Here is an 82,284-nt window from a genome sequence, read left to right as displayed (position 1 = left end):
CGGCAACAGGAGAATGAACAGCTCAAGACTAAAATCATGGCCTGCTGGAAACAAAGCCGTGGCATCTACGGTTACTTACGCATCGTTGTGTACCTTCGGAAAAAATACAGAATTCACGTCACAAGCGCGTGTATCGACTGATGAAGGAGCTCGGCATACGTTCGGTGATTCGCAAGAGGAAACCGTATTTCGGCAAGAAGGAAGCTTACGTCATCTCAGAAAACATACTAAATCGCGAGTTTCATGCGGCACGGCCGTTAGAGAAATGGGTAACAGATATTACGTATCTCCCCTTTGGTCAAAGCTTTCTATATCTCTCAACCATTTATGATCTATATAACAACGAGGTGATCGCCTACAAGATCAGTCCCCGTAATGACATTCGCCTGGTACTTGATACCGTAAAGAAAGCCATTCGAAAGCGAAAAACAGGTGGAATACTTTTGCATAGTGATCGCGGTTTCCAGTACACATCCAAACCGTATCACCGGCTTCTAAAGCGCCATGGTATTAAGGTGAGCATGTCGCGCAAGGGTAATTGTCATGATAATGCATGTATGGAAATCTTTTTCAGCCATTTCAAGAGCGAATCCTTGCGACTACACCACTACACTGACCGAAAGCAACTCGTAGATGAAGTTCATCGTTATATTCGATTTTATAACCACTACCGATTCCAGAAAAAATTAAACAACCTTAGCCCGGTTGAGTACCGAACTAAGGTTGCCTAGGTCCTTTTTATAACTGTCTATTTGACGGGGGTAACTCCATCTATGGGAACGGCTTTTTTAAGATTATAGAATTTATAATTTTTCAGCGGGACCGCACTATTCAATCATCGCAAGAAAAACTTCCGCTAAAAAGCGCTCTGGCTTCTTTGAAGTACGTCGATAGCCGTTTTTCCAGCGTAACCTAGCGGCGCTCTTGTGGTCCTCCCACGAACACCTGTGCATCAGTATCGAGGTTGTAAGCGGTATGAAGCGCTCTGACCACCTGCTCGAGATTGCCGCCTTCGATCACGCACGACGTTTTAATCTCGGACGTGCTGACCATTTTGATGCTTACGCCCTGCTTCGAAATGACATCAAACATTTCGGCGGCGACGCCCGGATGGCTGATCATGCCCGCACCTACGATCGATACCTTGACCAGATTGTCTTCTGAGGTTACTTCACGGTATGGAAGCGTGGATCTCAGATCCTTGATGACCTGAAGCGCCTGGCCGCTTTCCGATAGAGAGGTGGTAAAGGAAAAGTCCGCCTTGCCGTCCTGAACGCCGCTCTGCACGATGATGTCCACGTTGACTCCGGCGCCGGCGAGCGCTCCGAACACGGTGGCAAGAACGCCGGGAACGTCTTCCACTCCCAAAATACTGATTCTGGCCACATTTTTATCATAAGCGATGCCGCTGACCACTACTCCCTGCTCCATGCTTGTTTCCTCCTTCACAACCGTGCCTTCATTATAGTTAAAACTGGATCTGACCACGAGCTTCACTTGATGATGCTTCGCGTACTCCACCGCGCGCGGATGAAGCACCGCCGCTCCCAGATTCGCCAGCTCCAGCATTTCATCATACGATATTTCTTTCAGCTTCCGGGCGCATTTGACGATTCGCGGATCCGTCGAATAAATGCCGTCCACGTCGGTATAAATCTCGCACACGTCAGCGTTAATAGCCGCAGCCAGCGCAACGGCCGTCGTATCGGATCCGCCGCGGCCGAACGTCGTGATTTCCCCTTCTTCGGTCATGCCTTGGAATCCGGCCACGATCACGATGTTACCTTGCTGCAGGGCTCCCTGCACCCGTTCCGGAACGATGTCCATGATTCTCGCTTTGCCGTGTACCGGCTCTGTCCGGAATCCCGCCTGCCAACCTGTCAGCGAAACGGCGCTGCGGCCGAGCTGGTGAATGGCCATCGACAGAAGCGACATGGAAATCTGCTCCCCGGTGGTCATCAGCATATCCATCTCGCGTGCAGGCGGATTCGGATTGAGCAGCATCGCCTGATCGATCAAATCATCCGTCGTATCCCCCATCGCGGAAACGACTACCACACATTGATGTCCTTCGTCTTGCTTCTCGACGATACGCCGGGCCACGCGTTGCATGCGCTCGATATCTCCGACGGAACTGCCTCCGAATTTCATGACGTACAGTGACAACTTCGATTCACTCCCCACTCATTGTACAACTGGGCATTATGCAATCATTTCCATGCCGGTAAAACCGCCCGATCCTATTTCTATATGCGATCAGCACCTTTTTCGCCAATAGACTGGCCATAGAGAAAAAAGCAGGATTTCATGTTGCAAAATGCTGACAACTGTCTAATTTTACGCTTTAAACTAGTATAATACGAAAGTACGCCCGATTGTTAATGTTTTTTCATGGCATTATACAAAAATCCTCCTTTCGGAAGGAAAGGAGGATCCGCATAGCCCTGACGGGCGTTAAGCGATTCTATCGCCGGCTTTACGCGCGGGAGATATATTTGCCTTCACGGGTGTCGATCAGCAGCACGTCGTCTTCATTGATGAACAAAGGCACCTGAACGTTCAGGCCGGTTTCCAGCTTCGCGTTCTTCGTCGCCCCCGTAGCCGTGTTTCCTTTAATGCCCGGCTCGGTTTCCACAACCTTCAGCTCGACGCTTGTCGGCAGGTTGATTCCGAGAATCTCGCCCTGGTAGCTAACGATGTTCACGTTCATGTTCTCTTTAAGGAAGTTCAGTTCCCACTCCAGCTGATTGCTGTCCAGCGAGAACTGATCGTAGGTTTCGTTGTCCATGAACGTATGCTCTTGACCACTTGCATACAGATAAGAAACGCCGCGGTTTTCGATAATGGCACGGCCGATCGTTTCACCTGCACGGAATGTGCGCTCAACGGTGTTGCCGTTACGGAGGTTTTTCAGCTTCGAACGTACGAAAGCTGCCCCTTTACCCGGTTTAACATGCTGAAAATCGAGAACGGTAAAGATGTCGCCATCGACTTCCACCGTTAGACCTGTTTTAAAATCGTTAACTGAAATCACTGAAATGCCCTCCTAAAGGTTAAGTATATATTGCATTTATCACGCCGGTAATACGATGAAATCTTTTGACGAATGCGTCAAGATCACAATTCCCGTCTCCGTGATCACAATATCGTCTTCAATACGCACGCCGCCGAGGCCCGGAAGGTAAATTCCCGGTTCCACAGTCACGACCATGCCCGGCTTCAGCACATCATCGCTAAGCTTGGACAGGCGAGGCATTTCATGGACCTCCATACCGAGACCGTGCCCCGTGCTGTGGCCGAATTTGTCGCCGTAGCCGTATTTCGTAATGATATCGCGGGCAAGCGCGTCTGCTTCGCGTCCGGTCATCCCCGGCTTGATGTTCTGAAGTGTGTGGAGCTGGGCTTCCAGCACAATGTCATAAATTTCCTTAAGCTTCGGATCCGGATCCCCGATCGCGATCGTCCGCGTCAAATCGGAGCAGTACCCGTCAAGCAATGCGCCGAAGTCGAACGTGATGAGCTCGTTTCCGGCAATCACCCGTTCGCTGGCAACGCCGTGCGGCATGGCGGAACGTTCTCCGGAAGCGACGATCGTATCGAAGGAGGATGAAGTGGCACCGTGGCGGCGCATATAAAACTCCATTTCCAGATCGACCTCCCGCTCCGTCATTCCCGTCTTGATAAACCCGAGAATATGCTTGAACGTGTCGTCGGCCAGGTCCGCCGCTCTCTGCATGACCTTCAGCTCTTCATCATCCTTGAAGATACGCAGCTTCTCCACGAGGCCGGAAACCGGCACCAGCTGGATCGGCTTAAGCTGCTCCGCGTAAGCGGTGTATCCGGAAAAAGATACGTCATCCTGCTCGAAGCCAAGCTTGCCGATGTTTGCGGAAGTGAGCAGTTCTTTTACCGTATCCGCTACCTTCGGCCCGTGCTCGACGATCGTAAATCCTTTCGCCTGCTGCGGTGCCTGGGTCATGTACCGAAAATCGGTCAACAGATACGCATCATGCAAAGTGATGAGGACATACCCCGATGAACCGGTAAATCCCGTTAAATACCGGCGGTTAATGGAACTGGTTACAAACATGGCTTCCACGTTGGATTGCTGCATCGCTTCACGCAGCTTGTTCACTCGATTGATGCTCATCGTTACACTCCTCTCTCATGTACAGCTTTCCCCGGGGAAAGAGGCAGCGCTACTGTCCCTGGCTTTCCAAATGGCGCAGTAGTGCCATCATGCCGAGTTCATAGCTGACAGCGCCGAATCCGGCAATTTGACCTACGGCTTCGGGAGCAATCACGGAAGTATGGCGGAAGGTCTCCCTTGCGTGAATGTTCGACAAATGGACTTCCACCGTCGGAATTTTAACGGAACTGATGGCGTCCCGGACGGCATAGCTGTAATGAGTCAGCGCGCCCGGATTCAGAACGATGCCGTCGGCATGACCCAACGCGGCATGGATCCTGTCAATGATATCTCCCTCATGGTTGGACTGATAAAATGTGACGGACACGCCCAGGGCTTCCGCTTTCTCAAGCAGGCCTTCTTCAATCGACGCAAGACTTTGAGAGCCGTAAACGCCTGGCTCCCGGAGTCCGAGCAGATTCAGGTTCGGTCCGTTGATCACCCAAATGGTTCTCAAAATGGTATTCCCACCCTTTGTCGTCAAATAACCATCTGCTATTTTAACATAGGGGATGTCTTCTTGAGAAGTTTTTTTGCTCTAGTGCGCCTTAGCTCTCCCAGGTTCGCGTTTACGCTCATCCGTAAATTCGAAGGCCACCGTATATCCGATGAACAGTCCCCACAGCAGGTACAAGCAAAATTCGCAGAAGATCGTATTCCACGTCAGATGGTTGAGACGGTTCATCATCCCGAGCGCCGGACCCGCCACAAACAGAACCGCCCACCAGCAAATGCCGTACACGATGCCCGGCCATGGCCCGGGGATCTTCCGGAACAGCAGCGTATAAATTACCGCCGCGGCCATGGAAAACGCAATAAAAAAGAGCCAGCCGAGCAGATCTCCAGCCCCGCTTGTCAGAAAAGAATGCTTGAAGAAAGGTTCGGCCAGAAAGGCCGGGATGACGATCGTGAAATGCATCCAGTGGAAAGCCCAATGGACCGCCCCCCAGAACAGACCGGCAAAAAAGCCGAGCTCGAGCGAGAAGCTCAGCGGATTGGTACGGCCTGTATTCGTATGCTGCCGAATCGCAGCTCCTTGTGAACTCATCTTTGAATATCACCCTTTTTGTTTTTCTTAGTATGTTCATTTGCGGCCGGGCCTAATCCAACTAGAAATCGCACGGGAAATTCGTTACAATAAAGGCATCACAACTAATTATTCGGGGAAGGTGAATGGTTTGTCGGAGCAATCCAAAACGGTCAGTTACGGTGGCCAAGCCGTCATTGAAGGCGTTATGTTTGGCGGTAAGCACGTCAATGTCACCGCTGTGCGGCGGAAGAATCAGGAGATTACATTTTTGGAGGTGCCGCGCGAGGATAAGCCTTGGGTCGGCAAATTGCGCAAAATCCCTTTCCTTCGCGGTATTGTCAGTATTATAGATGCAAGCGCCAAAGGCACGAAGCACTTGAATTATTCGGCGGAATCCTATGCGGATGACGAAGTGGAGCCGGAGGAGCGCGCCAAGCAGAAACAGAAGGAAGAATCCGGCTGGAGCCTAGGGATGATTATCGGCGTTGCCGCGGTCGGTGTGCTGTCTTTCCTGGTAGGCAAGCTGGTGTTGACGCTGGTGCCTGTATTTTTGGAGAATTTCATTTTCGGCAAGATGTTTGACAACTATATCCTGCATAACCTTATAGAAGGCGGCATTAAATTGCTGCTGCTGCTCGTTTACCTATGGGGCATTTCACAGACCCCGGTCATCAAGCGGTTGTTCCAGTATCATGGAGCGGAGCATAAGGTGATCAGCACCTATGAAGCGGGTGAAGAGCTGACGGTCGCCAATGTGCAGAAGCACACCCGTCTGCATTACCGCTGCGGCAGCAGTTTCATGATGCTGACGATTGTGCTGGGCGTACTGATTTATTCGCTCGTTCCGTGGGATAATATGACGCAGCGGGTTCTGCAGCGGATCATCCTGCTGCCGGTCGTCATCGCCATTTCGTTTGAATTTCTGAAAATGACCAACGCGCTGCGCGACGTACCGGTGCTGCGGTATCTCGGTTACCCGGGCCTGTGGCTTCAGTTGTTGACCACGAAGGAACCTAAGGATGACCAGGTTGAGGTGTCCATCGCCTCCTTCAACCGCATGCTTGAGCTTGACGCCCAAGTGGAGAAGGCTCCCGGGGCGGAACAACCTTTGAGAAACGGAGTCTTGGATCCCCTGAAAGGATGAGATGACATGAAAAGGCAGGCTGTAATTTTCTGGATTGCCATTGTACTAGCAGCCATCGGACTGCTCGGCAACATTCTGTTTGGCGGTGCAGGATCGCTTTTGAATTTGCTTGTGCCCTTGATCGTGTTCGGTGTGGTTTTCCTGCTGTACAAATTCCCGCCTGCCCGTTACAACAAGCGGCCCAAGGTTAAGCCGTCCCAGCGGACGATGGAGAAGTACAATGCGTCGAAGCGCGGTCAGTCGTCAGGTAAGCGCAAAAATTACCCTTTCCAGGTGATTGAAGGCTCAAAGGGTAAGAACGACGATCAACAACCGAAATACCACTAAGACCCATTAAAAACAAGGCATTCGCCGCTCCTTTCCGATGGAGTACCGGCGAATGCCTTTTGTTTTATCCCTATGTTACGGTTTCCAGCCCGCAAAAAATTTGTTCCCTGCCTGCATCCCGGACTCGTACAGCTGCTGGCTCTCATCCGGCGTAATGTGGAACTGCGTCGTTCCGACACCGAGGGTCGGAATTTTGATCGTCCGGAAACGGTTCTCCTGCTCGATATACCGCTCATCATGAGCGGACAGCATCGTTTCGAACATTGCCTGCAGCATGCTGATCGGCCCGCGGATCATATGAGGCTTGTTCGTCGTCCGGCCAACCATTTGAAATCCAATCGTCGGAACCGGCTTCTGCCCGGCCCCTTCACCGGCATCGTCAAAAAGCCACAGCGGGAAATTGCTGAGCAGCCCCCCGTCCACGATATAGACAAACTGGTCGACAAATGACTTTCCCCTGGCGGCCTCCCCGGTCATTCTCAGCATGACCGGGTCAAAAAAGTACGGAATGCTCGTACTCATCCGGATGGCCTTGGAGACCGCAAACCTGGACGGATTGGCGCCCAGCTTGCCCAGGTCCTCCGGAAGCACGAGAATGCGTCCGTTCGTAATATCCGAGGCGATGATCATCAGCTTGCCTTGAGGAATATCCGCAAACGTCTTGACCCTTTTGGCCGCTAAAATATTGTGAATCCATACTTCAAGCGCCTCCCCGGAATAAAGTCCTTTCTTGAGCAGCAGGCGTGCGGCGGGTCCGATGACTTTCGTATTGAATATGGGTGCACGATGAAGAAATGATTCAAAGGGGGTCAGCTTTACAATTTCGCTCATTTCGTCCGCCGAAAAGCCCGCCGCCAGCAGTGCCGCCACAATGGAACCGGACGAGGTACCCGCCACCCGGTTGAACACAACGCCGGCTTGTTCCGCCGCCTTGACGGCCCCTGCCAGCGATATTCCCTTCACTCCGCCGCCCTCGAACACCGCATTGACGATCATAATAAAACCCCCGTCCTCTCAATATCCCACAGTAAGATATGAGCACGGGGGTTCATTCATGACAATATGCTATGAATTTATTATTGCTGGTAATAAGCGGTCAGCGCCTGAACGATGCCAAGCGGATTTTTGAGCAAATCTTTGGCGCTGTAGAAGATGCTGCCTTTAACTGCATCGTATTTGGTATTGTATTGAAGCTGGTTGATAATCTCCTGCGCCGACTGCCATCCGGCTTCGGCGGTACCCAGCTTATACGGAGAATGGCCGATATACAAGTCAACCCCGGTGCCCTGCACTTCCTGTGCCCACCAGTCGACGAGCTTGTCATATTGGGCGCTCTTGAAAGACATGCTCCAATAAATTTGCGGCGCCACGTAATCGATCCAGTGCCGCTTCACCCAGGTTCTCACATCCGCGGACATGGAGTCGTACGCCGTAACGCCCGCTTTGGTATCGGAGCCCGTCGGATCGGTGGACTGGTTGCGCCACACGCCGAACGGGCTAATGCCAAACTGGACGGCAGGCTTGGACGCGTGAATCGACTGACCCAGCTGCTGCACGAACTGGTTAATATTATCGCGGCGCCAATCCGCTTTGCTCAAACCTTGCGAATTATAAGCTTTGAATGCCGCATCATCGTTGAATGTTCCGCTTGACGGATAGAAATAATCATCCAGATGGACGCCGTCGATATCGTACTTGCTCACAACTTCCATCACGACGTCGATGATATGCTGTCTCGCTTCCGGCAAGCCCGGGTTAATGATCAGCTGGTTATTAACGGATACGACCCAGTCGGGATGCTGAACCGCCACATGATTGGCCGCCAGCTTGCTCGTGGTAGTGTCCAGATTGGCCCGGAACGGGTTGAACCAGGCGTGGAACTGCATCCCCCGCTTGTGGGTTTCCTCAATCATATACTGAAGCGGATCATATCCCGGATCCTTGCCTTGCGTGCCGGTCAGGACCTTGGACCATGGAACCAGATTCGACGGGTACAGCGCATCCCCGGCCGTCCGAACCTGAACGAACACCGCGTTCAGCCCCATGGCCTGCAGCTTGTCGAGAAGAGCGGAATATTCCTGCTTCTGCTGCTCGACTTTACCGTAGGAGGACGTTGTCGGCCAATCCAGGTTGTACACCGTCGAGATCCAGGCTCCCCGGAGCTGGCCGGAGCTGCTTCCCCCGCTTTCACCAGGCGGCTCGGTAGGTATGTAAGCACTAGATGTTAAGGTAATCGTTCTTGTCACCTGATCCCAGTCTACCTGCAGACCAAGCTGTTCACCGACAAAACGGAGCGGAACCAGCACGCGGCCGCCCCGAAGCTGAACGGAGGCATCGAGCGCGACGGAGGAACCATCCACCATAGCCGTCTTTTTGCCGCTGGTCAACTTAATTGTATGGCCTCCTCCTGAAATATCGGCGATTTTCGCGCTTTGGTTCCATGCGACGTATGCCCCCAGGCCTTCGCTGATCACGCGGATCGGAACCATCGTCACGTCCACTTTAGGCATGATGTACGGAGGAATATCGCTGACCAGCTGTTTTCCGTCCAGGACCATCGTGATGTTGTTCGCAGCCTTCGCCTGCTGCCCCGTAAACGGAATCAGCAGCACCAACAGCAGCGATGCCACGATCCACCTATGAAACTTCCGAAACGCCATTCTACTAATCCTCCACTAATGATAGATTTGCGGGTAAAAAAATCGGTCATTTGCGCTCTACCTAGAGATCACTTACCGGCATCATACAACCTTGAAATCATGATCTGCTGAATAAAGCGCAAACGACCGATCGGGCAGAAAAGCTATAGCCGCTGCTATGTGTGCAATCCGGTTACGCTAATCTTTGCTGGAATTCACCGGATTGCGTGCTGGGAATGAAAGAGGCACCTGTCGTTTGAGGGTGCGGACAGATGCCTTGTTTACGAATCGCTGACCAATTCATTATGAATGTTCCGCAGTTCCTCCAGACGCTGTCCATCCCGGCGGAAATACTCCACCAGCGTCTCGATACGCGTTATGGAATCCCAGCTTAAGTGATGCTCAATGCCTTCGACATCCGCATAAATATTTTCCTGCTGAACCCCGATCATCGTCAGGAATTCTTCCAGAAGCTGATGCCGGTCAACCAGGCGTTTGCCCATTTTCTTACCTTTGCTAGTTAGAACAAGGCCGCGATATTTTTCATAAATCAAATACTCGTCCTTATCCAATTTCTGGATCATTTTGGTAACGGATGAGGGATGAACCTCCAAGCCTTCGGCGATGTCCGAAACACGCGCGTATCCTTTCTCGTCAATCAGTTTATAGATACGCTCCAAATAATCCTCCATGCTGGGCGTTGGCATTATATTCCCTCTTTTCTTTAATAAACATCAATCATCTGGCCCGATTACCTGCTCTTGTAATGATACATGTTCTCAACTGGACTTGGCAAGTCCTGCCGCCTGCTGCGTCCCTCCCAACCTGCTCAGTTATTGCCACGGGTGGCTTTTGCCCCCCGCACACATACTAAAATGAAACCTCATAAATCCCTGGAGAGGAGTCTTTTTATGGGTACTGGCGTAAAAGAAAAGCCTAGGCGGACGCTGCGGCCGACAAAGCCGTTTATCCCCGATCTCGTTTATTTTGAACCGGATGCGTTGAACTATCCCAAAGGCCAGCACATTATGGAATGGGTAAAATCCAAAGACATCCCTTACCGCATGACCAGCTCTCATAACCGCATCACCAATTTACCCGGCGAAACCGATCAGGAAAAATACAGGAACGCCAAGCGAACCCTCGTCGTCGGGGTGCGGAAAACGCTGGAGTTCGACCAGTCCAAGCCTTCAGCCGAATACGCCATCCCGATCTCAACCGGATGCATGGGGCACTGCCACTACTGCTATCTGCAAACGACACTCGGTGCCAAGCCCTATGTCCGTGTCTATGTCAACACGCCCGATATTATTGGCGCCGCCAAGCGATATATCGAGGAACGCGCACCTGAGATCACCCGGTTTGAAGCGGCATGTACATCCGATCCGGTAGGCCTGGAGCATATTACGGGCTCCCTGGCGGAACTGATTACTTTTATGGCGAACGAAGAGTTCGGCAGACTCCGGTTCGTCACCAAGTATCATCATGTCGATCCGCTGCTTTCGCTTAAACACAACGGCCATACCCGCATCCGGTTCAGCATCAATTCAGACTACGTCATCCGCAATTTCGAGCCGTCCACTTCCCATTTCGAGGAACGGATCGAGGCGGCCGGAAAGGTCGCCAGGGCCGGCTATCCGCTTGGTTTCATCATCGCCCCGATCATTTGGCATGACGGCTGGCAGGACGGCTATGCCGAGCTTCTGGAGCGTCTGGCGGCCACGCTGCCGGCCGATGCGGCGAAGGATTTGACGTTCGAAATGATTCAGCACCGCTTCACGAAAACCGCCAAAAACATCATTGAGCAGCGCTATCCCAAAACCAAGCTGGAGATGGATATCGCCAAGCGCAAGCAAAAATGGGGCCGCTGGGGACAATTCAAATACGTTTACCCCGACGAACAGCAAAACGCCCTGCGCGAATATATCACAGAGCGGATTTTCGAGCATTTTCCGGAAGCTTCCATCGACTACTTCACCTAAAATTTAAGCCATTCGGGCGTGATGGCCTGCAGCCAAATCGTAATTTTGGTCATTTGGTTCGTGAACAGCAAAATGCCCATAAACAGCATGAGCGCCCCGCCGATCTTCATCATGAGCCCCGAGTACTTTACGATCCACTTCGTGGACCCGATGAAGAAAGCCAGTACAAAAAAAGGAATGGCAAATCCAACAGTATAAGCAGTAATGAGCGGAAACCATGCGCCGGGTTCGGACGCCGCCAAAGCGATGATCGCCGCCAGAATCGGGCCGACGCAAGGAGACCATCCTGCGGAAAAGCCGATCCCGAAAATAAAAGAACCTATGTATCCGGCGGGCTTGAACTTCAGATCCATCTTAAATTCGCGCATCAAAAAGCGCGGCTGAAAGATACCGATCAGAAACAGCCCCATCAAAATGATTAACAGCGCCGACAACTGCCGGATCAGATCCCGGTTGTCGTTAAAGAAGCTGCCGAACAAGCCGGCTCCGACTCCCAGCGTGTAGAAGACGGCGGAAAAACCTAAAATAAAGGCCAGCGTATGACTCATCGTCCGGTAACGGACTTCTTTTTTGTTCTGTTCTGTCTTCAGCGTCTGTACCGACATCCCGGTAATATACGAAATGTAGGACGGATACAGCGGCAAACAGCACGGAGAAATAAAGGAAGCCAGTCCGGCGAAGAAGGCGATCCAAATATTCAAGTTTGACAAAGGACAAGTACCTCCTACGTTGATAATCCCTTCTTGCCCGCCATCGTCAAAATTAGCAGTGCAATCAGCAGCAGCACGATGGTTGCTCCCGGAGCCAGGTTCCAAACGCCAGCGATCACGAGTCCCCCCACAACGGCAATCTCCGAAATGACCACCGACAGGATGACGGAAGTTTTGAAGCTTCTGGCGATCAGCAGGCTGATGGCGACCGGAATGGTCAGCAGTGCCGATACGAGCAGGGCGCCGACGATTTTGATGGCCGTGCTGATGACGAGCGCCGTCAGGACGGTGATCAGCATGTTCATCATGCGCACAGGCAGACCGCTCACGCTCGCGGCATCTTCTTCAAAGCTGAGCAGGAAAAACTCTTTGAAAAAGAGCGAAATGACGACCACGACGACCAGCGTCACGGCGCCCACCACGTATAGATCCTGGGTATCCAGCGTATAAATGCTGCCGAACAAATAGCTCATCACATCTGTATTGTAACCCATCCCGAGTGTGAAAAACAAAGAAGCCAGCGCAACGCCGCCGGACATAATGATCGCAATCGACAGCTCGGCATAGCTTTTATACGCTTTTCTGAGCTTTTCTATCGCAAAGGAAGCCAGGACCGCAAATACTAGCCCCGCTCCTAGGGGGTACAGCTCAATCAGAAAGCCGAGCGCCACACCGGCGATCGTGACATGCGCGAGCGTGTCGCCGATCATGGACAGACGCCGCAGCACGAGGAAAATACCGATCAGCGGCGCGGTGATCCCGATGAGCAGACCGCCGGCAAGCGCCCTTTGAAAAAAATCACTGAGGATAATTTCTATAGCCAACAATAACGACTCCTTCGGATGCTTTTAATAGTTTGAACTAGTGTGCTTTTATGACAACGAATGCTGCAGGTCCTGAACCTCGCAGTCCTGAATTTCATGGGAATGTCTGACGAAAAAATCAATTTTGCCGTTCTTCTGCTTCGGCTTCTCGCCCAAATACCCCTCGATCATGTCCATATCGTGCGACACCATAAGCAGCGTCATATGATGATGCCGGTGCATGTGGGTAATCAGTTCGAAAAATCCGGCCTGGGTCTCCGCGTCAATGCCGACCGTAGGCTCGTCCAGAATAAGCAGATCGGGATGGTTGATCAAGGCCCGCGCCAGGAAAGCGCGCTGCTGCTGACCGCCTGACAGCTCGCCGATCCGTTTGCCGGCGATATCCTGGATCCGCATCACTTCAAGCGCATCGTCGCACTGCTGCTGCATCCGTCTATTAACCCGGCGGAACAGGTTCTTGTTATTGTACAGGCCGGAAAGGACCACCTCGCGAACGGTAGCCGGAAACAGCGGGTTAAACGAATTTTTCTGCGGGACATAGCCGACCCGTTCCCAGTCCTTGAACCTGCGGATCGGCTGGCCGAACAACCGGATGCTGCCCTGGCCGCTGGGCAGGAGGCCAACGATCATCCGCAGCAGCGTCGTCTTGCCCGCCCCGTTGGAGCCGATAATGCCGACAAAATCGCGCTCCTTCACGGTAAAGTTCAGATCAGAAATTACCTTTTGGTCCCTGTATGAAAATGAGATATTCTCCATCTCGATAATCGGTTGATGACAATCGTCAATCATCGGCGTAAACATGCGAAATCCGCCTTTCTGTAGTTGCTTCATTTATTGTAATGCGAGTACGAGATGATGCAAATTTTTGTCCATCAAGGTAAAATAGTCGTCGCCCCGCTCCTGCTCCTCCTTCGTCAGACCTTCCAGGGGGTTCAGGACGGACACGGTCGCTCCGGTTTCGGACGCCAGCGTTTTGGCCAGCCGGTCGGAGACCAGCTCTTCGAAAAAGATATATTTGATTCCTTCCGACTTTACCAGGTTCGACAGCTCCACCAAATCGCGGGCCCGGGGCTCGGCATCCGGAGACAAGCCCATGATGGGATGCTGCTCCAAGCCGTAATCGCGGCACAGGTAGCCGAAAGCCTGATGGGATACGACGATTTTATGGTGCGGAACCTGTGACAGCTCCGTCTCGAACTTGCGGTCGAGCTCCTGCAGCTTCCGGCTGAGCTCCGCGTACCGCGCTTCGTAAGCCTGCGCATGCTGCGGGTCGGCCTCCACATAGCTGTTCTTGATGTTCTCGGCCATAATGATGGCCGATTTCGGGCTGACCCAGGTGTGGGGGTCGATATGATGCTTGTGCCCGGTCCCCATCCCCTCGCCTTCAAGATCATGCCCGCCGTCTTCCTCGCCTTCGATCAGCTGGATACCCTGGCTGACCTCAACGGCCTTCACCTTGGAGTCCCGGTTCAGCCCCTTCAGAAAATTCGGCACCCAGCCTTCGAGCCCGGCACCGTTATATAAAAACAATTGCGACTTGGACGTGTTAACGATATCCTGGCTCCGCGGCGTCCAATCATGCGGTTCGACGCCGGCCGGCAGCAAATTGATGACGTTGGCGTCCTCGCCGCCGATTTCCTTGGCAAATTCATAAATCGGATAAAACGTCGTAATGACATTCATTTTGTCCGGATCCAGCTGTGCGTTCCCTGAATTATCGCAGCCGGCAAATACCAGCATGGCCAGCAGAAGGAACGAAGGCGCCAGAATCCGCTTGATCACATTTCTCATATTCACAGATGAACTCTCCCACTAATCGTAACTTTTACTAATAAGATTATGAATGGGCTTTTTTTATTTGTCAACCTTGGCGGCAAAATCTCGAGGCCAAGTGATTGCTATCTACTGTTGCTCTGATTCTGAAAAATGGCGGGTCACTCATGAGAATCATATGCTGGACAACAAAAGACGGAAGCCCTCTGCTTACGGGATTCCGCCTTCTGAATGATAATGCTTGCCTATCGACGCTCTATATTTCGCGTTCCTACTTCACGACCGCTCCGTTCGGCATGCTGTCCGGCACCGTCGCCAGCGTCAGCTGCTCGCCATGGGATGCCGCCAGAATCATGCCCTGCGACAACTCGCCGCGCAGCTTCACCGGCTTCAGGTTGGTGACGCAGATGACCTTGCGGCCGACCAGCTCTTCCGGCGTATAGAACTTCGCGATGCCCGACACGACCTGCCGCTGCTCGAAGCCAAGATCCAGCTGCAGCTTGAGCAGCTTGTCGGCTTTCTTGACAGGCTCACAGGCGATAACCTGAGCCACGCGCAGTTCGACCTTGGCAAAATCCTCAATGCCGATTTCTTCCTTCAGCTCAGGCGCTTCCTGCGGCGCAGCCGTTTCGGCCGCTTTGCCCGTTTCTGCTTCCTTCGCAGGAGCTTCGGATCCGGTCATCGCCTGCTTGATGTAGGCTATCTCTTCTTCCGCATCCAGGCGCGGGAAGATCGGGTTGCCCTTCACCAGCTGCGTTCCTTCCGGAATCAAGCCGAACGTTTTGCCGCTGTCCCACTCGGTCAGCTCACCCTGCTGGATGCCCAGCTGCTCCCAAATCTTCATCGGAGCTTGGGTCAGGAACGGCTGCAGCAGAATCGAACCGATCCGCAGGCTTTCCACGAGGTGGGTCATGACGGACGCCAGCTCTTCGCGTTTGGACTCGTCTTTTGCCAGCGCCCATGGCTGCGTCTCGTCGATATACTTGTTGCTGCGGCTGATAAACTGGCCGATGGCCGTCAGCGCGACGGAGAACTCCATATTTTCCATGGCTTCTTCGACTTTCTCGTAAACGTCCTTTGCCGCTTCCTCCAGCGCTGCGTCAAACGCGGTCACGCCGGAGCGGTACGCCGGAACCCGGCCCTCGAAATATTTATCCACCATCGCTACGGTACGGTTCAGAAGGTTGCCAAGATCATTGGCCAAATCGGAATTGACGCGCTCCACGAAACTCTCCGGCGTAAACGTTCCGTCCGCGCCGAACGGTACTTCGCGCAGCAGATAATAGCGGAGGGCGTCCAGACCGTAACGGTCGATGAGCGTAACCGGGTCCACGACGTTGCCCTTCGATTTGGACATCTTGCCGTCCTTCATCAGCAGCCAGCCATGCGCAAACACTTTCTTCGGCAGCGGCAGGTCAAGCGCCATCAGGATGATCGGCCAATAAATCGTATGGAAACGGACGATTTCCTTACTCATGAGATGAACGTCAGCCGGCCAGTATTTGTCGAATAGGCTCGTATCTTCCGAGCCGTAGCCCAGCGCGGTGATGTAGTTCAGAAGCGCGTCGATCCAGACGTAAATAACGTGCTTCGGATCGCTCTTCACCTTGACGCCCCATTCGTAGGTCGTGCGGGACACCGCCAGGTCTTCCAATCCCGGCTTGATAAAGTTGTTGATCATTTCGTTCTTGCGGGACACCGGCTGAATAAAATCCGGATGATCCTCATAGTACTGGAGAAGCCGGTCCACATATTTGCTCATCCGGAAGAAATAGCTTTCTTCCTTCACGCGTTCCACCGGCCGCCCGCAATCCGGACAGTTGCCGTTCACCAGCTGCCGTTCCAGGAAAAACGACTCGTCCGGCGTACAGTACCAACCTTCGTACTCGCCCTTGTAGATATCGCCCTGCGCCAGCAGGCGTTCAAACACTTCCTGGACAACCTTCGTATGACGCGGTTCCGTCGTGCGGATAAAGTCGTCGTTGGAGATGTCGAGCTTCTTCCACAGCTCCTTGATCCCTGCCACGATGTCGTCGACGAACTGCTGCGGCGTTTTGCCCGCTTCAGCGGCTTTGCGTTCGATCTTTTGACCGTGCTCGTCGGTTCCCGTCAAATAACGCACATCGTATCCGCGCAGCTTCTTATAACGGACCATCGCATCGCCGGCCACGGTCGTGTATGCATGACCGATGTGCAGCTTGTCGCTGGGATAATAGATCGGCGTCGTCAAATAAAATGTTTTCTTGTCAGCCATTGTTCATCTTCCTTTCCAAAATCGGCGTTTCTGTATCTTCTGTGCGAACACAAAATAACCCCACGAAGTGGGGCTTTTGCTGTGATACCCTATTCAGGTACTTTGCGGGGGCCCCGAGGATACAAAAAAACTCCCGCCCCTTTATGGGACGAGAGATTCCTCACGTGTTACCACCCAAATTCCCTGCGCCTTCACAGGCGGCAGGCTCCATCAGTACCGGCCTGTTTCAGCCGCGCACTGTCCATTATCGCTGGATCACGCCTCTCCCTTACGCATCCCTAACGAGGGCTGCTGCTCGAAAGTGGTTCCTCCCGGACCATCTTCGGAGATTTCGCTTATACCGGTTTTCAGCTGCCCCGGCTCTCTGAAATAAGCTACCGTTCTCTTACTCATCCGTTCCTCGGAAATGTCATATATTCCATAATATACTGAACCCGCATGCCGCGTGTCAAGTCAGGCGACCCTCGCCTTCGGAAGGATGGGCGGCGTTAGGGCCTCCTTTCTCCTTCCGCGGGGGAACAAGATCCACACCGCCCGGGTGAAACGGATGGCACTTAGCGATCCGCTTCATGGCCAGCCACGAACCCTTGGCGGCCCCGTGCACTTCGATCGCCTCCATCGCATAGGCCGAGCATGTCGGGTAGAAGCGGCAGGTCGGTGGTTTTAACGGCGAAATGTATTTGCGGTAAATGACGATCGGACCTTGGACGATTCTTCGGGATATGCCCATGGCATCAATGCTCCCTGCTTCGCCCGGACGCCGGATTCGCATTCAGCCCCGCATCCGCAGGCTGCCGGCAGTCTTTACAATATCCGAATACTTCAAATTTATGCTTCACAACCTGAAATTCATCAGGCGTATCCGTCATCGATACCGGGCAGAAACTGATCGGATACGTCTTCTCGCATTGCAGGCAGATCATGTGATGATGGTGATGGTCCTCGCTGCAGCTGGCTTTAAATTTGACCCCGTCCTCAAACACGATCTGTTCAAGAACCCCCAGCTCCTGCATGACCCGAAGATTGCGATATACGGTATCGAAACTGAGTCCGCTATATTTTTTGCCCATAAACTCATAGACATCCTTGGCTGACAAATAACCTGAATGTTCACCAAATAATTTGGCGAGCGTCTTGCGCTGGTCGGTTATGCGCAGTCCCTGCTCGGACATGGCGTCAATAATCTTCTCCGTCGAAAGCATACGCTCATCCTCCCATTCTATGCTTAGAGCCGTAAGCCACTCTTGTTTACAACATTTGTCTACTATTAATAATGCATCAAATCCCAGCGCCCGTCAATGAAGCAGGGGACCCCTGACGGAGCCCCCTGCGCGCGGTTCGATTTTATTTAAAATAGGATACCAGCTGGTCGAGCATCAGATTGGCGGCAATGACCCCGCCGGCGGTATTCCAGATGGCATCGTCCACACGATGGGCGTTGCCTTTCTTGACCACCTCAAGATTTTGCCAGAGTTTGTCTTCGGTCCATTCCTTCTCCATCTTGCTGCCTTCGCCGTCACCGGTTTCATAGGTAAAGTAGAACAAAATGTCGCCGTTCATATCCGGAATACGCTCTTTGCCAACATCGTCGGAGAACCCGGGATTATCCTGCACCGCTGGACGGGCGAGGCCCACTTCCTTCAAAATGATGCCGGAGAACGTGTCGTTATAGTAAATCCGTGCCTTGCCCGGCATAAAACGGACCATCGACACTTTCGTGCTCAATTTGTCGCCGATCTGCGTTTTGACGTCAGCCACATGCTTGTCGTAGTCGGCGAGTACCTGATTGCCTTTCTCTTTCTCATCGACCGCATCCGCCCACAGCTTGAAGTTATCCTTCCACTCGCCGCGAAGCGTTTCGGAAAATACGGTTGGAGCAATAGCGGACAGCTGCTCGTAAATTTTCTCCTGTCGCATTTTCGTGCCCAGAATGAGATCGGGTTCAAGCGCAGCGATCGCTTCCACGTTCGGCTGGCCTTCGTCACCCACATTCTCTACGCCTTGCATTTTATCCTTAATATGGGGATACCATGGATCGCCCGTCCAAGATTTAACGGCACCCACCGGTGTGATTCCCATCGACAGCAACGCTTCGGTTCCTTCATTGGTCAAAACGACGATTTTCTTCGGATGTGCCGGTACTTTGACCTGGCCCATGACCGTATCAATCGTGCGATCTGCATCATTTGTGGCCGCTGCTTCCGTGCCGCTCTCTCCTGTACTGCCGGAAGCGTTGCTGCCGCTGCCGCTGTCTTTGCCGCATGCGGACAGTACCAGCACCGCAGCCAACAGCATAAGTATAAGTCCGTTCCATTTTCTCATAAGTAAAAGCTCTCCCCTTCTAATCTCCTGATAATGATTCTCAGTGTCGTCCTAATCCTAATTCATAGCGCCTGTATTGTCAATAAACTTCCCGTATTGAAGTCCAAAAGACGGCGACTGAAATTGAGAATCAGCCTCATTGACAAGCCTATGCACTCCACTTAAACTTTAATATGTTACATAGAATGAACTAAAGAAATGAATGATATAGGCCGTATTAGGCCCTTATAACAGGAACTTCAATGCAAAACTTTAGTTCAATCTATTTATTTAAAGATTGATTGAAAAGAGGGGTATGCCGTGCAGCCGGAATGGTTACATAGATCATCTGCCAAATGGACCGGTTTGATCGCAGGGCTCGTCCTCCTGCTCTTATGTGTTGCTGCGAGCATCCTATTTGGCGTGCACAGTACCAGTTGGAGGGAAGTTATCGAAGCCTTCACTTCGTTTAATGGAAGCAATGAGCACATTATCGTCCGCGACGTCCGCGTGCCTCGCGCGCTCATCGCCGCCTTCGTCGGGGGAAGCCTCGGAATTTGCGGCGTACTGCTGCAGTCCCTGACCAAAAATCCGCTTGCGGATGCAGGGATATTCGGCATTAATGCGGGTGCCTCCCTGCTTGTCGTGGCTTCATTCGTCCTGCTGGGCGTCAGCTCGCTTGCTTCCTTCACCTGGATCGCTTTCCTCGGGGCGGCTGTCAGCTGTTTGTTCGTATTTATTCTCGGCTCCGCCGGGCGGCAAGGCTTAACGCCGTTGAAAATTACACTTGCCGGGGCGGCCATTACCGCCTTCTGCAGCTCGCTGACCAACGGCATGCTCATTATTAGCGGCCGGGCGATGGAAGAAGTGCTGTTCTGGATGTCCGGCTCCGTTGAAGGCCGGAGCCTGAACATTCTGCTGGGGCTTCTGCCTTACATGCTTGCAGCCTGGATCGTCGCCCTCCTCATTGCCTCGTCGGTCAACACGCTCATGCTCGGCGAGGATGTGGCGCGAAGCCTGGGGCAGAAAACCGTGCTCCTCAAGCTGACCATGGGCCTGCTCATCGTCGTGCTGGCAGGCAGCTCGGTCGCGGTCGCCGGTCCGATCGGATTTGTCGGGCTGGTCATCCCGCATATCGCCAAGGCACTTGTCGGCAGGGACACCCGTTGGCAGATCGCCTACAGCGCTCTGCTGGGGGGAATCCTGCTCCTGCTTGCGGATATCGCGTCCCGCTTTATCGCCATGCCCCGGGAGATCCCGATCGGCGTCATGACCGCGATCATCGGGGTACCGTTCTTCATCCACGCTGCCAGAAAGGGGTTGCTTCGCCAATGAGCCGTTCATCCAGACCGAAAGGCCCCATCAGCGTCCGCGTGGGCGGGGACACGGTTTCTTTTCTCACTTCAAGACGCCAGATCGTCATCCTGTGCGTTCTGGTCATTGTGCTACTGCTTGCGGTCATCATCAGCATCGGCTTTGGCACCAAATACGTGAATCCCTGGGATGTCACGCAGGCGATCTTCGGCCAAGGGGACAAGCTGGACGTCGTGGTCGTGCAGAAGCTCAGGCTCCCTCGGATCATCGTCGGAGCATTAGTCGGCGCTTGTCTCGCTATGTCCGGAGCGATCACACAGGGACTGATTCGCAATCCGCTGGCTTCCCCGGACATCATGGGGGTTACGAGCGGCGCCTCTGTCGCGACGACAGCCATCATTACTCTGATTCCGTCGGCCAGCGTGTTCTGGCTGCCGCCGGCCGCCTTTGTAGGCGCAGCACTGACCACGCTGCTGATTTATGTACTCTCGTGGAAAAAGGGCGTTAACCCGCTCATGCTGGTCCTGATCGGCGTCGGCATCGGGGCGGTGGCTTCAGCCATTTCTACGATGCTGCTCGTCACAGGCCCGACGGACGTCGCTCAGAAAGCCTTTAACTGGCTGCTCGGCAGCGTGTACGGCAGCTCTTGGAAGCATGTCAACATGATGCTGCCCTGGTTTATCGTGCTCGGCGTGCTCAGCCTGATCTTCGCCCGGCGCATCAACATGCTGCAGCTCGGCGACGATCTGGCCGCCGGGGCCGGCAGCCGGGTGGAGCGCGACCGGACGATTCTGCTCTTCACGGCCGTCGGGCTCGCCGGAGCCGGTATTTCCGTGGGCGGAGCAATCGGTTTTGTCGCCCTGCTCGCCCCCCATATCGCCCGGAAGCTGATCGGACCCTCTTACGGCTCCCTGCTTCCGGCCAGTGCCTTAAGCGGGGCCATCATCGTCGTCGTGGCGGATGTCCTCGCCCGCAATCTGTTCACACCACTCGATATTCCGGTCGGCGTGTTTACATCGGCCGTCGGAGCGCCGTTCTTCATTTTCCTGTTATGGAAAAGCCGCAGCTCTTCCTAATCGGATATTTTGGGCGCAGCCGTAAATGCAAAATGATACACAAAGAAGAACCCCATCCACCGCAGCCCGCGGTAGATGGGGTTCTTTTCATTGACTATAAGAAAGAATAATAGCTGTATTCCGTTTTGCTCATCCGATTACTGCTTCGTTTGCGGCAATGGCATGAGCAAAAGGTTAATCGGGAGGTTGCTGCCAGGTGCCGCCGTGTACCAAATTTCTACGCTTTGCTCATAGTTTCCGGTACGGTATAACACGCTCGTTTCGTTCGGCGCGTTGACTTCCTGGCTGTTGTTCGCTGCCTGCACCTGCTGGCCGTTCACCATAAAAATGCCGTTGTATACGCCGCCGCGCGGGTTAAGCGTAATCAGCGTATTCGGAGCGACGCGGTTCAGCTTGATTTTGTACAATACACCAAAGTTGCCTGCATTCGAAGCCTCGGTTCCATAAATTCCGTCCAGTCCCCTCAGGTTCGGATCGATGTTGTTGTCACCGAGAACGATACGTGTTTCGCTGCTGCCAAGCACCTCGTCGGTCGACATATTGACGACGGAATTCGGATACGTACCCCGGTTATGAACGTCACGGTCAAGGGCCGGGAGGAATGGCAGCGACTGAAGCGGATCCTTCGTGGCGTCGAGCATAATGACGCTGTATTTTACCGGATAGTTACTGAATGCATCCGCCAAAACGGAAATGCCTTCGCCCGGTTTAATTTTAATGTTGTTGATATTGGTCATAATGACCTTGCTCTCTCCTGGGGCGAGGTTGATATCCTGACGGCCCGAACCGCTCGTCATGGAATCGAAGTAGCGCATCACGGATGCCCTGCCGTGGCCAGTCGCATACTGGCTAGGTCCGCCCATGCCGAAGTTCTGGATGTTGATCGTGTTGTTCATATCCAGCATCGTGTTGGTGGCAATGACATAGACCTGCATATTTTTGTTGGTCGCATTAACATGGTGGAGCATGAACCGGGTGCTTCCGAGTGCCGTTTCCTGATACAGGAGGCCTTCGGAATATACTGTCTCCGGACTGTTGCTGCGGATCAGCGTGGCTGGATCGGATGTTGTCGTGAAGGTCGCTGTTTTCCAGCTTGGCACCGATCCGCCGTTGAACGTGAATTTGTCTCCCACCGGCGTAAAGAGCTTATTGAATTCATCTTCGGTGTACAACGTTTCATTCGTAATGACGACGGTCTTCTGGAACTCGCTTACCGCGCCGTGTTTGTCCGTTACTTTGAGCCGGATCGTTTGCGGTCCAGGCTGGAAGAATGCCTTGCGGTCATTCAGCCATTCGCGGCTGACGATCGCATCTTCATCATCCGTACTCTGGTCGGTAATGGTGATCAGTTCACCCATTTTGTATTGTTCTTTATCGGTTGTAAAGCTGGCGACCGGCGGCTCGTTCGGCTTGAGCACGTTCACCGTGATGCTGTATGGATCACTCCACTGTCCGCTGGAATCCTGAACATAGTGTGTCACCGTATGCGGTCCGGCTTCTTGGAAAATGTCCTCTTTCCCTTCCCAACGCTCGTCAACGATTGGCAATCCGCTGGGAGAGGTCGCTTGGGAAATGTAGTTCACCGTCGTTTCGCCTGCAAAAATGTCAGTTGGACCCACGCTAAACGTGGCCACCGGCTTCGTCGACAGGTTCAAAATGACACGCTTCCCGGGCTGGTCGACCGTATAAGGAATGCCGAGCGCCTGCGTAATCGACGTGAGCGGAACCATGAACGTATTTTTGTACTGATAAGCAGGGCCCTTCATCGGTTTAGACTCTCCGTTGACCCGATAGCTGCTGCTGTTGGTTTTGAACCGGAGCTCGTTGTTATCCTTGATGATGATCGTTTCTTTCGTCTTGGCGTCATACGTCAGTTTCAGTCCAACGCGTTCCACCATGGCGCGGATCGCCACGTAAGATACTCCATTCTTAACGGCCATCGGCTGCCCAGCCAGATACAGCTTGCCGTCCTGGTACATCTTGTTGCTGTTCATCATGAGGATCAGCTGGCCGGCCTGACCGGTTGTCGTGATTCCCGTCGCCGTGATTCCCTGCGGATCGGTGGTTACTGCGGTGCCGCCTGTCGTGCCTTCGGCCTGGCCATCATTTCCTTGCGTTCCGGCGTTCTGGTCATCCGCCGCTTGGCCACCGTCATTAGTAGTCCCGGTGCTGCCATCGGTCTGATTTGAAGTGCCTGTTCCGTCCGTCGTGCCGCTGTTATCGGCGTTTCCGGTCGTTCCCGCGGTTCCTGAACCTGTGGAGTCTTGGCCAGAAGTTGTCGTAGTTGTGCTTGTACCGCTTTCATCCCCCGTCGTGCCGGTCGTTCCCCCTGCATTACCGGTTGTATCTGTCGTACTTGCAGTTCCTGTTGTACCGTTAGTGCTTGCATTGCCAGTAGTGGTCGAGCTGCTGCTCATGATGTTATTGGTGACTGCGTTTGCCGCTGCATTGTCTACACCTTGGACCGTTCCCGCATTTTGCTGGACCTGTACCGCAGTTTCCGCGCCGGCCGGCAAGACCAGAGCGGTTTGTGATGCAGCTAACACTGCAATCATGGTCAATTTCTTGAAATTCATCTCCAGACTCCTTCTGCTCCCATTTTTGAATCACGTTCCACTCTAACGAGCCTCTCTGACCCCATACAAAAAAAAAGAGGCTAACGCTAGTTTCCCCCCGATATCAGATCCATCAAAGCGTATTTTATTTCTGATATCATTGAAAAGACATAGTATTAGACGCTCCATCCCCCGAAAAGTTGCTCTCGATTTATCAGAAGTCGAAAAGAAAAAAGGAAGGATATCCCAAACGGGCATCCAACCTTTGGCAAATCTATCCGGTGTGCTTCCTCTCCCTGCCTTCATCGTGCGCTAGGAAGCCGTGGTTTGACCACCAAGGCGTACTGGCAGCGAGCCTTCCGCCTTAGCATATCCCGTTAGAATGGAGGCCAGCCCTTCCATAAAATAAGGCGTATTTTCGTAGCAGCACAGGTAGGCCGGCGTGGCCGGCACCGCCGCAAGATCGTAAGGATTGCGCGTGGAGGCTACCACGAGCCGCTGCGGCTGAAGCGCGATCAGCCCTTCGACGAGCCTCCGCTGACCTGCAGGAAGCTCGCCTCCCGCCGTGTATGTGGCCACGACGACCTGACGATATCCTCCTGCGACTGCGAGCACCTGATCGATCTCGCGCTCTGTAGGTTCCGCACTGATCGTTAGCTCATTTACGTCCTGTATGTAATCCGACAACGCCTGTCCGAGCGTCTTTGCTTCCGTCCAAGGCTCATCCACTTGCGTTTCCGAGCGGAGCTCCGGCCAAACGACAAGGACCGGTTGGTCCGTCTGAAGCGGAAGCTGACCATCGTCTTTGACGAGCGTAATGCTGTGCACAGCCACTTCCTTCAGCAGCCGGTCTGCTTCCGGCTTTTCATGCCTTTCCAGGAAGGCGGGCACGTCTCCTTGGGCTCCCGAAAGATGAATCCGCTTCTCCTTCAGCTTCAGGATCCGGTTCACGGCCGCGTCAATGATGCTCTCCGGAATTCTTCCGCTGCGCACGGCTGCCGTGACCGCTTCAATGGCTTCGATTTGATCCTGAAGCGTATGGCTGACCAGGACGATGTCCGCTCCCGCTTCCACCGCGCGGACCGCACCTTCGCCCACGCCGTAATGCTTGGCAATCGCGCGCATTTCCAGGCAGTCGGTCACGATAACGCCCTCATAACCAAGTTGATCGCGAAGCAGGCCGGTGAGCACGGCTGTGGACAGCGTCGCGGGTACCGCTTCCTTCTCGATGGCCGGGAAGATGACATGTGCCGTCATGATGACGTCCACCCCGTCACGGATGGCCCGGACGAATGGCTTAAGCTCCACCTCGCGCAGCCGCTCCATGCCGTGCTCCACCGACGCCAGCCCCAGATGGCTGTCGACGCTGGTATCGCCATGCCCCGGAAAATGCTTCGCTGCCGCCGATACGCCGCGCTCCTGGAAGGCCCGAATCGCGGCCGAGCCATGCTCAGCCACCTGCTCCGGATCTTCGCCGAACGACCGGACGCCGATTACCGGATTCTTCGGGTTGTTGTTTACGTCAAGCACAGGTGCGAAATTCATGTTGATCCCAAGCGCATGCAGCTCTTGAGCGCTAATCGCGGACACCTCGTAGGTATAATCCGGATTTCCCGTCGCCCCTAGTGACATATTTCCCGGAATGCGGCTCACCCTCCGGTGGTCGATTCGGGCTACCATCCCGCCTTCCTGGTCGATGGCGATCCATAACGGCAGCTCCCCCTGCTTCGCCGCCAGCTCCTGAAGAGAGGATGACAGCGCGGCCACCTGCTCCGGCTCGCCGATGTTCCGGCGGAAATAGATGACACCGCCCAAATGGTACTCTTCGATCAGGCGGCGGATTTGCTCATCCGGCTTCTGCGCGTGGAACCCGCAGATGAACATTTGCCCGATTTTTTGCTCAAGCGTTAGTTCCGATACAACCATGACATGCCCACTCCCTATTCATATATTGCTCCATCCATACGTCTGTCAGCTACCCTGCCGATCTGCCCTTGGTTTGATCACGGAATTCGGACGGCGTCAGCCCGGTGTGGCGCTGGAACACCTTGGTAAAGTACCTCCGCTCCTGGTAGCCGATGCTGCTGCCGATTTGTGTGATGCTTTTGTCGCTGTGGGTAAGCAGATATTTAGCGGTTTCGATCCGTTTGCCGGTCAAATATTCGACGAAGGTGACCCCGAGATGATTTTTGAACAACAGGCAAAAATAGCTGCAGCTGATGCCCAGGTGTCCTGCCAGTTCCTCAATGCCCAAATCGTTGCCCAGCCGCTCGCCGATATATAGGATGGCTTCGGACATTAGCTGCTGCGGGCTCTTTCTGGACGCGCTTTCCCTGCTGTCCTCCTCAATCCGGGCAACGGTCACCTGGAACGGGTCACTTCGCCGCTTCAAGAGAATATCTTCACGGGCGGATCGAATCGTGTTCTCCAGCTCTTTGTAGTGGATTGGCTTGCAAATGTACTCCCTGACATTATACTTGATCGCCTTCCGCGCATACTCGAATTCCTGATATCCTGTCAGCAGAATGATTTCGGCGGCGGAACCGCCTTTGCGGAGCTCCCCGATCAAGGTCAGTCCGTCCATCACCGGCATACGGATATCGCACAGCACAATATCGGGAGTGTGAAGACCGCAAATGTCCAGCGCCTCCTGCCCGCTCCGGGCGGTGTACACCTGCATTTGCATGTCGTTCCACGGAATGACGCTCTTCAGATTGTTCAGAATCGGGGCTTCATCATCAACCAGCAGCACGTTCAGAATCATCCAAGTCCCTCCACTCGTTGTCTGGTATGATACATTGAATTATCGTTCCGGTGGTGCCTGACGAACAAATGAACAACCCGTATACCTCGCCGTAGTGAATCCTTATGCGGTCGGCCACGCTGCGCACGCCGAGTCCCCTCCGCTCCTGGTTCACCTGCATATCCTTCTCGTCCTGGTGTTCCGTATTATCGCTCTTCATGTACTCAAAAGCAGACAATTGACGCGGGCTGATGCCGATGCCGTTGTCCTGCACCTGCAGGACGATCCGGCCGCGCTCTTTCCAGCAGGACACATAAATCATGCCTTTATAGCCGATTCCTTCAAAACCGTGCTGAATGCAGTTTTCGACGAGCGGCTGCAGGGTCAGCTTCAGCACGCTGCGGCTCCGCAGCTCCGCCGGGATGTCGATCTCGTATTCAAACAAATCCTGAAACCTGAATTTCTGGATTTCCAAATAGCTCTGCAAATGCTCGATTTCCTGGCCAAGCGTAATCTCCTCGTTGTCCTGAATGCTGATCCGCAGAATGTTCCCGAGCCGGTGCACCATTTCGCTGACCTTTTCCCCTTCGTTCTGAACGGCAAGGACGTTGATCGACTCGAGCGTATTGAACAGAAAATGCGGTTTGATCTGGGCCTGAAGCACCCGCAGCTCCGCTTTCGCCTTCTGCTTCTGCTCCTTCTGGATTTGTTGGAACAAGCCGTTGACCCGTTCAACCAGATCGTTAAAGCCCTTCGCCAGAATATGCAGCTCGTCTTTGCCCCGGTGATGAACCTGGACGTTGAAATCCCCGCCTTCCACTTTCCGCATGAAGCGGACGATGACCGCAATCGATCCGGTAATTCGGTTCATGAAGACCATGTTGAAGGTCACAGCCGCCAGAAGGCAGACAAGCGTAATGCCGATAAACCATTTGGCAAAAACCAGCGTTTCCTGCGACAGGGAGCTCCACGAGGTGACGGACACCAGGCTCCAATTGAAATCATTCATATGATAAATCGAAACGATGCTTTTTTCCCCGTTAAACGCCGCCTTGAAGCTCTGAAAGTCTCCGCCGAACTCGACATCCTTCTTCATCACGGACTGGATTTGCTGGCCGTCCAGCACTTTATTCGGATCATACAGAATAAGTCCTTTGTCGTTCACGAGCATAAAATCGGTAGACTGCATACCGCGGTTTAGGGACAGGTTGCGGAAGATCAGCTCGATATCCCAGTTTTTAATTTGGGTTACCAATATCCCGATATTTTTAAAATAGCTCAGCTCCTTGATGAGCCGAATTTGCGTAAACACCGGTTCGGATCCGGTAATTTCCGGGTATTCATGTGGCCCGAGCCATTTGGGAACCCCGTTCAGAGACATGACTTCTTGATATAACGGGTGGGCCTTAAACTCTTCGAATGACAGCGTATTAAAATCTTCTTTCGTAAAAATGGAGACCGTACTCGACGGCCCGCTGCCCTGCAGGTTGTACAGATAGGCATAACTGATGGCAGGATGGTTATACAGCAGGCTCCGGAAATTCCGCTGGCTGTTGTTCAGGTTCAGCTGCTCGGCATCGTTCAAATCCTGTTTGGTCGGGTCCTTGGCGATGAGCGCCATATGAAACACCGAGGTCGCGATGCCGTTATCCGTCACGTTGTCCATCTGTTTCAGCACGCTGTTGATGCTGTAGCTGATGGCTTTAAGGGAATATTCCGTCTGCCGGCTGTATTTAGTCTCAATCGAATGAGAGGTCACCATAAAGGTGACAACTCCCAGCACGCACAGCGGAACGATGATCAGTGTAACAAATGCCGTAAACAATTTTACTCGCAAATTCATTGGCATTCATCCGTTTCTTCGCATGTTATCCCTTAACACTGCCTGCTGTAACGCCTTCAATGATTTTCTCCTGAAGGATCGCGTAAATCACGATGACCGGTACGACACTGTAGACAATGCCGGCCGACATCTGCGCATAATTCATCTGATATTGATCCCGGAACTGCACCATCCCGACCGGGAGGGTTCGCAGCGAATCATTGGAGAGGAAGTAGTTGGCTAGCAAAAACTCGTTCCAGTTGCCGAGGAAGTTCACGATAAACACCGTAACCATGGCCGGAACCGTCAGGGGTACGACAATTCTAGCAAATATACCCTGGGCTTTCAACCCGTCCATGACGGCAGCTTCCTCGATTTCACCGGGAAGGGATCTCATGAACGCCGCCAGAATGATGACCGAGAACGGAAGCGCGTTGGCGATGTACGGAATGATAAGCGCCAGATGCGTATCCAAAATGCCAAGCTTCCGCACGAGCAGATAGATGGGAAGCATAAGCGCGTTGTTCGGAATGAGCATGCCGACCAGAATCAAGCCGGACAGCAGCGCGCTGATTTTGAAATGCCGCATGCGGGTGATCGCAAACGCAAACATCGCGGCGATCAGGATGGATACGACAGCCGACAGAATCGAGATATAAAGGCTGTTGAAAAAATAGGTGCTGATCTTGGCGTTTACCCAAGCCTCCACGTAGTTGCCCAACGCAAACTGCTTCGGAATGCCGAACGGGTTCAGCGCGATCGCGTTGTTATCCTTTTTGACCGAGGAGAACAGCACGAACAGGAACGGGAAAAGAATAACCAATAAGTAGGCCATCAGGACGATATGGGGCAGCAGTTTTTTGATCAGCCTGGTCATTAGTATTCAATCCTTTCGCTGCGCCTTGCAATCAACAGCTGGTACAGGGCGGTCAGTATTAATGTAAACACGAAGATGAGAACGGAAATGCTGTTGCCGTATCCGTACTTGAAGTTGGTAATGGCATATTTGATCATGTAGGTAGCCATCACGTCGGTCGATCCCGCCGGTCCGCCCTTCGTCATGACGATGACGATGTCTGCGGCTTTCATCGCTCCGGCGATGGACAGCATAATGACGACGGAGATGATCGGCTTAATGAGCGGCAGCGTAATGGAGAACGCCCGCTGCACAGCCGATGCGCCGTCGATGGCGGCGGCTTCGTCCAGCTCGCGGGGAATGGAAATAATGGCGGCGAGCACCATGACGATATAAAAGCCGGTCCACTGCCATGCATTGGTGATCAAGACGGACAGCATCGCGTATTTTTCGTCGGACAGCCAGTACAGCGGTTCGATGCCGAACACTTTCAAAATATTGTTCAGCAGCCCGATGTTCGGCTCATAAATAAATCCCCAGAGGATGCCGATTACGGCGGTGGACATGATCGACGGTAAAAATACCGCCGTCTTGTACAGCCCTTTCAGTTTTTTGACATGGGCGATCAGGAGCGAAAAAAATACGATCAGCGGCACCTGAATTCCGCAGGAGAACAAAATAAAATAGCCGTTGTTTCTAGCCGCGGTCCAAAACCGCTTCTCCGTCAGCGCCTTCGCGAAGTTGTCGAAGCCGATGAATTTCGGATCGCTGGACACGCCGTTCCAGCTCGTCAGGCTGTAACGGATCGAGCTTACAATCGGATACAGAAAAAACATGGCAAACAAAATCAAGCAGGGAAGAATAAACAGGACGTAGAGCGCAGGATTCTTCATTGCTTTGTTCATGGAGTTCCTCCCAACGCGGGCGCTTGTAGTCGTCCGCCCGAAAAAATGTCATGCTCCCTCAGGTTGAGGGGATCTGCGAAAAAAACAGGTGCCCCGGTTTTACCCGAGGCACACCGCATCATTTTGACCGTTATTCTTCCAAGGAGTTCGCTTCCTCTTGTGCCTTCTGAAGCGCTTCGCCCATCTTCTCGGGCGTCGTCTGGTTGCCGATCAGCTTTTGAATTTGAATGTTGCTGATTTCCGTCGTCACGTCGGCTTGCACGAGCGAGTCGAATGCCGGGAAGGAGGATTGTGCCGTGTTCAGCACGTCGACGATTTGCTTCATCAGATCGTCAGTAATGCTTGATTCCAGCACGGATGCGTCAAGCTTCATGGCAGGCAGGACCCCGTCTTCCACCAAGCCGCGGATCTGCATTTCCTCATTGAACATGTTTTTGATAAAGGCCTTCACTGCTTCCAACTTGCGCGGATCCTTGGCGACCGCGGACGAGAAGCCGTAGCCGTTGTTGACGTCGCGCATCAGGGCCGTCTGATCGCCTACGCCGCCATCCACTGGCGGAAGGTTGAAGAAGCCGACTTTGCCGATCATGCCTTCACCGGATTCGCCCTGCTTGAACACCGATGACTTCCAGGTTCCGTCATACATCAGAATGGCTTCCCCGCTCGTAAACTGGGTCGTGTACTCGGCATATTCAAAGCCCAGCTCGCCCTTCTTGAAATAGCCCTTGTCGACCCATTCCTTATGCTTCGCAAACGCCTTGACCATGTTTGGATCATTCCATTTGGCTTCGCCCGTGGCGAATTTGTTCGTAATGTCCGGTCCGGCGTAGCGCGACCACAAATGGTTGGTCAGCATCAGCGGTACCCAGCCTGCCTTGGAGGCTGCCGCCATAGGAACTTTGCCGTCCGCCTTGATCGCGGCCAGCTGCTCTTCCAGCTCGGCGAACGTTTTAGGCGGCGCCCAGCCCTTTTTATCGTAATACTCTTTGTTGTAGAAGAAGCCTTCGCCGGATCCGCCGATCGGCAGCCCGTAAACCTTGCCTTCGTACGTGAACGGCTCGAGGGAGCTGAATTTGTCTTTAATCCCCAGTTCCTCGATGATTGGCGTCAAATCGAGCAGCTTGCCCTCTTTGGCGTATACTTTGGAATCAGGACTGCCGAACAGGTCGAAAATATCCGGCGGGTTGCCTGCTGCCATCTCACCGCGCAGCTTTTCTTTCCGGTTCACGTCGGACTCCACCCCGTCCAGCTTGAACGTTAACCCTTCGATTTCGCCCTCCGTCTTTTTCACGACGTCCTGAAGGATGGCAAAACGCTTCTCCTTGTCCTGGCCAACCTGCGTATGGCGCAGCGTCAGCTCGAACGGTTCGGCCTTCTGCGCTTCCTCCGTCTTCGGCTCCGTTCCCGATGATCCGCCGCCCGACTCTCCGGCCGATTTGTTATCGCTTCCACAACCGGATAACGCAAGCGACGCTGCAAAGCATAACGAGATTAGCAGCATCAAACTTCTCTTCATCTTCATCTGGTTAAACCCCCTTAGCATTCTGGTTTACATGCTTAATTATAAGAAGCCGCCGCCGCATCCGTAAGGAGAATATTCCGCTAATGGAGGGGGAAAATCCTCTACAACAAGTGAAAATAATCACATTGTTAGAAATTTGACACTTTTCGGCTGTCCGGAACACGCTCAGACGCTCGTAATCTCGCTATAATAAAGGAAAAGGCAACCACATTACAGCAAGCTAAAAAGGGGAAATGAACGATGAGCACACTGCCTGCACTCCAGGAAACGGCCCGAAATACATGCTGCTTCTCGGACGCCAACTTCACACGGATGCTTTCCATGATGACGGAAATGAAGATGCCTGCGGGTTCCCACCTGTTCTGGGAAGGGGATTCGGCGGACAAATTCTACTATATCTACAGCGGATGCGTAAAATTGAGCAAATCCTCGGTCGAAGGGAAAGAGCTTATCGTCTATATGTATACAGGCGGAGATATCGTCGGCCAGGCCGACCCGATCGGCAGCCGCGCGCACAGCTATACCGCCGAAGTGCTTGAGGACAGCGTCATCGGAGTCATTGACCAGCAGGACATGGAATTTCTCATCTGCCAGGACGGCGGTTTTGCCATGGACTTCATGAAATGGATGGGAAACCATCACCGCCTCACGCAGACCAAGTTCCGGGATTTAATGATGTACGGCAAGCCTGGCGCGCTCTGCTCGACGCTGATTCGGCTCGGCAATACCTACGGAGAACATACAGGAGGACGTATCGTCATCCACAAAAAGCTCACCAACACGGATCTGTCGAACCTGATCGGAGCTACCCGCGAAAGCGTCAACCGGATGCTGGGCGATCTCCGCAGATGCGGTGCCGTGGACATCGAGGACGGCCTGATTGTCATTAACAACATTTCTCATCTGCAGGGCATCTGCCACTGTGAGCATTGTCCGAAGGAAATATGCCGGATTTAAGAGAATGCATCCCTTCCCTCTGTGCGCCAGCGCAGAGGTTTTTTCTTGCGCAAAAAGGCTCAGACCGGCTTCCATTCCCTCCTCTACCTTCCTCTAACTTTTCTCTCTTCACCCTCCCAAATACCTATATTCATTAAAGCGCTTTCTTCATATATTATTAAATGATTCTTTAGACCTATATATTATGCGGAATAAAGAACCGATTAATTGGATATCACCCATTTCCAAGGACTCATCTACTACGCAGATCTACCTATCATGACGTGGGCCTGCTATCAGACTACTGATCCTTGTAAGGAGGACTGAGATCCGCCAAAACCAGGAACATCATAAGCTTTCAACACTGCCAGATCTGGTCTTAAGGAATCGTTTTTTTGTCGTGATAGAGGGTCCATTGAATCAGGTAGTACCGCATATCATATAAAGGAGTGTATCGATTGTCATGTCAAGTAAATTTTCATTACGTTCAGGATGGATTGCTGCCGTCGTTTTGTTATGGTTTGCCGCGGGGTTTTATCCCGCAAACGAGGCTAAGGCGGAAGGCTACACCAAAGCCACATGGCTGTGGAACACGGAATTGATCAAGACGGAAGCCCAGGAGATGCTGCAATTTTCGGCCGATCACGGCATCAATACGATTTATCTCCAGACCAACAGCGATATTCCTGCGTCCTACTATAAGAGCTTCATTAAACAGGCCGGAGCGATGGATATCCGTGTCGATGCGCTCAGTGGCGCCCCTTCCTGGGGACTTACGTCGAATCGCTACAAAATCACAAGCTTCCTCGACTGGGTACAGGCTTACCAGAGCGGCGCTTCAGAGGGCGAGAAGTTCCAGGGCGTTCATGTCGACATTGAACCCCATGTGCTGCCTCAATGGAAGACGGATCAGACCTCTGTCATCCGCCAGTGGCAGGAGAACGTCGAGTATCTCACTGAATATGTGCATGAGATGAAGCTTCCTGTTGCCGCCGATATTCCGTTCTGGCTCTGTAACTATACGACGGCGGACGGAAATAGCACGCTGAGCCGCTTCATGATCAGCCAATATGACTCGGTTGCGATCATGTCCTACCGGGATACCGCGGACGGCATCTACAGCACCGCCAAACGCGAACTGGAAGAAGCGAGCTATCTCGGCAAGCCGGCCTTTGCTTCCGTCGAAACGAAGCCGAGCAGCGAAGGCGGATTCATTACCTTCTATGAGGAAGGCAAAGCCTATATGGACTCCCAGCTGGTCGAGCTGCAGAAGCTGGCCCAGGTCAACGCCTCATTTGCGGGGATATCCGTTCATGACCTCGACGGCTGGAGATCGCTTAAAGACTGACCCGAACCGCAGAATAGCCCCTGAGTGCCTGAATAAAGGCGCCAGGGGCTTTTGTTCTTCGAACGGATGTCCATCAGCTAATACTCCCTTATTTTCCTTGGGGAAAGCTGTACCCAATATGTACTCATTATGCGACCGGATCGATCTGGACGGCAACCTGCTTGCCGCTCACCTGAATGCCTGTTTTGGCACGGCCCCATTCCTTCAATTCTCGCACCAGGCCCTCCAGCAATACTTTGGCGGCGGCGCCTTCTTTGCTTTGAACCCGGACCACCAGCATGACCGCATTTCCCGCTTTTAATATCCGCGATGCCTGCTGCTTCTTCGTGTCCAGGTCATGGTCCTCGATGTTTGGGGTCAACCGGATTTCCTTCACTTTTACGACCCGGTCCGATGATTTGGCTTTCGTTTCCTGGGCTTCCTTCTTGGCGTCGGCAGCAGCCACGAGCCGGCACGGCGGCGGACTGCTCATCAGCGACGTGCAAACGAGGTCCACTTTCAGCTTGCGGGCCAGGGCCAAAGCTTCCCCTGTCTTGACAATTCCTAAATCCTCACCGTTCAAACCGGTTAATTCCACTTCTGACGCCTTGATCTTCTCGTTCATCCACATAGGTTTTACCCTTCCTTCCAAACATGACATGTATCCCTTGCCTACACGTTTCTTTCATTTCCGCTGTCAGCCGGGTTCGGGCTTGTCCATCATACGCTTGCCCGCTCCAGCCTGATTTCCACTTCATCCTGCGGCGTCAGCTTCATTTCCAAACCGCTGTCTACCAGTTCCTTTCCGTTCACCTTGACGACCCATTTCTCCACCGATTTGGGGCTGTATCCCTGGACGGTGTCCACGTACATTTTATTGTCCGTCATCTTCACGAAACCGCTGTATGCCATGACGTCCCGAACGCTTTGATTGGCGGAGTACGGATACACATAGGAATGCGTCATATCGGGTTTCATCGACCCGCCGTTCAGTTTCAGCACCGTAAACTCGGGAGCCTTCGTATCTTTTCCGCCTTTTTTGGGATCGGCGTACTGAATGTTGATGGAAATTTCGTCGTGCTCCTGCAGCACGGTGTCGAGATTATCCTTGCCCAGCTTCTTGCCATTAATTTCAAATGCCCACTCAAATAAAGGATCCAGGGACACCTGGCTGATCGTCAGGACACTGCCGTTGTCACTGAAACTGACAATGCCGCTTCTTTTCAGCCCTTCCCGGACCGTCACGCCCTGATGCAAATATTGTTGTAAATTTTGGATGACCGCCGATGAGAAGAAGCCGTCCTTTTCCGAGAGAGAAACCTCCCCATTGACGTCATTCGAATAAACGTTGGCCGATGCCTCGTCCTGGTCGGCTTTTTTGCAGCCTGTCAGCAGCAGCGTTGCTATGATCAACATCATGAATGCAGTGTGTACAACTGGCTTCCTCATCGTAATAACCACCTTTGTTTCCGCAAATCTCGCAGGACTCTTCCAAACGCAAATAGAGCCCTCCCCTGAGGACTCTATTTTACCATATTCGAGCCGAACCGTATAATCCGCGCATTCCGGCAGATCCTTCCTGTCAGTCGATGAGAGGCTCCATAAACGTGCGGGAACCGTCGGTATTTTTCAAATAAGGACCCAAACCGAGAAAATTCGCCTGATCCACGTATACGCCGGTCATCCACGTGCCTTCCAGCACCTCTCCCCCAAACTGCAGCATCAGCGGCGGGGCTGATATATATTCCTGGTAAATCGGAAATTTCATATTGTGCTTCTTGTAACTTTTGCCAAGTTGAATAAGGGGGGCTTCATGAACATAGGTAGGCACAAAATAAGTGGAGATGACCCCCAGCTCTTCTTCTGTGAAAAAAGGAGTGTCGCCAAGAAAGGGGTGGAACATCGTGATTTCTTCATACTGGGACCAGATGATGACCTGCAGCAGTATGCTCTGCAGCCGGCCGTTGTAAAAGATGTATTCATGCTTGGACGTTCCGGCCGAGGCATGGTTCGCACCAAGGCTCTCGACGTTATGCCGCTCACAGCCGATGCATTTCCAGCCCGTAGGACCTTGAATCCATTTCTGAAAAATCGTACTGCTCTTGTCTTTGTCTTCGTCGGCAGGTGACACCTGAGCAGGCCTGTCTATGGTCCAGCGCTTCCAAATCGATTCCGGCCAATACCGGCACAGCATGCTGAGCGTCTTGTCGTAAATGCCCCGAACCTTGACCGAAGCGCTTTCAAGCTCATGTACATCGTCTTTGCCGTACCCGATTCCCTGGGAGAATAAGATCTTCCTCATCGTCATCCGCCTCCTTATACGCCGAAAAGGCAGTTTTTTACCAATTATACTACAGACTCCGCCATTTGGTGCAAGTCTTTTCCTATAATTAACAAAAACCCTCCTTAATGGAAGGAAGGTTTGTCGTTAGACGGGTATCGCTGTACCGTCCTATTCGGACGGTTTTACAGCTCAACCCACTGCTCTGCCCACTCTTGAACCTGCTCCATAACAGGACGCAGCGCTCTGCCTTTATCCGTCAGCTCATATTCGATACGGACAGGCGTTTCCGGATAAACGTTGCGAACCAGAATTCCTTCCGTTTCCAAGTCTTTCATGCGTTCGGACAGCATCTTATCGCTCATCGAAGGGATTAAATTCGATATATCCTTGAACCGTTTCGGACCATCCATCAGGGAAAAGACGATCAAGCCGTTCCAGCGTTTTCCTAATATGGAGAAAGCATTTTCGAATCGCGGACACATGTTTAATTGTTGATGATTCATGATCTTCACCTCTTTACAGAATCCATGTAAACAGTTACGCCTCATGAACGCTTACATTAAGTTAGTACATTTCATTTTACCACATTTCTGCGCAAAATGAAACAAGACAACCGCTGGAAAGCTCCGCAAATGAAAATTCCCTTACAAAGGGAGACTCTTCCTTCATTACCCATTCAATGATTTGCAGACGCCCGGAAATAATGCATTCTCCGCCAATCAAAAAAAAAGCGGCGGTTTGGACCGCCGCTTTTGCTTGGTGCGTCTTGCGAAAACCTACAGTACCGCCGCCGATTTCAATTCTCTGACCGGCTGCATGTTGCCGAATACCGGTGCCGTTGTCTTGAGCGGATACGCCCAATTGATCGCGTTCGCGATAACTTTCAGGATTTCCGGCTGGTAATAGGTCGGGAACGTCTCGTGACCTGGACGGAAATAGAAGATCTTCCCTTGGCCTCTGCGGAAGGTGCATCCGCTTCTGAACACTTCGCCGCCCTCGAAATTACTGATAAACACGAGCTCATCCGGAGCCGGAATATCGAAAAATTCGCCGTACATTTCTTCATGCTCAAGAATGATTTTGGCGTCGATGCCCATGGAAATCGGATGCGAAGGATTCACGTTCCAAATAATTTCCTGCTCCCCTGCTTCTCTCCATTTGAGGTCGCAGGAGGTACCCATCAATGCTTTAAACGGTTTGGAGAAATGGCCGGAATGCAGCACGATGAGTCCCATCCCGTCAAGCACGCGTTTTACGACGCGCGCCACCACTTCGTCTTCGACGCGGTCGTGGGCCATATGTCCCCACCATACGAGCACGTCCGTGGCATTCAGCACTTCTTCGGTCAATCCGTGCTCGGGCTGGTCCAGCGTCGCCGTTGTAATCGCAAAGCCGTTGCCGTCCAGTCCCGCCGCCAGCGCGGCATGAATGCCATCCGGATAGACTGCCTTCACTTCGTCGTGGATATTTTCATGAACGAATTCGTTCCAAATGGTTACATTAATCAATGGTTTATCCTCCTAAACCCACCACATCTCGCCGAGTGGCTCTTCGATAAGTACTTGCTGCAGGTTTTGAACGGCTTTGGAGAAGCCTTCTTCAACGGACATCAGGCCGTCTTCATGCTCGATGCTGACGACATAATCATAGCCGACGAGGCGCAGTGCGCTGATAATGTCAGCCCATGTCTTCACGTCATGGCCGTAGCCTACGCTGCGGAACTGCCAAGCGCGGTCCAGCATGTTCGTGTAGGACTGCATATCGGTCAGGCCGTATTTGTTAACGTTGATCGGATCGATGACGGTATCCTTGGCGTGGAAGTGATGGATCGCGCCAGCACGGCCCAGAATATGGATGGCCTGCACCGGATCGATGCCCTGCCACCACATGTGGCTCGGATCGAGGTTGGCGCCGATCGTATCGCCGGCAGCTTCACGCAGGCGGAGCAATGTCGCAGGCGTGTGCACCGAAAATCCGCCGTGGAGTTCCAGCGCGATTTTTACATTATGCTCTTTGGCAAACTTCGCTTGTTCAGTCCAGTAAGGAATGACTTTGTTCTCCCACTGCCATGCGAGCACTTCCTGGAAATCGTTTGGCCAAGGCGCAACCGGCCAGTTCGGATATTTGGCATCCTCATGGTCGCCAGGGCATCCGGAGAACGTGGTTACGACTTCAACGCCTAATTTCTCGGCCAGCAGCACCGAGTTCACGAAATCCTCGTGGTCGGCTTGAGCCAGATGCTTCTGCGGATGCAGCGGGTTGCCGTGGCAGCTCAGCGAGCTGATCGTGAGACCGCGGGAATCGATCGCATCCTTGAACTGTTTCAATGCGGCTTCGTCCTTCAGCAGCTCCGCCGGTTTGCAGTGCGCATTGCCGGGATTGCCCCCTGTTCCGATTTCAACGGCCTTCAATCCTTTGGAGACGACATAGTCCAAAGCGTCCTCCAGTTTGCGTCCACCAAACAATACCATAAATACTCCCAGTTTCAAGTGTACTCCTCCTCATTCTTGGTTATTGTAGCTATTCATGATTGCATCTTTGCAAAGGTTGGCTATTCCTCAAAATAAACGGCTTTGCCCGTTTTGGCAGACTCGTAAATGGCTTCCAGAATCTGCGTGACCACATAGGCCTGCTCCGGTTTGACCACCGGCTCTTTATCTTCCAGGATGGCATCGAGCCACAGGCGCTGCTCCTTGTCGGCATCGGTCTCGGCCGATCCGGAGTAGAAAGCTACGCCGCCGGCGTTCAGATCCACCGTGGTTTCGTAGAGACGGCTCATTCTCTCGCCGTTGATGCGAAGGCCGTCCTTCATGTCTGCGCCGCCTTCCGTGCCGGCGAGAACCGTTTTGGCTTCCCCGGTTTCCACGACGTTCAGCGCCCAGCTGGACTCCAGCACGATCGTTGCGCCGTTCTGCATCGTAATAAAACCGAACGCGGAATCCTCTACCTTGAATTCTTCCGGATTCCACGGGCCGAACGCGTTGGCCGCATTCTCTTTATGCCCCAGCTTGTGGAAGGTGCTGCCAAGCACGCTCTTCGGCTTGTAGTTGTCCATCAGCCAGAGCGTCAGGTCGAGCGCGTGGGTGCCGATATCGATCAGCGGTCCCCCTCCTTGCTTCTCTTCGTCAAGGAACACGCCCCATGTCGGAACGGCGCGACGGCGGATGGCCAGCGCTTTGCCGTAATAAATGTCGCCGAGTTCCCCGTTCTCGCACAGCTCCTTCAAGTATTGGCTGTCGTTGCGGAACCGGTTCTGGTAGCCGATCGTCAGCTTTTTGCCGGTACGCTTGGCGGCTTCCACCATCTCTTTGGCCTCAGCGGCCGTCTTGGCCATCGGTTTCTCGCACATGACATGCTTACCGGCCTCCAGCGCCGCCACCGAAATGACGGAGTGGGAATCATTCGGCGTACAAACATGAATGACGTCGATGCTGCCGTCCTTCAGCAGCTCATGGTAGTCAGTATACACTTTGGCGCCTTCAGCGCCGAAATCGGCAGCGGCCTTCTCGGCGCGCTCCTCCACGATATCGCAGAACGCAACCATTTCTGCATTAGGCTGCTTCTTGAGACTCGGCATATGCTTACCGTTTGCGATTCCTCCGCAGCCGATAATGCCGATTTTCAGGGTTTTGCTTGAGCTAGACATTCACGGGTCCTCCGTTTCTGGCATAAGATTTAATCCATTCCATGCTGGCTGCAATGCTTTCGAGCGGTGGTCTTTCACAGAAATCCTGCTCCACAACGATCCATTCCACGCCGGCTTGATCCGCGGCTTCAGCCACGGCTTCCAGATTGACCTCGCCTGCGCCGAGTTCGACCGTTTGCGGCGTACCGTCCTCTTTGCGCTTCACGTCTTTCCAGTGCACAATCGGAAGGCGTCCAGCATACTTCTCGATGTATTCCACCGGATCGTAGCCGGCATAATACACCCAGCACGTATCCAGCTCCACCTTCAGCAGGTCGGCGGGCACCGCTTCGTACATCGCGTCGAACACCGTTTCCTCGCCGCGCGTTTCCGTAAATTCAAAATCGTGGTTATGGTACAGCAATGTTGCCCCCTGCGCGGCGCATTTCTCGCCGATGCGCTTCAGGTTATCAAATACATCGTCCCACTTGCGCTGTTCCTCGCCCAGGTAAGGTACGATCAGGCTGCTGTTGCCGATCTCCTTGTTATAGGCGATTTCCTCGTCCAGTGCGTTTTGCATCCGGTCGTACGGCGTATGGGTACCGATGGCGACCAGACCGTTCTCGTCCAGCAGCTTCTTGACCTCGGCGCTGGAGCGTCCGAAGAAGGTGTGGAATTCCACGCCCAGATAACCCAGCTCTGCTACTTTCTTCAACGTACCCTCAAAATCCTTTTCCATTTCTTCACGAACCGTATATAACTGCAGTCCAAGCTTCAACATATTGGTTCACCCCTGTATTCGCTTATAGGTCATCTCATGGGAATGACGGTTATTCATGGCTGCTCGCGAGCACGACATGGCTGCCGCTGATGGAAGACTCTTCAAAGGCATACATGGCTTCCAGCACGTGGTAAGCCAGATTGCCGTTGGCCCGGTGCTTTCGTCCCGAGCGGATCGCTTCGACCATATCGTTTACACCGCGGCCGCGTTCGTTCTGGGTGCTCTCAAAAACGGGCGTCAGCACTTCCCAGTCGCTGGAACCGCTGCGGCGAAGCTTGACGTCTCCGTTAAAAAAGTTGGGATCCGGCAGGCTGAGCGTTCCTTCGGTACCGTAAATTTCAATCCACGGCAGATTGGCCCCGGCTTTAATATCAAAGCTGGTAATCATCGTGGCGATGGCGCCTTGTTTAAAATCGATGGTTCCGGCCAGATGGGTCGGTGTCTGCACCTGAATCTGCTGGCCGCTCTTCGGTCCGGAGCCGATCGTCCGTACCGGGATTTGGGCTCCCACTGAGGCGCTGATCCGGCGGATCGAGCCCAGCAGCTCAACGAGCGCCGTCAAGTAATAGGGACCCATGTCCAACATCGGACCGCCGCCCGGCGTGTAGAAAAATTCAGGATCCGGATGCCAGCCTTCAGGGCCGCCGCCCATCATAAACGCCGTTGCCGCCACCGGCACGCCGATCATCCCGGCTTCAATCGCCGCTTTGGCGGTCTGCACGCCTGATCCAAGGAACGTATCCGGTGCACTTCCGGCGCGCAGGCCTTTCTGCTCCGCCAGTTCAATGACGCGCTTGCCGTCCTGCAGCGAGGTTGCCAGCGGCTTCTCCGCGTATACATGCTTGCCGGCTTCAAGCGCCGCCAAATCGATAGAAGCATGGCTGCCGGGAATCGTCAGATTGATGACGAGCTCAATCTCTTCGTTGCCCAGCAGCTCATCCACGGTGTATGCGTTTGCAATCCCAAACTCTTCAGCCCGCGCCTGGGCGCGTTCAATCACCAGGTCGGCAACCGCCACGACCTCAACGACCGGACTTTTCTTTAAATTCTCCAGGTAAATGGCACTGATGTTGCCGCAGCCGATAATGCCGGCTTTCATTTTGTTCTCCACGAAAGTCACTCCTTACGATGCTGAATGCGTATTCAACAATCTAGTAACATGGTATTCCGAATTTATTTATATTAAAATGAATTATATGATCGAAACATGAACAATCTGGTCATTATTTTTTTGATTGCAAAGGGAGTCTTATCATGTCCACCCAAGATTCAGTCCATATTTATACAGCAGGATTTTCATTTCATCATAAGCCGTTCTATATGAGCGAGATGGACGGAGTTAAAAATTACCTAATGCGTCTGCAGACCGACGGAAGATGCCGCGCACTGGTGGGCGGGGAGCTCGTTCCGGTAGAGTCGGGCGATCTGCTGATCTATTCTCCGGATGAGCCGTACGAGCTGTTGATCGGTGAGGAACTGAACGCCCAGGGCGAGCTTGCCGTGGAAAGCGGCGACTATCATATTTTTTTCGGCGGGCCGTGGATTGATCAGTGGTGGGACAAGCAGAAACGGCCGACGCGCATCCGCGTCCCTCTGAACGAGAGCCTTCTCAGCCTGTTCCGCCAAATCGTGCTGGAGCAGCGGAGAATGTCCAACCCGTACCCCGAAATATCCGGATACTATATGCGGATTTTATGCCTCGAAACGGACCGCCTTCTGAGCGAGCATCCCTCCACGACGCCGAGGACGTACCTGGCATACCGCATGAAGCATTATATCGAAGAACATGCCTCGTTATCCTTTAAGCTGGAGGACGTCGCGTCGCATGTAGGCATCAGCGTCTCCAGGGCGGTCCACCTGTTTAAGGAGGCCTTCGGGACGAGCATTATGCAGTATACGCTGGATGTTCGCCTGGACATGGCCCGCGAGCGGATCGTGTTCAGTCCGATGTCGCTCGAAGACATTGCGGAAACTTCGGGATTCGGCAGCTATACGTATTTCCACCGGGTATTCCGGTCCCGGTTCGGCAAGTCGCCCAAGGAATACCGCATGGAGAACAGGGAGCAGATCCAGACCGGGATCGGCGTCCGTTCGCCGAACTAAAATATCGGATAGGACAGGCTGAAGCCGGCGCGGAGAAGCGCCGGTTTTTTTGTACCTGCCGCAGCATCCGCCCTTTTTTCCCATTTCAGGTCAGTTGTCCAAGGCCATCGTTCATGATACAACCATACACTGATATGACCCAATACCAAGGCGATGAGGAGGGAAAACAAACGCCATGAATAAAAAAAGGAGCCACGCGCGGCCCCGCCGTACCCAGATCCGTTTGCATCCCGTCACCGAGAAGCACATCGCCAAAATGGTGGTTCGCGTGCTGAGAAAAAGCGGCGGAAGAACACGGAAGGAACCGTCTCCCCTTCCCGGTACGGTACCAAGTCTGCCAGGCTCCCCCGTTTCAGCCGAAACGATGACCGTCCCCTCCGAACAACCGGTCGCGGCGCCAAACTCTTTCGCCGTATCGGACGGAGGTCGCGAAGCTGCGGGCCCGGTGGATACCAAACAAATGAACGTGCTTGTGCGGTCGTTACTTTTAGAGGATAGCCATTGGCATACGGAACAGTCCATTCTTGACGGGCTCAGGCTGGTCACGAAGGTGGCGGCGCCCGTAAAGCACCTCTATAACCTGCCCGCAGGGCTGACTGGCATTCCGTTCGATCTCCTGCTTGTGCTGGGCAATCCCGATGCGAACTTTTTTGACGAATGGCAGGATCCGCCCCTGCCCGGATCTCCCGTAAAAGCCGTCTGGTTAGCGGATGCCGCCGCGCCTGCCGATCAGCTGTCTTCGATTGCGGATGCTTTCGACCTCGTATTCACGCAAAATATCAACCATATTCCTTTGTACCGTTATATGGGCTGCAGACATGTCTTTTATTTGCCGTTTGCCGCAGATCATTCCGTGTATCTCCCCAAAACCGTGAACAGCGCTTATCAATCCGACATTCTGTTCATCGGCAATGCGGATCCGCGGATCCGGGAAATGTTCGCTGAACTTGAACCACTGCTCTCGGATAAAAAGGTGTTTGCCATGGGTTTGGGATGGCAGCCCGAAGATGGCGTAACCTGCGTTAGACCGCTCGCGGATCTCCAGGATTATTATAACGGGGCCTCCGTGATTATTTATGCGCAGCCGGAACCGGGGCAGGTTTTGGCCATTGCCGCGTGCGGGGGCTTCCTCCTGGCGGAGAACGAACCCAACCTGTACGATTATATGCGGCCGGATGAAGATGTCGTCATTTTCCGCTCCGCCGGCGACCTGCAGGAGAAGCTCCAGTATTATATGGAACGGCCGGAGCTCATGAGATATGTGTCGACCAACGCTCTGTACGGCAGCAAATACCGTAATTCGTGCCTGCAAATGGTGCTGAAGCTGCTCCATCTCGCCGCCCGGCGCTAGGACTGTGCCGAACCCGGACACTCCCCCGCCGGGATCAGGAGAGAACCGCCGCCGAAGTTCTATGGGAGGTTAGTCAACTTGAAGCTTATCGCATTTTTACTGCCGCAGTTTCATCCGATACCTGAAAATGATTTGTGGTGGGGTGAGGGCTTTACAGAGTGGACAAATACCCGGAAGGCCGTCCCCTTGTACCCAGGGCACAAGCAGCCCAGCGAGCCTCTCGATCAGTACTACTACGATTTGACCGACCCCGCCGTGCGGTCATGGCAGGCGGACACGGCCCAATCCTACGGAATTTACGGCTTTTGTTATTACCACTACTGGTTCAAAGGAAAACGCCTGCTCGAAAAGCCTTTTAACGAGGTGCTGCGGCTGGGCGAACCCCGGATCCCGTTCTGCCTGTCCTGGGCCAACGAGCCGTGGACCCGGAGATGGGACGGCGGTGATCATCACCTGTTGATGCCGCAGGATTACGGGGATGAAAGCGACTGGGAAGAGCATTTTAACGCCCTGCTGGACGCCTTCCGGGATGAGAGATACATCCGCGTTCAGGACAAACCGATGTTTATCATCTATCGGCCTGGAAACATTCCCCGCTGCGAAGAGATGATCCGGTTGTGGAACGATTTGGCCCGGCGTAACGGGCTCAGCGGCATCTATTTCGTGCGGACGCTGGGCGGGTTTCCCCTCCCCAATCAGGCTGGCTTCGAAGCGAGCCTGGAATTCGAGCCGCACTATACGTTCGGGCATAGCCGTTCGCAGCAGATCTGGAGCTATGTCAATACGTACAGCGGCGACCCGCACATCGTCGTGGATTATGACCACATCTGGGAAAACATATTGAACCGCTCGCATCATCGTGCCGGGGAAACGATTTTCCCGGGCGCCTTCGTCAACTGGGATAACACGCCGCGCCGCGGGGCAAACGGGCAAAGCAGCATGGGAGCTTCCCCGCACAAGTTCGGCTGGTATTTGGCGAGACAAATTGAAAGGGCAAGCCGGCTGTACCGCAGCGAGTTTCTGTTCATCAACGCTTGGAACGAGTGGGCGGAAGGTGCTTACCTTGAACCGGACCAGCATCACGGCTTCCAATATTTGAATGCGGTGAAAAACGCGCTTGAAGCATCCGCGAGCAATACCGGCCGGCAGTGAATGCTCTCTCGCCTGATGAACAAAGAAGCCATGCCCGGGATATGGGGCATGGCTTTCTGACCTGCTTTAAAAAATTCGTTGCCGCAGTTAATCGCTTATTTTTTGGCTCTCGCCGCGATCGCTTCGGATACGACAAACGCCAAGTCCTCGTTGCCGAACATGGACAGTACGCCAAGCACGGTGTCGTCCGGAATCGGCCCGGCTTCCTCTTTGGGGACGGTCAGGTCCAGCACCCGCTGCAGGCGCTCGTTGACACCCTGCTGCGGGTAGGCCTGCCGGTATAGTTCCAAGGGGTCCAATCCGTGATTGAGACACCACTGCGCAAAAACAAGGATCATCATATCCTCATCCTGCCGGTAGCTTTCCACGATACCTTCTTCCAGCGATTTCTGCCGTTCATCCATTGTCAGTCCCCCCCTTCTGCTGTTCCGCCAGGCTCGATGCCAGCTCATGGCTGGTCATTACCCGCTCGGCGCGAATGGTGCAATCCTCCGGAGAAGAGAGATGCTCCAGAAAATGGTCCACCGCTCCGCTGAAGCCGCGCCTTTGCAGGATCGTGTCCCAGCTTCCGAATCCCGAAGTCTCGGGCGGCTCTCCACGCTCGCACAGAACCGCATGCTCCAGATTGACGATTTCTGCCGATCGGCCGCTTCCGTGCAGCTCCAGCTTCTCCAGATCCGCGCCGGCTTGGCGGATCATGCTGTACCTTGCCGTGCGGTCCCCGCCGAGGCCGAGCTCGCCGGATGTGTGCAGCAGCCGGCCTTGTTCATCCCCTTTTAGATGGTGATGAAGCAAATCGTAATCCGTTCCGCCCAGCCAGAGCAGCAGGTCCAGCATATGGATCAGATCATCGTAAATCGTGTCGCTGCTGCTTCCCTTCTGCTGGGTGGTCCGGTGCTTGGATGCAGCGGCCTGGACAAATCCGCCGGTCTCCTCGACCCAAGCCTTCGCCCGCATATACAAGGGGGCAAACCGGCGGTTAAAGCCTACCGCGAGCAGCAGCCCCTTCGATGAAGCCAGGGAAGCCAGCTCCCTGGACTTGGCGAGATCCGTGGTCAGCGGCTTGTCCACATAGACAGAAACCCCGTGTTCCAAACAGGCTCTGACCACGTCATAATGGGTTTCTGTCGGACTGTGGACAAAAACGGCATCCAGGTCCCATGACAGCAGTTTTTCCAGATCGGTCGTCCCCCGGGGAAACCGGTAAGTCTGCGTTACGCGCTGCACCGTAGCTTCGGAGCGGCTCATCACCCCGGCAACCTCCACCTTCTCGTGGTGGGCCAGCAGCGGAAGATATACCTTGTGGGCGATATCGCCCAATCCTGCCAGCGCAATCCTCCGCTTACGGTTCATCATATTCATGCCTAGGGTCCACCTTTCTCCAGTCAAACGAACCTTCCGGTCAAACCGGACAGATACCCATTATACCGCGTTTGTCCGGTAAAATTAAGCCGTTACAGCGACTCTACCGCAGTGTTTTCTTTTTGCTTTTTCTTTTTGGCGAGCAGTCCCAAAGCAACGACGGCGGCAATGACCACCACTTCAAAACCGTACTTCAGAAGCGGGCTGGCAAACCAGCCGTGAATCAGCGGCTCCTCCACCAGCATTTTGGATGCCGTCCAGGCCAGCACAGCTGCGCCGATCGTAATAATTACCGGGAAGCGCTCCGTCAGCTTCAGAATGAGCGTGCTGCCCCACACCATGATCGGCACCGATATCGCCAGACCGACAATGACGAGCAGGAAGTCTCCATGGGCCGCTCCGGCTACCGCCAGCACGTTATCGAGACCCATCATGGCATCGGCGATAATGATCGTACGGATAGCCGCCCACATCTGGTTACCTGCCGATATGTCGTGCTTTTTCTCGTCAATCATCAGCTTATACGCGATCCATATGAGTGCGATTCCCCCGACAAGACGCAGTCCCGGGATCAGCAGCAGCTGCACGACCAGCAGCGTGGCGATGACCCGGATGACGACGGCGCCCACGGTTCCCCAAATAATGACTTTTTTCTGGTCTTCTTTTTTGACGTTGCGTGCGGCGAGCCCGATCACAATGGCGTTATCACCGGCAAGAACCAGGTCAATGATGACGATGGACATAAGCGCTGCCCAAAATGCCATAGTAAACAATTCCATACGATTTCCACCTTTCTGTTTTTATGATGAAAAAATGATTAGTCGCCGCACTAAAAAAGCGCCCCTTACCTTCATCAGGTAAAACGGCGCTTTTTTGCCCATCAAAAAAGACCTTTACCTAATGAAAAATCAGGCAAAGGTCTCGCAAAACAACATTAATGTTGCCAATAAAGCCGGGGATACCGATCCCGTAATGACGACTTTATTGCATGAGCTACTCCCCTTTGGGAACTATTCACTTGTTGGGACCATTATAGCAAAACTCTGAGGCAATTACTATGATTTTTATTCATTAATTTTGGTATGATGGAGAGAATAGGCCAAGTGGAAAGGAAATCATGATGAAAAAATGGCTGCTCCCCCTCCTGTACATCCTTCTTCTCGTTTGGGCCTTCCTGTACCGGGACGCGATTATGGGGGCGCTGAGCGGGAACCCCCCCTTCCTCCTGCTGGTCGGAATTGCCGCTCTGGTTGCGCTGTTCCCCGTCGTCCCCTATAAGCTGGTCATCGCGGCGCTTGGCTATGCCTACGGTACCCTGTGGGCGGCGGTCGTCTCCTGGCTCGGAACGATGCTGGCGGCCACGATTTTGTACGGGCTCGTCCGCTACTTGTTTCGAGACCGGGGCAGGCAGTATCTGGAACGCATCAAGGCGCTGCAGACCTTTACCGCATTCATTGAAACGCATCCTTTTGTCAGTATCGCCGCCGCGCGAGTCATCCCGATCGTTCCACAGATGGCGGTTAATATATTCGCCGGGGCCGCCGCGCTTCCCTTTTGGAGCTACACCGCCGCTTCCGGGATCGGCAAAGTGCCGGGAATCCTGCTGTATGCCTACCTGGGCGGCAATCTTGCCGAACATCCGTGGATTTCCGCCGCCGCGGCCGCCGTTTATGTCCTGTTGCTCGGGCTGATCGCGGTGATGTACCGCCGCCTCTCCCGCACGGGACCGAAATAACCGGGTTTCTTGGTTCCCTTGCGCGGATGGATTATAATGAAGTTGTACCCTTTACTTACGATTTGAAAGAAACGGAGTGATATCATGAGCGACGTACAACCAGTTGAACATAAAGCCACTTTTGCGGGTGGATGCTTTTGGTGCATGGTAACCCCGTTTGAGGAGCTACCGGGCATTATCAGCGTCGTGTCCGGGTACACCGGCGGCGACAAGCCGAACCCGACCTATGAAGAGGTATGCTCTGAAACGACGGGGCATGTGGAAGCGGTGCAGATTACGTTCAATCCGGACATTTTTCCTTATGAAAAGCTGTTGGAGCTGTTCTGGCAGCAGATCGATCCGACCGATGCGGGCGGGCAGTTCTATGATCGCGGTTCCTCCTACCAGACCGCCATTTTCTATCACAGCGAGGAGCAGCGGGAGAAGGCCGAAGCGTCCAAGCAGGCGCTGGAGAGAAGCGGGCGTTTTGACAAGCCGATCGTTACGCCGATTCTGCCTGCCGGCCCGTTCTATGAAGCGGAAGAGTACCACCAGGATTATCATAAGAAAAACCAGGGACATTACAAACGGTATCGGAAAGGATCAGGCCGCGATGACTTCCTGGAGAAGCACTGGGCTCCCGAGAAAAACAAGGAAGAACTGAAGCAGCGCCTGACGCCGATTCAATACGAAGTCACCCAGAACAACGCCACGGAGCGGCCGTTCCAAAACGAGTTCTGGGATCATCACGGCGACGGCATTTATGTGGATATCGTGTCCGGCGAGCCGCTGTTCAGTTCCACGGACAAGTATGATTCCGACTGCGGCTGGCCGAGCTTTACCCGACCGATCCGGGACTACTCCATCAAGGAGAAAATGGACCTGAGCCATATGATGGTACGGACCGAAGTGCGCAGCAAAGGCTCGGACTCGCATCTGGGCCATGTATTCGACGACGGACCGGGACCCGATGGCCTTCGTTACTGCATCAACTCCGCGGCGCTCCGCTTTATTGCGAAGGAAGACCTGGATAAGGAAGGATATTCCGAATATAAAGTGCTGTTTGGATAAGCACGACAATGCCGTTCAGTGCGAGGGCAGCGTCCGGTAGGCGCTGTGGTTCATTTATACGAAAAAGAGGGTAAGGCCTGCTGCCTTACCCTCTTTTTTATTGCCGTTTTCATCTCCCACCGCGCAAGGTCAGCCGGAGATGAGCCAGCCGATCCAGAACGCGCAGGGCACGAGCAGCAGCTGGGCCGCGATGGTCCCGGCGCAGCGGGATACGAGCATCAGGCCGAGTACCTGGTTCATCCGTCCGAGACGCGACTCTCCCCGCAACGTCCGATCCGACAACAGGGCGATCCGCGGATCGACGAGCAGCGTCAGCAGAATCGTCGCCACCCCGTTGATCAGTCCGGATGAGGTCGATGCCGTCAGCCGGGAATCCGGCCACAGATAAGCGGCATACAGCGCGGACAGTACGCCGACGGTATAAATGGCCGTCACCGCCATATTGATCGCCATCAGGCGCCTGGGCATGCGCCCTTTAAACAGGCTGCGCAGCATCTGAAAATTCGGCAGCTTGACATACGCCGCCCCGTTCTTCCATTTTCGCCCGGCGGTCAGCTGCTTCACCATTTGGGGTATGGAACCGGCAGCCTCCAAATGAACGACCAGCCGCGAGCAAATCCGCACCACACTTGGAAACAGCAGCATGGCTGCGGCTGTACCGGCCGTCGCTGCGGCGATGATTAAATGCAGCCTGGATTCCAAATGAAAGGAGGCCGATGCCAGCGCCTTGTCCACCATGCTGCCGACCATCGGTCCCTGCGCCATGTTGGAAGTCCTCGACACGATCACAAGCAGCCCTGACAAGGACAGGGCGAGCGTAATCCTCCGGCTCCGCAGCCCGCCAAGCCGCAAAGCGTAAGAGAGGCTGTCCACGGTATGGATGATGCCCGTCAGGAGCAGTACCAGCAGCATCTGCACCACCACGATTCCTCACTCCTTTATTCTCAATATTTCCCATTATAATGCATATCGGGCGGATTACCATCGTTTGATTCGCGTGACGCCGGGTAATATAGGGGTAACCGAGAACTTGTTTAGGAGGGATTCACAATGCCGTGGAATAAGCATGATTATCCTGTGTCCATGAAAAATTTGGAGCCTCGTGTGCGGAATAAAGCAGTCGAAATCGCCAATGCCCTGCTTGAAGAAGGCTACGAAGAAGGGCGCGCCATTGCCATCGGCACCGCCCAGGCGGAAAAGTGGGATGAGGACCATCCGACCGGTGAAGGAGAGCATTCGAAGCATAGGTCTGCCCATTCGGATGACGAACGGGACGAGCACTCCGGCAAGTCTTCCCGATCCCACAGCGGCCGTGGCGGCGACGCCGATGTCCATGTCGTCACCCACGAGGACGGATGGGCGCTCAAGGTGGAAGGCAGAGACAAGCCGATGTCGACTTTTGCATCGAAAAAGGAAGCCTTGGATGAAGCGAAAGACTACGCCGCGAAACATGATGTCCATGCCATCGTTCACGGCAAAGACGGCAAAATCGAGAGTAATCAAAGTTATTCTTGATCCTGCCCAAAGATGGCACGAATCGAAGAGCAATCGAAGTTATTCCTGATCCGTCTCCGGGGGAAGGCTTCTTACGATGTCCCCCGCCCGGCCGCAAACAGCAAACCGCCTGATTCCCTTAGGAACCAGGCGGTTATCTATCAGTGGACACTCCGAACTTTGTGAACGGGTTTGGCTGCAGGCTGTTTCTGACCGGCGGTCATTGTAGGTGCGGCATCTCCCGCTGCGGGCGAGGTGCGATGCGCACGAAACGAGACCGTATAGGTAATCATTTTCCCTGCAATGCTTACGGCCAAAATCGTAAACAACGTTTCCTGCAAAGGCAGGTAGAACAGGGAAAGCAGCAGGACGGCCGCATCGAGCAGAATAAAAACGGTGCCGACTTTAAGGCCGGTCAAGCGGCTGATCAGCAGGGACACGATGTCATCGCCGCCCGTTGCTCCTCCGAACCGCAGGACCAGTCCGGTGGCAAAGCCGGACAAGACTCCGGACAGCAGCGCTGCCAGCAGCAGGTTGCCGCGAAGATCGATGACAAGCGCAGAGTAACGTTCCATCAGATCGTAAAAAACGGAAAACGAAACGGTCGCAACAAGCGTGTTCACAATAAATTTGCGTCCATTCAGCAGCAGCGCAACCAGGATCACCGGAATGTCCAGGATCAGCACGGTTACTGCCGGGTTAAATCCGAATACGTATTTGCCGAGCAGCGACAGGCCAACGAAGCCGCCCTCGGACAGATGATTCTGAAAATTAATGTGATAATACGTAAAAGCCAGCAAAAAAGTACCTAACATCATAATAGCGATTGGTCGAAGCGTTGAAATTACATGGTCTTTCTTCCTCATACAGGTTACCCCTCATCGTAGTTAGTTGGTCAGGGACGCGACTAACTTCCGCGGGAAGAAACCTGTAGGACCGAGTCCTTCGCATCTTAAGCTTCCTTCTTTCGCGAGAAGTTTGTCACAACCCAATATCCGGGCGCTTGTTCTCTACGATGGAAGCTAAGTGTAAGAGAGATCATAACGTTTCCAAATCGTCCTTTGGGGAATGTTCCTTCGGGGACACATGGTATCCTGATCCTTTCATTAGTTGATAACTTCTATACTTATTATACCACAGCTGCACTGCCTGCTAAACAGCTTGCTGCGGATAATGCATTAAAAAAGGCTCGTGTGCCGCAGGCGCTGTCGTTCAGATTTCAGGAATGACACCGTGATACCGTGACATATCCTATGCTCTTTTCGTTCGGATCATGTGTCAGGCTCGCAAATTCGAATTCACACAATGTCAATTATTTATGTGACTGAAATCACAATAAAGGGTGAACGGCTTTCCTATACTTAACTTATGAAATCGTTAAATATAAACGTTGAAAGAAGGAATCCTTTATGCTGAGCCAACAAACCATTGATACGATCAAATCGACCGTTCCGGTACTGGAAGTACACGGACAGTCCATTACATCCGTTTTTTATAACAGTCTCTTCAAGGATCATCCGGAGCTGCTGAACATATTCAACCATGCCAATCAGCGCCAAGGACGGCAGTCGGCCGCCCTGGCAGGTGCCGTCTATGCCGCCGCTGCCCATATCGATCACCTTGAGGATATCATTCCGGCCGTCAAGCAAATCGGGCAGAAACACCGGGCGCTGCAAATCAAGCCTGAACATTATCCAATCGTCGGACAATATTTGCTCGGCGCCATCAAGGAAGTGCTTGGCGATGCAGCCACGCCGGAAATCCTCGAAGCCTGGAAAGAGGCTTACGGCGTCATCGCTGACGCATTTATCAGCGTGGAAGCGGAAATGTACCAAGAAGCCGCAGACGCGCCAGGAGGCTGGTCAGGTTTCCGCCCATTCGTCGTGGAGCGAAGAGTGAAAGAAAGTGAAGTAATTACTTCCTTCTATTTAAAACCGCAGGACGGCGGAGCGATCGCCTCTTATTTGCCAGGACAATACATCACGGTCCGCGTCCAGCCTGAAGGCCAGCCGTATACGCAGATCCGCCACTACAGCTTGTCCGCCATGCCGGGCGGTTCTTCCTACCGGATTTCGGTGCGCCGCGAGGATGCCGCGCCAGGCAAACCGGCAGGCGTCGTCTCCAATTATTTGCATGAGCACGCACAAGAGGGCAGCGTTCTTGAAATCAGCGCACCGGCGGGCACGTTTACGCTGGATCAGAGCCAAGACATTCCTGTCGTCCTGATCAGCGGTGGAGTCGGCCTCACGCCGATGGTCAGCATGCTGGAGACGCTGCTGAAAGAACAGCCATCCCGTAAAGTGACTTATGTTCATGCCGCCGTGAACGGAAGCCATCATGCTATGAAGGAGCATATCACCGAGCTTGCCGCGACCCATCCGCAAATGTCCTCCTACCTCTGCTATGAGTCGCCGCTTGAGGGGGACAGCTGCCATAAAACCGGGTATATCGACACCGCTTGGCTGCAGCAGATCGTCGATACAAACGCCGATTTTTACTTCTGCGGCCCGGTACCGTTCATGCGCACGGTCTACGGCGCACTTAAAGAGCTGGGAATCCCTGCGGAGCGGATTCATTACGAGTTTTTCGGTCCGGCTGGTCAGCTCGACTAATTGATCTGGCCGGCGGGTTAACTCGGATGATAGGCCAATGCCTTCGCTGACCAATTAATTTGCTTAAAGTACAAAGGGGCTGCCCCTTCAGGTTCTCTGGACCTGGGGGCTGCCCCTTTTTCTCATTATCGGACGGTCTGACGGTTTGGCAGTTTTATACCCATTCCGCCGATTTAGTGTCCCCGCAGCAGCCGGTTGATCGTTTCCCTGCGCACTCCGATCAATTGGCCGATCTCCTCCTGGGTCAGCAGCTCGGTAAAGTGGATGCCGTGGGCGTAGCTGTTCAGCCAATCGGTCAGCAGCGCCAGCCGTTCCGCCGGGGTCCCAACCGTAAGGTGATCGATCCGCTGCTGCATAAAGCGCACTTTCTCCTGCAGCAGAAGGGCGATTTCGAGCGCTTTTTCCGGATGCTCGCGCAGCTCGCGATACCACTCCTCCGCCGGAATTTTTTCGACCTCGCCGCGCATCAGCGCCGTTGCCGTTCCGTGAATGTCCTTCGGGGTGATCAAGGAATGGTGAGGCACCGTTTCCCCCGGATAAAGCACGTTAAATAGCACGCTGTTCCCATTTTTGTGAAGCCTCGTTACCTTGAACAAGCCGCTCTTGATATGGTACAGAAATTCCCCGCTGTCCCCCTGTCTGAATAATATTTCTCCTTTGTTCAAAAACATGTTTCTTTCCTCCAACCCAAAGTTCCGCTATTCCATCTTCTGTTTGTTCAGTGCCGTTTTCACCCAACATAACTTAGGCGTCTTCGCATAATAAAATTCCGCCGGCTGCGGTGTCTCTTATGAGTACGTCGATAGACGTTTCTCTTTGTATTATACCAAAATCGTCCGTTCAGGCCGAAGTCCTGCACGCTTCCATAAATTCGTTATTGCCTTCCCGAATACTTTTGCCTTAACATGAGTATAATTAGAACATATGTTCCTATACTGTCTGCAAGGAAGTGCCATGCCTCATGAAAGCATCCCTCTCTCCTCCGGTCCCCTCGGAAGAAGACAGCCGTCTGGTCAAAGCCTATCTGCTGCACGTGGTTTTGCTGGATGCGCTGGAGCAGGACGTCCGCCTGATGGGCACCGTCCCGCTGAAGATGTCAAAGCTGTATATCCAGGCCTTGTCATCCATCCAGGACCAGGTCATGGTGAACTTGACGTCGATCCGCCGCGAGATGAAGGCCAGCGGCATTCGGGTCTACGAGGAGACCCGGACCGTCAAGGGCATTGAGGCGTCATACCTGTGCCGCGGATACCAGCGGCGGTTCGCCATGCTCTGGACGTACGTACAGGCGGAATCGGGCCTGGTCCTCAGCCGTTATCTCGGCATCCGGCTGCCGGATGCCTGACAGCAAATCCCCCGCAGCGCGGGGCTTTTGCTTCGATGCGCATTCATCTGCTAAGCGCGAACCCCGGAAGCTATAAATTTCATCCAAGCGAAAAAAGGCGTGCGAATGGTTCCCCACTTCGCACGCCTGATTTAATATTCAACTTACTGATCGGACTTCTCGGGCTTCTGGTCCGAGGCCGCCGAAGCGACTTTGTCCTGCCAGATTTCATAATGGTGTACCGCCAGGCCGGCAAAGGAAGGATGGCTGTCGCCCAGACTGTTCACAGACTTCATCTCTTCCTCCATCACGGGCACGGCCTTGCCAAAAAACGTGATGTGCGAGCCTTCTTCGGTGTCGCCCAGCTCCATGCCGATCCATACCGATTTACCGAGCTGGTCCGCTTCATCCAACTGCTCGCGGGCCAAATCGTAAATCTTCCGTCCACTGTCCCGGTACGACATGACGGCGACGGCATCAAACTGGCTGATCATCCACCGGCTCAGGTTCCCGCTGCCGTCCGCAGCTTGAACGTTGCCCAACCAGAAGGGAACGGCCGCACTCATGTACAGGCCATTCTCCTTGCCCTGGTCTACCCATTTCTCCACATTGCTGCTCCATTCGCGGACTACGCCGTCCTGATCCCTCTCCCAGCGTCTTAACTGATAGGGCTCCACATCCAGCTGGATGCCGGCAAATTTCTCGCTTGGGGCTGCCTTGGCATTATAGTCAACCACCCACTGCAGAAATTGATCCGCCTGCCTGCGCTGGCGCTCATAGGCCCAATCAGGCTGCCCGTCCAGCGCGTGCACGGCAATGCCTTCCTCATAGGCTGCCGCAATAAAGCGGCGGTAGTCCTCATCGCTTACTTTTTTCTGAACCTGAAGGAAGATCGTGCCTACGTTTTGCTCCCTGCAGAATGCTATAATTTTGCCGGGATCCTTGATCAGTTCGGTATCCCACAGCCAGGTCGCTTTTTGATCTTCCATAGTTGACGATTTTAGCAGGAGAGGCAGGAGCAGCAAGCCGCAGATGACTAGGATCGCCGGGATTTTCGCTTTTTTGAGCAGCTCTCCCAAACCATCCCCTCCTTTATTATACGATTAAGGCCACATCCGGCTCTTCCACGTGCTGCACCGAATGTCCGATTTTATAAATATGAGGCAGGTTGTAGTTTTTGAACGCATTGCGCGTATCGATGATCGGCACGCCCATCGCAGCGATTTCACCGTAGTCGAGTCCGCTGTGGTTGGTGATCAGCACCATGCAGTCGTATTTTTTAAACTGCGCCGAATCGTAGGCTACGCTGTGAACGGTCTCGCCGTTTTTGTCGCGGAAGTTGACAGCGTACGGATCGTAGTATTCCACGTTCGCGCCGTTCTCTTTGAAAAGCTCGTAGACTTCAAGCCCCGGAGATTCACGCAGGTCGCTGATGTCCGGCTTGTAAGCCATGCCGAGGATGAGAATCGACGATTTCTTGATGGACTTCGCGTATTCGTTCAGAATCGTCGACGTCTTGCCGATGACGTAATATGGCATGTTGTCGTTGGTCGACTGTGCCAACTCGATAAACTTGCTGTAGAAGCGGAAGCCTTTCGCTTTCCACGACAGGTACATCGGATCGAGCGGAATGCAGTGTCCGCCGATGCCAGGACCCGGATAGAACGGCATGAAGCCGAACGGCTTGGTCGCCGCCGCGTCGATGACCTCCCAAATGTCGATGCCCATGCGGTCGCACATCATGGCCATTTCGTTGATAAAGGCGATGTTTACGCTGCGGAACGTGTTTTCCAGCAGTTTGGACATTTCGGCAACTTTCGGCGAAGTGACAGGCACCACAGTCTGCACATACTGGGAGTATAGCGCCGTTCCCAGCTCCAGGCACGCCTCGGTCGTACCGCCGATGACTTTTGGCGTATTGAAGGTATTAAAACGCACATTGGAAGGGTCAACCCGCTCTGGAGAAAAGCAGAGGAAGAAGTCCTCGCCCACCTTGTAGCCAAGCGCTTCGATTTCCGTCTGGATGAGCTCTTCGGTCGTCCCCGGGTAAGTGGTGCTTTCCAGGGTAATCAGCATGCCTTTTTTCATGTGCAGCTTGATTTGATCCACGACGCTCGTAATGTAGGACGTATCCGGATCCTGGTTCTCGCTGAGCGGCGTCGGCACGCAAATGCTAAGCGCGTCGATGACAGCAATCATACTGTAGTCCGTCGTCGGCTTGAAGCGTCCGCTCGCCACGACCGCGGCCAGATCTTCCGAAGAGATGTCGGTAATATAGGATTCGCCTTGATAGATTTTATCGATTTTCCCAGGATCCACGTCGACGCCGATAACGGTAAAGCCCTGCTTGACCATTTCTACGGCCAGCGGAAGTCCTACGTATCCTAATCCTACTACGCCCAGTACGGCTTTTTTGTTTTTAATGCCTTCCAATAATTGCTGATATTCGTGATTCACAAGCACTCAACCTCCATTAGATGTAAGTTTTGGTCTGCTGCTAAGTAACGCTCAAGAAAAGCGGATGATTTAGTGAAAGCAACGATGTATACGGGCATCCAGCTCTACCGGAGAGAAAGGCTTGGTCACATAGTCATCTACTCCGTGTTTAAAGCACTGGCTGATTGTCTGCTCTACACGCTGTTCGGTCAGCACGACGATTTTCGGCGTGTTGTCGACCGGCAGCTGCTGAATTTGGTGAATGAACGGCAGTCCGTCAATCCCGTAAAGGTTGAGCTCCGTCAGCACCAGATCCGGCTCCCATTTCTCGATGAGCTCTAGGGCGGACGTGCCGTCATGGGCGGCCAGCGTCTCGTACCCCTGCATTTTCAGTCGAATTTCGAGAAACTCGCGGACGGTAGCGTCATTGTCGACGATCAGAATTCTTCCGGCCTCTTCCGCGGCCTCCTCTTTCGTAAATATATGGATATCGGACGATGTGCTGAGCTTCGTGGACTCAGCCATCTGTTTGAGAACGCCAGGTGTAGGTTCGACCTGTCCCGGGAATACGGCCAGCGTAATCCGCGGGTCAGCATCCTTCACCGTCTCCTGCAGCTGCTGCTTCAGCAGCAGCGCCTGGTAATGGGCCGCATCCAGCGTAAGACCCGGCAGCAGAATCGCCAGCGTCCGGGTTTGCGCATCCTTCAGCACCTCATAGTCGTCGAGCCCGGAACCATGCTGCAAAATCTCCCGAACCCGTTCTTCCAGCTGCGGAGGGTTCGCATTGCTGTACAGGAACATCATTCCGCAGATGTCCAGCGACGTTTCCTTCAAACGCTCTCCCAGATGGTGGTACACATCGGTCGTCTGTTCTCTCTGTAAAGTTACGGTTTGCGGCATAATCCACTCCCACCTCTCTCAAATGGTATAAATCTTTCGAATCGGGGCCCATCAGGCGGTTTTGCTTTCTTCGCTCCAGCTCTGCCGGGTCATCGTTCCCCAGGAGTTATTGTTCTGGAGATACTGGATATGTCCTTGGACGCGCCACAGCACGCCGAGCTGATGGTATCCGAAAAACTTCAGCGCGGAGAACAGCAGCATTTTCCAAAGGTCGGACAATTTCTTGTATCGCCGGAAGGCAATTTCCTCCAGGATGATGGCACCAACACTGAGCAGATAGCCGCTCAGGAAATTCAGCAGAAAGAAAGTCAACAGAATGCGCCAGTGAGTCATGTCCAGCAGCGTATATCCTACCAGAGCCAATAGGCCCGTGATTCTAAAATAAGGGTTTAACGTTTCAAACAGGACGTTGTAAGGCATCGTGATCATACCCATGACCTTGTACTTCGGATTGAACAGCATTCCGCGGTTCTCGATCATGTTCTTCAGATTCCCCCGCCCCCAGCGCTTACGCTGGTTGGAGATGATCTTGTAAGTATCCGGTGCCTGCGTCCAGCAGACCGCTTCGGGGCAAAAGGCCACCTTGTACGGAATTTTATGGCTGAGCATATACCGGTGAAGCTTGATGATGATGTTCATGTCTTCTCCCGGATAACCGCCGCGGTAACCGCCGACGGCAATGACATAGTCCTTGCGGAACAGTCCGAATGCGCCCGAGACGATGATCAGACCGTTCATTTGGCTCCAGCCGATCCGTCCGCCCAGGAAGGCTTTCATATACTCGATGGACTGGAACATCGGCCAGATCTTCCGCGGCAGCGATACTTTTTGCACCGCGCCGTTCTCGATCAGACAGCCGTTGGCAATGCGCACGTCGCCGCCGATCGCCACCATTTCCTCCGGGTTCTCCATGTACATGCGGGCCATGCGGATCAGGGCGTCCTTCTCCAGCAGCGAGTCCGCGTCGATGGAAGAGATCAGCGGATAGTGCGATAGGTTGATGCCGGCATTCAGCGAGTCGGCTTTGCCGCCGTTTTCCTTATCTATTACAAACAGAGAGGGATAATCGGGATTATGGTAAACACCGCGCACTTCCTGCGTGTCGATCGTCCCCCGGAACTCCGGATTCGTCATTTTTTTCAGCCGGAATTCCTTGATGAGCACATCCACCGTATTGTCGTTGGATCCGTCGTTAATGACGATGACCTCATAGGTCGGATAGTTGAGCGTCAGCAAGCAGTTGACGTTCTCGCTGATGGTCAGTTCCTCATTGAAGGCCGGCACCAGCAGCGATACCGGCGGCACCAGCTCCGAACCGGACAGCGTATTGTAATTGGAATATTTGGACCTTCGGGAGATTGTCCCGATGTTGCGGTACGATAAAGCCATAATGGTAAAGTACAAAACGTTGACGATCATAACGTAATACACGGCCACCATGCCGTAATACAAAAGTATGTCTCTAAGCAGAGTAATCCCCTCCTACTGCGGCTACCCCGCCAACCCGTTTGGTCGGCTGCTTCACGCCGAAATACCGGTCGTACAAAAGCCGTTTTTTGTTGTAAGCCACCATTTGTTCGATCGCACTGTGCTCGCGCTCTTTTTCCATCACCAGCTCGATCCGGTGCAGCGCAGCCTCGCGCTGGATGCCGGCGCCGGTCAGCGCAGCCTGGCATAGTGCCTCAAAGCCGGCTTCTCCCAGCTGTGCCAAGCTCTCGGCGCTGTTATAGCGCACCTTCCAGCTGGAATCGCGGAGCGCATCGGTCAGCAGCGGAATGCTGCCTGCGGCGTGCAGCTGGCCGAGCGCTTTGGCCGCTTCGGCCCGAACCTCCCAGCTGCGGTCGCTCATAAGCTGGGCGATCGTATCGTCCTTGAGCGCCGGATTCGTGGTGAGGTACAGCTTGACCGCTTCGGCGCGGACATCCTTCTCTTCCGCACCGACCAAGCGTCCCAGAACCGGCATGACTTCCGGCACGGCTTGCCCCCACATGGCCACCAATCCCACCTTGACCAGCGCGGAATCGGAGTCGTTCAGCAGCTTCAGCAGAATCGCACTCGAATCCAGGCCCGTCTCCAGCATAATGTCCGCCGCCAGGTTATGGATCGGCTTGCCATGGGACAAGAGGGTACGCAGCATGTGGAGCAGATCCTCGCTGCTATCCGCCGCTTTTGCAATAGAGCGGGCAAGAACGATCGACAGCGAGCTGTATTTGCGTTTTTGCAGAGTGTTCTGCAGCAGCGGCACCGCCTCTGGCGCGCGCATGCCTCCCAAGTGGTAGGCTGCCTCCAGCCTCCGGCCGTACCGGATGCTGCGGAGAGCTTTCAGGTCCTCCTCCACAAAGCCAGCCTCCCGGCACAGCTCGATCAGCTTGAGGCGGTAGTCCCCTTTAAACTGCTCGATCCACTCGATGAATTTATCCTGAATCACTCTCTTCTCAAGCTTCTTCAGCTTGCCGGGCGGAAGCCTCAATTCGACATCATCCTGCAGATGGGCCTGAACATACACAAAGTAGTCATGGTGCTTCTTCGCATACGTTTCACGGTTCCGCAGTTCCCGGTTATGCGATATTTTCATCTGGAACAACATCAGGATCCCAAGGGCAATCAAGCCGAGGCATACGTAGATGAAAATATAGGCAACGGTTAAATGAAACATGTTAGCAGGTTCCTCCTTTTTAGAAAGTTAATTCTCCTACTCCTTTTTCTCTTTAGGGCCAGACATTTTCGTATAAGCATCCTTCATGATGTAATAGCTCTGCTTCAGTTGTTCGCTGTACTGCACCGTGTCCCACTGCTTCCAGGTATAAAGCGGCAGGCTCTGCACATTCAGCGTCTTCTGGTCTCCTCCAGGCCAGGACACGCCGCTTCCGTCACGCTGGACGATCCACGGAATAAGCCGAATCCCGTCGGTTGTGGTCGTGCCGAAGGACTTCCGTTCCTTTAGCGGACCGTAGTCGATGACTTGTAAGGAGCTCGGATCCGAAAAGCCCAGCAGCATCCACGGAATTCGCATCTCTATCGAATCACCGCTGTACTGCCAAGAAGTCAGCGAGTCGAACGTCTCCTTGCTGCGGTCCGTCGTCCCCCTCTTCAGCGTGCCTATCGTCTTGTCGACGAACGGATGCGAGTAGCGCGTATCCGGCGGATTCATGAGCAGGCTGATTGCCAGCTTCCACGGATGGAACGGCGACGTGTTTTTGGCCTCGGCTTCGGGCAGCATCCAATAGCCCTCTTTGCCGTACAGCCGCTGGTGAAAATCATAATCCGCCGCGATTTCCACCTGGGACTCGTCGTCCTTGCCGATTTCGATCAGCGCCTCGGGCGCTCCGCCCTCCAGCTTCCTGCCGGGAAGCTGCGTCGCGGACGGCTGGTTGCCGCCAGTGATCGTGTCGGCGCCGATGTAAAGCTTCGACTTCGCCGGATCAAATGGATGATCGAGCTTCAAGCCGATGTACAGATAGCCCTCATCATGCGTAATTTTCATATCCTGGACACCCGGAATTTTGCCCTGCCAGTGCTGTACTTCCCCTTCCGGGAGCCTGTCCCAGTCGGTGAGATTGCCGTCAATCGTAATCAGCTTCTCTTTGCCCGGCAGCATGCTGAGCAGGCCGAACATCTTTTCATTGGTCAGGACGTTGATCCAAGAGGCCCTCCTGTCTTCGGGAAGCTCCATCGGCATTGTGTTCCAAGTCTTCTTGAACCATTCGTCCTGCCACATGAACAGGATGGCGCCAGAGTAGCCTTCGTCGTAAATGTCCTTGGTCAGGGAAGCATCGATCTCTCCCTGCTCCTTCTCGTTGTGACCGCCCTGGTCGCGCCCACCGGCGCCAAAATGAGACACGCCGACAGAGGAAGGAACACCGTACTCTGTGACCATCAGCGGCATGTCCTTATACTTGGCCTTTAGCTGATGGAGATAAGCTTTGTAGGTATTATAGTTCCCTTGGTCGTCCTTGACCGTCTGAAGCGTCGAATCCGTCCGGAAAAAGTCCGGATAATACGGATAGGCGTGATAGGCGGCGAAATAACCGCCCTTCCAGCCTGTAGGCTGAACATGCCGGGCATCAACGCTGACCATGTCTTCCTCAAACAGCGGTTCGCCAGGGTGGCTGAGCACATCGGTCGTGACCCAGTTGGTGAAAGTCACGGGATGCTCCCAACCGTAATGCTCCTCCTGCTCGGCCGTATAGTCAAGTAAGCTGGCCAGCCAGTTTTCGAACGGAGCCGCGTCCTCCGTGCCCGAAAAATATTTGCCCTGATAGGCTTTCACGTCGCTGTGCACCTTGTTCGTATTTTTGACCATGCCTGGATCCCATTCGGTTCCAAGATGCCATCCCATCAGGTACTTGCCGGCATTCGCTTTGTACACCCCGCTGGCCGAGCCCTGCTTCTGCGGAATCGTGACGTCGCCATATACCGCGGCCACCGCATTCTTGATTTCCTCTTTGAACTGCTTCGTAATATCCTCCGAATAGGCGTCCTGCTGCTCAATCAGCTGCTCTTCGGGCGACCAGATCCCCTGCATAAAATACAGAGGGTCGTCCCCCTTGTCTTTGTTGTACTTGACGAGAGCCTGATAGAACACGGGCTGATGAATCGTATAGACCCGTATGACGTTGGCGCCCATGTCGTCAATCTCTTTAAACCAGCGCAGATAATCCTCCTCGGTCGCCGGAAGTTCTCCCGGAAAATGTCCCGGTACCGTGGCGCCTAGGTTAACGCCTTTAACGAATATTTCTTTCCATGTCCCGTCCTTCTCGTACTTCAGGAAACGGTCCCCCTGGGTTTTAAACGTGAATCTTGTACCATCCTGATCCTTGTAGGCCGCGGCCGTCGGGTTCTTAAACATCAGTCCCGCCGCCCCGCCTCCGGCTATGAGAACCGCAGCCGCCGTGATCCAAATGAATAGTGTTTTACGTCTGATCATCGCCTCTTCGTTCCCACCTCGTTTTCGATTTCTGCCTCATCGGTCCGGGGCTTTGCCTTCGCCTAAATCTAATTTTTAACTATTCGCCACCGTTCTGTAAACTAGGCTAGTAGTTGGAAATTTCCCACCCCGTCGACCTAGCCCCCCACTCCCTTGTGCGGACCACCGAGACCCGCCAACCCCTGTCAGCTGACCCCTATGCAAATGACAAAGAAACGTAAACCAGGCCTTGAGCGGAAAGGTTGACTGGACATTTATACGCCTTGAAATTGCTAAAGTTGTGGTCCTTTTAACAGCTTTATCCATAAAGATTACAAAATTGATACCATAGTCCGATAAAGCGACAGCGAAAAACCGCGCCACATCAACGTTTACCAATTTATGTAATAATCAAAAAATAAGAACGTGGTCCTGGATGGGACCTCCCGTCTTTTTTCGCCAAATCATTCCATTTACTGGATTTCGATTACCAGACTTTTCGTCCATTTTTGTGGTCCTTCCTCCCTGTGCCCCCGCTCCTTTTTAACTAGGATCATCGGGCAGGTTTTTCAAAAATCAATCGCCGGGGGGGCTTTTTTTGAAATCGTAATTTGTTGAAATTTACCATTGTCGGCCTTTTCCCCGTCGAATCGCAAAACATATGATCCCCCCGATTTCCAAAATAAGAAATGAGTCCCATCCCATTCTTGAGCGTTCCACTACCATACCTACCCCACTTCTCTGCAGCTGAACCTGGTAATTTCTGCTGAGGGCGCTTTGCCCCGCTTCGCATACGGTGTCACGGCCCAGCGGCCTGTATGTCCGCCGGACCTGACTTCGCCTTGGATCGACACGGCCAAAAAACCCGTTGTCCCCCAGGCAAGACAACGGGCTTACTTAAGTTATTTCTGCTTATGATCCTGCAAACGGGCATACAACGCCGTAATCAGCCGGTCCGAGTACCGCCCGATTCTTACGCTGACCTCGGTGCGCATATAATCCCGCGTGATCGTGAAGGTATCCTCGTATCCATGAAACGTATACCGGTACCAAATCATCTGGGTGTCCTTTCCCTCCTGGGTCAAACCGATGCGCTGGTCGAGCATCGTTTGCTCCACCTTGGACAACTCCTTCTGGATGTCCTGCAGCAGGACCTGAGCCACCTTGGAATAGAGGTGTTTCAAGGCTTCGCCCGACGCTTCGATCGCCTGGATCCGTTTCTTCACAATCGATATCATGACCGGAAGCAGGATCGAATCCCGCATCAGCTCCAAATCCTCCCTGCGGGGCGGCCGGTGCTCCTCCGGCTGCTGCGAGCGCCGCTTCAGCAGTTCTTCCCGGTGCTGGGGCAGCATCATGCGGCTGGATTCCCAAATTCCGTTATTCTCAAGCTTCTTGCTCATTTATAATGCCCCCCGATTTTCATGGACCGCTCCTCCGCCTGGCCGGCGCCCGTAAGGGATGAGGCTCTTACGATCGCCATACTTCCGTACCGCTGCTTGATATGGTCCGTCGCCTTTTCCAGAGCCCGCAGCCGCTCCTGGTCTTCAAACAGCGTCAGCTGATAATTCCGGTCATCGCTCAGCTCGCTCAGCATGACTCCGGCACGCCTGACGGGCATGCGGTCCCAATGCTTATAAAAAATCGATTTTACGGTTTCATACACCTTGTTCGTGTTGTTCGTGGGATCGGGCATCTTCATCTGCCGGGAAAAGCCTGTCGGCGCGTCATAAGGGCTGCACATGCAGCTGACCGTGACGACGGAGCCCATGTATCCCTTCCGGCGGCAGTCGCGGCATACTTCTTCCGTAAGCTCCAGCAGGATCGTGTCGACCTCCTTGGGGATCGCATAGTCCCGGGGCAGCGTCATCATATGCCCGACCGATTTGGGCGGCTTGTCAAACGTTTCCGGAGTCACCTTGCTGTCGTCCATGCCGTTGGCCGTGCGCCACATCACTTCGGCCTGGATATCCGACTGCTTCCCGAAGCGCGCGCGGAATTTATCCTTCAGCTGGGGAAGAGGCGTCCTCGCCACATCCCCGATGGTCGTCATGCCCAGTTTGGCAAAATGGGCCGTCATGCGCGAGCCCACCCCAAACATTTTATGGACCGGCTGCGGCCAAAGCTTCTCCCCGATTTCGGACTTGGGCAGTATAAAAATGCCCTCTTTGTTCTTCTTCGCCCAAATGTCGGTGGCGATTTTTGCCAAAATTTTGTTCGAGCTGATGCCGACCCGCACCCATACTCCCGTCTCTTCCAACACCTTCTGCTGGATCGACTTCGCAATGCTCTCAGGATCGCCGAAGAGGGCCAGGCTGCCGGTAACGTCCAGAAACTGCTCGTCGATGCTGAATATTTCGACCAGATCGGTATATTCCTCGTAAATCCGGGTAATCTGGAGCGAAACATCGATATAATGCTGCATCCTTGGGCGCATAATAACGAGATCCGGGCATTTCTGGAGTGCCTCCCCCAGCCGCTCCGCAGTGGATACCCCAAAGCTCTTGGCGATCGGGCAGGCGGCCAGAATGATGCCCGATCTGCGCATCGGATCTCCGGCAACGGCGAGCGGCCTGTCTTTGTACTCCGGATGATCCGCCTTCTCTACGCTTGCATAAAAGCTCTGACAATCGGCCAAAAATATAATTCTCTCCTTTGATCTGCTCAAGCGCACACACCCTCCACATCCACTTTGGCATTTCGTTAAACCGGTTTGGGCCGGGCAGCTCCAGGCAGCTCCGTGAAGCTCCCTAAAGGCCGCTTGTCGGAAAAAAGATCCGGGGCCGCTTCCCTTTCGCGAAGCATGACCATCCGGTAAGCGAACGTATATTCGTATTATATACCAAACACATGTTCGTTATGCAAATGTATTTTTTTACAGCCCTCCCGTGTCTGCTGGCAAGCAGGGTGGCGTAAACCGGCATCCCGCGGTACACTGGTTACATCACGATCATTCCAAAAGGGGGGTATGCATGATGTGCGGCCGTTATACACTGACCGTGTCGATGGAGGAATTGATGCTGCGCTATGAGCTGGAGCTTGCGCTTAACTTTCATCCCCGTTACAATATCGCTCCAACGCAGAACGTACTGGCCGTCATACATGACGGAAACAGCCTTCGCGCCGGGCAGCTCAAATGGGGGCTGGTCCCGTCCTGGGCCAAGGACAGCAGCATCGGGAGCAAGATGATCAACGCCAGAAGCGAAACGTTGGCGGACAAGCCGGCCTACAAGCTGCCTTTTGCGAGGAAGCGGTGCCTGATCCCGGCCGACGGATTTTATGAATGGATGAAGACCGACAGCGGAAAAATCCCTTACCGGATGACCCTCCGGGGCGGGGGAATCTTCAGCATGGCCGGCTTGTACGACACCTGGCTGCAGGAAGACGGCAGCAAGCTGAGCACCTGCACGGTCATCACTTCCGGACCCAATGCGCTGATGGCGCCGATTCATGACCGGATGCCCGTCATTTTGCGTCCGGAGGATGAAATGGCCTGGCTGGACCGCGGGCAGAAGGACTTAAGCGCCCTGCAGAAGCTGCTCGTACCTTTTCCTGCCGAGGAAATGGAGGCCTATCCGGTCACAAAGACGGTCAATTCGGTTAAAAACGATACGCCCGAGTGCGTAGAGCGGGTGCCGAGCGGCGCGTAACCGCTGCGGTAACGATTTTTGTATCGAGGGATGGCAAAACGGTTTTGCTTCGAGTACATTCCAATCCTTTGCGGGACTTTCGCAAATCCCAAAATTTTTATATACAAAAAAAGCGCCGCCTGCGCGAACCTTTACGGTCCGGCTGGGCGGCGCTTTCTTGATCTGCCTCCCTTTGGTCATTCAGGCGGCAGTCCGGCGGTTTATCCGCTATGCATATTTATTCAACAATCAGGGTACCCTTCATATCGCTGTGGCCGGCGCCGCACATGACGGAGCAGTGGAATTCATGCTCACCTGCCTGATCGGCGGTAAATTCGGCCGAGCTCGGCTTCTGCAGGTCAACGTTGAAATCGGGAATGGCCAGACCGTGGTTTCCATCTTTGTTCTCCAGCGTAATTTTGACTTTCTCGCCCTTTTTGACCTTGATCTCGGATGGCTCGAACTTAAAGTTTGACGCCGTCACCTTGATTTCTTTCACGCCGCCCGAGCCGTCGGAAGACGCAGACTCGTCCGAAGAGCCGCCACCGCTTCCGCAGGCGCCAAGCACAAAAACCAGCAGCAGTGTAAGTCCCATCAGCATCCATTTTTTCATCATAAATCCCTCCAGTTAAAATGAATAAGTTATCGTCGTTCTATTGACCTTCCTGGCGGCGCACCGTCTCTTGCTTCTCTTCATCTTCTTCCGTCAGATGCCGTGCGGAGCTGCGGAATTCGTGAAGCGTCGTTCCTACCGCTTTGCCGAGCTGTGGCAGCTTGGACGGCCCGAACAGCAGCAGGACGAGCAGCAGCAACAGCAGCAGCCCCGGTATTCCGATCGCCGAAAGCATGGCCGTTCCCTCCTTTTTACATGAATTCGCATGCCTTCACGTGAGCCCGAAAGCACTGCCCGTTCAGACAAGCATGCCTCCCTGCTTCAAATATTTCTGGATTCCTTCCGCCGCCCTGTAGGCGAGCGCGCCGACAGTATCGGTCGGATTGTATCCGCTATTATGCGGGAAGGCCGAAGCGCCCACGACAAACACGTTCTCCGCATCCCACATCTGCAGGTAACTGTTCACCGCCGACGTTTCCGGGTCCGAGCCCATAATGACCCCTCCGGTATTGTGGGTCGATTGGTAAGGGACGATATTGTACGGATCCAGCTTGTCCTTGATCTCCAAATGGGAAGGCCCCATCTCTTTCATGACCTTGCCCGCCTTGTCCGCCAGAAACTTCGTCAGCTCGCGGTCCTGCTCTTCGAAATCAAACGTAATCCGCAGCAGCGGCTGGCCGTAAACGTCCTTATAGGTCGGATCGAGATCCAGGTAATGGTGTTTCCAGGGCAGGCTGGCACCCTGCGTCGCTACGGTCAGCACCCGGTTGGCGTACTTCAGCGTGGTCTCCTTCCATTCCTTCCCCCAGGTCGGCGTACCCTGCGGCGCCGGATTGTTCTCGATCGGGCGCAGGCCGTTCTGGCTGATCCGGATGCCTGCCCCGTGCAAAAACTTCAAATCGGAGTGATCGAAGTTGTCCCCGTTGAAGTCGTCGAGCTCCATCCCGAGCGCCCCGGCACCCATAAACGTGCTGAACTCTTCGTCATCGTAAAAGCCGACCGCTCGCCCGGAGTTGACCTGATACGCATAATTCCGGCCGATGCTACCCCGTCCGGTTTTCCGGTCATAGGGCGTCCCAAGCTTGGAGCTCAACAGCAGGCGCACGTTGTTCAGCACGAAGCTGCCGAGAATGACCACGTCCGCCGGCTGGGTCACCTCTTCTCCGGTCACCGTATTGACGTACACCACACCGGTCGCTTTTTTGCCGTCATGCAAAATCTCCGTCACGTTCGAGAAGGTGCGCACCTCCAGCTTGCCGGTTGCCATCGCCGTCGGGATGACGGTAACGACAGGATCCGCCTTGGCTCCGTATTCGCAGCCGAACCGCTCGCAAAATCCGCAGTACTGGCACGCTGCCCGGGATACGCCGTCTGGATTTTTGTAGTTCTCGCTCAGGTTCGCCGAAGGGATCATGTACGGATGGTATCCGAGCTTCTTCGACGCCTCATCGAACTTTTGCAGAATCGGCGTTTTTTTCATCGGCGGAGTCGGAAACGGATTGGACCGTTTGCCAAGCATCGGGTTCGCCTCCGATTCCCCGGAAATGCCGGCCATCTGCTCAAACTTGTCGTAGTACGGTTCGATTTCGTCATACGTGATTCCCCAGTCCTGCAGCTGCATGCCCTCGGGAATTTTGCCTTTTCCATACCGATCGACGGTCTTGCTGTAGATCTCAAAGTCATACGGCAGGAAGCGGTGCGTCTGCCCGTTCCAATGCGATCCGGCACCGCCGAGCCCATCCCCCAGCAGGAAGGAGCCGTAGCTGCGCATCGGCAGCGCCCTCATCGCTTCCGTATTGCGGAATGAGATCGTTTCCTTGGATAAGTCCTGCATCAGTTCAAAACGCCGCGCATACCGCAGCTCATCATGATCCATAAAATAATCTTCCGTACTCCGGCTTTTTCCGCGCTCCAGTCCGACGACCTGGATGCCCGCTTTGGTCAGCTCCGCCGCAATGATGCCGCCGACCCAGCCCATTCCAACAATAACCACTGGTACTTTAGGTAATTTGGCCACGTCTGATGTCCCCTTATATCCGTGAAATTTATTCGCTCATGTGAGCCTGCAGGCTTTTCGGCTGGATCTGGACCAGCCCTTCCTTCGTAATCTGCTGGGCATAGCTCATCTGGTTGCCCGGAAAATTCCGCATCTTCCATCCGTTCATATTCCGGTTGCCGCCATAGAGCGGATCCGCGTATACGCCCTCGATCGTCAAATTTTTCAGCATGTTGAAAAAGCTGCTGCTCGTCACCCCGCGCATAGGGAATTTGTCCCCTTTTTCCATGGCGGTCAGCACTTCATCCTGCTGCTGGGCCTCAAGCTCCGTAAAGCCCTTTTGGTGCTTCTGCTGGCAATAGCTCTTCAGTCCCTCCAGGCCCAGCGTGAACATCTCGTTGCGTTTCAGCCGCGATTGTTCTCCCTGCGTTGTCTGGGCCTGGACAAAAGGACCCATCATATAGTCCCGCGCATTATACCCCCAAGGGCCAGCAAGCTGATGATCAATAAAAAAGGCCACGCCCAGCGCTTTGGCCCCGGGACCGTTCTCATCTTCGGGATAAATCCTTTCGACCGCCGCATCGGTCATTTTAAACTGGTCCTGGTTAAAGAACATCAGCGCATCCTGCAGCGAAGCCTCCGGTTCGCTGCTGGCCGGTGCCGTCTCGGGGGCCTGATTTTTCTCCAGACTGTCCGTCAGAACGCCCCCAAACACGCCGCCGACGACAAGACCTCCCAACGTCATTCCCGAGGCTTTCAAAAATTTCCGCCGGGATTCATCCGGTTCTTTCGACCGGGCCGGCTTGCTGCTCTTTCCCAATTTCAGTCCTGGCAATATGATCCCTCCAATTATGAATATTGTGGAAGCAATAAAAAAGGCCACTTCGAATCAGTTACCCAATATTTCTCTGTTTCAAACGCAATATCTGACACCGTGCGTCATAATACGTCCAAATGACTAGAACGGACCGGCGGGCTTCCAATAAGAATTGCCGTGTTATCTTCAATGGAATAGAGCCCGCCGCGCCTGACAAACGATTACGTCAACAGGTCCGGATAGATCACGTTGCTCCCCGCTTTTTGAACACAAAAAAAAGAGCCCCCCGGGCTCTCCCGAGGGGCTGCATCCTAACTGTTTGTTTGCTTCTCAGCGGAACATTCCCCACAACTTGATCAGGTGGAACGTATTATTAGGATCGATCTTTTGAGCGAGGACAAACCGGACGATTTGTCCTTCCTCGGCGCCGGTCAGCTTCTCGTTCAGAATGGACGATGCCGACTTGACCATCCGCTGCACCCTGGCCGGATCCTGCAGGTCCTGTTTGTTGACGCCATCGATCAACTTTTTAATACGCTCCTTGGTGGCCGGATTTTTCATCTTCAGCTTGATCCGTGCGACCAATTGGGGGCTGATTCCGTACTGCTGATAACCCATATTGGCACCTCCCGTCTAATGCAGTCCAACTAAGTATATGACGGGAAGGGTTGTCCACTGACCTAATCGACCAAATCTCCTTGAAAAATCTGCTCCTGCTGCAGGTAATCCCGCAGCGGTCCGTACCCCGGGGAGGTCCAAAACACCGGATCCGCTACCATCCGGGCGGCGTCATCCCTCGCCTGCTCCAGCACGGCAAAGTCGCTGACCATGTCCGCCAGGCGGAACTCCGGCAGCCCGCTCTGCTTCGTGCCGAAGAAATCGCCCGGTCCGCGAAGGTCCAGGTCGCGCCGGGATACCTCAAAGCCGTCGTCGGTCTCAGTCATGACGTTCATGCGCTCCTGCCCGACCTCCGACTTCGGATCGGCGATCAGCACGCAGTAGGAAGCGTGCTCGCCGCGGCCGACGCGGCCCCGAAGCTGATGCAGCTGCGACAGGCCGAAACGGTCCGCGTCCATAATGATCATCAGCGTCGCATTCGGCACGTCCACCCCGACCTCGACGACGGTCGTCGAGACGAGCAGCTGCACTTCGTTATCGTAGAAGGCCCGCATGACTTCCTCCTTCTCGGCCGGCGTCATGCGGCCGTGCAGCAGACCCACTTTGTAGGAAGGGAACGCCTGCTGCATCTGGACATGCAGATCGATGGCGTTCTGCACGTCCAGCTTGTCCGACTCCTCGATCAGCGGGCAGATCAGGTACGCTTGGCGCCCCTGGTCCACCTCGCGGGCGATGAAGCCCAGCACCCGGTCGAGCATATTGTGCTTGACCCAGTACGTCGTGATCGGGATCCGACCCTTCGGGCGCTCCGACAGCGTGGATACGTCCATGTCCCCGAACGCCGTAATCGCCAGCGTCCGCGGAATCGGCGTCGCGGTCATCGTCAGCACGTCCGGATTATATCCCTTGCGCCGCAGGATGCCGCGCTGGTTAACGCCGAACCGGTGCTGCTCGTCGGTAACGACCAGCCCCAGCTTACGGAAAAATACGTCCTCCTGAATCAGGGCATGCGTCCCGACGACGATATCGATTAAGCCCATCTGCAGCGAGGCGAGCAGATCCTTGCGCTTCCGCCCCGTGACGCTGCCGGTCAGCAGGCCGACGGTGATGCCGAACGGCTCAAACAGCTTCTGCAGCGAACGCGTATGCTGCTCGGCCAAAATTTCGGTCGGCACCATCAGCGAGCCTTGATAGCCCGAACGCACCGACGCGTACAAGCCGATGGCCGCCAGCACCGTTTTGCCGGAGCCGACATCTCCCTGCAGCAGCCGGTTCATGCAGTGCGGTGAGCGCATGTCCTGCAGGATTTCGAGCTCGACCTTCTTCTGCGCATCGGTCAGCTCGAACGGCAGGCTGCGCACGAACTCGCGCATCGTTTTGTTGTCCACCGTATGGACGACGCCGTCCCTCCGCCCCCGGTTCAGGGCGCGGAACGCCTGCATTTTTAGCTGAAACAGAAACAGCTCCTCATACACCATCCGCTCGCGCCCCTGCTGTCCTTCCCCGGTATCCTGGGGCTGGTGGATCGTAGCGATCGCCTTTTTCCGCGGCATCAGATGGTATTTCCGCAGCAGTTCCTCCGGCAAAATTTCCGGAATCATTTCCCCGTACTGCTCAAGCGCCTGGGTCATCGTTTTGCGCATCCAGGTCTGCGTGATTTTGCCCCCGACCGAATAGACCGGCTGAACCGTACCGCTGCGCCATGCCCCCTGGTCCGGAAACTCCGATTCCGACACGGTCAGCTGCATGCGTCGCTGATCCCATTTGCCGACGAGCACGATTTCCCGCCCGGATGTCAGCTGATCCTTCAGAAAATGCCGATTGAACCAGGTGGCGGTGAACATCCACTCCTCAGCCATCATTTTGCAGCTGAGGCGGGACTTCCGCCCGTACCGCTGCAGCACGGGAACGCCCATCACCTTTGCCTGGATCGTAATTTTGTCCCCGTCCTTCACATCCTGCAGCGAACGGAGCCGGTAATCCTCGTACCGGAACGGATAATATTCCAGCAAATCCTTCACCGTAAAGATGCCAAAGGCGTGAAGCTCCCCTTCCTTGAGGGCGCTCACGCCGCGGACCTGCCGTATCGATATTTGTTCAAGACTCAGACTCATTTGTTATCCCTCATTTAAGCGGGCCATATAAACACGGCCAGTGTCCCGGGCCCGACATGGCTTCCGACGACTGGTCCGATGTTCGTCAGAACGACCTCCTGCAGCCGGAAGTCCCGCGACAGATCCTCAAGCACGGGCTCGGCTGAAGCCGGGTCGGCCGTATGGCCCACTGCCACATTGATGTTTTGAACGCCGCCCAAATCCTCCCGAAAACGCTCCAGGATCCGGGCCATCGCCTTCTTGCGGCCTCTGACCTTTTCCACCGCATAAATAATGCCTTCTTCGTCGATGGACAGAATCGGCTTGATGTTCAGCAGGTTGCCGATCATGGCCGCCGCCTTGCCGATCCGCCCACCCTTTTGCAAATATTCCAGCGTGTCCACGAGGAAATACAGCTTGCGCTGCCGCCGCACTTCCTCGACGGAGCGCACGATCTCCTCCGCCGTTTTTCCTTCGGCCGCCAGTCTGGCCGCATGCACGACCAGCAGGCCGAATCCGTAGGAAGCCGATTTGGAATCGACGATCGTAATATCCGGATCGCCCTCCAGCATGGACTTGGCAATCATGGCCGATTGATAGGTACCGCTAAGTCCAGAGGAAATATGAAGGGAAATAATCGGCGAACCCGGATATTCATTCATAATGTCTTGATAGACTTGCATATAATCTGCTGGAGAAGCCTGCGACGTGGTCGGAAGCTGCTCGGACTGGACAAGCCGTTTGTAGAACACCTCGGCGGAAATATCCACGCCGTCTTCAAAGGTATCCTCACCAAACATCAGCCGGAGCGGAACGACATGGATGTCGTGCTGCTTCGCGATATCCTCGGGTATATCGGCCGTACTGTCCGTTACGATTACCGGTTGGGTCATCGGGTGGGGCCTCCTTCATTTTCATTCAAACTTTGATACTCGGTCCCAAGGCTGCTCTTTAAGATTCCACTGAAAAAATATAATAGTACAGCGGCTGTCCGCCTTGATGCACTTCAATTTCGGCATCCGGATAATGCTCTGCGAGCCATGCGGCCAATTCGCCCGTCATTTCCGGGTTCGCCTCTTCTCCGGCGAGAATGGTCACAATTTCGTCCCCGTTCTCCAGCATCTTGCTCAAAAGCTCCTGGCATGCAGGCAGAAGCCCTTCGGCAGCCGTCACAATCTTCGAATTTTCGATGCCGATAAACTGGCCGGCCTTAATATCCAGCTGATCAATTTGCGAGTCGCGTACGGCGTAGGTTACCTGACCCGACTTGATCCGGCTGATGGCTTCCAGCATGCTGCTCGTATTCGTCTCCTCGGAATCTTCCTCTGAGAAGGCAAATGCCGCAGCAATGCCTTGAGGCACCGTTTTGCTTGGAATGACCTTCACGCTGCGTTCGCCCTCAAGCAGTTCTCCCGCCTGCTGAGCGGCCAGCACAATGTTGGAGTTGTTCGGCAAAATGTAAATGTGGTGCGCGGAAATGGACGCGATCGCGTTCACAAAATCCTCCGTGCTCGGATTCATCGTCTGGCCGCCAGAGAGAACGACATCGACGCCCAGGCTCTTGAAAATGTCCGCAATGCCCTGTCCGGAGGCAACGGCGATAAACCCGTAAGGAGCCAGTTCATCGGCAGGCGGCTCGGCGGGCGCCTCTTCCGGCGCGTGGTCCATCGATTCGACCGGAATGTCGGCAAAGACTTCCGGCATCGGTGCGATGTCCATCCCGGCCGACAAAAGGTCACGGTGCTGCTCGCGCATATTCAGAATATGAATCTGGGTAATTTCGCCGTAACGAAGCGCCAAATTGAGCACCTCGCCCGGAGCTTTGGAATGCACGTGGACCTTGATGATCTCGTCATCGGCGATGACGATAATCGAATCTCCGTTCGTTGACAACGCTTTCCTGAATTGATCCTCGTCGAAATGCGTACCTGCCGCATCCCCTAACTTCCGGTTGATGAAAAATTCCATGTCGTATAAAAATTCGATGTCTTCCGTTTCCAGGCGGGACTGCGCGATATCCGGAGCTTCCGCCACCATCGGCGCAGACTTGGTCTGAATTCTTGCTGCCGCTGGTTGATCAGAGACCGGCTGTCCCGCATTCGGAGCAGCAAACGGCTGATAATCATAGCCGCCTTCGCCGACGCTGTGCAAATATTGCAGAAATCCCTCGTAAATATATACCAGACCTTGTCCCCCCGAATCGACAACCCCCACTTGCTTCAGCACGGGGAGCATCTCCGGAGTCTGGGCTAATGTTTCTTTTGCTTTGGCGAGCACCTGCTCCATGAGCTCCGTAATATCCGGCGTGCGCCGCGCCAAAAATACCGCATGCTTCGCGGCTTCCTTCGCAACCGTCAGGATCGTGCCCTCCACCGGCTTGACCACCGCTTTGTAAGCCGCGTCAACCCCGGTCTGCAGCGCCTGCGCAAACTGAACCGCATTCAGCTCGTCATAGGTTGCAGCGTAACGTCCAAAACCACGGAACAATTGGGAGGTAATCACGCCGGAGTTTCCCCGAGCGCCCATGAGCAGTCCCTTGGACAGCACGCCAGCGCTGTGCCCGATCGAATTCGAATTGTTTCTCTTCAGTTCAGCGACACCGGCACCCATCGTCAGATTCATGTTCGTTCCCGTATCCCCGTCAGGAACCGGAAACACATTCAATGAATTGACATGCTCGGCATGCTGCTGCAATTGTTCCGCCCCGGCCAGAACCATAGCGGTAAAGTCAGTTCCATTCAAAGAACGCTTACTCAATGATAAATCCCCTTCCTAGCTTGATCCCTAAGCCATTGGCGTCCTTATAAGTACGAATCAATGCACGTTTTCGTTTCGCCATTCGTCAATTTTGGATAATCATATTCAAAAAAAATAAAATGTTAATTGATCCCATCTCAAAATAGTATGGGCTAATCAACATTGTACTATAAGACACCCCAGAAATAAATGTTTTTGCAGGCGGTTGACGAAGCATTTTTTGCTATGATAAAATATATAAGTATTGTTTCATGCAGGTGTTTGGAGCTAAGGAGGTGTAATCTATGTCTCGCAAATGTTATGTGACTGGCAAAAAACCAGGCAGCGGTAACCACGTATCCCACGCTAACAACCGTAACCGTCGTTCTTGGGGTGTAAACGTTCAGAAGGTTCGTATCCTCGTTGACGGCAAACCGAAGCGCGTTTATGTAAGCACTCGCGCGTTGAAAGCAGGTAAAGTTACCCGCGTTTAAGTAATGACATATAAGCAAAAAGCACCTAGTTCCAGCAGGTGCTTTTTTAATGCCTTTGGCCGGTATCAGTAGGCAGCCATGCCGCTGGCATCTGTCAAAGGTTTTTTTGAAATATAAGGGTCAATTCGCCTGTGCTCTTATACCGGCCTTATATTTCATCCGCGAAACGTAAGCTCCGCCTGTAAGAAAAACGTCTTTGGATGTCCTTTTAATCGAAGACAGATCGCGTTTTAGCAGAAGTTTTTCTTACGATCATAGAATGATTCAGCTTCACTGAAAACTTATTAAATTCTATGATCTTCGATAAGGCGAAGCCGTTTACGGTTGTGCAAGCGGCATACCAAAGGGTATCAAGATCAGCTTTTGTGAAACGTGTTTAAAAGAGCCTTCACGAATCCTCCCAAAAACTTTGGCAGCTTAAACGTGTAAAATTTCATATCTCACCCTCCCCATCATTCTCATGTCATCACGGTATGGTATGCCCTGAACCAGATCAATGTTAAGACGGAACAAAAAAAAGGTTACATGAGAACCTTGACTCATGTAACCATATGTATGCTCAAAGAGCACGCCCTATGCCTCAAGCCGAAGCCGGAGACAATTGATAAAATTGGTAGACCGACAGCATGAAGATAAACAGCAGGTAGTACAGGATCGAAAAGATGACGTAGCCGACCCTCAATCCCTTGCGTTCATTTTTCCGGAAATAATAGATGGCCAGCACCACGGCGATCAGCGAGGCGATGGCATTAAACGGCGATTTCAGAATGGAAAATATACCGAGTAACAGACCTGTTCCGATACTGGCTAAAGTCAGATAAAGCGCGTCTTTGAATTTCATGAAATTATTTTCCCCCGACGCTGCGGCGGATGGCGGTTATGGCAGCGGCCCGGTCAGGCTGTGCGTACACGGCGCTTCCCGCCACCAGCACGTCGGCACCAGCTTCAGTTACCAAAGGCGCCGTCTCGGCCGTAATGCCGCCGTCCACTTCGATATGGACGTTAAACAGCGACAGTTCGTTCAGCCGCTGGCGAATTTGGCGGATTTTGTGAACGGTGCGCGGAATGAACGCCTGTCCGCCGAAGCCCGGGTTGACCGTCATGACCAGCACCAAGTCCACATCCTCCAGCACTTCGCTGATCACGGCCGCCGGAGTGCCCGGATTCAGGGCAACCCCCGCCTTTACGCCCAGCTCTTTAATCATATGCACGACGCGGTGCAGATGCGTGCAGGCTTCCGCATGAACCGTAATGAAAGCCGCTCCCGCCTTGGCGAAATCCGGGATATACCGCTCCGGATTCTCGATCATCAGATGAACATCCAGCGGCAAGGTTGTGTGAGGAGCTATGGCGCTTACGATCGGCGCTCCCAGCGTAATATTCGGCACAAAATGCCCGTCCATGACGTCCACATGAATCCAATCGGCTCCGGACGCCTCCGCTTCGGCAACCTCCTGTCCCAGTTTGGCGAAGTCCGCCGACAATATCGATGGTGCGATTTTAATCATCGTGTTAATACCTCCGCTTTTTTTCTTTCATTTCCGTATAGAACTGCACATAATGCTCATAGCGGCTTAATGCGATTTCCCCGCTCTCCTTCACCTCAATGACCTTGCAGCCGGGTTCGTGCGTATGGCTGCAGCCGCGGAATTTACAGAGCTCCGCATAAAGCGCGAATTCCCGGAAGCAGGTAGACAATTCCTCGACGCCCAGCTCCAGGAAATCAAGCTGGCTGAATCCCGGCGTATCGGCAACGAAGCCACCGTTATCGAGCTCGATCAGCTCCACATGGCGGGTCGTATGCTTCCCGCGCCCCAGTCTCATGCTGATGGCGCTGGTCTCAAGCGAAAGTCCGGGAACGAGGCGGTTCAATAGCGAGGACTTGCCGACACCCGATTGGCCTGAAAACACGCTGATGACGCCGGTGAGGCGTTCCTTCAGCTCACTGCTTCCGAGGCCTGAACGTGAACTCGTAACCAGCACCTCATAACCGATCCGCTCATAGAGCTCCTTGACGGCAGTGACCGGGTCATTAGCATCCGTATCCGCGGTAAGCAGATCCTGTTTAGTGAGACAAATGATCGTCTCCAGGCCGGAATGCTCAATATGGACCAGAAATTTGTCAAGCAGGGACAGGTTGAGATCCGGCTCACGAGCGGAAAACAGCAGAACCGCAAGCTCAGCATTGGCCACGGGCGGGCGGACCAGCTCGGAGTGGCGGGGCTTGATCTCATCCACCATCCCCTCACCGTTCTCGGTAAGGGAGTACACCACATGATCCCCGACAAGCGGAGAGGTGCCTCTCTTCTTGAAGATCCCCCGTGCGCGGCACTGTACGGCTTCGGCGCTTCCTACGGCTTTTCCGTTCTCCAGCGGTTTGACATAATAGTATCCGCTCAGAGCTTTCACGATTACTCCATCAGGCATACATTGCAAGGCCTCTCTTTCTTTCCGGCTTCAGCTGGTATAGCAGAAGCCGGAGATATCATGATTCGTCATCCTTAAGGTTAACTGATTTGGCTTTGGTATCCATTTGAAATATCCGCATGACACGGCGATTATCTGTAAATGACGGTTTCGGTGTCGGGTCCCTTACCCTTGTTCTTACCTTTCCCTTTGCCCGGGTGATCGTTCAGAGTCGTGTCCGTTCCCTGATCATCCCCGTTGCCGGAATCTCCCGAATCGCCATGATCCACTTCATGGCCCGGATCGCCGGGATCATCGCCTCCCATGGCCGGGAGCTCGATCTGCGGAACGGTACCGTTCTGTACATCGGTGTACCGTACCGAATACGTATCGAACACCTGCCCGTCGCGAAGCACCGTTACGACCGCATCCCTGTTCGGATCGACCACCAGATCGATCGGCAGCACCTGCGTCGTTTGGATCGTCTTCGTCCCCCAATCGACCGTTTTGCCTTCGGTATGCGCGTCGGAGTATTTGATCTGGACTTTCGTATTTTTGCCTTCCTCGACCGGAGCTACCGGCAGATTGAGCGTATAGTTCAGGGCATCCGCCGGGTAGCCTTTACTTACCGTCAGCGTAATTTCGGCGTTTGGCGTCGCCTGGGTATTCGGATCAAACGGGAACTGCTTGATGACTTTCCCCTTTTCCACCGTATAGCTGTCTTCCTCGACGACACGCAGCAGCTTCAGGCCGTTTTTCTCGATCAGGTCCGTAGCTTCCTGCTGCGTTTTGCCGATCAAATCCGGCATTTTTATCGTTTCCCGGCCTTTGCTGACCGTTAGCGTAATCTCCTGATTATCAGCATCCACTTCAGAATTGGCTCCCGGATCCGAACTGATAATCAGTCCCTTTTCAACATCGTCGCTGAATTCCTCTTTCTTCTTGATGTTATCGTCTTTGACGCCCTTGGCAAGCAACGCTTTTCTCGCATCGTCAAACGTCAAGCCCTTCACGTCAGGCATCGGCACCTTCGGTTTCTCTGTACTCACCGTCAGCTGAATCGCCGCGCCTTTTTTTACGACCGTGCCTTCCGGCCTGCTCTGCTCATAGACGATGCCATCGTCGAAGTCCTTGTTGTACTTCCGGATCACCGGATCTTCCACGAGCAGCCCCTTGTCGCTGAGCGACTTGCGCGCCTGCTCCTCGGTCATGTTAATGACGCTCGGCACGGTTACATCCGGCACGACCAGCTTCTGGTTGACGTACCATACCACGCCAGCCAATGCCAACAGAACAACCAGGGTCAGGCTGATCCACAGCGCCGCCCTGCCCGACTTTTTCTTCTTCGGCTTCTTGCCTTTGCCGTCTCTAGGTTCGTCCTCCTCGTCATCGTCATCCACGGCCTGTGCTTTCGCTCTGGAAACGGAGCGAGGCTCCGGCTTGATGGCTGGAATGACGCGGGTCCGATCCTCATCGTCCATGTCGGCAAACTCGATCTTCGGCTCATTCCGGCGCTCCGGCAGAAGGCAGGTCTCCAGGTCCTGGAGCATCTCCTTGGCCGACTGGTAACGCTCCTGCGGATTTTTGCGCATGGACTTCAGAATGATGTTCTCAACACTCTGCGGAATGAGAGGATTTACCTCGCGCGGCTCCTCAAACTCCTCCTGAAGATGCTTCAGCGCCACGCTGATCGGGCTCTCCCCCAAAAACGGCAGACGTGCGGTCAGCATCTGGTACAATACGATACCAAGAGAATATAAATCCGACTTTTCCCCGGTAACCACGCCCTTGGCATGCTCCGGAGAAAAATAGTGTACCGATCCGACCACCGAACCCGTCTGCGTAATCGTCGTCGACGTAACGGCACGGGCGATCCCGAAATCCGTCACCTTCACCCGGCCGTTGCGGCCGATCATGATGTTATGCGGCTTAATATCCCGGTGGATGATTTGATTCTGGTGCGCGTGATCCAGCGCGTCGCAAATCTGCGAGGCGATTCTCACCGCTTCGTCCACCTGCAGGGGAGCCCGCTCCTTAATAATCTCGTCGAGATTATGCCCCTCGACGTATTCCATAACGATATAATGAATGTCGTCTTCCTGGCCCACATCATAAATGCTGACCACGTTTGAATGCGATAGCGAAGCTGCCGACTGTGCCTCCCGGCGGAAACGGCGAATAAATTCCTCATCGTGCACAAACTGTTGGCGCAGCACCTTAATGGCCACGTTCCTGCCCAATAAAATATCATGGGCTTTGTAAACAAGAGCCATTCCGCCGCCACCAATCCGCTCGATCACTTCATAACGACCGCCCAATTCGTGTCCGATCATGAATCCCACTCCTTTATGCTTTGCCCGGCGACTTCGTCTTGAAGTTCGAACAGGGCGACGGTAATGTTGTCATCGCCTCCGGCGAGAAGTGCCAGTTGAAGTAAACGGTCCGCTCTTTCTTCCAGCGGCAGCTCACGGTTTCCGGATATTTGCCCGATATGCTCGGAGCTGACCAGATCGCTTAAGCCGTCGCTGCACAAGAGCAGCACCTCTCCGTGGGAGAGGCTGATGGGATACAGGTCCACGGACACGTCGGCGTCCGTACCAAGCGCGCGCGTAATCGCATTGCGCATCGGATGGACTTTCATGTTCTCCAGGCTGATTTGTCCGCGTTTGTACAATTCATACACCAGTTTATGGTCTTCCGTTAATTGGACGACCTCGCCGCCGGCAACCTTATAGGCCCGGCTGTCGCCGATATGTCCGATGTAGCCGGATTCCCCGCTCAGGAGCAGGGCCACGACCGTCGTTCCCATGTTATAAAATTCCTCGTGTTTGGAGGCCTCGGTATAAATTACATCATTGGCATGAAGGATGGCATCGCTTAGCGCCGCCTTCAGGCCTTCCGTCGAAATACCGGATTCGAGCGAGGTCAGGTCGCCCGTCATGGTTTCAACGGCCAGCCGGCTGGCCGTGTCGCCCGCCTGATGTCCCCCCATGCCGTCAGCGACGATCCCGAGGGTATAGCCCTGCGGCAGCTGGCCGACCCATACCGAGTCTTCATTGACCGAACGTACCCGGCCAACGTTACTGACATGAACAGTTTTGATCAAATTCCTCTCACCTCAACTCCATGTGCTTGGCCCGCAGCTGTCCACAGGCGGCCGCGATATCGTGGCCCTGCTCGCGGCGGATCGTCACGTTCACGCCGCTATCGGCGAGAACCCGCTGAAACTGGAATATATCGTTACGGGACGTTCTGACATACTTCCGCTCCGGCACGTGATTGACCGGAATCAGGTTGACATGGCACAGCATATCCTTGAGCACGTTCGCCAGCTCCTGGGCATGCTCCGGACGGTCGTTAACGCCGCCGATCAGCGCGTACTCAAACGTAATCCGCCGGCCCGTCTTGGCCAGGTAATAGCGAAGGGACTCCATGACATCCTCGAACGGATAACGGCGGTTTACGGGCATCAGCTTCGAGCGGAGCACGTCGTTCGGCGCGTGGATGGAAATCGCCAGATTGATCTGGGTGTCCTCGT

At 54.0% G+C, this 82,284-nt stretch carries 80 protein-coding genes (1 of these 80 cut by a window edge); 19 read left to right on the top strand and 61 right to left on the bottom strand.

Annotated features, from left to right (window positions below):
• Both CJP46_RS37665 and CJP46_RS28175 read left to right on the top strand, forming a co-directional pair.
• A partial coding sequence (locus CJP46_RS37665; RefSeq protein WP_373558048.1) for an IS3 family transposase occupies positions 1–141 on the top strand: 141 nt, incomplete at its 5' end.
• Positions 105–731, top strand: coding sequence for an IS3 family transposase (locus tag CJP46_RS28175; RefSeq protein ID WP_256992562.1), 627 nt, complete (start codon positions 105–107; stop codon positions 729–731). The genes CJP46_RS37665 and CJP46_RS28175, both read left to right, overlap by 37 nt.
• Positions 732–912: 181 nt before the next feature.
• Here the strand turns inward: CJP46_RS28175 and CJP46_RS28170 are convergent, their stop codons facing one another.
• The 5 genes from CJP46_RS28170 to CJP46_RS28150 form a co-directional block, all read right to left on the bottom strand.
• Entirely contained in the window at positions 913–2,166 is a 1,254-nt protein-coding gene (locus tag CJP46_RS28170; RefSeq protein ID WP_094598932.1) for an aspartate kinase, read from the bottom strand.
• A gap of 310 nt (positions 2,167–2,476) precedes the next feature.
• Positions 2,477–3,034: an elongation factor P gene (efp, locus tag CJP46_RS28165; protein ID WP_094598931.1), complete on the bottom strand. Its 558-nt coding sequence runs from the start codon at positions 3,032–3,034 to the stop codon at positions 2,477–2,479.
• A 39-nt stretch (positions 3,035–3,073) separates the two neighbouring features.
• The gene (locus CJP46_RS28160; protein ID WP_094598930.1) at positions 3,074–4,150 is read right to left on the bottom strand and encodes a M24 family metallopeptidase; all 1,077 of its coding nucleotides are present in this window, start codon (positions 4,148–4,150) and stop codon (positions 3,074–3,076) included.
• 49 nt (positions 4,151–4,199) lie between these two features.
• Complete coding sequence (gene aroQ, locus CJP46_RS28155; RefSeq protein WP_094598929.1) at positions 4,200–4,646, bottom strand: type II 3-dehydroquinate dehydratase; 447 nt, start codon at positions 4,644–4,646, stop codon at positions 4,200–4,202.
• Positions 4,647–4,727: 81 nt separating this feature from the next.
• Positions 4,728–5,237: a YqhR family membrane protein gene (locus CJP46_RS28150; RefSeq protein ID WP_094598928.1), complete on the bottom strand. Its 510-nt coding sequence runs from the start codon at positions 5,235–5,237 to the stop codon at positions 4,728–4,730.
• 130 nt (positions 5,238–5,367) lie between these two features.
• On the opposite strand from CJP46_RS28150, the gene CJP46_RS28145 reads away from it, so the two are divergent.
• Both CJP46_RS28145 and CJP46_RS28140 read left to right on the top strand, forming a co-directional pair.
• Positions 5,368–6,363: a DUF1385 domain-containing protein gene (locus CJP46_RS28145; RefSeq protein ID WP_094598927.1), complete on the top strand. Its 996-nt coding sequence runs from the start codon at positions 5,368–5,370 to the stop codon at positions 6,361–6,363.
• A gap of 6 nt (positions 6,364–6,369) precedes the next feature.
• Positions 6,370–6,690, top strand: coding sequence for a hypothetical protein (locus CJP46_RS28140; RefSeq protein WP_094598926.1), 321 nt, complete (start codon positions 6,370–6,372; stop codon positions 6,688–6,690).
• Positions 6,691–6,765: 75 nt separating this feature from the next.
• On the opposite strand, the gene CJP46_RS28135 is transcribed toward CJP46_RS28140, so the two are convergent.
• The 3 genes from CJP46_RS28135 to mntR all read right to left on the bottom strand — a co-directional run bounded on the left by CJP46_RS28135 (position 6,766) and on the right by mntR (position 10,036).
• Positions 6,766–7,686, bottom strand: a complete 921-nt coding sequence (locus tag CJP46_RS28135) for a patatin-like phospholipase family protein (RefSeq protein ID WP_094598925.1) — start codon at positions 7,684–7,686, stop codon at positions 6,766–6,768.
• Between the two features lie 80 nt (positions 7,687–7,766).
• Positions 7,767–9,350 (bottom strand): family 10 glycosylhydrolase, encoded by a 1,584-nt coding sequence (locus CJP46_RS28130; RefSeq protein WP_094598924.1) that lies wholly within the window; start codon positions 9,348–9,350, stop codon positions 7,767–7,769.
• Positions 9,351–9,610: 260 nt separating this feature from the next.
• Positions 9,611–10,036, bottom strand: a complete 426-nt coding sequence (gene mntR, locus CJP46_RS28125) for a transcriptional regulator MntR (RefSeq protein ID WP_094598923.1) — start codon at positions 10,034–10,036, stop codon at positions 9,611–9,613.
• A 204-nt stretch (positions 10,037–10,240) separates the two neighbouring features.
• On the opposite strand from mntR, the gene splB reads away from it, so the two are divergent.
• Positions 10,241–11,311 (top strand): spore photoproduct lyase, encoded by a 1,071-nt coding sequence (gene splB / locus CJP46_RS28120; protein ID WP_094598922.1) that lies wholly within the window; start codon positions 10,241–10,243, stop codon positions 11,309–11,311.
• Here the strand turns inward: splB and CJP46_RS28115 are convergent.
• The 8 genes from CJP46_RS28115 to CJP46_RS28080 all read right to left on the bottom strand — a co-directional run bounded on the left by CJP46_RS28115 (position 11,308) and on the right by CJP46_RS28080 (position 19,194).
• Positions 11,308–12,021: a cytochrome c biogenesis CcdA family protein gene (locus CJP46_RS28115; RefSeq protein ID WP_094598921.1), complete on the bottom strand. Its 714-nt coding sequence runs from the start codon at positions 12,019–12,021 to the stop codon at positions 11,308–11,310. The genes splB and CJP46_RS28115 overlap by 4 nt on opposite strands.
• Before the next feature lie 14 nt (positions 12,022–12,035).
• The gene (locus tag CJP46_RS28110; protein WP_094598969.1) at positions 12,036–12,839 is read right to left on the bottom strand and encodes a metal ABC transporter permease; all 804 of its coding nucleotides are present in this window, start codon (positions 12,837–12,839) and stop codon (positions 12,036–12,038) included.
• Positions 12,840–12,893: 54 nt separating this feature from the next.
• Positions 12,894–13,601, bottom strand: coding sequence for a metal ABC transporter ATP-binding protein (locus CJP46_RS28105; protein WP_483874443.1), 708 nt, complete (start codon positions 13,599–13,601; stop codon positions 12,894–12,896).
• A gap of 75 nt (positions 13,602–13,676) precedes the next feature.
• On the bottom strand, positions 13,677–14,636 hold the full coding sequence (locus CJP46_RS28100; protein WP_094598968.1) for a metal ABC transporter substrate-binding protein: 960 nt from the start codon (positions 14,634–14,636) through the stop codon (positions 13,677–13,679).
• A 253-nt stretch (positions 14,637–14,889) separates the two neighbouring features.
• Positions 14,890–16,872 (bottom strand): methionine--tRNA ligase, encoded by a 1,983-nt coding sequence (gene metG, locus CJP46_RS28095; protein WP_094598919.1) that lies wholly within the window; start codon positions 16,870–16,872, stop codon positions 14,890–14,892.
• Positions 16,873–17,320: 448 nt separating this feature from the next.
• Positions 17,321–17,602, bottom strand: a complete 282-nt coding sequence (yidD, locus tag CJP46_RS28090) for a membrane protein insertion efficiency factor YidD (protein WP_094598918.1) — start codon at positions 17,600–17,602, stop codon at positions 17,321–17,323.
• Positions 17,603–17,606: 4 nt separating this feature from the next.
• On the bottom strand, positions 17,607–18,074 hold the full coding sequence (locus CJP46_RS28085) for a Fur family transcriptional regulator (protein ID WP_094598917.1): 468 nt from the start codon (positions 18,072–18,074) through the stop codon (positions 17,607–17,609).
• Between the two features lie 142 nt (positions 18,075–18,216).
• Positions 18,217–19,194: an ABC transporter substrate-binding protein gene (locus CJP46_RS28080; RefSeq protein WP_094598916.1), complete on the bottom strand. Its 978-nt coding sequence runs from the start codon at positions 19,192–19,194 to the stop codon at positions 18,217–18,219.
• Between the two features lie 300 nt (positions 19,195–19,494).
• On the opposite strand from CJP46_RS28080, the gene CJP46_RS28075 reads away from it, so the two are divergent.
• Both CJP46_RS28075 and CJP46_RS28070 read left to right on the top strand, forming a co-directional pair.
• Positions 19,495–20,508 (top strand): FecCD family ABC transporter permease, encoded by a 1,014-nt coding sequence (locus tag CJP46_RS28075; protein WP_094598915.1) that lies wholly within the window; start codon positions 19,495–19,497, stop codon positions 20,506–20,508.
• The gene (locus CJP46_RS28070) at positions 20,505–21,563 is read left to right on the top strand and encodes a FecCD family ABC transporter permease (RefSeq protein WP_094598914.1); all 1,059 of its coding nucleotides are present in this window, start codon (positions 20,505–20,507) and stop codon (positions 21,561–21,563) included. The genes CJP46_RS28075 and CJP46_RS28070 overlap by 4 nt, the downstream gene beginning before the upstream one ends.
• A gap of 137 nt (positions 21,564–21,700) precedes the next feature.
• On the opposite strand, the gene CJP46_RS28065 is transcribed toward CJP46_RS28070, so the two are convergent.
• The 7 genes from CJP46_RS28065 to CJP46_RS28035 form a co-directional block, all read right to left on the bottom strand.
• Complete coding sequence (locus CJP46_RS28065; protein ID WP_094598913.1) at positions 21,701–24,139, bottom strand: copper amine oxidase N-terminal domain-containing protein; 2,439 nt, start codon at positions 24,137–24,139, stop codon at positions 21,701–21,703.
• A gap of 291 nt (positions 24,140–24,430) precedes the next feature.
• On the bottom strand, positions 24,431–26,044 hold the full coding sequence (gene nagZ / locus CJP46_RS28060) for a beta-N-acetylhexosaminidase (RefSeq protein ID WP_094598912.1): 1,614 nt from the start codon (positions 26,042–26,044) through the stop codon (positions 24,431–24,433).
• A 49-nt stretch (positions 26,045–26,093) separates the two neighbouring features.
• Positions 26,094–26,882 (bottom strand): response regulator transcription factor, encoded by a 789-nt coding sequence (locus CJP46_RS28055; protein ID WP_306431101.1) that lies wholly within the window; start codon positions 26,880–26,882, stop codon positions 26,094–26,096.
• A complete protein-coding gene (locus tag CJP46_RS28050; RefSeq protein ID WP_094598911.1) occupies positions 26,857–28,704 on the bottom strand; it encodes a cache domain-containing sensor histidine kinase in 1,848 nt (615 codons plus the stop codon). The genes CJP46_RS28055 and CJP46_RS28050 overlap by 26 nt, the downstream gene beginning before the upstream one ends.
• Positions 28,705–28,729: 25 nt before the next feature.
• Positions 28,730–29,560, bottom strand: coding sequence for a carbohydrate ABC transporter permease (locus tag CJP46_RS28045; RefSeq protein ID WP_094598910.1), 831 nt, complete (start codon positions 29,558–29,560; stop codon positions 28,730–28,732).
• Positions 29,560–30,444: a carbohydrate ABC transporter permease gene (locus CJP46_RS28040; RefSeq protein ID WP_094598909.1), complete on the bottom strand. Its 885-nt coding sequence runs from the start codon at positions 30,442–30,444 to the stop codon at positions 29,560–29,562. The genes CJP46_RS28045 and CJP46_RS28040 overlap by 1 nt, the downstream gene beginning before the upstream one ends.
• Before the next feature lie 130 nt (positions 30,445–30,574).
• Positions 30,575–31,960, bottom strand: a complete 1,386-nt coding sequence (locus tag CJP46_RS28035; protein ID WP_179281364.1) for an ABC transporter substrate-binding protein — start codon at positions 31,958–31,960, stop codon at positions 30,575–30,577.
• A 246-nt stretch (positions 31,961–32,206) separates the two neighbouring features.
• Between CJP46_RS28035 and CJP46_RS28030 the strand changes: the two genes are divergently transcribed.
• Positions 32,207–32,923 carry a Crp/Fnr family transcriptional regulator gene (locus tag CJP46_RS28030; protein WP_094598907.1) on the top strand — a complete coding sequence of 239 codons (717 nt, stop codon included), beginning with the start codon at positions 32,207–32,209 and terminating at the stop codon, positions 32,921–32,923.
• A 442-nt stretch (positions 32,924–33,365) separates the two neighbouring features.
• The gene (locus tag CJP46_RS28025) at positions 33,366–34,250 is read left to right on the top strand and encodes a hypothetical protein (protein ID WP_256992556.1); all 885 of its coding nucleotides are present in this window, start codon (positions 33,366–33,368) and stop codon (positions 34,248–34,250) included.
• Positions 34,251–34,377: 127 nt separating this feature from the next.
• On the opposite strand, the gene infC is transcribed toward CJP46_RS28025, so the two are convergent.
• The 9 genes from infC to CJP46_RS27980 form a co-directional block, all read right to left on the bottom strand.
• Positions 34,378–34,860, bottom strand: a complete 483-nt coding sequence (gene infC / locus CJP46_RS28020; RefSeq protein WP_094598906.1) for a translation initiation factor IF-3 — start codon at positions 34,858–34,860, stop codon at positions 34,378–34,380.
• An 89-nt stretch (positions 34,861–34,949) separates the two neighbouring features.
• On the bottom strand, positions 34,950–35,678 hold the full coding sequence (locus CJP46_RS28015; RefSeq protein ID WP_143813042.1) for a hypothetical protein: 729 nt from the start codon (positions 35,676–35,678) through the stop codon (positions 34,950–34,952).
• A 133-nt stretch (positions 35,679–35,811) separates the two neighbouring features.
• Positions 35,812–36,531: a hypothetical protein gene (locus CJP46_RS28010; protein ID WP_094598904.1), complete on the bottom strand. Its 720-nt coding sequence runs from the start codon at positions 36,529–36,531 to the stop codon at positions 35,812–35,814.
• Positions 36,532–36,695: 164 nt separating this feature from the next.
• Positions 36,696–37,016 (bottom strand): winged helix-turn-helix transcriptional regulator, encoded by a 321-nt coding sequence (locus CJP46_RS28005; protein WP_094598903.1) that lies wholly within the window; start codon positions 37,014–37,016, stop codon positions 36,696–36,698.
• Between the two features lie 273 nt (positions 37,017–37,289).
• Positions 37,290–38,021: a ThuA domain-containing protein gene (locus CJP46_RS28000; protein ID WP_094598902.1), complete on the bottom strand. Its 732-nt coding sequence runs from the start codon at positions 38,019–38,021 to the stop codon at positions 37,290–37,292.
• Between the two features lie 12 nt (positions 38,022–38,033).
• Positions 38,034–39,002, bottom strand: a complete 969-nt coding sequence (locus CJP46_RS27995; protein WP_094598901.1) for a sugar phosphate isomerase/epimerase family protein — start codon at positions 39,000–39,002, stop codon at positions 38,034–38,036.
• A gap of 62 nt (positions 39,003–39,064) precedes the next feature.
• A complete protein-coding gene (locus tag CJP46_RS27990; protein ID WP_094598900.1) occupies positions 39,065–40,159 on the bottom strand; it encodes a Gfo/Idh/MocA family protein in 1,095 nt (364 codons plus the stop codon).
• Positions 40,152–40,919 carry a sugar phosphate isomerase/epimerase family protein gene (locus CJP46_RS27985; protein WP_094598899.1) on the bottom strand — a complete coding sequence of 256 codons (768 nt, stop codon included), beginning with the start codon at positions 40,917–40,919 and terminating at the stop codon, positions 40,152–40,154. Before CJP46_RS27985 ends, CJP46_RS27990 begins: the two co-directional genes overlap by 8 nt.
• A gap of 49 nt (positions 40,920–40,968) precedes the next feature.
• Positions 40,969–42,018, bottom strand: coding sequence for a Gfo/Idh/MocA family protein (locus CJP46_RS27980; RefSeq protein WP_094598965.1), 1,050 nt, complete (start codon positions 42,016–42,018; stop codon positions 40,969–40,971).
• Between the two features lie 155 nt (positions 42,019–42,173).
• Here CJP46_RS27980 and CJP46_RS27975 point away from each other — a divergent pair, with 155 nt between their 5' ends.
• From CJP46_RS27975 to CJP46_RS27965, 3 genes are all read left to right on the top strand, one after another.
• Positions 42,174–43,022: an AraC family transcriptional regulator gene (locus CJP46_RS27975; RefSeq protein ID WP_094598898.1), complete on the top strand. Its 849-nt coding sequence runs from the start codon at positions 42,174–42,176 to the stop codon at positions 43,020–43,022.
• A gap of 175 nt (positions 43,023–43,197) precedes the next feature.
• On the top strand, positions 43,198–44,373 hold the full coding sequence (locus CJP46_RS27970; RefSeq protein WP_094598897.1) for a glycosyltransferase family protein: 1,176 nt from the start codon (positions 43,198–43,200) through the stop codon (positions 44,371–44,373).
• Between the two features lie 78 nt (positions 44,374–44,451).
• Entirely contained in the window at positions 44,452–45,525 is a 1,074-nt protein-coding gene (locus CJP46_RS27965) for a glycosyltransferase WbsX family protein (RefSeq protein ID WP_094598896.1), read from the top strand.
• Between the two features lie 95 nt (positions 45,526–45,620).
• Here CJP46_RS27965 and CJP46_RS27960 read toward each other — a convergent pair whose 3' ends face one another.
• The 3 genes from CJP46_RS27960 to CJP46_RS27950 form a co-directional block, all read right to left on the bottom strand.
• Positions 45,621–45,929: a hypothetical protein gene (locus tag CJP46_RS27960; protein WP_094598895.1), complete on the bottom strand. Its 309-nt coding sequence runs from the start codon at positions 45,927–45,929 to the stop codon at positions 45,621–45,623.
• A complete protein-coding gene (locus tag CJP46_RS27955; RefSeq protein ID WP_306431100.1) occupies positions 45,922–46,887 on the bottom strand; it encodes a Gfo/Idh/MocA family protein in 966 nt (321 codons plus the stop codon). Before CJP46_RS27955 ends, CJP46_RS27960 begins: the two co-directional genes overlap by 8 nt.
• A gap of 92 nt (positions 46,888–46,979) precedes the next feature.
• Positions 46,980–47,666 carry a TerC family protein gene (locus CJP46_RS27950; protein ID WP_094598894.1) on the bottom strand — a complete coding sequence of 229 codons (687 nt, stop codon included), beginning with the start codon at positions 47,664–47,666 and terminating at the stop codon, positions 46,980–46,982.
• A 338-nt stretch (positions 47,667–48,004) separates the two neighbouring features.
• Here CJP46_RS27950 and CJP46_RS27945 point away from each other — a divergent pair, with 338 nt between their 5' ends.
• Together CJP46_RS27945 and msrB are read left to right on the top strand one after the other, a co-directional pair.
• Positions 48,005–48,622 carry a TVP38/TMEM64 family protein gene (locus CJP46_RS27945; RefSeq protein ID WP_256992555.1) on the top strand — a complete coding sequence of 206 codons (618 nt, stop codon included), beginning with the start codon at positions 48,005–48,007 and terminating at the stop codon, positions 48,620–48,622.
• Between the two features lie 84 nt (positions 48,623–48,706).
• Complete coding sequence (msrB, locus tag CJP46_RS27940; protein WP_094598893.1) at positions 48,707–49,672, top strand: peptide-methionine (R)-S-oxide reductase MsrB; 966 nt, start codon at positions 48,707–48,709, stop codon at positions 49,670–49,672.
• A gap of 129 nt (positions 49,673–49,801) precedes the next feature.
• Here the strand turns inward: msrB and CJP46_RS27935 are convergent, their stop codons facing one another.
• Positions 49,802–50,596: a lipid II flippase Amj family protein gene (locus tag CJP46_RS27935; protein WP_256992554.1), complete on the bottom strand. Its 795-nt coding sequence runs from the start codon at positions 50,594–50,596 to the stop codon at positions 49,802–49,804.
• A 126-nt stretch (positions 50,597–50,722) separates the two neighbouring features.
• Between CJP46_RS27935 and CJP46_RS27930 the strand changes: the two genes are divergently transcribed.
• Complete coding sequence (locus CJP46_RS27930) at positions 50,723–51,187, top strand: DUF2188 domain-containing protein (protein ID WP_094598892.1); 465 nt, start codon at positions 50,723–50,725, stop codon at positions 51,185–51,187.
• Between the two features lie 140 nt (positions 51,188–51,327).
• Here CJP46_RS27930 and CJP46_RS27925 read toward each other — a convergent pair whose 3' ends face one another.
• The gene (locus CJP46_RS27925) at positions 51,328–52,032 is read right to left on the bottom strand and encodes a YitT family protein (protein WP_094598891.1); all 705 of its coding nucleotides are present in this window, start codon (positions 52,030–52,032) and stop codon (positions 51,328–51,330) included.
• A gap of 543 nt (positions 52,033–52,575) precedes the next feature.
• Between CJP46_RS27925 and hmpA the strand changes: the two genes are divergently transcribed.
• Positions 52,576–53,778 carry an NO-inducible flavohemoprotein gene (gene hmpA / locus CJP46_RS27920; RefSeq protein ID WP_094598890.1) on the top strand — a complete coding sequence of 401 codons (1,203 nt, stop codon included), beginning with the start codon at positions 52,576–52,578 and terminating at the stop codon, positions 53,776–53,778.
• 173 nt (positions 53,779–53,951) lie between these two features.
• On the opposite strand, the gene CJP46_RS27915 is transcribed toward hmpA, so the two are convergent.
• The gene (locus tag CJP46_RS27915) at positions 53,952–54,449 is read right to left on the bottom strand and encodes a Crp/Fnr family transcriptional regulator (RefSeq protein WP_094598889.1); all 498 of its coding nucleotides are present in this window, start codon (positions 54,447–54,449) and stop codon (positions 53,952–53,954) included.
• Between the two features lie 290 nt (positions 54,450–54,739).
• Here CJP46_RS27915 and CJP46_RS27910 point away from each other — a divergent pair, with 290 nt between their 5' ends.
• Positions 54,740–55,123: a YhjD family protein gene (locus tag CJP46_RS27910; RefSeq protein ID WP_094598888.1), complete on the top strand. Its 384-nt coding sequence runs from the start codon at positions 54,740–54,742 to the stop codon at positions 55,121–55,123.
• 143 nt (positions 55,124–55,266) lie between these two features.
• Here the strand turns inward: CJP46_RS27910 and CJP46_RS27905 are convergent, their stop codons facing one another.
• From CJP46_RS27905 to CJP46_RS27870, 8 genes are all read right to left on the bottom strand, one after another.
• Positions 55,267–56,181 (bottom strand): hypothetical protein, encoded by a 915-nt coding sequence (locus CJP46_RS27905; protein WP_094598887.1) that lies wholly within the window; start codon positions 56,179–56,181, stop codon positions 55,267–55,269.
• A 16-nt stretch (positions 56,182–56,197) separates the two neighbouring features.
• Positions 56,198–57,559 (bottom strand): nucleotide sugar dehydrogenase, encoded by a 1,362-nt coding sequence (locus CJP46_RS27900; protein WP_094598886.1) that lies wholly within the window; start codon positions 57,557–57,559, stop codon positions 56,198–56,200.
• 69 nt (positions 57,560–57,628) lie between these two features.
• The gene (locus CJP46_RS27895) at positions 57,629–58,438 is read right to left on the bottom strand and encodes a response regulator (protein WP_094598885.1); all 810 of its coding nucleotides are present in this window, start codon (positions 58,436–58,438) and stop codon (positions 57,629–57,631) included.
• 51 nt (positions 58,439–58,489) lie between these two features.
• Entirely contained in the window at positions 58,490–59,857 is a 1,368-nt protein-coding gene (locus CJP46_RS27890) for a glycosyltransferase family 2 protein (protein WP_179281363.1), read from the bottom strand.
• A 43-nt stretch (positions 59,858–59,900) separates the two neighbouring features.
• Positions 59,901–61,094 (bottom strand): HEAT repeat domain-containing protein, encoded by a 1,194-nt coding sequence (locus CJP46_RS27885; protein ID WP_094598884.1) that lies wholly within the window; start codon positions 61,092–61,094, stop codon positions 59,901–59,903.
• A gap of 36 nt (positions 61,095–61,130) precedes the next feature.
• Positions 61,131–63,365: a hypothetical protein gene (locus CJP46_RS27880; protein ID WP_179281359.1), complete on the bottom strand. Its 2,235-nt coding sequence runs from the start codon at positions 63,363–63,365 to the stop codon at positions 61,131–61,133.
• An 881-nt stretch (positions 63,366–64,246) separates the two neighbouring features.
• Positions 64,247–64,747, bottom strand: a complete 501-nt coding sequence (locus tag CJP46_RS27875; RefSeq protein ID WP_094598883.1) for a YhjD family protein — start codon at positions 64,745–64,747, stop codon at positions 64,247–64,249.
• Positions 64,744–66,012, bottom strand: coding sequence for a DNA polymerase IV (locus CJP46_RS27870; protein ID WP_094598882.1), 1,269 nt, complete (start codon positions 66,010–66,012; stop codon positions 64,744–64,746). Before CJP46_RS27870 ends, CJP46_RS27875 begins: the two co-directional genes overlap by 4 nt.
• 307 nt (positions 66,013–66,319) lie before the next feature.
• Here CJP46_RS27870 and CJP46_RS27865 point away from each other — a divergent pair, with 307 nt between their 5' ends.
• Positions 66,320–66,994, top strand: a complete 675-nt coding sequence (locus CJP46_RS27865; protein WP_094598881.1) for an SOS response-associated peptidase — start codon at positions 66,320–66,322, stop codon at positions 66,992–66,994.
• Between the two features lie 217 nt (positions 66,995–67,211).
• On the opposite strand, the gene CJP46_RS27860 is transcribed toward CJP46_RS27865, so the two are convergent.
• The 8 genes from CJP46_RS27860 to CJP46_RS27825 form a co-directional block, all read right to left on the bottom strand.
• Positions 67,212–67,589 (bottom strand): cupredoxin domain-containing protein, encoded by a 378-nt coding sequence (locus CJP46_RS27860; protein WP_094598880.1) that lies wholly within the window; start codon positions 67,587–67,589, stop codon positions 67,212–67,214.
• A 37-nt stretch (positions 67,590–67,626) separates the two neighbouring features.
• Positions 67,627–67,821 (bottom strand): twin-arginine translocase TatA/TatE family subunit, encoded by a 195-nt coding sequence (gene tatA / locus CJP46_RS27855; protein ID WP_094598879.1) that lies wholly within the window; start codon positions 67,819–67,821, stop codon positions 67,627–67,629.
• Between the two features lie 63 nt (positions 67,822–67,884).
• Positions 67,885–69,564 (bottom strand): GMC family oxidoreductase, encoded by a 1,680-nt coding sequence (locus CJP46_RS27850; protein WP_094598878.1) that lies wholly within the window; start codon positions 69,562–69,564, stop codon positions 67,885–67,887.
• A 67-nt stretch (positions 69,565–69,631) separates the two neighbouring features.
• On the bottom strand, positions 69,632–70,417 hold the full coding sequence (locus CJP46_RS27845; protein WP_256992553.1) for a gluconate 2-dehydrogenase subunit 3 family protein: 786 nt from the start codon (positions 70,415–70,417) through the stop codon (positions 69,632–69,634).
• Positions 70,418–70,729: 312 nt separating this feature from the next.
• Entirely contained in the window at positions 70,730–71,017 is a 288-nt protein-coding gene (locus CJP46_RS27840; protein ID WP_094598877.1) for a stage VI sporulation protein F, read from the bottom strand.
• A 62-nt stretch (positions 71,018–71,079) separates the two neighbouring features.
• Positions 71,080–73,131 (bottom strand): ATP-dependent DNA helicase RecG, encoded by a 2,052-nt coding sequence (recG, locus tag CJP46_RS27835; protein WP_094598876.1) that lies wholly within the window; start codon positions 73,129–73,131, stop codon positions 71,080–71,082.
• A 14-nt stretch (positions 73,132–73,145) separates the two neighbouring features.
• The gene (locus CJP46_RS27830) at positions 73,146–74,003 is read right to left on the bottom strand and encodes a DegV family protein (RefSeq protein ID WP_094598875.1); all 858 of its coding nucleotides are present in this window, start codon (positions 74,001–74,003) and stop codon (positions 73,146–73,148) included.
• 58 nt (positions 74,004–74,061) lie between these two features.
• A complete protein-coding gene (locus CJP46_RS27825; protein WP_094598874.1) occupies positions 74,062–75,867 on the bottom strand; it encodes a DAK2 domain-containing protein in 1,806 nt (601 codons plus the stop codon).
• 284 nt (positions 75,868–76,151) lie between these two features.
• Between CJP46_RS27825 and rpmB the strand changes: the two genes are divergently transcribed.
• Positions 76,152–76,340 (top strand): 50S ribosomal protein L28, encoded by a 189-nt coding sequence (gene rpmB, locus CJP46_RS27820; protein ID WP_047910965.1) that lies wholly within the window; start codon positions 76,152–76,154, stop codon positions 76,338–76,340.
• A 356-nt stretch (positions 76,341–76,696) separates the two neighbouring features.
• Here rpmB and spoVM read toward each other — a convergent pair whose 3' ends face one another.
• The 7 genes from spoVM to rlmN all read right to left on the bottom strand — a co-directional run.
• Positions 76,697–76,777, bottom strand: coding sequence for a stage V sporulation protein SpoVM (spoVM, locus tag CJP46_RS27815; RefSeq protein ID WP_036707696.1), 81 nt, complete (start codon positions 76,775–76,777; stop codon positions 76,697–76,699).
• A gap of 143 nt (positions 76,778–76,920) precedes the next feature.
• Positions 76,921–77,181 carry a hypothetical protein gene (locus tag CJP46_RS27810; protein WP_094598873.1) on the bottom strand — a complete coding sequence of 87 codons (261 nt, stop codon included), beginning with the start codon at positions 77,179–77,181 and terminating at the stop codon, positions 76,921–76,923.
• A gap of 4 nt (positions 77,182–77,185) precedes the next feature.
• Positions 77,186–77,848: a ribulose-phosphate 3-epimerase gene (rpe, locus tag CJP46_RS27805; RefSeq protein WP_094598872.1), complete on the bottom strand. Its 663-nt coding sequence runs from the start codon at positions 77,846–77,848 to the stop codon at positions 77,186–77,188.
• A 4-nt stretch (positions 77,849–77,852) separates the two neighbouring features.
• Complete coding sequence (gene rsgA / locus CJP46_RS27800) at positions 77,853–78,767, bottom strand: ribosome small subunit-dependent GTPase A (RefSeq protein WP_094598871.1); 915 nt, start codon at positions 78,765–78,767, stop codon at positions 77,853–77,855.
• 131 nt (positions 78,768–78,898) lie between these two features.
• A complete protein-coding gene (gene pknB, locus CJP46_RS27795) occupies positions 78,899–81,079 on the bottom strand; it encodes a Stk1 family PASTA domain-containing Ser/Thr kinase (RefSeq protein ID WP_094598870.1) in 2,181 nt (726 codons plus the stop codon).
• A complete protein-coding gene (locus tag CJP46_RS27790; RefSeq protein ID WP_094598869.1) occupies positions 81,076–81,852 on the bottom strand; it encodes a Stp1/IreP family PP2C-type Ser/Thr phosphatase in 777 nt (258 codons plus the stop codon). Before CJP46_RS27790 ends, pknB begins: the two co-directional genes overlap by 4 nt.
• Before the next feature lie 7 nt (positions 81,853–81,859).
• Positions 81,860–82,284, bottom strand: partial view of a dual-specificity RNA methyltransferase RlmN gene (gene rlmN, locus CJP46_RS27785; protein WP_094598958.1) — the end only. The gene runs 616 nt beyond the window's last position; 425 of the gene's 1,041 nt are visible here — the last part of the coding sequence; its start codon lies beyond the right edge, outside the window; its stop codon occupies positions 81,860–81,862.

The sequence above is a fragment of the Paenibacillus sp. XY044 genome, assembly GCF_002257645.1.
In the GTDB taxonomy this organism is placed as follows: Bacteria; Bacillota; Bacilli; order Paenibacillales; family Paenibacillaceae; genus Paenibacillus_AQ.
The sequence above is the reverse complement of the archived record's forward strand: the minus strand, read 5'-3'. Positions and strand labels throughout refer to the sequence as shown.

What these genes read in the sequence shown, in the direction of transcription:
- CJP46_RS28160 (WP_094598930.1), bottom strand. Translation starts at nt 4,150, where the DNA reads ATGAGCATCAATCGAGTGAACAAGCTGCGTGAAGCGATGCAGCAATCC.
- CJP46_RS28150 (WP_094598928.1), bottom strand. Translation starts at nt 5,237, where the DNA reads ATGAGTTCACAAGGAGCTGCGATTCGGCAGCATACGAATACAGGCCGT.
- CJP46_RS28140 (WP_094598926.1), top strand. Translation starts at nt 6,370, where the DNA reads ATGAAAAGGCAGGCTGTAATTTTCTGGATTGCCATTGTACTAGCAGCC.
- CJP46_RS28135 (WP_094598925.1), bottom strand. Translation starts at nt 7,686, where the DNA reads ATGATCGTCAATGCGGTGTTCGAGGGCGGCGGAGTGAAGGGAATATCG.
- CJP46_RS28130 (WP_094598924.1), bottom strand. Translation starts at nt 9,350, where the DNA reads ATGGCGTTTCGGAAGTTTCATAGGTGGATCGTGGCATCGCTGCTGTTG.
- mntR (WP_094598923.1), bottom strand. Translation starts at nt 10,036, where the DNA reads ATGCCAACGCCCAGCATGGAGGATTATTTGGAGCGTATCTATAAACTG.
- splB (WP_094598922.1), top strand. Translation starts at nt 10,241, where the DNA reads ATGGGTACTGGCGTAAAAGAAAAGCCTAGGCGGACGCTGCGGCCGACA.
- CJP46_RS28105 (WP_483874443.1), bottom strand. Translation starts at nt 13,601, where the DNA reads ATGGAGAATATCTCATTTTCATACAGGGACCAAAAGGTAATTTCTGAT.
- CJP46_RS28100 (WP_094598968.1), bottom strand. Translation starts at nt 14,636, where the DNA reads ATGAGAAATGTGATCAAGCGGATTCTGGCGCCTTCGTTCCTTCTGCTG.
- metG (WP_094598919.1), bottom strand. Translation starts at nt 16,872, where the DNA reads ATGGCTGACAAGAAAACATTTTATTTGACGACGCCGATCTATTATCCC.
- yidD (WP_094598918.1), bottom strand. Translation starts at nt 17,602, where the DNA reads ATGGGCATATCCCGAAGAATCGTCCAAGGTCCGATCGTCATTTACCGC.
- CJP46_RS28085 (WP_094598917.1), bottom strand. Translation starts at nt 18,074, where the DNA reads ATGCTTTCGACGGAGAAGATTATTGACGCCATGTCCGAGCAGGGACTG.
- CJP46_RS28080 (WP_094598916.1), bottom strand. Translation starts at nt 19,194, where the DNA reads ATGAGAAAATGGAACGGACTTATACTTATGCTGTTGGCTGCGGTGCTG.
- CJP46_RS28070 (WP_094598914.1), top strand. Translation starts at nt 20,505, where the DNA reads ATGAGCCGTTCATCCAGACCGAAAGGCCCCATCAGCGTCCGCGTGGGC.
- CJP46_RS28065 (WP_094598913.1), bottom strand. Translation starts at nt 24,139, where the DNA reads ATGAATTTCAAGAAATTGACCATGATTGCAGTGTTAGCTGCATCACAA.
- nagZ (WP_094598912.1), bottom strand. Translation starts at nt 26,044, where the DNA reads ATGGTTGTATCGGAACTAACGCTTGAGCAAAAAATCGGGCAAATGTTC.
- CJP46_RS28055 (WP_306431101.1), bottom strand. Translation starts at nt 26,882, where the DNA reads ATGATTCTGAACGTGCTGCTGGTTGATGATGAAGCCCCGATTCTGAAC.
- CJP46_RS28050 (WP_094598911.1), bottom strand. Translation starts at nt 28,704, where the DNA reads ATGAATTTGCGAGTAAAATTGTTTACGGCATTTGTTACACTGATCATC.
- CJP46_RS28045 (WP_094598910.1), bottom strand. Translation starts at nt 29,560, where the DNA reads ATGACCAGGCTGATCAAAAAACTGCTGCCCCATATCGTCCTGATGGCC.
- CJP46_RS28040 (WP_094598909.1), bottom strand. Translation starts at nt 30,444, where the DNA reads ATGAACAAAGCAATGAAGAATCCTGCGCTCTACGTCCTGTTTATTCTT.
- CJP46_RS28035 (WP_179281364.1), bottom strand. Translation starts at nt 31,960, where the DNA reads ATGAAGAGAAGTTTGATGCTGCTAATCTCGTTATGCTTTGCAGCGTCG.
- CJP46_RS28030 (WP_094598907.1), top strand. Translation starts at nt 32,207, where the DNA reads ATGAGCACACTGCCTGCACTCCAGGAAACGGCCCGAAATACATGCTGC.
- CJP46_RS28025 (WP_256992556.1), top strand. Translation starts at nt 33,366, where the DNA reads ATGTCAAGTAAATTTTCATTACGTTCAGGATGGATTGCTGCCGTCGTT.
- infC (WP_094598906.1), bottom strand. Translation starts at nt 34,860, where the DNA reads ATGTGGATGAACGAGAAGATCAAGGCGTCAGAAGTGGAATTAACCGGT.
- CJP46_RS28015 (WP_143813042.1), bottom strand. Translation starts at nt 35,678, where the DNA reads ATGAGGAAGCCAGTTGTACACACTGCATTCATGATGTTGATCATAGCA.
- CJP46_RS28010 (WP_094598904.1), bottom strand. Translation starts at nt 36,531, where the DNA reads ATGAGGAAGATCTTATTCTCCCAGGGAATCGGGTACGGCAAAGACGAT.
- CJP46_RS28005 (WP_094598903.1), bottom strand. Translation starts at nt 37,016, where the DNA reads ATGAATCATCAACAATTAAACATGTGTCCGCGATTCGAAAATGCTTTC.
- CJP46_RS27990 (WP_094598900.1), bottom strand. Translation starts at nt 40,159, where the DNA reads ATGTCTAGCTCAAGCAAAACCCTGAAAATCGGCATTATCGGCTGCGGA.
- CJP46_RS27985 (WP_094598899.1), bottom strand. Translation starts at nt 40,919, where the DNA reads ATGTTGAAGCTTGGACTGCAGTTATATACGGTTCGTGAAGAAATGGAA.
- CJP46_RS27980 (WP_094598965.1), bottom strand. Translation starts at nt 42,018, where the DNA reads ATGAAAGCCGGCATTATCGGCTGCGGCAACATCAGTGCCATTTACCTG.
- CJP46_RS27975 (WP_094598898.1), top strand. Translation starts at nt 42,174, where the DNA reads ATGTCCACCCAAGATTCAGTCCATATTTATACAGCAGGATTTTCATTT.
- CJP46_RS27970 (WP_094598897.1), top strand. Translation starts at nt 43,198, where the DNA reads ATGAATAAAAAAAGGAGCCACGCGCGGCCCCGCCGTACCCAGATCCGT.
- CJP46_RS27960 (WP_094598895.1), bottom strand. Translation starts at nt 45,929, where the DNA reads ATGGATGAACGGCAGAAATCGCTGGAAGAAGGTATCGTGGAAAGCTAC.
- CJP46_RS27955 (WP_306431100.1), bottom strand. Translation starts at nt 46,887, where the DNA reads ATGAATATGATGAACCGTAAGCGGAGGATTGCGCTGGCAGGATTGGGC.
- CJP46_RS27950 (WP_094598894.1), bottom strand. Translation starts at nt 47,666, where the DNA reads ATGGAATTGTTTACTATGGCATTTTGGGCAGCGCTTATGTCCATCGTC.
- CJP46_RS27945 (WP_256992555.1), top strand. Translation starts at nt 48,005, where the DNA reads ATGATGAAAAAATGGCTGCTCCCCCTCCTGTACATCCTTCTTCTCGTT.
- msrB (WP_094598893.1), top strand. Translation starts at nt 48,707, where the DNA reads ATGAGCGACGTACAACCAGTTGAACATAAAGCCACTTTTGCGGGTGGA.
- CJP46_RS27930 (WP_094598892.1), top strand. Translation starts at nt 50,723, where the DNA reads ATGCCGTGGAATAAGCATGATTATCCTGTGTCCATGAAAAATTTGGAG.
- CJP46_RS27925 (WP_094598891.1), bottom strand. Translation starts at nt 52,032, where the DNA reads ATGAGGAAGAAAGACCATGTAATTTCAACGCTTCGACCAATCGCTATT.
- hmpA (WP_094598890.1), top strand. Translation starts at nt 52,576, where the DNA reads ATGCTGAGCCAACAAACCATTGATACGATCAAATCGACCGTTCCGGTA.
- CJP46_RS27915 (WP_094598889.1), bottom strand. Translation starts at nt 54,449, where the DNA reads ATGTTTTTGAACAAAGGAGAAATATTATTCAGACAGGGGGACAGCGGG.
- CJP46_RS27910 (WP_094598888.1), top strand. Translation starts at nt 54,740, where the DNA reads ATGAAAGCATCCCTCTCTCCTCCGGTCCCCTCGGAAGAAGACAGCCGT.
- CJP46_RS27895 (WP_094598885.1), bottom strand. Translation starts at nt 58,438, where the DNA reads ATGCCGCAAACCGTAACTTTACAGAGAGAACAGACGACCGATGTGTAC.
- CJP46_RS27890 (WP_179281363.1), bottom strand. Translation starts at nt 59,857, where the DNA reads ATGATCGTCAACGTTTTGTACTTTACCATTATGGCTTTATCGTACCGC.
- CJP46_RS27885 (WP_094598884.1), bottom strand. Translation starts at nt 61,094, where the DNA reads ATGTTTCATTTAACCGTTGCCTATATTTTCATCTACGTATGCCTCGGC.
- CJP46_RS27880 (WP_179281359.1), bottom strand. Translation starts at nt 63,365, where the DNA reads ATGATCAGACGTAAAACACTATTCATTTGGATCACGGCGGCTGCGGTT.
- CJP46_RS27875 (WP_094598883.1), bottom strand. Translation starts at nt 64,747, where the DNA reads ATGAGCAAGAAGCTTGAGAATAACGGAATTTGGGAATCCAGCCGCATG.
- CJP46_RS27865 (WP_094598881.1), top strand. Translation starts at nt 66,320, where the DNA reads ATGTGCGGCCGTTATACACTGACCGTGTCGATGGAGGAATTGATGCTG.
- CJP46_RS27860 (WP_094598880.1), bottom strand. Translation starts at nt 67,589, where the DNA reads ATGATGAAAAAATGGATGCTGATGGGACTTACACTGCTGCTGGTTTTT.
- tatA (WP_094598879.1), bottom strand. Translation starts at nt 67,821, where the DNA reads ATGCTTTCGGCGATCGGAATACCGGGGCTGCTGCTGTTGCTGCTGCTC.
- CJP46_RS27850 (WP_094598878.1), bottom strand. Translation starts at nt 69,564, where the DNA reads ATGGGCTGGGTCGGCGGCATCATTGCGGCGGAGCTGACCAAAGCGGGC.
- CJP46_RS27840 (WP_094598877.1), bottom strand. Translation starts at nt 71,017, where the DNA reads ATGGGTTATCAGCAGTACGGAATCAGCCCCCAATTGGTCGCACGGATC.
- recG (WP_094598876.1), bottom strand. Translation starts at nt 73,131, where the DNA reads ATGAGTCTGAGTCTTGAACAAATATCGATACGGCAGGTCCGCGGCGTG.
- CJP46_RS27830 (WP_094598875.1), bottom strand. Translation starts at nt 74,003, where the DNA reads ATGACCCAACCGGTAATCGTAACGGACAGTACGGCCGATATACCCGAG.
- rpmB (WP_047910965.1), top strand. Translation starts at nt 76,152, where the DNA reads ATGTCTCGCAAATGTTATGTGACTGGCAAAAAACCAGGCAGCGGTAAC.
- spoVM (WP_036707696.1), bottom strand. Translation starts at nt 76,777, where the DNA reads ATGAAATTTTACACGTTTAAGCTGCCAAAGTTTTTGGGAGGATTCGTG.
- CJP46_RS27810 (WP_094598873.1), bottom strand. Translation starts at nt 77,181, where the DNA reads ATGAAATTCAAAGACGCGCTTTATCTGACTTTAGCCAGTATCGGAACA.
- rpe (WP_094598872.1), bottom strand. Translation starts at nt 77,848, where the DNA reads ATGATTAAAATCGCACCATCGATATTGTCGGCGGACTTCGCCAAACTG.
- rsgA (WP_094598871.1), bottom strand. Translation starts at nt 78,767, where the DNA reads ATGCCTGATGGAGTAATCGTGAAAGCTCTGAGCGGATACTATTATGTC.
- pknB (WP_094598870.1), bottom strand. Translation starts at nt 81,079, where the DNA reads ATGATCGGACACGAATTGGGCGGTCGTTATGAAGTGATCGAGCGGATT.